At 58.4% G+C, this 115,343-nt stretch carries 102 protein-coding genes (1 of these 102 cut by a window edge); 49 read left to right on the top strand and 53 right to left on the bottom strand.

Features of this window, described 5'->3' with window-relative positions; translation table 11 throughout:
* Window positions 1-36: 36 nt before the first annotated feature.
* From speB to CIK74_RS18450, 5 genes are read right to left on the bottom strand one after another with little or no spacing between them, the layout of a single operon-like run.
* Window positions 37-987 (bottom strand): agmatinase, encoded by a 951-nt coding sequence (gene speB, locus CIK74_RS03305; protein ID WP_096254347.1) that lies wholly within the window; start codon window positions 985-987, stop codon window positions 37-39.
* A 30-nt stretch (window positions 988-1,017) separates the two neighbouring features.
* Complete coding sequence (locus CIK74_RS03310) at window positions 1,018-2,562, bottom strand: aldehyde dehydrogenase family protein (protein WP_205738237.1); 1,545 nt, start codon at window positions 2,560-2,562, stop codon at window positions 1,018-1,020.
* 33 nt (window positions 2,563-2,595) lie between these two features.
* Window positions 2,596-3,609 (bottom strand): alcohol dehydrogenase catalytic domain-containing protein, encoded by a 1,014-nt coding sequence (locus CIK74_RS03315; RefSeq protein WP_096254348.1) that lies wholly within the window; start codon window positions 3,607-3,609, stop codon window positions 2,596-2,598.
* Window positions 3,610-3,622: 13 nt separating this feature from the next.
* The gene (locus CIK74_RS03320; protein WP_096254349.1) at window positions 3,623-5,056 is read right to left on the bottom strand and encodes a cytosine permease; all 1,434 of its coding nucleotides are present in this window, start codon (window positions 5,054-5,056) and stop codon (window positions 3,623-3,625) included.
* Between the two features lie 52 nt (window positions 5,057-5,108).
* The gene (locus CIK74_RS18450; protein WP_105650512.1) at window positions 5,109-5,297 is read right to left on the bottom strand and encodes a hypothetical protein; all 189 of its coding nucleotides are present in this window, start codon (window positions 5,295-5,297) and stop codon (window positions 5,109-5,111) included.
* Between the two features lie 244 nt (window positions 5,298-5,541).
* Here CIK74_RS18450 and CIK74_RS03330 point away from each other — a divergent pair, with 244 nt between their 5' ends.
* Window positions 5,542-7,116: a PucR family transcriptional regulator gene (locus tag CIK74_RS03330; RefSeq protein WP_096254351.1), complete on the top strand. Its 1,575-nt coding sequence runs from the start codon at window positions 5,542-5,544 to the stop codon at window positions 7,114-7,116.
* A 197-nt stretch (window positions 7,117-7,313) separates the two neighbouring features.
* On the opposite strand, the gene CIK74_RS18655 is transcribed toward CIK74_RS03330, so the two are convergent.
* Window positions 7,314-7,796, bottom strand: coding sequence for a hypothetical protein (locus tag CIK74_RS18655; RefSeq protein ID WP_170947719.1), 483 nt, complete (start codon window positions 7,794-7,796; stop codon window positions 7,314-7,316).
* Between CIK74_RS18655 and CIK74_RS18660 the strand changes: the two genes are divergently transcribed.
* The 8 genes from CIK74_RS18660 to CIK74_RS18985 all read left to right on the top strand — a co-directional run bounded on the left by CIK74_RS18660 (window position 7,755) and on the right by CIK74_RS18985 (window position 14,613).
* On the top strand, window positions 7,755-8,264 hold the full coding sequence (locus CIK74_RS18660; RefSeq protein ID WP_170947720.1) for a transposase: 510 nt from the start codon (window positions 7,755-7,757) through the stop codon (window positions 8,262-8,264). The genes CIK74_RS18655 and CIK74_RS18660 overlap by 42 nt on opposite strands.
* Window positions 8,261-8,692 carry a hypothetical protein gene (locus tag CIK74_RS18980; protein WP_240520446.1) on the top strand — a complete coding sequence of 144 codons (432 nt, stop codon included), beginning with the start codon at window positions 8,261-8,263 and terminating at the stop codon, window positions 8,690-8,692. Before CIK74_RS18660 ends, CIK74_RS18980 begins: the two co-directional genes overlap by 4 nt.
* Complete coding sequence (locus tag CIK74_RS03345; protein ID WP_240520447.1) at window positions 8,626-9,390, top strand: amidohydrolase family protein; 765 nt, start codon at window positions 8,626-8,628, stop codon at window positions 9,388-9,390. Before CIK74_RS18980 ends, CIK74_RS03345 begins: the two co-directional genes overlap by 67 nt.
* A 187-nt stretch (window positions 9,391-9,577) precedes the next feature.
* A complete protein-coding gene (locus CIK74_RS03350; RefSeq protein ID WP_096254355.1) occupies window positions 9,578-10,201 on the top strand; it encodes a hypothetical protein in 624 nt (207 codons plus the stop codon).
* Between the two features lie 398 nt (window positions 10,202-10,599).
* Entirely contained in the window at window positions 10,600-11,172 is a 573-nt protein-coding gene (locus tag CIK74_RS03355; RefSeq protein ID WP_096254356.1) for a copper chaperone PCu(A)C, read from the top strand.
* A complete protein-coding gene (locus tag CIK74_RS03360) occupies window positions 11,172-12,374 on the top strand; it encodes a Dyp-type peroxidase (protein WP_096254357.1) in 1,203 nt (400 codons plus the stop codon). The genes CIK74_RS03355 and CIK74_RS03360 overlap by 1 nt, the downstream gene beginning before the upstream one ends.
* Before the next feature lie 39 nt (window positions 12,375-12,413).
* Window positions 12,414-13,862, top strand: coding sequence for a PepSY-associated TM helix domain-containing protein (locus tag CIK74_RS03365; RefSeq protein WP_170947721.1), 1,449 nt, complete (start codon window positions 12,414-12,416; stop codon window positions 13,860-13,862).
* 304 nt (window positions 13,863-14,166) lie between these two features.
* Window positions 14,167-14,613, top strand: coding sequence for a hypothetical protein (locus CIK74_RS18985; protein ID WP_240520448.1), 447 nt, complete (start codon window positions 14,167-14,169; stop codon window positions 14,611-14,613).
* Between the two features lie 133 nt (window positions 14,614-14,746).
* Here CIK74_RS18985 and CIK74_RS03375 read toward each other — a convergent pair whose 3' ends face one another.
* The 6 genes from CIK74_RS03375 to CIK74_RS03400 all read right to left on the bottom strand — a co-directional run bounded on the left by CIK74_RS03375 (window position 14,747) and on the right by CIK74_RS03400 (window position 21,634).
* On the bottom strand, window positions 14,747-15,763 hold the full coding sequence (locus CIK74_RS03375; RefSeq protein WP_096254358.1) for an FUSC family protein: 1,017 nt from the start codon (window positions 15,761-15,763) through the stop codon (window positions 14,747-14,749).
* A gap of 131 nt (window positions 15,764-15,894) precedes the next feature.
* Window positions 15,895-16,809, bottom strand: a complete 915-nt coding sequence (locus CIK74_RS03380; protein WP_096254359.1) for a LysR family transcriptional regulator — start codon at window positions 16,807-16,809, stop codon at window positions 15,895-15,897.
* Window positions 16,810-16,984: 175 nt separating this feature from the next.
* Window positions 16,985-17,824: a class II fructose-bisphosphate aldolase gene (locus CIK74_RS03385; RefSeq protein ID WP_096254360.1), complete on the bottom strand. Its 840-nt coding sequence runs from the start codon at window positions 17,822-17,824 to the stop codon at window positions 16,985-16,987.
* Between the two features lie 3 nt (window positions 17,825-17,827).
* Window positions 17,828-19,210 carry a GntP family transporter gene (locus tag CIK74_RS03390; RefSeq protein ID WP_096254361.1) on the bottom strand — a complete coding sequence of 461 codons (1,383 nt, stop codon included), beginning with the start codon at window positions 19,208-19,210 and terminating at the stop codon, window positions 17,828-17,830.
* Window positions 19,211-19,265: 55 nt separating this feature from the next.
* Complete coding sequence (locus tag CIK74_RS03395; protein WP_096254362.1) at window positions 19,266-20,159, bottom strand: NAD(P)-dependent oxidoreductase; 894 nt, start codon at window positions 20,157-20,159, stop codon at window positions 19,266-19,268.
* A gap of 26 nt (window positions 20,160-20,185) precedes the next feature.
* The gene (locus CIK74_RS03400) at window positions 20,186-21,634 is read right to left on the bottom strand and encodes a four-carbon acid sugar kinase family protein (RefSeq protein WP_096254363.1); all 1,449 of its coding nucleotides are present in this window, start codon (window positions 21,632-21,634) and stop codon (window positions 20,186-20,188) included.
* Between the two features lie 168 nt (window positions 21,635-21,802).
* Here CIK74_RS03400 and CIK74_RS03405 point away from each other — a divergent pair, with 168 nt between their 5' ends.
* Window positions 21,803-22,519: a FadR/GntR family transcriptional regulator gene (locus CIK74_RS03405; protein ID WP_096254364.1), complete on the top strand. Its 717-nt coding sequence runs from the start codon at window positions 21,803-21,805 to the stop codon at window positions 22,517-22,519.
* A gap of 125 nt (window positions 22,520-22,644) precedes the next feature.
* Here the strand turns inward: CIK74_RS03405 and arfB are convergent, their stop codons facing one another.
* Complete coding sequence (arfB, locus tag CIK74_RS03410) at window positions 22,645-23,067, bottom strand: alternative ribosome rescue aminoacyl-tRNA hydrolase ArfB (RefSeq protein WP_096254365.1); 423 nt, start codon at window positions 23,065-23,067, stop codon at window positions 22,645-22,647.
* A gap of 117 nt (window positions 23,068-23,184) precedes the next feature.
* On the opposite strand from arfB, the gene CIK74_RS03415 reads away from it, so the two are divergent.
* Window positions 23,185-23,640, top strand: a complete 456-nt coding sequence (locus CIK74_RS03415) for a DUF6069 family protein (protein ID WP_096254366.1) — start codon at window positions 23,185-23,187, stop codon at window positions 23,638-23,640.
* A 69-nt stretch (window positions 23,641-23,709) separates the two neighbouring features.
* Window positions 23,710-24,003: an antibiotic biosynthesis monooxygenase gene (locus CIK74_RS03420; RefSeq protein WP_096254367.1), complete on the top strand. Its 294-nt coding sequence runs from the start codon at window positions 23,710-23,712 to the stop codon at window positions 24,001-24,003.
* Window positions 24,004-24,063: 60 nt separating this feature from the next.
* Here CIK74_RS03420 and CIK74_RS03425 read toward each other — a convergent pair whose 3' ends face one another.
* From CIK74_RS03425 to CIK74_RS03440, 4 genes are all read right to left on the bottom strand, one after another.
* Entirely contained in the window at window positions 24,064-25,629 is a 1,566-nt protein-coding gene (locus CIK74_RS03425) for a molybdopterin-dependent oxidoreductase (protein WP_096254368.1), read from the bottom strand.
* A 114-nt stretch (window positions 25,630-25,743) separates the two neighbouring features.
* Window positions 25,744-27,132: a deoxyribodipyrimidine photo-lyase gene (locus tag CIK74_RS03430; RefSeq protein ID WP_096254369.1), complete on the bottom strand. Its 1,389-nt coding sequence runs from the start codon at window positions 27,130-27,132 to the stop codon at window positions 25,744-25,746.
* Between the two features lie 84 nt (window positions 27,133-27,216).
* On the bottom strand, window positions 27,217-27,960 hold the full coding sequence (locus tag CIK74_RS03435) for an anti-sigma factor (RefSeq protein WP_096254370.1): 744 nt from the start codon (window positions 27,958-27,960) through the stop codon (window positions 27,217-27,219).
* Complete coding sequence (locus CIK74_RS03440; protein WP_170947722.1) at window positions 27,961-28,422, bottom strand: sigma-70 family RNA polymerase sigma factor; 462 nt, start codon at window positions 28,420-28,422, stop codon at window positions 27,961-27,963.
* Between the two features lie 158 nt (window positions 28,423-28,580).
* On the opposite strand from CIK74_RS03440, the gene CIK74_RS03445 reads away from it, so the two are divergent.
* A complete protein-coding gene (locus CIK74_RS03445) occupies window positions 28,581-29,762 on the top strand; it encodes an IS481 family transposase (RefSeq protein ID WP_255248409.1) in 1,182 nt (393 codons plus the stop codon).
* A gap of 51 nt (window positions 29,763-29,813) precedes the next feature.
* Here the strand turns inward: CIK74_RS03445 and CIK74_RS18665 are convergent, their stop codons facing one another.
* From CIK74_RS18665 to CIK74_RS03475, 7 genes are all read right to left on the bottom strand, one after another.
* A complete protein-coding gene (locus CIK74_RS18665) occupies window positions 29,814-29,975 on the bottom strand; it encodes a hypothetical protein (RefSeq protein WP_170947723.1) in 162 nt (53 codons plus the stop codon).
* Between the two features lie 181 nt (window positions 29,976-30,156).
* Window positions 30,157-30,840 (bottom strand): fasciclin domain-containing protein, encoded by a 684-nt coding sequence (locus CIK74_RS03450; protein ID WP_096254373.1) that lies wholly within the window; start codon window positions 30,838-30,840, stop codon window positions 30,157-30,159.
* A 778-nt stretch (window positions 30,841-31,618) separates the two neighbouring features.
* Window positions 31,619-31,972 carry an SdpI family protein gene (locus CIK74_RS03455; protein WP_096254374.1) on the bottom strand — a complete coding sequence of 118 codons (354 nt, stop codon included), beginning with the start codon at window positions 31,970-31,972 and terminating at the stop codon, window positions 31,619-31,621.
* Window position 31,973: 1 nt separating this feature from the next.
* A complete protein-coding gene (locus CIK74_RS03460) occupies window positions 31,974-32,975 on the bottom strand; it encodes a sporulation-delaying protein SdpB family protein (protein ID WP_096254375.1) in 1,002 nt (333 codons plus the stop codon).
* The gene (locus CIK74_RS03465) at window positions 32,969-33,550 is read right to left on the bottom strand and encodes an SdpA family antimicrobial peptide system protein (protein ID WP_096254376.1); all 582 of its coding nucleotides are present in this window, start codon (window positions 33,548-33,550) and stop codon (window positions 32,969-32,971) included. Before CIK74_RS03465 ends, CIK74_RS03460 begins: the two co-directional genes overlap by 7 nt.
* A gap of 7 nt (window positions 33,551-33,557) precedes the next feature.
* On the bottom strand, window positions 33,558-34,211 hold the full coding sequence (locus CIK74_RS03470; protein WP_096254377.1) for a hypothetical protein: 654 nt from the start codon (window positions 34,209-34,211) through the stop codon (window positions 33,558-33,560).
* A gap of 915 nt (window positions 34,212-35,126) precedes the next feature.
* Entirely contained in the window at window positions 35,127-36,044 is a 918-nt protein-coding gene (locus CIK74_RS03475; protein ID WP_096254378.1) for an LLM class flavin-dependent oxidoreductase, read from the bottom strand.
* A 277-nt stretch (window positions 36,045-36,321) separates the two neighbouring features.
* Between CIK74_RS03475 and CIK74_RS03480 the strand changes: the two genes are divergently transcribed.
* Window positions 36,322-37,041 carry an SDR family oxidoreductase gene (locus tag CIK74_RS03480; RefSeq protein ID WP_096254379.1) on the top strand — a complete coding sequence of 240 codons (720 nt, stop codon included), beginning with the start codon at window positions 36,322-36,324 and terminating at the stop codon, window positions 37,039-37,041.
* Window positions 37,042-37,243: 202 nt separating this feature from the next.
* Here the strand turns inward: CIK74_RS03480 and CIK74_RS03485 are convergent, their stop codons facing one another.
* From CIK74_RS03485 to CIK74_RS03535, 11 genes are all read right to left on the bottom strand, one after another.
* Window positions 37,244-39,127 carry an FAD-dependent monooxygenase gene (locus tag CIK74_RS03485; RefSeq protein ID WP_096254380.1) on the bottom strand — a complete coding sequence of 628 codons (1,884 nt, stop codon included), beginning with the start codon at window positions 39,125-39,127 and terminating at the stop codon, window positions 37,244-37,246.
* Between the two features lie 237 nt (window positions 39,128-39,364).
* Window positions 39,365-40,858, bottom strand: coding sequence for an aldehyde dehydrogenase family protein (locus tag CIK74_RS03490; RefSeq protein WP_096254381.1), 1,494 nt, complete (start codon window positions 40,856-40,858; stop codon window positions 39,365-39,367).
* Window positions 40,855-41,523 (bottom strand): HD domain-containing protein, encoded by a 669-nt coding sequence (locus CIK74_RS03495; protein ID WP_096254382.1) that lies wholly within the window; start codon window positions 41,521-41,523, stop codon window positions 40,855-40,857. The genes CIK74_RS03490 and CIK74_RS03495 overlap by 4 nt, the downstream gene beginning before the upstream one ends.
* An 8-nt stretch (window positions 41,524-41,531) precedes the next feature.
* Window positions 41,532-42,833, bottom strand: coding sequence for an FAD-dependent oxidoreductase (locus CIK74_RS03500; RefSeq protein WP_096254383.1), 1,302 nt, complete (start codon window positions 42,831-42,833; stop codon window positions 41,532-41,534).
* A 2-nt stretch (window positions 42,834-42,835) separates the two neighbouring features.
* Window positions 42,836-43,156, bottom strand: a complete 321-nt coding sequence (locus CIK74_RS03505; protein ID WP_096254384.1) for a 2Fe-2S iron-sulfur cluster-binding protein — start codon at window positions 43,154-43,156, stop codon at window positions 42,836-42,838.
* A 37-nt stretch (window positions 43,157-43,193) separates the two neighbouring features.
* On the bottom strand, window positions 43,194-43,940 hold the full coding sequence (locus CIK74_RS03510) for an SDR family oxidoreductase (protein ID WP_096254385.1): 747 nt from the start codon (window positions 43,938-43,940) through the stop codon (window positions 43,194-43,196).
* Between the two features lie 142 nt (window positions 43,941-44,082).
* Window positions 44,083-45,951, bottom strand: a complete 1,869-nt coding sequence (locus tag CIK74_RS03515) for a PEP-utilizing enzyme (RefSeq protein ID WP_096254386.1) — start codon at window positions 45,949-45,951, stop codon at window positions 44,083-44,085.
* 69 nt (window positions 45,952-46,020) lie between these two features.
* Entirely contained in the window at window positions 46,021-47,109 is a 1,089-nt protein-coding gene (locus tag CIK74_RS03520) for a PEP/pyruvate-binding domain-containing protein (RefSeq protein WP_096254387.1), read from the bottom strand.
* A 23-nt stretch (window positions 47,110-47,132) separates the two neighbouring features.
* Window positions 47,133-48,413: a cytochrome P450 gene (locus CIK74_RS03525; protein WP_096254388.1), complete on the bottom strand. Its 1,281-nt coding sequence runs from the start codon at window positions 48,411-48,413 to the stop codon at window positions 47,133-47,135.
* A 132-nt stretch (window positions 48,414-48,545) separates the two neighbouring features.
* Entirely contained in the window at window positions 48,546-49,376 is an 831-nt protein-coding gene (locus CIK74_RS03530; protein WP_096254389.1) for an IclR family transcriptional regulator, read from the bottom strand.
* 22 nt (window positions 49,377-49,398) lie between these two features.
* Window positions 49,399-50,085, bottom strand: a complete 687-nt coding sequence (locus CIK74_RS03535) for an HD domain-containing protein (protein WP_096254390.1) — start codon at window positions 50,083-50,085, stop codon at window positions 49,399-49,401.
* A 219-nt stretch (window positions 50,086-50,304) separates the two neighbouring features.
* On the opposite strand from CIK74_RS03535, the gene CIK74_RS03540 reads away from it, so the two are divergent.
* The 4 genes from CIK74_RS03540 to CIK74_RS03555 all read left to right on the top strand — a co-directional run bounded on the left by CIK74_RS03540 (window position 50,305) and on the right by CIK74_RS03555 (window position 53,950).
* Entirely contained in the window at window positions 50,305-50,778 is a 474-nt protein-coding gene (locus CIK74_RS03540) for a hypothetical protein (RefSeq protein ID WP_096254391.1), read from the top strand.
* A gap of 90 nt (window positions 50,779-50,868) precedes the next feature.
* Window positions 50,869-51,894 (top strand): Ldh family oxidoreductase, encoded by a 1,026-nt coding sequence (locus CIK74_RS03545; protein WP_096254392.1) that lies wholly within the window; start codon window positions 50,869-50,871, stop codon window positions 51,892-51,894.
* Window positions 51,895-52,399: 505 nt separating this feature from the next.
* Window positions 52,400-52,618 (top strand): helix-turn-helix domain-containing protein, encoded by a 219-nt coding sequence (locus CIK74_RS03550; protein ID WP_188683557.1) that lies wholly within the window; start codon window positions 52,400-52,402, stop codon window positions 52,616-52,618.
* Window positions 52,619-52,621: 3 nt separating this feature from the next.
* Window positions 52,622-53,950 (top strand): HipA domain-containing protein, encoded by a 1,329-nt coding sequence (locus CIK74_RS03555; protein ID WP_096254394.1) that lies wholly within the window; start codon window positions 52,622-52,624, stop codon window positions 53,948-53,950.
* A gap of 433 nt (window positions 53,951-54,383) precedes the next feature.
* Here the strand turns inward: CIK74_RS03555 and CIK74_RS03560 are convergent, their stop codons facing one another.
* The 4 genes from CIK74_RS03560 to CIK74_RS03575 form a co-directional block, all read right to left on the bottom strand.
* The gene (locus CIK74_RS03560; protein WP_096254395.1) at window positions 54,384-56,942 is read right to left on the bottom strand and encodes an MMPL family transporter; all 2,559 of its coding nucleotides are present in this window, start codon (window positions 56,940-56,942) and stop codon (window positions 54,384-54,386) included.
* A 42-nt stretch (window positions 56,943-56,984) separates the two neighbouring features.
* On the bottom strand, window positions 56,985-57,623 hold the full coding sequence (locus CIK74_RS03565) for a TetR/AcrR family transcriptional regulator (RefSeq protein WP_096254396.1): 639 nt from the start codon (window positions 57,621-57,623) through the stop codon (window positions 56,985-56,987).
* Between the two features lie 102 nt (window positions 57,624-57,725).
* The gene (locus tag CIK74_RS03570) at window positions 57,726-57,902 is read right to left on the bottom strand and encodes a helix-turn-helix domain-containing protein (RefSeq protein ID WP_170947724.1); all 177 of its coding nucleotides are present in this window, start codon (window positions 57,900-57,902) and stop codon (window positions 57,726-57,728) included.
* A 40-nt stretch (window positions 57,903-57,942) separates the two neighbouring features.
* Window positions 57,943-59,175, bottom strand: coding sequence for an MFS transporter (locus CIK74_RS03575; protein WP_096254398.1), 1,233 nt, complete (start codon window positions 59,173-59,175; stop codon window positions 57,943-57,945).
* A 278-nt stretch (window positions 59,176-59,453) separates the two neighbouring features.
* On the opposite strand from CIK74_RS03575, the gene CIK74_RS03580 reads away from it, so the two are divergent.
* The 3 genes from CIK74_RS03580 to CIK74_RS03590 are packed head-to-tail and all read left to right on the top strand — an operon-like array spanning window position 59,454 to window position 63,453.
* Window positions 59,454-60,446: a pyridoxal-phosphate dependent enzyme gene (locus tag CIK74_RS03580; RefSeq protein ID WP_170947725.1), complete on the top strand. Its 993-nt coding sequence runs from the start codon at window positions 59,454-59,456 to the stop codon at window positions 60,444-60,446.
* Entirely contained in the window at window positions 60,443-62,044 is a 1,602-nt protein-coding gene (locus CIK74_RS03585; protein ID WP_096254400.1) for an FAD/NAD(P)-binding protein, read from the top strand. Before CIK74_RS03580 ends, CIK74_RS03585 begins: the two co-directional genes overlap by 4 nt.
* Window positions 62,044-63,453 (top strand): alanine racemase, encoded by a 1,410-nt coding sequence (locus CIK74_RS03590; RefSeq protein WP_205738240.1) that lies wholly within the window; start codon window positions 62,044-62,046, stop codon window positions 63,451-63,453. The genes CIK74_RS03585 and CIK74_RS03590 overlap by 1 nt, the downstream gene beginning before the upstream one ends.
* A gap of 144 nt (window positions 63,454-63,597) precedes the next feature.
* On the opposite strand, the gene CIK74_RS03595 is transcribed toward CIK74_RS03590, so the two are convergent.
* Window positions 63,598-65,265, bottom strand: a complete 1,668-nt coding sequence (locus CIK74_RS03595; RefSeq protein WP_096254401.1) for an alkaline phosphatase D family protein — start codon at window positions 65,263-65,265, stop codon at window positions 63,598-63,600.
* Window positions 65,266-65,373: 108 nt separating this feature from the next.
* On the opposite strand from CIK74_RS03595, the gene CIK74_RS03600 reads away from it, so the two are divergent.
* From CIK74_RS03600 to CIK74_RS03640, 9 genes are all read left to right on the top strand, one after another.
* Entirely contained in the window at window positions 65,374-65,820 is a 447-nt protein-coding gene (locus tag CIK74_RS03600) for an SRPBCC family protein (protein ID WP_096254402.1), read from the top strand.
* Window positions 65,821-65,967: 147 nt separating this feature from the next.
* Complete coding sequence (locus tag CIK74_RS03605; protein WP_141392861.1) at window positions 65,968-66,360, top strand: hypothetical protein; 393 nt, start codon at window positions 65,968-65,970, stop codon at window positions 66,358-66,360.
* A gap of 98 nt (window positions 66,361-66,458) precedes the next feature.
* Window positions 66,459-67,388 carry a MurR/RpiR family transcriptional regulator gene (locus CIK74_RS03610; RefSeq protein WP_170947726.1) on the top strand — a complete coding sequence of 310 codons (930 nt, stop codon included), beginning with the start codon at window positions 66,459-66,461 and terminating at the stop codon, window positions 67,386-67,388.
* 152 nt (window positions 67,389-67,540) lie between these two features.
* Window positions 67,541-68,248, top strand: a complete 708-nt coding sequence (locus tag CIK74_RS03615; RefSeq protein ID WP_096254405.1) for a tyrosine-protein phosphatase — start codon at window positions 67,541-67,543, stop codon at window positions 68,246-68,248.
* Window positions 68,245-69,078, top strand: coding sequence for a metallophosphoesterase (locus tag CIK74_RS03620; RefSeq protein WP_096254406.1), 834 nt, complete (start codon window positions 68,245-68,247; stop codon window positions 69,076-69,078). The genes CIK74_RS03615 and CIK74_RS03620 overlap by 4 nt, the downstream gene beginning before the upstream one ends.
* A gap of 72 nt (window positions 69,079-69,150) precedes the next feature.
* The gene (locus CIK74_RS03625; RefSeq protein ID WP_096254407.1) at window positions 69,151-70,170 is read left to right on the top strand and encodes an ABC transporter substrate-binding protein; all 1,020 of its coding nucleotides are present in this window, start codon (window positions 69,151-69,153) and stop codon (window positions 70,168-70,170) included.
* Window positions 70,171-70,180: 10 nt separating this feature from the next.
* Entirely contained in the window at window positions 70,181-71,923 is a 1,743-nt protein-coding gene (locus CIK74_RS03630) for an iron ABC transporter permease (protein WP_096254408.1), read from the top strand.
* A 23-nt stretch (window positions 71,924-71,946) separates the two neighbouring features.
* Window positions 71,947-73,089 (top strand): ABC transporter ATP-binding protein, encoded by a 1,143-nt coding sequence (locus CIK74_RS03635; protein ID WP_096254409.1) that lies wholly within the window; start codon window positions 71,947-71,949, stop codon window positions 73,087-73,089.
* The gene (locus tag CIK74_RS03640; RefSeq protein ID WP_096254410.1) at window positions 73,086-73,646 is read left to right on the top strand and encodes a histidine phosphatase family protein; all 561 of its coding nucleotides are present in this window, start codon (window positions 73,086-73,088) and stop codon (window positions 73,644-73,646) included. Before CIK74_RS03635 ends, CIK74_RS03640 begins: the two co-directional genes overlap by 4 nt.
* Window positions 73,647-73,935: 289 nt before the next feature.
* Here the strand turns inward: CIK74_RS03640 and CIK74_RS03645 are convergent, their stop codons facing one another.
* The 4 genes from CIK74_RS03645 to CIK74_RS03660 all read right to left on the bottom strand — a co-directional run bounded on the left by CIK74_RS03645 (window position 73,936) and on the right by CIK74_RS03660 (window position 78,479).
* A complete protein-coding gene (locus CIK74_RS03645; protein WP_170947727.1) occupies window positions 73,936-75,174 on the bottom strand; it encodes a restriction endonuclease in 1,239 nt (412 codons plus the stop codon).
* Window positions 75,175-75,178: 4 nt separating this feature from the next.
* Window positions 75,179-76,390: an AAA family ATPase gene (locus CIK74_RS03650; RefSeq protein ID WP_096254412.1), complete on the bottom strand. Its 1,212-nt coding sequence runs from the start codon at window positions 76,388-76,390 to the stop codon at window positions 75,179-75,181.
* A complete protein-coding gene (locus CIK74_RS03655) occupies window positions 76,360-77,235 on the bottom strand; it encodes a winged helix-turn-helix domain-containing protein (RefSeq protein WP_170947728.1) in 876 nt (291 codons plus the stop codon). The genes CIK74_RS03650 and CIK74_RS03655 overlap by 31 nt, the downstream gene beginning before the upstream one ends.
* Window positions 77,236-77,690: 455 nt before the next feature.
* On the bottom strand, window positions 77,691-78,479 hold the full coding sequence (locus CIK74_RS03660; RefSeq protein WP_096254414.1) for an IclR family transcriptional regulator: 789 nt from the start codon (window positions 78,477-78,479) through the stop codon (window positions 77,691-77,693).
* A 150-nt stretch (window positions 78,480-78,629) separates the two neighbouring features.
* On the opposite strand from CIK74_RS03660, the gene CIK74_RS03665 reads away from it, so the two are divergent.
* From CIK74_RS03665 to CIK74_RS03680, 4 genes are read left to right on the top strand one after another with little or no spacing between them, the layout of a single operon-like run.
* Window positions 78,630-79,622, top strand: coding sequence for a 2-dehydro-3-deoxygalactonokinase (locus CIK74_RS03665; RefSeq protein ID WP_096254415.1), 993 nt, complete (start codon window positions 78,630-78,632; stop codon window positions 79,620-79,622).
* Window positions 79,623-79,663: 41 nt separating this feature from the next.
* A complete protein-coding gene (locus CIK74_RS03670) occupies window positions 79,664-80,308 on the top strand; it encodes a 2-dehydro-3-deoxy-6-phosphogalactonate aldolase (RefSeq protein ID WP_240520449.1) in 645 nt (214 codons plus the stop codon).
* Complete coding sequence (dgoD, locus tag CIK74_RS03675; RefSeq protein WP_096254416.1) at window positions 80,305-81,453, top strand: galactonate dehydratase; 1,149 nt, start codon at window positions 80,305-80,307, stop codon at window positions 81,451-81,453. The genes CIK74_RS03670 and dgoD overlap by 4 nt, the downstream gene beginning before the upstream one ends.
* Before the next feature lie 5 nt (window positions 81,454-81,458).
* Entirely contained in the window at window positions 81,459-82,781 is a 1,323-nt protein-coding gene (locus CIK74_RS03680) for an MFS transporter (RefSeq protein ID WP_096254417.1), read from the top strand.
* Window positions 82,782-83,300: 519 nt separating this feature from the next.
* Here CIK74_RS03680 and CIK74_RS03685 read toward each other — a convergent pair.
* Window positions 83,301-83,681: a hypothetical protein gene (locus CIK74_RS03685; RefSeq protein ID WP_096254418.1), complete on the bottom strand. Its 381-nt coding sequence runs from the start codon at window positions 83,679-83,681 to the stop codon at window positions 83,301-83,303.
* A gap of 381 nt (window positions 83,682-84,062) precedes the next feature.
* Between CIK74_RS03685 and CIK74_RS03690 the strand changes: the two genes are divergently transcribed.
* From CIK74_RS03690 to CIK74_RS03705, 4 genes are read left to right on the top strand one after another with little or no spacing between them, the layout of a single operon-like run.
* On the top strand, window positions 84,063-85,532 hold the full coding sequence (locus CIK74_RS03690) for an ATP-binding protein (RefSeq protein WP_170947730.1): 1,470 nt from the start codon (window positions 84,063-84,065) through the stop codon (window positions 85,530-85,532).
* Window positions 85,519-88,380 carry a Z1 domain-containing protein gene (locus CIK74_RS03695; RefSeq protein ID WP_096254420.1) on the top strand — a complete coding sequence of 954 codons (2,862 nt, stop codon included), beginning with the start codon at window positions 85,519-85,521 and terminating at the stop codon, window positions 88,378-88,380. Before CIK74_RS03690 ends, CIK74_RS03695 begins: the two co-directional genes overlap by 14 nt.
* A 9-nt stretch (window positions 88,381-88,389) precedes the next feature.
* Entirely contained in the window at window positions 88,390-89,319 is a 930-nt protein-coding gene (locus CIK74_RS03700) for a PD-(D/E)XK motif protein (protein ID WP_096254421.1), read from the top strand.
* Complete coding sequence (locus CIK74_RS03705) at window positions 89,313-91,403, top strand: AIPR family protein (RefSeq protein ID WP_096254422.1); 2,091 nt, start codon at window positions 89,313-89,315, stop codon at window positions 91,401-91,403. The genes CIK74_RS03700 and CIK74_RS03705 overlap by 7 nt, the downstream gene beginning before the upstream one ends.
* 96 nt (window positions 91,404-91,499) lie before the next feature.
* On the opposite strand, the gene CIK74_RS03710 is transcribed toward CIK74_RS03705, so the two are convergent.
* Window positions 91,500-93,002 (bottom strand): DNA cytosine methyltransferase, encoded by a 1,503-nt coding sequence (locus CIK74_RS03710; RefSeq protein WP_096254423.1) that lies wholly within the window; start codon window positions 93,000-93,002, stop codon window positions 91,500-91,502.
* Between the two features lie 1,015 nt (window positions 93,003-94,017).
* Here CIK74_RS03710 and CIK74_RS03715 point away from each other — a divergent pair.
* The 5 genes from CIK74_RS03715 to CIK74_RS03735 all read left to right on the top strand — a co-directional run bounded on the left by CIK74_RS03715 (window position 94,018) and on the right by CIK74_RS03735 (window position 99,432).
* Window positions 94,018-95,070: a nucleoside hydrolase gene (locus tag CIK74_RS03715; RefSeq protein WP_240520450.1), complete on the top strand. Its 1,053-nt coding sequence runs from the start codon at window positions 94,018-94,020 to the stop codon at window positions 95,068-95,070.
* A gap of 119 nt (window positions 95,071-95,189) precedes the next feature.
* Entirely contained in the window at window positions 95,190-95,996 is an 807-nt protein-coding gene (locus tag CIK74_RS03720) for a glycosyl transferase family 9 (protein WP_096254425.1), read from the top strand.
* A gap of 10 nt (window positions 95,997-96,006) precedes the next feature.
* Entirely contained in the window at window positions 96,007-96,762 is a 756-nt protein-coding gene (locus CIK74_RS03725; RefSeq protein WP_096254426.1) for an energy-coupling factor transporter transmembrane component T, read from the top strand.
* Window positions 96,759-98,180, top strand: a complete 1,422-nt coding sequence (locus CIK74_RS03730; RefSeq protein ID WP_096254427.1) for an ABC transporter ATP-binding protein — start codon at window positions 96,759-96,761, stop codon at window positions 98,178-98,180. Before CIK74_RS03725 ends, CIK74_RS03730 begins: the two co-directional genes overlap by 4 nt.
* Before the next feature lie 178 nt (window positions 98,181-98,358).
* Entirely contained in the window at window positions 98,359-99,432 is a 1,074-nt protein-coding gene (locus CIK74_RS03735; protein WP_096254428.1) for an alkene reductase, read from the top strand.
* A gap of 96 nt (window positions 99,433-99,528) precedes the next feature.
* Here the strand turns inward: CIK74_RS03735 and CIK74_RS03740 are convergent, their stop codons facing one another.
* The 6 genes from CIK74_RS03740 to CIK74_RS03765 all read right to left on the bottom strand — a co-directional run bounded on the left by CIK74_RS03740 (window position 99,529) and on the right by CIK74_RS03765 (window position 106,817).
* On the bottom strand, window positions 99,529-100,374 hold the full coding sequence (locus CIK74_RS03740) for a transporter substrate-binding domain-containing protein (protein ID WP_096254429.1): 846 nt from the start codon (window positions 100,372-100,374) through the stop codon (window positions 99,529-99,531).
* A gap of 68 nt (window positions 100,375-100,442) precedes the next feature.
* Window positions 100,443-101,981, bottom strand: a complete 1,539-nt coding sequence (locus CIK74_RS03745) for an ABC transporter ATP-binding protein (protein WP_170947731.1) — start codon at window positions 101,979-101,981, stop codon at window positions 100,443-100,445.
* Window positions 101,974-102,825, bottom strand: a complete 852-nt coding sequence (locus CIK74_RS03750) for an ABC transporter permease (protein ID WP_240520451.1) — start codon at window positions 102,823-102,825, stop codon at window positions 101,974-101,976. Before CIK74_RS03750 ends, CIK74_RS03745 begins: the two co-directional genes overlap by 8 nt.
* Complete coding sequence (locus tag CIK74_RS03755; protein ID WP_096254432.1) at window positions 102,818-103,771, bottom strand: ABC transporter permease; 954 nt, start codon at window positions 103,769-103,771, stop codon at window positions 102,818-102,820. Before CIK74_RS03755 ends, CIK74_RS03750 begins: the two co-directional genes overlap by 8 nt.
* A 1-nt stretch (window position 103,772) precedes the next feature.
* Window positions 103,773-105,317: an ABC transporter substrate-binding protein gene (locus CIK74_RS03760; RefSeq protein ID WP_096254433.1), complete on the bottom strand. Its 1,545-nt coding sequence runs from the start codon at window positions 105,315-105,317 to the stop codon at window positions 103,773-103,775.
* Window positions 105,318-105,533: 216 nt separating this feature from the next.
* The gene (locus CIK74_RS03765; RefSeq protein WP_096254434.1) at window positions 105,534-106,817 is read right to left on the bottom strand and encodes an MFS transporter; all 1,284 of its coding nucleotides are present in this window, start codon (window positions 106,815-106,817) and stop codon (window positions 105,534-105,536) included.
* Window positions 106,818-106,983: 166 nt separating this feature from the next.
* Between CIK74_RS03765 and CIK74_RS03770 the strand changes: the two genes are divergently transcribed.
* Window positions 106,984-107,259, top strand: a complete 276-nt coding sequence (locus CIK74_RS03770; protein ID WP_096254435.1) for a hypothetical protein — start codon at window positions 106,984-106,986, stop codon at window positions 107,257-107,259.
* 132 nt (window positions 107,260-107,391) lie between these two features.
* On the opposite strand, the gene CIK74_RS03775 is transcribed toward CIK74_RS03770, so the two are convergent.
* On the bottom strand, window positions 107,392-108,873 hold the full coding sequence (locus CIK74_RS03775; RefSeq protein WP_240520452.1) for an AAA family ATPase: 1,482 nt from the start codon (window positions 108,871-108,873) through the stop codon (window positions 107,392-107,394).
* Window positions 108,874-109,219: 346 nt separating this feature from the next.
* On the opposite strand from CIK74_RS03775, the gene CIK74_RS03780 reads away from it, so the two are divergent.
* The 5 genes from CIK74_RS03780 to CIK74_RS03810 form a co-directional block, all read left to right on the top strand.
* Window positions 109,220-109,876 carry a 4a-hydroxytetrahydrobiopterin dehydratase gene (locus tag CIK74_RS03780; RefSeq protein WP_096254437.1) on the top strand — a complete coding sequence of 219 codons (657 nt, stop codon included), beginning with the start codon at window positions 109,220-109,222 and terminating at the stop codon, window positions 109,874-109,876.
* 533 nt (window positions 109,877-110,409) lie between these two features.
* A complete protein-coding gene (locus tag CIK74_RS03790; RefSeq protein ID WP_096254450.1) occupies window positions 110,410-110,667 on the top strand; it encodes a hypothetical protein in 258 nt (85 codons plus the stop codon).
* A gap of 12 nt (window positions 110,668-110,679) precedes the next feature.
* Window positions 110,680-111,552, top strand: a complete 873-nt coding sequence (locus CIK74_RS03795) for a hypothetical protein (RefSeq protein WP_096254439.1) — start codon at window positions 110,680-110,682, stop codon at window positions 111,550-111,552.
* 608 nt (window positions 111,553-112,160) lie between these two features.
* Complete coding sequence (locus CIK74_RS03805) at window positions 112,161-114,017, top strand: glycosyltransferase family 4 protein (RefSeq protein ID WP_170947732.1); 1,857 nt, start codon at window positions 112,161-112,163, stop codon at window positions 114,015-114,017.
* Window positions 114,014-115,343, top strand: the 5' portion of a protein-coding gene (locus tag CIK74_RS03810; RefSeq protein ID WP_096254442.1) for a glycosyltransferase. Its footprint extends 17 nt past the window's final position; 1,330 of the gene's 1,347 nt are visible here — the first part of the coding sequence; its start codon is at window positions 114,014-114,016; the stop codon falls past the right edge of the window. The genes CIK74_RS03805 and CIK74_RS03810 overlap by 4 nt, the downstream gene beginning before the upstream one ends.

Raw genomic sequence — 115,343 nt, forward strand, 5'->3', positions numbered from 1 at the left:
CCGGTGAGCAGGCGGCTGCCAGCATATTACTGCCCGTTACTTGTTCGCGGTCAGCAGCGACATCATTTCGAAGACCAGCGTGGCCGCGGCCAGCGAGGTGATGTCCGCGTGGTCATAGGCCGGAGCGACCTCCACCACATCGGCGCCGACGATGTTCAGGGTTCCCAATCCGCGCAGGGTCTGCAGGATCTCGCGTGAGTGCATGCCTCCCATCTCGGGGGTGCCGGTGCCCGGCGCATAGGCGGGATCGAGCACATCGATGTCGATTGACAGGTACACCGGGGTGTTGCCAATGCGGTCCTTGATGCGCTGCACGACCGCGGGGATGCCCATCGTGTCGATGTCCGAGCAACGGATGATCTGGAACCCGAACTCGTGGTCGCGGATGAAGTCGTCCTTGTCGTACACCGGACCGCGGATGCCCACATGCATGGAGCGCTCCTCGACCAGCAGCCCCTCTTCGAAGGCCCTCCGGAACATTGTGCCGTGGGTGATCTCCTCGCCGAAGTACGTGTCCCAGGTGTCCAGATGTGCATCGAAGTGCAGCAGGGCCACCGGCCCGTGCACCGCCGCGGTCGCGCGGATCATCGGCAGGGCAATGGTGTGGTCGCCGCCGATGGCGATCACGGTCTTGTCCTTGGCAACCAGGCGGGTGGCCTGCTCCTGGATCTGCTGCACGGCCAGCGCGTTGTCATAGGGGGTGCAGGACAAATCCCCGGCATCCACGAACTGCGCGGACTGGACCGCGGTGGTCTGCAGTTCGGGGTGGAATCCCGGGCGCAGCAGGCGCGAGGCCTCGCGGACGTTGGAGGGGCCGAAGCGGGCTCCCGGGCGGAACGAGGTTCCGCCGTCGAAGGGTACGCCGACGATTGCGACGTCGTAGTCCGGCACTGATCCAAGCTGTGGCAGGCGGGCGAAGGTGCCCAGGCCTGCGTAGCGTGGCACCTCGGTGGCGGGCACGGGGCCGACGGGGACGAAATCAACCATGATGGTTCTCCTTGGAATTCTTTGCGCAGCCTATGGAAGGGTGATCCACACGGTTTTGGTTTCGGTGACGTAGTCCAGCTGTTCCGCGCCCAGATCGCGGCCGAAGCCGGATTTCTTGTAGCCGCCGAACGGCATGGCCGCGTCGATGGAGCTCTGCGCGTTGACGTAGACGGAACCGGCCTTCAGATCCTTGGATAACTGGTGCACGCGGTTCAGGGACTGTGAGTAAATGGTGGCGGCCAGGCCGTAATCGCTGTCGTTGGCCAGGGCCAGCGCCTCCTGTTCGGTGGAGAATCGCTGGGCCACCAGAACCGGGCCGAAGATCTCCTCGCGCACCACGACCATTTGGTTGGTGCAGTCTCCGAAGATCACCGGCGCCACGTAGTTGGTGGCGCCGTCGTCGATTGGGCCGCCGCACAATAGCTTGGCGCCTTCCTCCACACCGGCTCTGATCAGGTCGGTCACCGAACGGTACTGGGCCTCGGAGACCAGTGGGCCGATGGTGGCTTCCGGATCCAGGCCCGGGCCCAGTTTCCATGATTTGGCGTTGACAACCAGCTTGTCCATGAACTCGTCGTAGATCGAGCTCTGCACGTACAAGCGCGAACCGGCGTCGCAGATCTGCCCGGCGTTGAAGAAAATGCCAAAGGCGACTTCTTCCACGGCCTTGTCCAGATCGCAGTCCTCGAAGACCAGGACCGCGGACTTGCCGCCCAGTTCCAGGGTCATACGGGTCATGTTCTCCAGGGCCGCATGGCCCACCGACATCCCGGTTTTGGTAGATCCGGTGAAGGTGATCTTGTCGATGCCCCGATGCGCGGCCAGCGCCGCGCCCACGGTGGAGCCCTTACCGGTGAGGATGTTGATGACCCCTGCCGGGATGCCGGCCTCCAGCGCCAATTCGGCGAAGCGCAGGGTGGTCAGCGAGGTGACCTCGGACGGCTTGACGACTGTGGTGCAGCCGGCCGCCAGGGCCGCGCCCAGCTTCCAGGCCAAGGTCTGCAACGGGAAATTCCACGGCACGATGACGCCGATGACGCCGACCGGTTCCTTGCGGGTATAGGCAACGTAGTTGCCTTCGAGTCCTGCTGGCTCGCCGCTGCGGCCGGAGATCTTCGAGGCCCAGCCTGCGAAGTAGCGGTAGGTATCGATGGTGCCCTGGATGTCCATCTCGGCCTCGGCGAGAGGCTTGCCCACGTCGATGGATTCCAGGATGGCCAGCTCCTGGAAATGCGCTTCGATCAGGTCCGCCAAGCGGTGCAGCATGCGTTCGCGGGCCAACGGGGTCTGCGTAGCCCACCCACCGGATTCGAAGGCGCAGCGGGCCGCCGCGACGGCTTCCTCCAGGTCCTCGACGGTGGCGCTAGCAAGGGTGGAGACCTGCTGGCCGGTGGAGGGCTCGATGACCGCCACGGTGGCGCCGTCGGAGGCCGGCCGCCAGACGTTGTTGATGAACAGCTCGTGCTGGCGACCCAGGAATTCCTGGACGCCGGCGGGTACGTTGTAGGCGGCCAGGTAGGCCTGCGGGTTCTCGAAGGTCTTCATTGCTGCCTCGGTATTGATTGGCGAAGTCATGGTCTGCTCCAAAGGATTCGTGCTCGAAGAGCTCTAGTAGTTGACGACGAGGCGGCCTTCGGCCTGCCCCCGGTCCAGGGCCTGGAAGGCATCGTTGATCTCGGCGAAGGGGAGGGTCTTGATCGTGGACCTGATCTTGCCCTCCTTGGCGAGGGCGAGAACCTGGTCGCGCTCCAGCCGGGTGCCGTCGGCGCTGCCGATGATCGTGATGCCCAGATCGATGATTTCTGCCGCGGCGAAGCTGAACGGCTTATTGGGCAGTGCCACCTGGATGAAACGAGCGGTCGGTGCGGCCAGATCGAACATGCTGCGGAAGACCTGAGGGGAGGGGGCGAAGCTCAGGCAGGCGTCGGCGCCGCCCAGGGCCTGGATAGCCGCCACCGCGTCATCGCCCGGGATGTAGGCGGCGTAGGCGCCCAGTTCCTTGGCGGTTTCGAGCTTGGCGGGATCCAGGTCGATGCCGATCACCTTGGCGCCGTACAGGGCCGCGCACTGAATGGCGTACTGGCCCAGGCCGCCCAGACCGAAGACCACCGCGACGGACCCCGGCTCCAGCTGGGCCTTGCGGACCGCGCTGTAGGCGGTGACGCCTGCGCAGAGCAGCGGTGCGGCATCCGCGGAGGAGAGTTCTTCCGGGATCAGCGAGACCCAGGCGGCCGGGGCGATGACATACTCGGAAAAGCAGCCATCTACATGGACTCCGGTGGCCTTCGAATCGCGGCAGTAGGTTTCCAGGCCGCGGCGGCATTCGCGGCAGCTGCCGCAGGCCTCGTAGACGAACCCGACGCCCACCCGGGCACCGAGGGCAAGGTCTGCGCCTTCGCCCCGGACGGCCACGGTGCCCACGCCTTCGTGGCCCAGGATCGCCGGCTTCTCGCGAGGTAGTTCGTCTTCGCCCTTCCAGAAATGCACGTCGGTGTGGCAGACGCCGCAGCTTTCCATCTTGATCAGCACTTCGCCCTTGCCCGGGGTCGGGATCCGGGTCTGGCGAAGGTCGAGCGGGGCGTTGTCTTCGGTGTAGAAGGCGGCAAGCATGGTATTGGTCATTGCGGTTCAGCTCCTATTTAGTGGTAGTTGAAGTGGTCGAATCGGAGGTGTACGCACCCAGTCCGCGGGGCAGGATGAAGAGTCTTGAAGCGATCCAGTACACGCTGCCGGCCGCGGCGGCGGCCAGCAGCGAAGCGGTGGTGTAGCGGAACCATTCGCTGTGCTCGAAGGAATACGGGTTGAAGGTCACCGTGAAGACGGCGGCTCCGATGGCGAAGGCCGACATCGCTGCGATGTTGAACCCGCCGGTGAAGTAGTAGCGCGAGGCCTTGCCTTCGATGAACAGGTCCTTCAGCGCCACGTGCGTGCGGCGCAGAATGAAGTAGTCCACGATCATGATGCCGGTCAGGGCGCTATACAGCGCCGCGGTCCAGACTAGGAAGACCATGAATCCGTCGTAGAGTCCGGGAAGGACGAACAGGACGACGGCAGGGACCAGACAGAATCCTGCCACCAGCTGTTCCCAGCTGAATCTCCTGAGCAGCGTGTCGAACATCTGCCGTAATCCGACCACTGCGGTGTACAGGATATTGGCCATGCTCGTCACGTTGGCAAAAGCGACGAAGAGCAGGACGATCACGCTGAGCCACAAACCGCCGGACTCGGTCATCCACTGCGTGGGGTCCGCGCTGCCGAACTTGATGGCGCCGACCAGGCCCACCGCTTCGCCAAGCGAGGCCGCTGCGCCGATTCCGATCAGGTTTGGCCAGAACGCCACGCGCTCGTTTTTGGTGATGCGGGACAGGTTGCCCAGATACGGCCACCATGAGAAGCCTGCGGCGATGTTGATTTCCACGGCGATCATGAAGTTCACGGCGTTCGAATCGAACGGCTGACTCAGTGCCGGAAGGGACAGGAGCTCGGCGAGGCTGGAATCCTTCAGGAAGATGTAGATCATCACGCCCATCACCAGGAACAGGGCCGGGGCGACTATGGTGTTGAAGACCTTGATGGAGGTGGGGCCCTTGGCCACGACGAATGCGGTGATGGCAATGGCAACCAGGGTGATCGCGTAGATATGCCAGCCGGTTGGCTCCGGTTCGCGTTGCAGCACCACGGAGACGGCCGAGTCGATGGAACGGCCGAACATGATGCCCAGCACGACCAGCCAGCCGACGGTGAGCAGGATCATGGCAACGATGTAGATCAGCCGGCTGCCGTGGTGTCCGAAGACGCTGCGCATGAACGTGTATTGCTCGGTGCCGTACTTGCCTGCGCTGACCGAGACCGCCAGTCCGACGAGCAGCACTCCTAGAACGTTGCCAAGAACGATTGCCGACAAGCCTTGCTTAACATCGACCACCAGCGCCAGTGACCCACCGATCAGGAAACCCCAGGTGGCAATGGCAAGTGCAGCGTTGGCCCAGGTGTATTCCCAGAAGCCCCAGAGGCGCTTGCTCGGCGGGAGCGGTGCCCTGCCGCGTTCTGCTTCGATGGCGTAATCCATGTGAATTCGCTTTCAGGAGGGTCCGGAATTCTCAGAATTTCCGGGCGAGAGGCTATTGGAGTGCGAGGGTCAAGACGTAGGCAATGGCGAGAAGGAGTCCGACGACGAGGTATTCGCCGCGGGAGAGCTGCCCCTTTTGATGCGTTGCTTCATGCGCTGCGAAGTCTTCGCACACGTGACTTCGTTCGGTGAGGAAGGCCTGCTCGTCGGGGGTGGCGTCGTGTGAGCTTGCAGTGTTCATGGCGACCACTTCTGTGTAGATTTTCGAGTTGCTGCTTGAAGGCCCGGTGTGGTGAATCGAGCCGGACGGCGGCTCATCCGTTGAGGGTTTCCTCTGGTGGCCGCGCACTTTGATATTCCATAAATCCGGGTATGACGTGATGTATTCGGTCGTTTCGGACTTGTATCCATCTTCCGGCCAGGATGTGATCCGGGCAACAGGTGAACTGTAATCACTTGGCGGAGCGCGGTGTTACACTCTGTAAATGCCCTTGACGATCCGCCAATTTCTTCAGAACCCGGCGTTCAACAGATCGCGTCCCCACATCCTCGGTGACGGGACACGATTGGACGATGACGTGCGCGGAATCCACATCGCCGAATCCGCGGATCTGGCAGGACTCATCGAGGGCGGGGAGCTGATCCTGTGCTCGGGATTGGGGTTGAGTCAATCCGTTGAACAGGCAGCCGCGTTCCTCGACGAGCTCCATCGCTCCGGGGCCAGCGGAGTGGTCTTCTCCTTCTTGGCCGACGAGGCCCCGGTCAAGGCGGCACTTCGCACGGCGGCTACTTCCATGAGCTTCCCCGTGGTCTTGCTCGATGACCGCGCGCGTTTCATCGAAATCATCGAAGCCTATAATGAGATTTCGCGATCCGCGATGGTGGTTTCCGGCCCCGACGCGGTGGCGGATTTTCTGAGTTCTCCGGTCGCCGAACAGCTTTCGGCTCTTGATCTGCTCCGCACCGCGGCGGACCTGCTTGATAGGCCGCTGATCCTGGAAGACGAGCTGTCGGTAGTCCTGTTCCAGCGCGGTTTAGGCATGGAGCAGATGTCCCTTTATGCGCAGTCTCGCCAGCGAGCATGGGGGTTGGAGCAAGGCCGTTTTGAGCTGGCTGGCGAGCAGTGGGTGCACAATCCAGTATTCGTCGATGGCCGGAGGGTCGGACGCATCGTCTGCCCGTTGTGGCGCGAGTCGGCAGGATTCGCGGTCATCCTGGATCGGCTTTCCCGAATTCTCGGGCAAAAGCTGAGCGGAGACCTTGACCGGCTGCACCTGCTGCGCCAGGAATTCTTGGCTGATGCCATTGCGGATCTGCGGACCAATCAAACCGTAACGGAACAAGGCGCATGGCTGCGCCTGCGCCTTTTCGGGGTCACAGATGTGCTGGAGCTGATTCCCGCGGTGTTGTGCATTGCTTCGGGCGCAGACGAAGAAAATGATCTCAGTTCGCTGATTCGCAGATTGCGGATCGCCTTCGAGGATTTCCCGGTCCCGGTGATTGTGCGCAATGGACTAGGCGACGAATCGGAAGCCGTTGGAATGATGTTCTGCTTGGCTTCTCATGAACACCCCGAGGTGCTGCTGCAAAGAGCTTACCGGCTCGTTGAATCAGAAATTGGCCATCGGCAATGGAGTATGGGAATTGCCGGAAGCTTCGAATCATTGAAGCGGGCCGCGACGGACGGACTGCTCGAAGCCTATCGAGTGGCGCGCGGGGCATTGAGCATGGTGGTGCGCAAGCCCAAGTACTACCTGGCGCACGATCTGGGGTTCCGCTGGATACTTCAGACGCTCGTGAGCACCCCCGAGGGCGCAGCTTTCGTTCGGGATCAGCTTGGTCCTTTGAAAGAGGAGCCGGAGCTGCTGGCGATTCTGGAGGCATATCTGGGCGCCACGGGAAATATCGCGGAACTGTCGAGGTCGGTGCACCTTAGCCGCCCCAGCGTCTACGCGCGGCTTCGGCGGTTGCACGAGGAGTTCGGCATCGACGTGGAGAATGCGGACACGCGCACTTCCTTGCATATGGCTTTGGCGTTGTATCGGCTGGAGGGCCTGTAATCCATGCGCGCATTGTATTCTCAGTCCCTCGAAGCCCCGGCGTTCCTGCCGCATTTGCCGAAAGGGAATCGAGCCTGACCAGGCTGGCACCGGGACCCGGGGCCTGCCTGCATGACCTGTTGTTTCGCGCTCGCACGGAGAACAGGCGGGCGAGATCGATGCGGTCTCGCAGTTCTCCCGGACCGTCGGTTTCCCGACTAGCCCGCGCCCCCGGCCAATGCGCGGCGGAAGATCTTCGCGACTACTTCCCGGTCGGGTATCTGATCGGACAGGACCAACTGCAGCTGCAGGCCGCACAATGCCACGCCCAGCATCTTGCCGGTGATCTCATCGGAGCGGTGGCACAGGACCCGGGTCAATCCGAGGTCCCAATCCGCGGCGGCCTTGCGCAGTGCCAGCCTGGTGTAGGCCAGGGCATAGAGGTGCGACTCGAAGACGGCGGCGGTGCTGTTCTCGCCCAAAAGGTCCATGACATATCCGGTGAGCGCTTCTGCCATATCCGCGTCGTCCGGCAATCGGCCTGCCCACTGCTGGAGCTCTTCCACGCCACGCTGCGCGGCCCGACCGCCACGGCCAGCCGGGAAGGATCGTTCTACGGACGGTACCGGCTCTGCGCGATCGATGGGACGATCCTGACCTTGGCGGACATCGAGCAGAACCGGTACAAATACTCGAAGCATGCCGGTCACCACGGCGGGACCGGGTACCCGCAAGCCCGCCTGCTGGCGTTGATCGCCTGCGGCACGCGCAGCATCATGGATGTCGTGTTCGGGCCGACGACCATCGGGGAAACCACCTACACCCCGCAGCTGCTGCGCTCCATGGATGAAGGGATGCTGATCATGGCCGACCGGAACTTCGCCTCCGCCGGGCTGCTGCACCAGCTCCGGAAGACCGGCGCGCAGTTCCTGGTGCGGGTCAAGCTCGGACGGCAGCTGCCGGTGCGCCAGATACTGCCGGACGGATTCTATCTTTCAGTGCTGGCCGGACAACCGGTGCGGGGGCTCACCGCGAACATCACCGTGCATGCCGAGACAACCAGACGCACCGAAACCTACCGATTGGTGACCAGCATGTGCACCTGGACTCGACCCGCGTCGGCTTGCCCTTCCGCGAGCACACCAGCCGTCCCGGGGTCTGGGGCATGATGGGCAACGACCGGGAGAACTGGCGCGACGTGGAAATTGGATTGCCCGAGCGCGTGGCCGGAACCCTGGAACGGATGATCGCCCGCGGCACCACCAGTTGGCGTACCTTTGCCCAGGTGGACGTGGGCTGCATGCTCGTGAAATATGAAGCCGTGGTAGCCATCAAGGAGAAATTCGCCAACGAGGCCGACGTGCAGATCATGGTCTTCCCTGTGCCCGGCATCCTTCGGGAGCCGGGCACAGGGAAATACTTGGAAGACGCGCTCAAGGCAGGTGCCGACTTCATGGTCGGCATCGATCCCTGCGAGCTGGACCGCGACCCGGTCCGCCATTTGGATGTGGTGTTCGGCTTGGCCGCCTCGTGCAGGTGGACATCGGCATCCACCTGCACGAGGCGGGCACGCAGGGAGTCTTTTCCGCGGAACTGATTGCCGAGCGCACCCGGGCGCTGGGCATGGAAGGCAGGGTCAACCTGTCCCACGCCTATGGACTGGGCGCAGTCGGCGAAGCCAGCAGTCGGAAGCTGAGCGACACCTTCGCCGAGCTGGACTTCTCGCTGACCTCGGTCGCACCGAGCACCTCCACCCTCCTGCCGCTGCTGGGCCTGGCCGAACCCGTGGTGCGCTTCGGGCTGGGAAAGGACGGGCAATGGGACTATTGGAGCCCTTATGTCAATTGCGAGATGCTGGACCGGACCTGGCAGCTGGCCTTCGTGTACGGCATGCCCAAAGACGAGCAGATCGAACATGCGCTCGCCGTGGCCGCCATGGGCGGCGCGTCGATCATGAAGCGCGAGATGCCGCGGCTGGCGTCCGTGGCCGACCGACCGGGCATAGCCGTGGGAGACCGTGCGGACCTAGTGCTGATGGATGGCCAGACGGTTGCCTCGGCCGTCATGGAGCGCGGCGCCGACCGCACCGTCATCCGTGACGGGCGAGTGGTGCCACGGGTTGAGGGTACTGTCGGTCAGCGAGCCATTCTGAGTTGGTGGATTCAAGGGATCGTGTGCAGCACGCCAAGTCCCAGACAGGCACAACGGACAGGCCCGCGACATTCGGAGCTGCACGGAACGCTTCACCCCGGCAATACCGCCGGTACCCCCGGTAGGCTATGCCCGAAATTTTGAAGACCGGCACCGCCTTGGCACCGGGATGACCGCCGCGCGAGCACGGTATCGATCCTTCAACGTGCCAGGGTTGGCTTGCGGGGTCCGCCCTCGTCTGCGGAAATGACTGCACCCCGGAGCAAGAGGGCCGTATTCTAGAGTTTTACAGGATGTCGAAATACGGTGCCCGGTCTGTAATACTGGTGGTGTGCAAAAATCCTCCCGTTCAACACGTGCTCTCAGAGGCACCGCCGCCGCGTTCTTCGCGACGTCCGTTTCTCTGGTTTCCCACGTACTTGCGGGCGGAGCCATACCGGACATCCTGAACATCGCGCTACCGCTGTCCCTGTCGCTCATGGTCTGCATCTTGCTCAGCGGCAAACGGTTCACGTTCTGGCGGTTGTCCATCATGGTGGGGTTCAGCCAGATGCTCTTCCACCTCCTGTTCTCCATGGGAGCAGGTCATTCCGCTCTTTCAACCGCGGGGCAAGGCATCCACGCACATCATGGAATATCCCTGGCGGTCGATGTGACCGGCTCGGCCAGTACCACCATGGCAAGCCACGGCGATGGCAGCATGCTGCTGGCGCACTTCCTTGCGGGGTTCGCTACCGTTCTGGTGCTTCACCGCAGCGAGCAGGTACTCATCGCGGCTTCGGAGATCATCGGCCTGTTCACCTGGAAACTCTTCTGGCGCCTGGTCAACTTCGCTTATCAGCCAGTGCGCCCGCAGACAGCGCCTGTGGAACCGCGCGAAATCCCTGCCTGCACGGTGGCCGTGTATGCCACGTCTGTCGTTCGCAGGGGCCCGCCCGTACTGGCAACGGTGTAAGACAACCTTGCAGTCCTTCTGGGCTGCGACTTTTCCGCTCCTGTTTGCAAAGGACCCGGAATCGGGCTCTGCCATGTCCCATCCCAGGACAAGCTACTGCGCTCGTGCACAATGATTTTTCCTGAAAGCATGCTGGCGAACGAATCTCACTGAGTTCGTTCTATCAGCGTTGCCTTTCCAGTCTCCAGTGCGTCCTCCGTCCTGAACCCCGGAGGCCAACCAGTCCTGCCTCGCACCGCACCTTCGCAAGCCCTATTCGACCAGGGCTTTTTTCTCCCCTGCTGTGCCCAGCACAATGTTCCCTGACCGCCGATAGCAACATCGGTGTTTTCAGGCTCCACAGCAGCACTGATTCGGAGCACCCTATTTGTGCTTCCCTCATTTTCCTAGGATGAACCGTGAAAACTTCTTTTGCCCTGCGCACCACTGCCCTATCCGCTGCCGCGTTGATCGCCTTGGCGGGTTGCGCCGCCACCCCTGCTGCTAACAGCAACCCGGCTCCAGCTGGCGCTTCTGTCACCATGAAAGATCCATGGGTGAAGGCTATCGACGAGGGGATGTCGGCGGGATTCGGCACAATTGAAAACACCGGAGACCAGGACATCACCGTCACCTCGGTCACGAGCCCGGCCTCCAGCGATCTGGAACTGCACGAAACGGTAGCCAACGAATCCGGGGCCATGGTGATGCGCGAAAAAACTGGCGGATTCACCATCCCCGCCCACGGCGAACTGCATCTTGAACCAGGGGGAAGCCACATCATGCTCATGGACCTCGCCGAACCGCTCAAGCCCGGCAGCGTCGTGAACATGAGCCTGGAATTCTCCGATGACACCAGCTTCGAGATCACCGCCCCGGTGAAGGACTTCGCCGGCGCGAATGAAAATTATGAGGGCTCCGAGCACGAGGGCATGGGTCATGACGAGTTGGACAAGGGCGACTCCGCATCCGAAAGCGCCCACGATCACTAATGCCACACGAAGACACACCCGCCAAATCAGGCCCTAGCAGGCGAGGAATTCTGTTCGGCGGCGCCGCAGCCGGACTGGGAGCGATCGCCGCTCTGGGGATCGACTCCCTGGCCGGCGCTGCTGCGCCAGCCGGCGCTTCGGAGCCGTTGCACGGCCAAACCGTGATTCCGTTCTACGGCGAACACCAGGCAGGAATCGCCACCGAGCCCCAAGCCCACGCCAACTACATCGCGTTGGATTTGCGCGATGACCTTGACCACGAGTCCCTGCAACGCCTGCTCCGGTTGCTCAGCGATGACGCGGCAAGGCTCACCCAAGGCCAAGCGGCCTTGGCAGACACCGAACCGGAACTGGGCACGGTTCCAGCACGGCTCACCGTGACCTTCGGATTCGGTCCGAAACTCATGGAACTCGCGGGGTCCTCGGCCAGCGAAGGCCAACCGTTGCCGGGGTTCAAGATCGACCGGCTCGAAGAACGCTGGAACGATGGGGATCTGCTGCTGCATATCGCTTCGGACGATCCATTGTCCGTTGCGCATGCCCAACGGATGATGCTCAAGGATGCCCGCCGGTTTGCCTCGGTGAAATGGGTGCAGTCCGGGTTCCGCCGATCACGGGGATCCGAGGCCAGCGGCACCACGATGCGGAATCTGTTCGGACAAGTCGACGGGACCGTGAATCCCATCCCCGGTTCGGAGGATTTCAACTCTGTGGTGTGGAACGCGGATGGGAGCACCACCATGGTCCTTCGGCGCATCCGAATGGATGTTGATACCTGGGATGAGCTTGACCGCTCCGGCCGGGAATTCAGTGTTGGGCGGACCCTGGGCAACGGAGCTCCGACCACGGGAACCCAAGAACACGATGAGCCTGACTTCGAAGCGACCAACGCCTTGGGGTTCACGGTCATCGCCGCGCAGGCGCACATCCGCAGAGCCCGGTCCGATAACACGAACGAGCGGATCTTCCGGCGTGGATACAACTACGACGAGCCGCCCAACGGGAATGACATCTCCAATTCGGGGCTGATCTTCGTGTCCTACCAAAAGAGCGTGGCCAAGCAATACACCCCGATGCAGCAACGCCTATCGGACCTTGACGCGCTGAACCAGTGGACGACTCCCATCGGCTCGGCCGTCTTCCTGATCCCCCCGGGCTGCGCCGAAGGAGGATTCATCGGTGAAACCCTTTTCGCAGCCTAGCCACCTGTACTCTTCCTACTTTTCCCTCAAGGACCGTTCATGACTTTTCTGGAAACCACGACCCCGGAATCCCAGCCACCGCCCGTGCCTTCGGGGCCCACCCGAAAGGGATGGCTCGGCCAGCTGCTGCTACGGCTGCACTTCTATGCGGGAATCTTCATCGGCCCGTTTATCCTTGTGGCCGCGGTGAGCGGCGCCTTGTATGCAATTACTCCGCAAATCGAACAGGCTGTCTATGCCGATCAGCTGCGCGCGCCGATAGCTGATTCCTATTTGCCGCTGGCCGATCAAGTTGAGGCGGCCAACACCTACCTGGGCAGTGATGATGCGCTGGTTGCGGTTCGCCCGGCACCGCACCCCGGTGATACCACCAGGGTGATGTATGCGGACGAGAACCTGGGAGCCAGCGAAACCAGGGCCATTTTCATCGACCCGGCCACCGCTGAAATCCGCGGAGACTTGACCGCCTACGGGACCAGCGGTGCGCTGCCCCTGCGGACCTGGATTGACCAGTTGCACCGCAACCTGCAGCTCGGTGAGCCGGGGCGCATGTATAGCGAACTGGCAGCCTCCTGGCTGGGAGTTATCGCCCTGGCAGGATTTGGCCTGTGGATTCTGCGCATCAGGAAAACCAAGCGAAAAAAAGACCTCATCCGCCCCGCTGTCAAGGCAAAAGGCTACCGGCGCCTGGCCAGCTGGCATGGATCGCTAGGGATCTGGGTCTTGCTCGGCGCATTCTTCCTCTCCGCCACCGGCATCACCTGGTCGACCTACGGTGGCGCGAATGTCAGTGAGCTGCGCGCCGCGCTGAACTGGGGAACCCCCTCGGTGGGCACGGAGCTGTCTGCCGCGGAGGGCAGTGCAGGTGATGAGCACGCCCATCACCACGGGGCCGCGCCCGCGCCAACCGGCGACTCGGTGAACCCGGCGGCATTCGATACCATGCTCTCGATCGCCAAGGAAGTCAACGTCAATACGGGACTGGTTGAGATCAAGCCGCCAGCCGCGAAAGGAAAGGCGTGGGTGGTCCAAGAGATCCAGCGGTCCTACCCGACCGAAGTCGACGCGGTCTCTATCAATGGGCAAACACTGGACGTCGTGGACCGTGTTGATTTCAGGGAGTTCAGCCTCGCCGCGAAACTCTCGCGATGGGGAATCGATATCCACATGGGCTCCATGTTCGGACTTCCCAACCAGATTCTGTTGTTCCTGGTCGCCTCGGCCATCGCCTCCATGGTGGTGCTGGGCTATGCGATGTGGTGGAAGCGCCGCCCCACGAAGAATCCCGCACTACGCATGGGCAAAGCCCCTGCACGTGGCGGCTTAACCCGCGCCCCATGGTGGGGCATCCCGTTGGTCTTGCTGGCTGCAGCTGCCGTCGGCGTCTTCCTGCCTCTTATGGGGATCAGCCTGGCCCTGTTCCTGCTCGCGGACCTGGTCGTTGGCTGGATTCATCGAGCCAAGAGCAAACGGCCGGCCACCAAGTAGCCAGCTGGCCTCAGTGGTGTTTGAACAGTGCCCTGCGTGCGATGCGCGGAGGGCACTTTTCTTCCCTGAAAGATCGATCTCGGTGCCTCGTAAAAGGCGCGCTCAGAGATGCAATTTGTGAAGCCGTATCAAGAAGCAGGATTCGTGCCAGCGGCCAATCCGGAAGGGTCGTTGAAGGGCCGGCCGTAATTCGGCAGGGCAAGCTCCTCATGGGCTTCGATTGGAGTGGCGTCATTGATCTTGTCACCGGGCCAGGCCTGCCAGGACCAGTGGAGATGTCCTGAGGAAGAGATAACAGCTCGCAGTGCGCGACCAGGGGCAGGGCGAGCAGCTCGTCAATGATCAGGTGCTGCAGCTCGCCGCTGTTGGCCACCGCGACATGGACCAGGTAGTCCTGGCTGCCGCTGACGTTGTACAGCGCGAGAGTTTCGGGCAAGGCCGGTGCCGTCTGCGCGAAGTCGTTGGCGGTGTCGCGGGCATGAGGACGGATCTGGATGCCCAAGAATGCCTGCTCGCCCTCGCCTTGCAGACTCGGCAGCGCATGGGCGCAAGCGGCCTCGACGGAGCCATTGCGGCGCATCCACCTGATCCGCTCCAAGCAGGTGTTGGGGCTACTTCGACCTTGGCGGCGATTTCCTTGTTCGGCATGGACTCATCCACCTGCAGTAATTCCGGTACCGCCCATTCAACCGAATCCAATTCAGGAGATTGGACCGAATTGCCCTTTGACCCAACCATGGACAAATCCTGACGAATCTGGCGCCTGGTCTGAGTCTGGAAACATGCTGGCGGACCGGAGGGCTGGCAGGGGAATCGAATCATGGGCGGCTTTCGCCCTGGCGCTTTTGGCGGCATTGGCGGTGCCCGGCGCGGAGCTGGAAGCCTCAGCGCTGTTTCGGGTCGAAAAAAAGCGCACCTAGAATTCCGGCCGACACGCCCAAGAGGTTCGCCAACGCCCGTTCAAGCATCACGCTGGCATCCACACTCGGGTCAGCCAACTCCAGCATGAGCATGATCTGCGGGGTGAAGAAGCTGAGTGCCAGTCCGTAATTCCGGGTCATGTAGCCTTCGGTGGGGAACATCAAGAAGATGACGGCCAGCCCGAGCCAAACCTCGGGAAGCTGAAGAGAATAGATGCCCAGCAGCACGAGCAGGCCGGCGACGGTGCCGGCGACGCGATGCGCCCCTCGGCTCAGTCTGCCGCGCGCGTTGCCTGCCGCCAGCGGCACGACGGCACTGGCCATGACCCACGCCAGATGATCCACGCCCAGCAGCATCGCGATGGATCCTGCCAGCAGGACGACGCAGCCATAGCAGCCCGCTCGGCGCAAGATCTCTTGCCAGGGCAGTCCGCGTCCGGTGTTCCGCCTTTCGGATCCCACGAACCGGGCCGTCTGGCCAAGCACGATGCTGAACATCGCGGTCAAAACGAACGCCGCGAGACCCGATGTTGCAAGCTGTTCTCCGACGGGCAGGCTTCCCAAGGCGCCGAACGCGAACAGGGGGAAGAAGGACCCTCCGGGTTTCAGGCCGAACCGATCCGAACACAGCGAGCTGCATAATGCCACCATGATTCCGGCGGCCAGGAAGGGCCACGGGGCCAGATGCCACGGGGCGATGAAAATTGCCGATATGCCCGCGGCAAGCATCATCGCCGCCGCGAGTGCCTGGTCCTTGAGTCGTTGCAGGCGATTCGGATTTCTTCCGTACATTCCAACGACCGAGCCGAAGACCGCATAGACCATCAGCTCGCCGTGGCCCAGGATCAGCAGGACGATTCCGGGAATGGCGAGGCCGAACCCCACCCGCAAGGCCGGCCGCAGCTCGGGTCGATGCGCCGCGCGCAGCAGCTGCCAGTTTGGTGTGCCCCACGCGGACGTCGTGCGAAGCCTGACGTCCATGCCCGTTGAACCTACTTTCCCTAGTCCGTTGAGCTTCGCGACGGCGCAAAATCACCCGGTGGTTCAAGTGTCCGTGAGCAGGCTTGATCATGTCCAAGAATTACTTCCAATGGATCAATAGATCGACCTTATTATGCTAGGTCAGTAGCGTAATCGGCGTTCGGGAAGATCTTGGTCACAGTTTGTAAGAAAGCTCGTGGCACCGGCGGCAGCGATTGCGCGCAGTGCATCACGAGCACCATCTGGGCTGTGACGTGCGGAGCGACCAAGGCCGTCTGCTCAAGTCCGGGCAGCAGCCCGAAGGGATCCAGCCATTGCTTGGGGACGATACTGGCCCATTGGCCGGTAGCCACGTAGGCAATGAGCGAAGCCACGGAATCGCACTCTATGCGTGGCTCGGCGCGCATTCCGCTAGCGGCAAGCGCGGCATCGAGTACTTGCCGGCCCCGCAAGCTGCCGTCCAAAAGGCATAGCGGAAGTTCCAGCGCTGCGCTCCAGCCTGCAAGGGTGCGATCTTCGGGCAACATCCCGACCGCGCTGAGCAGCACATGCTCTTCGGCGTACAGGGGGACTACCCGCAACCCCACGAGGTCCTCGGGCACGGCATAGATGAGCCCGGCGTCCAGTTCGTAGTTCTTGATGCGGCGCACGATGTCAGCCGAGCGAAGGCTCGATTCCAGGACGATGCCCACCTGGTCGTAGACGCGCGCGAATGGGTCCGTCAGCTGGACCACGGTGGTCGCCGCGGCCGGAACAACGCCCAAGCGCAGAGATCCCTTGATCCCTGATCGCAAAGCATGAGCCTCTTGGCGCAGGGAGTCCCTGTCGCTGAGCATGCGCCGCGCCCAACGCAGAACCGACTCGCCTTCCAAAGTTAGCCCTTGGAAAGAATGCCCGCGGCGGACCAGCGGCACGCCCAGTTCGTCTTCGAGCTTGCGAATGGATTCCGAGAGCGCCGGTTGGGAGATGCGGCAGAACTGCGCGGCCCTCGCGAAGTGCTGTTCGCGGGCCAGAGCCACAAAGTATTCCAACTGCTTCAACATCATGGATCCATTGCATCATGGATGCGGATGCAAGGCCGGACGCTGTTCAGGCCGGAGTGCGGATCGGCTGGACTGCGCGCAGGTTCGGCTGCGCGCGCACCGGCTAGCAGTGGCAAAGCCGGAGCGCCGCAGTGCGGGAACCGCGAAGTCCCCGCGCCACGGCCCTGAAGGCGGCAGGCTAGCTGGACACCAGCGCGGCGAACGTTGACGCGGCGACCTCGGTCACCGCGCGCTCCCAGTCACCGAGCAGGCCCAGGATATTCTGCCCGTCGGCCCGGCGCGATTCCAGCTGCTCCGCCAGCATGGTGAGCGTCGAGCTGCGCAGCTCTGTATTCAGATTGACCTTGCCCACCCCATAGGCGATGGACCGCGACAGATCCGGCGCAGCGATTCCCGACGCACCGTGCAGGACCAGCGGAACCGTGGATTCGGCATGGATGGCCTTCAGCACATCCCAGTGGATCTTCGGCTCGCCCTTGTAGCGGCCGTGCACATTGCCGATGGCTACCGCCAGCAGGTCCGCGCCGCTGGCATCAAGGAACTGGGCTACCTGCTCTGGATCGGTCAGCTGCGAGGCGCTCTGCTCGAAGGCCTTGTCCTCGTTGCCGGGCAGCGCGCCGAGTTCTGCTTCCAGCACGATGCCCGGGCCGATCAGCGAGCGCACCTGCTGCACGAAGGCGATATTCTCCTCCAGCGTGCCGGCCGAACCGTCGGCGAGCACCGCGGTGGCGCCGGCGCGCACCGCGCGGGCAATCAGCTGCGCGTCGTTGGCGTGATCCAGCTGCACCGCCACCGGCACCGCGGCCTGTTCGCCCAGGGTGCGCAGCGCGCAGATCAGGCGCAGCCCGGAGGTGCTGGACGCGGTTTTCGGCGCGACATTCAGGATGGCCGCGCGCTGCTGCGTTTCGGCTTCGGCCACCACGGCCAGTGCGGTGGTGAAGTCGTAGCAGGTGAAAGCCGGGACGGCGTGGCCTGCGGCCATGGCCTCGGCGACCAGCTGGTTCATGGGGATGAGCATGGATTAGACTCCTGCGGCGGTGACGATGGCGTAGACAAGGGAGGTGAGCGCGAATCCGGCGACACCCAGCACGGTGGTCAGCACGGTCCAGGTGCGCAGCCCGTCGGCGACGGACAGGCCCAGGAAGCGGGTGACGATCCAGAAGCCCGAGTCGTTCACGTGGCTCAGCCCGAAGGCGCCGAAGCCGACGGCCGCCAGGATCAGCGCGGTCTGCACCGCGGAGAAGCCGCCCGCCTCGACGGCGGTGGCCAGCAGGCCGGTGGTGGTGATGATCGCGACCGTGGCCGAACCCTGCGAGGCACGCAGGATGGCCGCCAGTACGAAGGCCATGACGATGATCGGTAGGCCCGCGGAGGACAGTGATTCGGCCAGCACGGTGCCGATGCCCGACTCGGTGAGCACCTTGCCGAACACGCCGCCGGCGCCGGTCACCAGGATCACGATGGCGGCCGGGGCCAGCGCCGAGTCCATGACCTTTCCGGTTTGCTCGCTGGACCAGCCGCTGCGTATTCCGAGCAGGTAGTAGGCAACCAGCACGGTGGTCAGCAGCGCAATGGCCGGGGATCCGACGAAGCCGAGGACATTTGCCGCGGTGGATTCAGCGGTGACCAGCGTGCCGCCCACGGTGCCGAGCATGATCATCACGATGGGCAGGAGAATCATGGAGATGACCATGGACGAGGTCGGGGCCTTGGTTTTGGTCAGGGTGTCGCCCGCATCGGTGCTCTTGCCGAAGGAGGCGAACTGTTCCGCGGTTTCCGGGAGCATGGGAATCTCGCGGCGGTTGATGCGCTTGGCCACGAAGTAGCTCAGCACGCCCAGCGGGGCGCAGAAGGCCAGGCCCAGGATGGTGGCCCAACCGACGTCGGCGCCGAGGATTTCGGCGCCTCCCACGACACCCGGGTGCGGCGGGACCACCACGTGGATGGCCAGCATGATCGCGCCGACCGGCAACCCGATCTTCACCGGGGAAACATTCAGCGCCTTGGCGAAGCCGTAGATGATCGGCACCAGCACGATGAATCCGACGTCGAAGAAGACCGGGATGGCCAGCAGGAACGCCGCGGTGGTCAGTGCGGCGATGACGCGGCGCGGGCCGAAGAGCTTGGTGAACCGGGTGGACAGGACCTGGGCTCCGCCGGAGATCTCGATGACCTTGCCGAGCATCGCGCCGAGGCCCACCAGCACCGCCACGCTGCCTAGCGTGCCGCCCATGCCCTCGGTGATCAGCCCGGCCACATCCTGCAGCGGGATCCCCGCGGCCAGGGCCACCAGGATGCTGACCAGCAGCAGGGCGATGAATGCGGGCATCTTGAATTTGATGACACCGACCAGCAGCAGGGCAACGCCGGCTACCGCGATCAGTAAGAGCAGAAGTGGGCTCATGAAAATTTCGTCTCCTTTGACGGGAATGCTCAGGGGCAGCTGCGTGCAGCCGACTTTACTTGGCGGACTTCGGGGCGAGAACCTTGATCACGGCCGAATCATCTGCGGCCGCCAGCTCGTGGGCCTCGCCCAGTAGGTAGAGCTGTTCGGCGGCCGAAGCCACCGGGGTGGGCAGGTGCAGCGCGCGGGCCGCGGAGGTCACGATGCCCATGTCCTTGACGAAGATGTCCAGCCGGGAGAGCACCTCGGCGCCCTGATCGGCGTAGGCCTGGAGCATGCGCGGGCCGCGGTTGCCGAGCATGAAGGAGTTCGCCGCTCCGGCCTGCAGCGCCTGCAGGGTGGTTTCCTGGTCCAGGCCCAGCTTCTCGGCCAGCGCCAGCGCTTCGGCGGCCGCGGCGATGTGCACGCCGCAGAGCAGCTGGTTCACGGTCTTCAGTGCCTGGCCGTCGCCGGGCTTGTCGCCCACGATGCTCAGGGTGGAAGCCAGCAGCTCAAGCACCGGGCGGACCTTCTGAAGCTGCGCCGGTTCCGCGCCGACCACGATCAGCAGGTCGCCCTCGCCGGCACGCACCGGGCCGCCGGAGAGCGGCGCGTCCACCAGGCCGACGCCCAGCTCACCCAAGCGGGCCGCGGTGGCGGGGACCGCATCCAGCCCGACGGTGGAGGTCAGGATGACCACCGCTCCGGGCTTCAGCCACTGCGCCACGCCCGTTTCGCCGAACAGCACGGAGTCCAGCTGCTCGCCGTTGCGCACGGCCAGCAGCAGCGCATCGGCGCCGGTGACCGTTTCGCGGGCGTTTTCGAAGGTGCTGATTCCGGCCTTGCGGGCCAGTTCCATGCGCTCGGCCGAGATGTCGAAGCCGTGCACGGTCAGTTCGGTGGCCAGGCGGGTGGCCATCGGAAGGCCCATGGCGCCCAGGCCGAGGACTGCAACAGTGGTGGTGCTCATTGGTGTCTCCAAATCTTGGGGTGGTGCTAGAAGGTGGTGCTCAGGGTGCGGGTGACCTTGGTCAGCGAGCTGTCATCTCCGACATTTCCGGCGAAGACCACGTAGGGGATGCCCGCTGCCGGGCCGTCCACCGATTCCCAGAGCGAGACGATGCCCGGCAGCATCGGCCCGCGCACGATCGCGTGGCGGATCTCCAGGCCGTGGGCGGCGACATCCGAGGAGGTGATCCCGCCCTTGGCGATGACGAAGCGCGGGGGAGTGCTGTGCAGGATCCGGTTGACCACGCTGACCACCGCGGCGCTCACGGTGCGCGCGATCTCCAGGGATTCGGCCGCGTCGGCGGTCTTCACCAGCGTCCGCGAGGTGTGCACGATGACGTCTTGGGTGGCCAAGGCGGTGCCGATCTCGGCGGCCTTGGCCGCGAGGTAGCTTTCGCTCTGCTCCGAGAGGATGGTGGGCACCTCCAGCTCGATCACGGTGGCGTTCGCATGCTGTGCGGTCAGATCCGCCAGCTGCCGGGTGGTCACCCCCACGTGGGAGCCGACGACGATCAGCCCGCCCGCGGTGCGCATCCCGGCGTCATTCCCGGCAAAGATCTCTTCGGTGCTCAGCGGCTGGCGCATGTCCTGGCCGATGCGGGCGCGGACGAAGGGCGGGCCGACGCGGTAGAGCACCCGGGTGCCGGCCGCCTCGGCCAGTTCCAGGCCTTCGGCCAGCGCGCGCATGTCATTTTCGGTGACGATATCGGCGGTGGCCACCTGCGCGTTTTTTGTCTGGGCCAGCTTGCCGGCGATGCCCTGGGCGCCGGAGCGGATGGTATCCAGATCCAGCACGAGGACATCGGAGGCCGCCACGCGGCCGCCGGTCTTTTCGGCCACGTAGTCGGGCAGGTAGCTGGTGCTGAAGCCGAAGGTGGCGTCCTTGGCGAATTCGGTGGCGCTGACCTTCGCCAGCTCTCCGCCACCGGTGCGCATATAGTGCTCGCCGCCAACGGTGAGCCGTCCGGCGTCGCCGAAGGCCGGGACCATGAGCACCGCGTCCACCGCATTCTGCGCATCGATGTCCCGCAGGGTTGCGGCTATGGTGTCGGTTTCCAGCGGGAAGTGGCCGCGCAGGGTTGAATCGCTGCGGCTGGCAAAGCCCAGGGTGATACCCGCCTCCGCCGCGGCCTGCGAGGCGGCGGCCACGATCTGCGCATTGCGTTCGGCGGCATCGGCCGCGTCGAGGGAACGGGTATTGGTCAGCACGTAGACGGCCAGCGCGCGCTCGCCGTCCAGCCGCAGGCCGAAGGCCCAACGGAAGTCCGCGACGTCCCAGCTTGTGAGCACCGGCAGGTTGCTGACCGATTGGGTGCCCGTCGGGTCATCGTCGAGCACCACCAGGACGCGGCCGGTGGCGCGTGCCGCGGCGGCGATCTCAGCGGGTTCGATTTCGCGTTCCGGGAGGTATCCGGCGAGCAATTCGGACTCAAGCATGAACAAGGACTCCTTCGTCTTTGGGCGACCAACTGACTTCATTGGTAAGATGTCAGACATCTGTCATGAGGAATAGTGTTCCACGGAATTCCGCGCACCGCAACAGCCGCGGGCACATAGACTGGATAAGTCTGCAAGGGGGCATCGGGCCTCAAGGATGGAGGAACCGTGTCTCGAAAGTCACTGGTCACGCAGGTCGCGGATGACGTGCTTGACCGGATCATCGGCGGGGAATTAGCAGTTGACGAGCTCATTCCCGGCGAGCTGGAGCTCTGCGCGGCGCTCGACGTCAGCCGGATGACCGTGCGCGAAGCGATCAAGATCCTCGCGGCGCAGGGCATCATCCGGGTTGAGCGCGGCCGCGGCACCTATGTGAATCCCGTGGGCATGTGGAGTTCGCTGGAAGCGGTGCTCCGGGCAACCACCGAGGGCGTCGGGGCCGCTGCGGCCGCCGTGCAGCTCATCGAACTGCGCAGAATGCTGGAGACCGGAGCCTGCGAGCTGGCGGCGAGCAAGATCAGCGACGCGCAGCTGGCCCGGCTCGATGAACTGGTTTCCGAGATGAAGGCCGCCCACCAAGAAGCCGACCTGGATCGTTTCGTGGATGCAGACCTCGAATTCCATGATCAGATCCTGCGCGCCTCGGGCAACGTCTTCCTCGCGGCCCTCTTCGAGCCGCTGGGCCGGGTGCTGGCCTCCCGCCGGCGGGAAACCAGCGCCTTTCCGCAAATCCAGGCCCATGCCATCGCGGAACACGAAAAAATCCGCCAGGCGCTGGGGCAGCGCGACAGTTCCCGCGCCCGCGAAGCCATGGATGGCCATATGCGCCAGACCCTCGAAGATCTCAATACCTTCATACTCCGCCAGCAGGCGGGAAAAGGCTAGCTCCCGGGCCCTAGGCGCTCCAATAGGCGGAACCGGAAATGCCGCAGGCATTCACTGCTCTGCTTCGGGGAAGAGCCAACGCGCGTTTTTTGCCGGTGATTTAGTCCATGATTCACCCAAGTGGCCTACTCGGCGGAGGGCTTTTTGCGTTGCTGCTTGGTTTCCGAGCGGCGCGACTTCGTAGCCAGGCGGAGCCGCTGCGATCCCTTGGTCGGCTTCGTTGCACGTCGGCGGGGGCCGTCGGGAGCCAGCGCCGTGCCGACCAGATCGGCAATTTTCTGCATGGCGATCTCGCGGTTGCGCAGCTGGGAGCGCTGCTCGGAGGCACTGACGGTGAGGACCCCTGCGATGAGCCGAGAATCCAAGCGATCGAGCAGGCGCTGACGCTGGTAATCGCTGAGCATCCGCGAACCCGCTACGGACCAGGACAGTTCGACGCGGCTATCGGAGGTATTGACATGTTGCCCGCCGGGACCGGAGGAACGTGAGAAGCGCCAGTTGAGCTCCGACTCCGGAATGCTCAGTGCGCGCGTGATCTCTATATCCATATATCAAGCTTCCCATGGGAAGCGAAAGCGGAATCTCCTGGGTTCAAGTCATCCAAACGGGCGTACATTTAAATTGGAGGGTTATCCGTTTTCGATTGGTCGAGGAGATGTTCAGCCATGAGTGCTGAAATGAAGTACAAGATGCCTTTCAACTACGTTCAAGTTGTCATCGCCGCGTTTAGCGCGGTGGTCACGAGCGTTTTTGTGTTCTTTATCAGCGGGGTTGCCGGCGGTTCGATGAGATTCACCGGAGGCATCTTCCAGAACGTTGATTTCTTCGGTATTGTCCGCTTCATCGCGCTGCCATTTCTCATTCTGGGATTCCTGACCTTCCTGATTGGGCGTGCCCGTCCGGGGTTCTGCAAATTCGCCCAGTGGGCCGGTGCCGCGGTGATGGTTGTTTCCGTCATCAACCCGATCCTGTTCGCGGCCGATCTGGCCAGCGGTATCGGGCTTTCGCTGATTCTGCTGGTTGTTGGTGCCTCCTGGTACATGGCGGTGGACAATTCGAACAAGCTGGCCAGGAAGTCCAAGCTAGAGCGGTTGCAGGCGAAGCAGCTTCGCGTGGCCTGAGGGGACGGAGGTAGGCTGAGATATGAATCATCGGTAGCCCAACGCCAGTTGGGCAATGAAGGGAAATTCATGTCGATCGTCGTCATCAATGCGTTGAAGGTGCCAAACGAAGCCGGTCCGGAGCTGGAAAAGCGTTTCGCGGCTCGCAAGCACTCGGTGGATGGCTCGCCGGGCTTCGAGGGGTTCAAGCTTCTGCGCCCGGTGTCCGGCGAGGACCGCTACTTTGTGTTCACCCAGTGGGCTACGCGCGAGGATTTTGAGAACTGGCGCGAGACGCGTGCGGATGCCGCGCACTCAGGCGCGGAGAAGAAGCCTGTCGCTTCCGGCGCGGATCTGATGGAATTCGAGATTGTCGAACTCTAGCGCTCAACGATAGCTGCCGAGGCCGCTGCGCCGTCAACGAGGGGTGGATCCACGCAGCGTTTATGAGTCGGTGACGGAGAACTGCACGCGTTGCCAGCCGCTGGCCCCGTTGGGCACCGGATCAGCCCGCTCGCTGGTTTGCATTTCACCCTCGGCATCGTAGGCGCGCACCGTGACCGAATGGTTGCCCGGGGATCCGCCCTTCCAGACGTAGCGCCATTGGCGCCAGGTATCCAGCGTGGCTTCTTCGGCCAGCTCGGCCTCCTGCCAGGGTTCGTCGTCGATCTTGACCTCGACCTTCGAGATGCCGGTTGTCTGCGCCCACGCGGTGCCTCCCATGACGACCTCTCCGGGCGGGAGCTGAGTGAAGGAGCGCGGCACGTCCACTCGCGAAGACATCTTGATTGGTCCGCGCTCCGACCAGCCGCGGGTGGTCCAGTAGGCTTCCTTGTCGGCAAAACGGGTGACCTCCAGATCCACTACCCACTTGGTCGCCGAGACGTAGCCGTAGAGGCCCGGGACAACCATGCGCACCGGGAAGCCATGCTCCAGCGGCAAGGGCTCATCGTTCATGCCGACGGCCAACAGGGCCATGCGGTCATCGGTGAGCACCTCAATTGGCGTCGAAGCGCTGAAGCCATCGCTGGATGTCGACAGCACCATATCCGCACCGTTTTGCGGAACCGCACGTTCAAGTAGATTGCGCAGCGGGTAGCCGAGCCATTTGGCATTGCCCACAAGATCTCCGCCGACCGGGTTCGAGACGCAGGTCAGCGTGAGGTAGCTTTCCACCAAATCTTGGCCCAAGAGCTCATCGAAGCTCATGGTGAATTCGTTCTCGACCATGCCGTGCACACGCAGCGACCACTCGGCGGGGTCGAGCCGCGGGACCGACAGCGCGGTGTCGATGCGGTAGAAATCCTCGTTGGGAGTGACGAACTTCGGCATTCCTGCAAGCTCTACCTGCGCTCCAGCCGGAACCTTGGCGGCTTTCACCTTGGCCGCAGGCAAACCGAGCGCCAGGCGGGCCGCCTCGGCGGCATTTCGTGTTGCGGAAATCGAGGCTCCGACACCTGCGACAACCAGCGCCCCCAGCAAGGAGAGCGAGGAAGCCAGCAGGAACTTCCGCCGGGAGGGGCCAGAGCTGGTTTCCTCCGCGGCCGCCGGTGAGTAGCTCGTGGTGGCCAGCCCGGTCAGCCATTTCAGCGTTCCAAGCCCCAGCAGCGTACCGACCACCACCGGGACCAGATCCATGGGGTCGGTCGCAGAACGCGTGATGACGGCAGCGCCGATCACCGCAGCCAGGACGAGGATGGCCGCCGCCGCTGCGGCAAAGCTTCGCCGAGCGAGCAGTCCCACCAGCGCCGCGAGTAGCGCGGCAACAATTCCGATGGAGATGAACAGGGCGAGCTTGTCGTTGGTCCCGAAGGTCGCAATGGCAAAATCCTTCAGCCACGGCGGGGTGAAGTCGATGAAGGTCGAGCCTAGCGCTACTCCCGGCGCAGAGGAGGTGGCGAAAAATACCGACACCAATTGGGCGACCGCAAAAAGCACCGCTGCGGATACCAAACCCGCAAATCCAAAGGCGAAAAGCCCGGACCTTTTCTGTCCTCTTGAATCGTCCATCTCAGACCACCTCAAACGTTGTCATGCCCATGCCCCCAATAGGCAAGGGGACCGCCTACTGGGTATTCGGAACTGTAGCGCATCTGGATTGGCGGATGCGGAAGTTTTTGGAAATTACTTGCCCTGCCGCAATTTCATCTCGCTGTAGGCTTCCAGCGCTTGTTCGCGTGATTCCTTGAGATCGACCAGTGGTTCCGCGGCCAACGGCGCGTACCGGGCCACATAGGATCCGCGCGGATCAAATTTCTTGGCCTGCAGTTCGGGATTGAAGACCCGGAAGTACGGGCTGGCATCGGCTCCGCTGCCGGCGACCCATTGCCAGTTTGCGCTATTGCAGGCCACATCCGCGTCGACGAGCGTATCCCAGAACCACTGCTCGCCGACTTTCCAATGGACCGCCAGATTCTTCACCAGCAGGCTTGCGGTGACCATCCGCACGCGATTGTGCATCCAGCCGGTGTGCCAGAGCTGCGCCATCCCGGCATCCACGAGCCCGAAGCCGGTACGGCCGCGCTGCCAGCAGGCAACTTTTTCTGCCACCTCTTTGCCGTCTGCGGGCCAGGCCCACGCGAAATCGTCGAATTCGGACCGCAGGTTTTCGGTGGGAAGCTGCGGGTGGTGGTAGTAGAGATGCCAGCAGAAGTCCCGCCAGGCCACTTGGCGGCGCATGGCAGCCGCTCCCTGGGCGGCACCGGGGGAGTGGGCGGCATATTTGCTGAGCTCATCCCAGACCTGGTGGGCGCTGAGATGGCCCCAGCGCAGCGCCGGGGAAAGGGCGGAAGTACCATCGAGGTCCGGGCGGTCGTGATGCTCGGCGTAGTCCTGCGCTATCGAGGAGAGGGTCTCGGCCAAGCGTTCCTGGGCCGCTGGCTCCCCTGGGGTCCAGGTCGCAGCAAGCCCCTCCGACCAATCCGGGGTTGTCGGCAGCAGTTTCCAATCATCGAGCGATTCGCTGGGCGGCAGCGGAAAGCCCTGGCGCTGCTGCGGCGCCGGCGCGGGCAACGGCGGGCGTAGTTCCTGCGCGCGCAGCGAATTGTAGAAGGGCGTGAAGACCTTGTATCCGGTCCCGTTCTGGGTCAGCAGTTCCCATGGCTCATGCAGCAGTGCGGCGGCGTAGCTGTGCACGGTGATCCCGTCGCCGCGCAATTGGAGCTTGAGTTGTGCGTCCACCGCGCGTTCGGCTTCGCCATAGCGCCTATTCCAGTGCACCGCGTCCAGGTTGCCGTCTTGGCTCAGCTCGGCGAGGATCCTGGCCGCGGGGCCTCGGCGCAAGATCAGCGGGATGCCAAGGTCATCCAGTGAATCGCGCAGGCTGAGCAGCGCCTGATGCAGCCACCAGCGTGCGGCGCCGCCGAGTGGACGGATCCCAGGGGACTGCTCATCGAGGATATAGAGGGCAACTGTGTCTCCTGCATCCCGCGCCGCGTGAAGCGCCGGATGGTCCACGGTGCGCAAATCATCGCGGAACAAGACCAGTTGAACTGCCTGCGGCCGGTGGCTCATGGATTCTTCCTCATGAACACAGCCTAGTATATATCTAGCTTGGCTAACTAAATAGCGCGGATTGAGTTCAACCGCACGGACTTTCTAGCCGGCGAGCACCATCACCGGATCGGTGGTCGGGGCTTGCGACCCACCTGCAGGTTCCACCGTCAAGGCGATGGCCATGCCCTCGGGCATGGCGGGGAATTGCGCGGTCCAATTGCCATGGGGCATCACGTCCGCGGGTACCGGAGACTCGCCGGCGGCTATGGTCCACAACTGGTAATCGTGCTGATCGTCGATTGCTGGCAGATCCTGGCCCAGGACCACCGACCCCGTCGAGGAGGCCAGCAGCATCATCTTGCCCTGCCCGTCTGCCATTTCCGTGCTGACGACCTTCACCTGCTGGCCATCAAGAATGGAAAGCAATTCGTTGCGCTGGGTCTCGGCGGTGGTGGCCCGCTCGTGCTGGTTCACCGCAATGGTAGTCGGCACCGCGATTAGCACCACTGCCGCCGCGGCGGCGGCGAGCCAACCTAGGCGAGGGGCGCGGCGCTGCTTCTGCTCGCGCCGCTCATGCAGGGAAATCGGCGCCGGATCGGCTTGGGCCGGCAACGCGGCGAAGACCTTGTCGCGCAGCTCCGCCGGCGGCTCGACCGAGGCCGCCTGGTCGATCTGCGCGATCGTTTCGCGGTAGCCGCGAAGCCAGTTGGCGGCTTCCTGGTTGGAACTGGCCAGTTCCTCGGCCTGTTGGCGTTCTTCGGGGGAGTCGAGGGCTTCCAGCGCCAACCCGGTCAGCAGCTCATGCTCGTGGGCGCTCAATGAGCCATCAGTTTCCTTGTAGTTCATTTAGGCCACCTCCAAACATGTCTTCAAGCGCTGCAGGGCGCTGCGGATTCTTGATTTCACCGTGGCCAGCGGCATCTCGCGGCCTTCGGCCACCTGCGCGTAGGTCCGTCCGCCGTAGTAGGTGTCCAGGACCGTCTGCTTTTCCTTGGCGGTCAAGGTGTCCAGGCAATGGCGCACGCGCTGCGAATCGACCTGTTCCATGAGCGCGTCATCGATTTCGGGGATTTCCCGCTCTACGGTAAAGCTGCGGTCCTCGCGCTGGGTCCGCGCTTCCTCGGAACGAATCCGGTCGATCGCCCGGCGGCGGGCGATCGTCGAAGCCCAGGCGTAGATGGTGCCGGAACCTGCGCGATAGCCTTGGGCGTTATTCCAGATCTCGAGCATGACCTCCTGGGTCACCTCCGAGGCCTGGGCCGAATTGCGAATCAGCCGTACCGAGATTCCGTAGATGTCCGGTCTCAAGACATCCTTCACCCATGTCGCGGGACATCGTTCCACCCCCACACCCCGGGAAAACCTGATCCCAACACCAGATCTGACACTGCACGTAAAGTTCAAAGCCCCCCTTCCCCGGCGTGGCAACACACCCTGTCCTGGGACATCGTTCACTCTCAGAAATTGTGAGAACACACAACAAACAAATAATCACCGCGGTCGTTCACGGATCCATGAACGCCAAAGCGGCAGCCCACCATTTCAACGTCTCCGAACGCTGGGTCAAAGAGCTCGTGCGACGCTACGCCTTCGAAGGAGAGGCAGCATTCGACTCCAGGTCTAAACAACCCAAAACATCACCCAACAGAACACCAGAGAAAACCCGCAACCGCATCATCTTCCACCGCCAAAACCTCACCGCCAAAGGCCTCGACGCCGGAGCAGAAACCATCCAAATCCTCCTGGAAACAGAAGGCCTGACCGCACCCTCAAAATCCACCGTCCACCGCATTCTGCGCCAAACCAACCACGTCACCGACCAACCCCAAAAACGCCCGAAAAGCTCCCTAATCCGCTTCGAAGCCGCGCTCCCCAACGAAATGTGGCAATCGGATTTCACCCACTGGAGACTGGCCGACGGCAGCGACACCGAAATCCTGGACTACATCGATGACCACTCCAGATTCCTCATCAGCATCCGCGCATACCGGCGCGTGACTGGGCACCACGTAGCAAAACAGTTCACCCAAGCCTGCGAGGAACACGGCCGGCCACAGTCCTCATTGACCGACAACGGACTGGTTTTCACCACCCGCTTCACCGGCAAGATCAACGGAGATGAACCAGCGAAGAACCAGTTCGAGAAGCTGCTCCAGGAATGGGACATCAAGCAGATCAACGGCTCACCGAACCACCCTCAAACCCAGGGCAAGATTGAACGATTCCATCGCACGCTCAAGCTCTGGCTCAATGCCCAACCACGGGCCAAAACCGTCGCCCAACTCAACGAGCAACTTGAGGAATTCAAGCACGTCTACAACATGGAAAGGCCACACAAAGCAGCGGGGAGGAAACCACCATATCTGCGCTACACGGCAACAGCGAAAGCCGTTCCGAAACCGCTTCCAAAGGACGAACGGCGCATCAGAACAGACACCGTGGACAAGGACGGAAAGCTGACGCTACGTTACGGAGGGCAGCTTCGCCACCTCGGAATGGGACGCACCTATTCAGGCGTTCCGGTCCGGATGCTCATTGATGATCGGGACGTAACCGTCATCAACAGAAAAACCGGAGAAATCATCAGGTACTTCAAAATCGAGCCATCGAAGAACTACCAAAAAGCAATTTCTCGCCTGAATAGGTGACAGTTAAAAGACTAATGTCTCGGGACATCGTTCTACCGATGTCCCGAGACATTACACCGAGATTCCGTAGACGATCGGAGACAGCTCTGCGTACAGCGCATCGAACGCCTGGTGCTCGCCGTCGGCGACCCGCCGGCATATATCGGTCCAATACTCGGTGGAGGGGTCGCCAACAGGAGGCCTTGTGCCAGCCGCGCTCCGTGGTGATTCCATGGAGTCGAGCCTAGCACCGGGACTCGCATACAGGCGTACCAAATGACCTCTGTTCGTAGTTCATGCCCCGGACGGCCAACCCGAGTTCTGCCCATTAAACGTCTAGTGGCCGGTGTTTGAAGAGCGAACCGCCAAACACCGACCAGCCAGACGCCTGGAGAATTGCTGCTACCGGCCGAGGTTACTTCTTTGCCGGTGGCATCAGGACTTCGTCGACCAGGTAGACGGTCGCATTGGCGGTCTGCACGCCGCCGCAGATGACCGATGCTCCATTGACTTCGAGCTCGTCGCCGCTGCCGGTGACCTCGAGATCCTGGCCGGCAACGGTGGTGTAGGAGCCGGAGAGATCCGAAGGAACGATCTGGCCGGGGACCACGTGGTAGGTCAAGATGCCGCTGAGCGTGTCTGCGTCCTCAATTACTGCGTTGAGGTCCTTTTCCGGGATTGCTGCGAAGGCGTCGTCAACCGGGGCGAAGACCGTGAACTCGTCACCGTTGAGGGTGTCCACGAGATCTACCTCTGGGTTCAACTCTCCCGACACTGCAGCGGTCAGGGTCTTCAGCAGCGGGTTGTTCGAGGCTGCTACCGCTACCGGGTCCTTGGCCATGCCTGCGACCGAGCCGTCGCCGCTTGGAACTGCCTCGGCGTAGGCGGCGCAACCGGAGCCAACAAGATTCGCTGCGGGATCCATCTCCGCGTCATCCGCTGCCGATTCGCTGGCCATGGCCGAGCTGCTCGGTGCGGCCATGGAGCTGGAGGCCGAAGGCTCGGCGGTTTCGGATCCGGTCGAGCAGGCGGTGAGCCCCATCGCGGCTACTGCCATCAGTCCGAGAGCACCGGCGAAATTGCGATTCATGCGTTTCATGTCTATCTCCTTGCCTTACGACGACTACTCTCGCCGTACTTCCCCGACCCTGTCGGTGCGGGCTGTCATGAAGCATTCGGAGCGAGATGGGAAAAGGATTGAAATAAGTTGAAAAAACTTTCTGCGGATTCTCATCCGGTGGCTGTCACGCAGTTCAATGCGCCAAATGGGTCCGGCAGATTGCTGTTTGATGAAGCCGAATCTGCCGGTTCCGCTACCGATGGGCAACGCGTGGATTGCGTGAATGGGATCGCGTTGGGCGCTCGCCGGTTCCGCCTCGCCAGGCTCTGCCGGTAGGCACCAAGGGTGTCAATAGCCAGGTCCGCACCACGCCGTAGTGCGAGATGAAGGTATTCAGAACCTTGAAAACCATAGGGCTGGGCATCCGGCCGATCCGCCAATGCAACGACATGAAACTGCACACGCAATTGGCCCCGCAGCTTCAGGGTTCTGCGGGCTGGCTCCAGCCCAATGATTTTCCAGTGGGCGGATACGCTGCTCGCTACGCGGCGTCAGGTTGCGCATCTTCCGACATCCATTTAGATATGTGTTTGGACTGCCAGGCACCACAGTGTGAAAAGCACCCAGATAATAGTTACTCCGCGGGTCCAAGCATTTTAGCCAATGGTGCTTCAGGGGTACGGCTAAAAGCCCTGTAGGCAGTGAGCGGGAACCTGATTCCAGCTCACTGCCTGCCTGGCGGCCGGTGCGGGGCGTTGACTCTCCAAGACCACAGCCATCTGCATTCAACTATCGAGTGCAGGGGTGCGCGCCGCATTTATGCGGCGCGGGCTGCCCTGTTCGCGACTCGGGTTGCGTAAACCAGAAGCCCCACATTTATCAACACGCCGACCCAGCCCACCACACCGGCAACTTGCGAATCACCGGCAGCAAGCAGCAGCCCGGTCGTGACAGCGCCAGCCAGTGCGACAGCAGCGGAACCCCATAATAGGGGACCGGCGGCCCTGTGCCCCGCTATCCACGCTTCATCGGAGGCGAGCGTGTGCTTGGTCTTCAATCCGAAGACGCGGTTGGCCGATAAAGACCCTGACCGGGTCATTGAAGCCAGCATTGTGCACATGAGGACAAACAGGATGCTAACTACGAGGGCTCCGAATGCCAGGTCTTCCATTTCATATTCCTTTAACTAGGGGAGAAGTTGAATGCTTGTCGCTTGAGCCAAGCGAGTTTACGCCGGTGAAGTCAGCGGGTGCAGCGGTGATGGGAGCGGATCGCTGGGCACCCGGTGCATGAACCTGCTGTCTCAGTTGGATACCCGCCATAGCTGCGGCAACTCCGCCGATCATCACCAGGGCGAAGGACCAGAGTCCGATGACTGCAATGATGCCCGCATGCAGAGCGACGCATAAAGCCAGCGAGACCAGGCGCGTGCGCTTCTTCCCGAAAATCAAGAAGTAGGCAATCGTCAGTTCGGCGGCGATAGTTCCCCACGTCAACAGCAGTTCGACCAAGGGCATAGACGTTGCCCAATAGATCAGTTCTTGCAGGTGCTTTGGCGCACCGAAGAATTCACCGCGGGTTATGTAGTACACGGCGGTTCCGTCTTTCCACTCTTGGACCGAAAGCTTGGGAATTGCCGCGTTCACATAGATCCAAGCCATCTGAAGCCGAAGTCCCCAATGAGCGGCCCAGGTCAGCCCAAGCAGGACATTTCTCGGCCTGGTGCTCGGTGAAGCTCGATGCCAATGAGTTTTCCGGCGGTCGCCCAAAAGCAGGAAAACCAAAAATAGCGTGATGACTTGAGCCGCAGCCTCGCCACCGTCAGGCAGCGAGATTCCCGTCGAGATGGATACCGTAGCCCAGTAATGCGGCACCGCTGTCAGAGCCGGGAAGAAGCCCGAGGCGACCACCATAAGAAGGGCAATGAGCAGTATTGAGACCCAAGGCCGGAATTCGTCGTTGCCCAAGCAGTAGGCGGTGAGGCCCTTCCACCCTTCGCAGTGCGGCTTTTGCGGTTCTCCGGAGACCGGCACGAAAAGATATGCGGTGGGCGTAAAGCAAAGTATGCTCAGCTGCGCCAGCGCAATCAGCGTGCGGCCAGACCCAATCCAGCGATCTGCCCCGTGGAAATTGGCGATCGCGTTCTCTATCGGTTGAAGAATCCGGTTCAGCATGACACCTCCAGCAACGCTGCGCGTTTCGCGGTGCGCGCCGAGGTGGAGAATTCTCTGAACGACCAACGAACTGGCTCGGTTTCAAGCGCAATGATCGTTCCGCACAGCGAGGCAGCGGAAGTCGTGGATTCGAACTTTTGCGCAGTACCGCCCTCGTCCAGGAGGTCTTGCGCGCAGATCCCGGGTTCGCTCGACGCGCAGTCGACCCAGCGGGTGACTTCGTTGACGTAGCCTGCCAACTCGGGGCCCTGGGCGCGCTGTGTACGGGAGAGGCCCAGAAGATTTTTGAATTCTGCCTGAGGTGGCGCGAGCGCGGATACGGGTGCAGAATTATTGGTGACCGAAAAAGGTACGATCTCGCTTTCGCTCGGAGGCTTGGTGAAGAATGCCCAGCCTTGGGGGATCATCTCGACACTTGTTTTCCTCAGCAGTGATCCGTCGCGGGAGGCCAGTACGTTGCTCGGCAGTGACATGGCAATCGTCAGCGCGAGAATCAGGACAAAGGCTATCAGTGACAGCAGGCCGCCCCAGGCCGCAGCTCGGCCTGGGGTGGCTTTTGTTGGTGTATCTTGCATCGCGAGGCTAGCTGCTCAGCGCTCGTGTCATCTTTGCAATGAACTCATCGCGTTCAAACTCGGTAGTCTGGCTCGGATCATCCATAAGGTAGACCCAGGCAATTGCCAAGGTCGCCACCGCGAACGTCGCAGCGGCCACGTTCGCGTACACCACACCATTTGCAACGGCGAGCAGCGTTACGCCGACGCACACTTTAAACGCGCCGCATCTGGCTGCATCGGCGACGGGAAGACCGCTCTTCTCCGACTGGTTGGCGGACTTCTTCGTGAGGTATTTCTGGAAAGAGGAGGTCAGGTCGGTCAGGGCCTTTTCAACTTGTTGGGGCTGCCCGGACGCGAGCCTCTTTTGAACGGAGGCAGCGGTTTTCGGGTCGAACTTCACGTAGTCGGCGATCACCTCTTCGAGTACGGCCTCGTCCGTTGCGGGGCGATTCTCAGCAAATCCGAGGAATCTGACCAGCTCGGGGTTTTTCTCAGCGACTGGTCCGGATCCAGCCAAGAGCAATTTCAGGGTGTCTTCAACGGAGTATGAGCTGACAGCTTCCAAGTGGCTGGATGCGGCAGCTGGTTTTGGAGCCGGGGTCTCATTGGCGAAAGCGGTTGTGGGGGCGATCAGAAGAGCCGCTGTGGCAGCCATGGCGATGAGTTTTTTATTTTTCAAACCAGATTCCTAGATCCTCGCCGAGGTGTATGGGAAAAGCAAAGGCTGCGAGCAAGGGGAAGTGGGCAGCCGATCAAAATAATTCAGATAAGCTAATTGATTTCCTTATTGCTCGCATGACAATTGTATAAATGTATTTTTCGACCTGCAATCATACTTTTGTAGGAGGGTGCAGGAAAGTACCTGGAACGCGCTTCCATGTGGCCAGCGGGGCGGCACGTTCTAGCGGAAAACCTGATGATCCAGCGGTTAACGAGCTCGCGAAGTCATTGCCGGCATGGTTCGGAAAGCGGCACTTGGCCGTGGAGCAATGCTGCGGATGAATCGACGCCCTCCTACTTTTGTAGGAGGGCAGTGCACCTCTGGGCTGCAAGGACCCGCAGTGTACGGGCGAGTGCCGGGACCTGTGCAAAGGGAAAATGAGTGCAAGCCAATCAAACCCGGCGTGCTCGCCAGCAGGGTGCTTCCGTGCAACGCCGCGGAGAACGCGGATGTCATTTAGCTCGCCGAAGAAGCGGTGCTATGCGGACAGTGGGGTAGCTAGACTGCGGACGACCGGGTGATCGGGCGGTTTATCAATTCGTGAAGGCATTGGCCCGGCCGTCCGGAACGAGGATCGAGATCTGCGAACGGCACCTCCGGTGGATCGATGCATTCCAGCTAAAAGATGCGTCAGCTGAACCTTTTGCAGTCCAGCATTGGCAATTCTCGAGAGGTGCAAGCAGGCAAAGTATGAGTGGTAGTTCCATATCAAGATCATTGCTTTTGATAGGTTCATGAGCTCCGGAAACGGTGCGCGTTGTCCTCGATATCAGCCCGACGGGCCGTCGGGCACTGCGATTCACCGGATTCCGGTGTTCAATTCTGCGCTACTTGTCGATGTTGAGTTGTCCAAGCCAACGAGGATCTGCACAATCAGTCGATAAGAGCCTCTGCCAGGAGGCGGTAAGCGTTCAATCGGTCTTCGGGATCATTGACCAGAGTGTTGAGCATCAGTTCATCGGCCTGATGGGAATGCGCCAACGCCAAAAGCTCGGCCCGCACCTTGGCTGGGGTTCCAACAATCAGTGCCTGGCTGCGTTCCGCAGCCCGGGCACGTTCCTGGGTGCTCCACTGATAACGTGCTGCGCTGACTGTCGAAGGAATGGGGCCGTCGTGGCCAAAGTCCTTACGCACTCGCCAGAGCAGCAGGGCCTCGGCCAGCGCGTGAGCCTGTTCATCCGTTTCTGCGGTGACGAAGCGGACCGCCAAGACCGTGTGCGGGGTATGCCCGGAACTTAGCGCTGCCTCGCGATAAGCGCTGGTTGCCGCCTCGCCACCGGTGGGGCGCAGGAAGTGGCTGTGCACGTAGCCGGCACCAAGAGTTCCCGGCAGTGGCGCGGTGGAACCTCCGGCACCCAGCACCCAGACGCGTCCGGCCGGCTCACTGTTCGAAGGAGCGTGGGCGTCGTCAAGCTCGTGAACCAGCGAGGCGATCTTTGCCGCATAGTTCGGGTCGCTGAGCGAGGCGCGTCCCACTCCGGTATCAACGCGGTCCGGATGTACAGCCGAGAGCAAGCCCATCGCTTCGGTGACCTTTTGCGCCGAATAATAAGGCAAGAGAATCGCGCCGGTGCCGATTCTGATCTTCTCTGTGCGCTCCAGTGCCAGGGCCGTCATCATTTCCGGGGCGGCGCTAGCGAAGGACTGCGAATTATGGTGCTCGGCAAACCAGATGCGGTGGTAGCCAAGTGCCTCTGCGTCCTGTGCCAGCCTTAGGCCGCTGGCTAACGCCTGGGCCCGTGTGGGGGCGTGTTCGGTCAGTGGTACCTGGTCAAGGATTGAAAGTTTCATGCCGACCGATCTGCTAATTGATTCTTAGCGGTAAGCCATAACGGCATGATGAAGTTCTCTCGACGGTGATGGGTCCGTGGCTGAGTTTACCCCGCTGGGCAGTCAGGTGCTGGATGCTGGTCCGCGGTTGACGGTCGGGGCAGGGTGTATCCAATCAGCATTGCTGCTGGATTTGATCCCCGCGTCACATTTGATTGACGCTTCAACTAAAATGAGGTTGTATAGAAGTATAGGACCACGGAAGTGGTCACACTTCATTGAAGGATTGGAGCGCATCATGGAACTCAACAACAAGGTCGCATTCATCACCGGTGGCGGCTCGGGACTGGGATTGGCAACAGCCAAGACTTTCATCGCTGAAGGGGCCAAAGTGATGATCTTTGACTTCAATCCAAAATCCCAGGAAGTCGCAGACGAGATCGGCGCCAAGTTCTACCAGGGCGACGTGTCCAATGCCGAGAACGTCGAAGCCGCAGTGGCCAAGACCGTCGAGGAATTCGGGCGTGTGGACATTGCAGTGGCCTCGGCCGGCGTGGGCGGCGAAGGCGACGTGGTCACCTCGACCATTGACAACTGGGAGCGCACCAACGGCATCGACTACTCCGGTGTTTTCTACACCAATAAGTACGTCATTGCCCAGCTGCTGAAGCAGGGTGACGGTGGCGCTGTCATCAACCTCGCCTCGATGTTCGGCATGGTCGCAGTGTCCAACAACATTGCTTACTCGGCATCCAAGGGAGGCGTGGTGAATATGACCCGTGCCGCCGGCACCATGTATGCCAAGGAGGGCGTCCGCGTGAATGCGGTGGCCCCTGGTGTTATCCGCACCCCATTAATTGATGAGCCAACTCTGGAGCAGTACGCCAAGTTGCACCCGGCGGGACGCGTGGGCGAGGCGCAGGAAGTAGCTGACTTAATCACCTTCTTGGCCAGCGACAAGGCAAAATTCATTACCGGCGCCGTTATTCCGGTGGATGGTGGCTATACCGCCGTCTAGGTCCTTGGCAAGATCTGCCATATGAAAAGACCTGTTTAGCTGAACTGGTCCCCGGCTCTCTGGCTTGGTGTTGTTACAAGAATGGGGCGCCGTGAGAATCTCAGATCGCTCAGGTTCCCTGAAGATAGCTGAGCGCAGGGTATCGGACGTCAGGCAATAATTGCCTGGGAAATCGATACCCTGCGCTCATGCGAAGCGAAGGTCAGGAGAAATTCGCTACCTTGGTGCGCACCATGTTCTGCGCAAAGAACTCGGTGATTTCTGCTCGTGCGCTCAACGGCAGAACGTGGGCCACATACATGTCCGGTCGCACAATCACCAGCGCGCCCGCGCGGTCAATCTTGCGTTCTTCGAAGATGTCGTTGTGGGGAATTGCGGCGTAGACCTTCTCCCAATCGATCACCTGGCGGTGCCCTACCTTCGGCATGAATAAGCGTGGAACTGCGCCCAGATCCACGTCGTGGTAGCCCTGCTGATAGATGACCTTGGCGTCGAAGACGCTATCGATGTCCGTACCCGCGGGAGTGAACTGCTCGACCGGGGAGTCAGCGGAATTCTCCAGCCAGTCGGCCAGCTCGGCTACGGCTTGGCCCGATTCGTCCGCGAAAGCGTACAGCCGCCAACGGCCATCGGCGCGGAAATGGTGGCCGAGCTGCACCGTCGTTGTATCGCAGACCCGGGAAACTTCGGCTGATTTGAAGCGCATGCCCAGTGGGAAGTTCTGGGCAAGCTCTTGCGCTGCACCGTCGCCGATCAGCGTGGAGGACGGGTACTTCGTGTCGAAGCCGCCGGGGAAGTTGGCAGTACTGGTGAAGAAGTCAACAATCTCATGCGGGCCCGCCATTTCCTCGGGACTCCGGGACATCATGGCCGACCATTCCTTGTCGTAGTCGATGAGTTTCTGCGCCACATCCTGCCGTTCGTCATTGTAGGTCTGCAGCAGGGACTCATCACTGCGTCCCTCCAGGACCTGGCCGAGCTTCCACGCCAGGTTCCATCCGTCCTGGATGGAGACGTTCATGCCCTGGCCTGCCTTGGCGCTATGTGTATGGCAGGCATCTCCGGCAATGAAGACATGTGGATTCAAAGCAGGGTTCTTTTGGGCGGCCACATCGTCGAAGCTTTGTGCCACCGAGTGGCGGACCTCGTAGATGCTGAACCAGGTCACCTCCTTGACGTCCACGGTGTAGGGGGACAGGATGCGGTTGGCTCGTTCGATGGCTTGTTCGGCGGTAGTGGCCCGGACCCGTTCGCGGTTTTCCGGGGTAGGGGCATCCAGCGAGACGTAGAAGCGGGTCAGGAAGCCACCTTCGCGTGGGATGAGCAGGATCGAGCCGTCCTTGTCGGATGCGATGCCGCTGCGGGTGCGGAAGTCCGGGAAGTCGGTATTGGCTAGGATGTCCATGACGGCCCATGCCTGGTCCGCCGGATCGGTGAGAACCTCCACGTCGATGCAGTCGCGCACCTTGCTGCGCGCGCCGTCGCAGCCCACCACGTACTTCGCGCGAACCGTGCGCTGCTCACCGTGCTCATCCAGCAGCTTCACCTCAACGGGATATTCGCCTTCCTCATGCACGGTCAGGTCCAGAAACTCAAAACCGTAGTTGATGTTGATTCGCGCCGGACCATTTTCCGCGCGTCGCGCGAAGTAGTCGATGACCCGGGCCTGATTGACGGTCAGGATGGGGAATTCACTGACATAGGCCGGTGGATCATCGGCTCGAGCCCCGCGTGCGATTTGTGTTGGATCATCCGGCTTGGGACCCCAGAAGCTCATTTCACGCATATGCGCCGCTTCGTGGGCGATCTCTTCATAAAACTCGAAGGCCTGGAAAGTTTCGCAGCTGCGTGGAAAGAGCCCATCGGCGCGGCCCGCCACCAGGCGGTCGGGTCGGCGCTCGATGATGCGGGTGTGAACATCTGGATATTCGGTCAGCTGGGCGGCCTGAACGATGCCGGCAGGCCCCGCGCCCACAATGAGCACATCCATGGTCTCAGGCAGTTCGGCGGTGCGATCAATGCCTGTGCCCTGCGCGGTTCTGATGCGTGGATCGCGGCCAATGTAACCGTCGTGGTGGTACTGCATCTTGTGGGCTCCTTAGCTGGGGAAGTGGTCCTTCGCCTCCGGATGGTGACGTGGAACACGTTGTGAACTGCTAGTAATCCTGCTCGGTTGGCAGGTGTTTCACCAGCCCAGACTTCCATCCAGCGGAAGGGCTCTGACAAGTCATTATTTGCAGATTTTTGCAGTTAAAAAGGCGCGGCAGTAGGCAGCAGACCCCGTTTTACGGGGACTGCTGCCTACTGCCGCTAGGGGTTCTGGCTAGCGCACCTGCCGGTGGATTGACTTGTAGCTCAGATACGCGGCTAAGCCTTCCGGACCGTATTCGGTGCCCAGGCCCGAATCGTGGCGGCCGCCAAAGGGGGCTGCATGATTTGAGGCGAAGAAGTTCAGCCCCACGCTTCCGGTGTCCAGCTGCTCGGCAACCCGTAGCGCGTGTTCCTCATCCGCGCCGAAGACCAGCCCGCCCAGGCCGAACTCGGTATTGTTCGCCAGCGCGATTCCTTGGGGTTCCGACTCGTATTTGAGCACGGTAATTACCGGTCCGAAGATTTCTTCACGCGAGATTCTCATCTCGGGTTCAACATCGGCGAAGACCGTGGGCTGAATGAAAAACCCGTCCGCCAGCTCACCTTGCAGCTGCGCTTTCGCGCCTCCGGTGACCGCACGGGCGCCTTGGGCATGTCCGGATTGCACATGCTCGAGCACGCTGTTGTACTGGCTGCGGTTGGCCGAGGGACCAAACACCGTGGCGGGGTCCAACGGGTCCCCCTGCGATGCGGCGCTAATGGTGGACGAAATCACGTCCACCACCTGGTCATAGCGCCCAGCCGGGGCCAAGATGCGCGTGGAAATGTAACAGGTCTGGCCGGTATTGCGCATGCAGGAGCGGATCAGCCGCGAGCCCAGCACATCCAGATCAGCGTCCGGCAGGACTAACGCGCTGGATTTGCCGCCCAGTTCCAGGGTGACCGGACGCAGCAGTTCGCCGCAGGCTCCGGCGATCTTGCGTCCCACCGGGGTGGAGCCGGTGAACGCCACCTTGGACACCAGCCGGTGGCGCACCAGCGTATCTCCTAGCCGGCCCGGGCCGGTGACAAGGTTGGCTACGCCCGCCGGGACTCCGGCGGCCGCCAGCGCATCCATGATGATGCGGAAAGACAGCGGGGTAGGGGAAGCTGGCTTCATCACCACGGTGCACCCGGCTAGTAGTGCCGGGGCGAGTTTGATGACCATCAGGTTGATGGGGAAGTTCCACGGGGCAATGAGCGCGCACACACCTACCGGATCGCGGCGCACCAGCGACTGCCCGGCACCATTGGGGAAGGGGCGTAGATCCTCGTTTTCCAGCAACGGTGCCAGTGATGCAAAGTAGCGGAAGATGCTTGCGGCGTTAGCCGCCGCACCCGAGGTCTCGGAGACGGGGGAACCATTTTCCAAGGTGTTGGTCAGCGACAGTTCGGTGGCCCGGGCCTCGACCTCATCGGCGATGCGCAGCAGCAGGGCCGCGCGATCCGCGGGGGTGAAGGCCTTCCACGCTGAACTGTGCAGGGCCCGGTGTGCCGCGCCGACCGCCGCGTCCACGTCATCTTCGGTACCTTCGGGCACCGAACCCCATACCTTGGCGGTGGCAGGGTCGGTGACTTCGATGCGGTTGGACCCCGTCGAGGCGACCCAATCACCATTGATGAAGTGGGTGTCCACGTGGCGGTAGGGGATCGTTAAAGAATCTCGGGTCATGGTGGTGGTGCTCATCTCAGGACCTCCGTGCGCAGCAGCTTGCGGGAGCGGGCCAGGTCTGCGGTCGCCATATCTACCGCGGCCTGGGTGATCAGTTCCGGAATGATCTCGGTTTCCAGCCGGTCGGTGTAGCGCGCCGGATCCTGGTCAAACCAGCCCGAGGCCAGGGCAATGCCGGCGTGGTCAAAACGCCACAGCCGGTCCGCGTCGCGCATCAGCGCGTCCTCCAAGGAGTAAGCCACCTGCCGGGTGTCATGCCCGTCGATAATCAAGCAGACCGCCTCGATGAATTCTTCGGCAAAGCCCAGTGAGGGCAGTACCCGGCGGGCTACAGCGCAGCCTTCGCGTTCGTGCTCGTAACGGATGTCTGCCTTGCGCCAGTCGCCGCGGAAGCCGTCGGAGATGATCTTGTCCTTGTCCACGTGGGCCCAGCCGGTGTCGTGCAGCAAGGTTGCCACCAGCACCAGGGTGCGGTCGGCCTCCGGGTAGGCATCACACAATCGGCGGGCGAAGGACAAGGAGATGGGCAGGTGGATGTCGTTGCCGCGTGCACGGGTCTCGGGAACCACCGCGGCCCAGAGCCGATCAAGTTCTCCATCTTCATGGATATCCAGGGCAATGGGCCCAGTATTCACTTCACCGGTGGCCGGCAGTGGCCTGGTCTCATTCAGGGTTGTCATTTTGATCCTTAGGCAATCAAGGTCTTGAGTTGGGTGGCGGGGTTGCTGGCGGGGTCCGGGTTGATGTTCTTTCCCGCGGCGAGAGCCTGTTTGACCGCCATGAAATCCAGCGGAGCGTTGACGCAGTCCGCGGCGATGATATGTCCGGCACGGTAGTAGAGCACGGTGAACTTGCCTTTATCGGGAACTTCGCGGCGCACCGTAGCGTCAAATCCCATGGATAGCCCGGCGATCTGCAGTTTCATATTCCCCTGGTTGGACCAGAACCAGGGGATGCCCGCATAGGCTTCGCGCTGGCCCATCAGCGAATAGGCTGCCACCTTGGCATGCTCCACCGCGTTGTTCACCGATTCCAGACGGATGCGCTCGCCGGAAGGCGAGCCGGGCACCGGGTTGGGCATATTGGCTACGTCGCCCACCACGATGGTGTGTCCGTCCGAGGCGACGGCGTGTTCGTCCACCACAATGCCATTATCGATTTTCAGCCCGAGTTTTTCGCCCAGCTGGGTATTGGGAATAACGCCGATACCAATCAGTACGATCTGCGCGGCAATTTCTTCGCCGCTCTCCAGCCGGACCGCTTGCACAGCGCCGTGGCCATCATCAACGATCTTTTCGACGCGTGCGGCGATGCGGATATCTAAGCCACGGTCGGTGTGTTGCTTGCGGAAGTATTCGCTGGTGTCTTCACCGACGGCACGGCCCACCAGACGCGTCCCGTATTCGAGGACGGTGACCTTTTTGCTCATGGCCTGCAACGAGCTGGCTGCCTCCAAGCCAATAAAGCCGCCACCGATGACCACCACGTCGGTGGCTTCCGGGGCCAGCGCCTTGAGCTTGAGCGCATCATCGGCGCTGCGCAGGTACACCACACCGTCCAACTGCGCTCCCGGGGCTTCGAAGAGCCGCGGCCGGGCGCCCACCGTCAGCGCCAACCTGGCGTAGGGGTAGGCGGTGCCGGAGCTTCCCACTGCTTCACCGCTGCCGTCGGGGCGCGGGGTGATCGATTCGATACGTTCGCCCTTGACCAGGGTGATGTTGTGTTGGATCCAGTAGTCGTTGGAGCGGAAGATCAGCGATTCGGAACCGACCTTGTCTTGCAAGAATTCTTTAGACAACGCCGGACGCTGGTAGGGGCGGTGGACTTCCTCGCCCAGCAAGGTGATGTGCTCGGTGTAACCTAGGGCGCGCAGCGAGATGGCTAGCTGCACCCCGGACTGCGAGGCTCCGATAATCAACAGTCCGGTGGCTGTGCCCGGGGCCGGGGCGTCGGCGCCGGCCAGTGAGGGGGAGAGGGTTTGGGTGCTCATGGCTACACCTGGGTTTCCGGGGTAGTGACGTGGATTTCCTGCTCTGCACACAGTTTGATCTGGCAGGACAGCCGGGAGTTCTCTTCGCGGTCCACCGCGGTGCCGTAGAGCATTTCGTCTTCCATCTCTTCCATGGGCTCCAGGGCCTCGAAGTCCTGGGCTGCGACGAAAACGTGGCAGGTGGCGCAGGACAGTGAGCCGCCGCATTCGCCGACGATGCCTTCCACGCCGTTGCGGACGGCGGTTTCCATAACGGAGTCCCCGGTGGTGGCCTCGATGACCTGGGTGGCACCTTCAAAATCGGTGAAGTGTACTTTCGCCATGATGTTTCTCCTGTTCGGGTTCAGCAGCTGAGCGGACTCAGATGAATTGGCGTCCGCCGTCGACGACGAGCGTTTGGCCGGTGATGAATGATGAGTCGGGGCCGGCCAGGAAGAGCGCGGCGCCCACAATGTCTTCGGGCTGGCTGGCGCGTTTCAGTGATCCGCGGTCCACCCCGTAGCTGGCGGCGTCATCCATCAGGCTCAGGCTCGCCTCGGTGAGGGTGAAGCCCGGGGCGATGGTGTTCACCGAGATTTCGCGGCGGCCCAGTTCTTTGGCCATCACGCGGGTCAGCGCGATCACCCCGCCCTTGGAGGCCACGTAGTGGGCCCACTGCTCGGAGCCCGAATACACGGTGGCGCTAGCCAGGTTGATGATCCGGGACCCCGCACCTAGATGCGGGGACAGTGCACGGGAGACCATCCACGGCCCCTTCAGGTTCACGTTCATCACCTGGTCCCATTCGTCGGGGTTAATATCTTCGAATTTGGACCGGGTCACAGTGGCGTAGATGGCGGCGTTGTTGATGAGCACGCCGATGGTTCCGCCGGCAAACTGCGCCGCGGCGGCCGCCAGAGCGTTGGTCGAGGCGGTGTCGGTGACATCCACCTGGAAGGCCGCGGCCTCGCCTCCGGCCTGACGGACCAGGGTCGCGGTTTCTTCGGTGCCTGCCAGATCGATGTCTGCGGCGGCGACCTTGTAGCCGCGGGCCGCAAATCCTAAGGCGAAGGCCCGGCCCAGGCCGCCGGCCGCGCCGGTGATGAGTGCCGTCGGTGAACTGTTCATGACTTTGCCTTTCTGAAGAAGATGATCAAAAGTTTGGGGGTTGGGTGCCGGCCACTTGGGGGATTGGCCGGCACCCGGGGATGGTGAGGGTTATTCGGAAGAGCTTGGGGGATTTTCCGAGAAGACCTCACCGTCAGGGGGATTAGTGCTGGTGGGCGTGGGAGTGTGCTCCCGGCCCGGCAACTAGTTCCGCATCGGTCAGGATCTGCACGGTGCCCTTGGTCCCGTCAACACGCAGCAGATCTCCGGTCTTGATGGTGGCCGAGGCACTGCCGGTGCCGGTGACCGCCGGCAGGTCGTACTCGCGGCAGACGATCGCCGCGTGGCTCATCATGCCGCCGATATCGGTGACCGTGGCCTTGATCTTGCCGAAGATCGGGCCCCAGGACGGTGCGGTGATCGGAGCGACAAGAATTTCTCCTGCTTGCACTAAGGAGAGGTCATCGGCGTGCATGACCACTCGGGCGGGACCCTCCACCAGTCCCGGGGAGGCTGCCATGCCCTTGAGCACGTTCTCCTCGGCGTCCTCGTCGTTGCCCAACCACGACTGCACCTGTTCGGTGGTGATGCCCCACAGCATGCGGGTGAACGGTTCGGTGATGGTCTGCGGCGGGGTGTTCAGCGCAGGAGCCGGGCGGGCGGTCTTCAACGCATCAACAATCAAACGGCGCTTGGCGATCTTCTTGGGCAGGGCCACCGCGGCGATCGGGGTTCCGGCACCTACGCCGAAGTTTGTCACCAGGTCAAAGAGCACGTCGCGGACCTCATTGCGGCCCAGGTAGAGCAGGTCTTCGGGATCTTGGAAGACCCCTGCCTCGGTGAGCATTGTGGACAGCTCGCGCACCTTGCGCCAGAAGACGCCCATGGTCCAGTGCTCAATGTAGAAGTTGTGGTTTTCCACGTACGGGTAGGCGGTAGCCGCCAGCGAACGCTTGGCCTCGAAGATGGCTGCTGCCTCGTCATCGAGCAGCTCGGTGTACTCCTCGACGATGCGCTGCTTCTCCGCGATCAGCTTCTGTGTTGGGCGCAGGATCTGCGCACCATCCTGCACGCGGCTGACGTAGTCGGCGATGAAACCCAGCGGGATTTCCGGGTGCTCATTCCAGTACTTGTCATGAGCGTAGAAGCCGTTGCCGATGGTGAAGTTGAACCATGGCTCATGGGCCTCTTCCCACTGCTTGATCCAGCGCTCGCCGCCGGGAGCCGCCGCGATAGCGGCCAGGGTGGCTGCCGGATCATCGGTACGGGAGAAATGCTGAACAAGGTCCAGCTCGACCGCCAGCAGGGCGAGTGACTTGAGCTCATCATCGGGGCGGAACAGTTCCATGTCCACACCCTGGACCATGGTGGCGATGGACAGGTCAGGGATGTTGGGGAAAACTTCCTTGCAGAAGTTGAAGAAGTCCAGATACGCGATGTAGCCCAGGTTCAAAAATTCGAAGTGGTACTGCCAGTTCTGGTAGGTCAGCGAGATCAGCCGGTCATAGTTGTCCAACAGGATTTCCGAGCCGTCCTTGCCCACACCGTTGGTGATGTCCTCAAAGGGAACGATCTCCGGCAGCGGGTCAAAGCTGATCTGCTCCATGTCGGCAATGGTGCCCTTGACCTTGTCATGCCATGCGGCCAGCTTGTTCTCCCAATCCCCGAAGTAGTGGCCAACGCGGGCCTCAAACTCTGGAACGCGGGCGGCGATCTGATCTTCGGGCACCGGGATTGGCGACATGTACAGGTAGCCCAGGTGCACGCGGAACTCGATGCCGTTGGCGTTCGGGATCAGCAAGTGGCGGGCGTTGTATTGGCCCAGGCACTTCACCGCAAATTCACCGCCAATGGTTTCAAATGGCTTAAACACCGTTGGCCAGTGTGAGGAGTCGCAGAACCAGAACTTGGCGTCTTCCTCTTCCTTCAGCTCGTCCTGGAAGACCAGATAATACGGGTAGATCTCTTCCCATCCTTCGGCGCCGGCGGGGACCGGCAAATCGGATGGTTTAGGGAAGGACTTCATTGTCATGACTTGCACCCTTTCAGGCAGCGGCCGGGAGATCATCAACTGGCCGAGATGGTGGATAGAGCGAGAAAATTAACCGGTGATCTTCGTCAGCGAGGCGGTGATCGAAGAGACCGAACCATAACCGAGCGAGGAGGCGTAACCGCCGGCGCCGAGCTTGGGTGCGGCAGTAGTGGACGAATGCACTGTTTCCGGGCGGGACTGAAGCAGCAGCAGGTTCTGGCCGTCGGGAAGATCGGCGTCCAGGGCCCACTCGATATCCTGCGGGCTCTTGTAATGCTTCTCCGCGCGTTTGGCCATCTGAGCCACCGCTTCAAGTTCGGAGCTGGTCAAGCACAGGACGTTGCGGCGCTGCGGTTCAACTTCGCGTTCCACCAGACAGTTGGTGGCCGGATCCGGGATGAGTTCGGCGTGCTTGTCGCCGATATGCTCGGTGATCACCGCCAAGGTGACCTTGTCCAACTGGATGTTATCCGGGGTGACGGTGCCCGAGACGACCATTTCACCCACACCCCAAGACGCGTCCACGGTGATCTTGGAGCGGTCCCCGTTGGTGGGATCTAAGGTCATGGCGACTCCGGCGACCCTGGCGTTGACCATCTTCTGCACCACGACCGCCATGCACAATCCCTCATCCGGGATGTTGTTCTTGATGCGGTAGATGATGGCGCGTGAGGTGTACAGCGAAGCCCAGCAGGCCCGGATGTGCTCGGCCACCGCAGGATAGCCGTTGAGCCACAAATAGGTGTCCTGCTGCCCGGCGAAGGAGGCGTCTGGCAAGTCTTCGGCGGTGGCCGAGGAACGCACCGCCAGCGGAGCCTCGGATTCAAAGCGGGACTGCAAATCGGCGTAGGCCTGGCGGGTGACCTCGCTCAACTCGGCGGGGACCGGGCGGGAGGTAATCAGTTCCCGGATCGCCGCACTGGCCTGATCCACCGCTTGGATGTCTTCGGGGTCAAGCTGGGCTAGGTGTTCGTTGATGGCCTGGTCCAGTCCGGCGCCCATGAAGGCGCGGAAGGCCGCGGTATTAACAACAAATCCGGGAGGCACCGGCATGCCAGCGGCGGTCATGGTGACCAGCGAAGCGCCCTTGCCGCCCAAGGAGTCCAAGGTGGGAGCTAAGCCGCCGTCGAAGAATTCAATGAAGTCGTTGTTGCTCATGATGTTCTACTTTCGAAGTAAATTCAGTGCGCGTTCAGGGAGACGTTGATTTGCTCGGGGACGCGGAAGGAGAGGTTTTTGCGGAAGCTGATGTGCTCACCGTCCAGCAGCTGAAGATCTGGCAGTGCGCTGGTGAGCTCTTCCAATGCGATCTTGGCCTGGAGTTTGGCCAGCATATTGCCCAGGCAGTAGTGGATGCCGAAGCCGAAGGACAGGTGGTCCCGTGCGTTGGAACGGGAAATGTCGAAGTCCTCACCGTTTTCAAAGCGGGATTCATCGCGGTTGGCCGAGCCCATCAGCAGCAGCAGCTCTCCACCTTCGGGGATCGCCACCCCTGCAACCTCGGTGTCTTCCAGTGCCTTGCGCCGCCAGCCGACTATCGACCCGGAGTAGCGCAGCACTTCATCAATGGCCTTGGGGATTTGCTTGGGTTCGGCGCACAGCGCTTCCCAAGCCTCGCGGTGATCGAGCAGGACACGCACGCAGTTGGAAATGAGCGTGGTGGTGGTTTCGTGGCCGGCGAAGAGCAGCGAGTAGAGCAGTGAGGCAATCTCGTGGTCGCTGATTTCGCCGCCCTCGGACTGCGCCTTGACCAGGTCTGCGGTCAGGTCGTCGCCGCCTTCGGCATGGGCGCGGGCTACGATTTCCTGACAGCGGTTCCAGTATTCAACCAGGTTGTGCGCGTGCGGGATTTGCTCCTCGTCGCTCAAATCTCCCCAGGTCATCGCGGCGCGTGAGTCGCTCCAGCGTTTATAGGTGTCCACCGAGGAGGTATCCTCGCCGATCAGGGTCAGGATGGTGACCGTGGGCAGCGAGTAGGCCAGATCCGCGACGATGTCGCCATGATCATCACCGCGGTCCAGCATCGCTTTGATGGAGGCCTTCACGTTTTCGCGGATCAATGGTTCCAACGCTTTAAAGCGGCGTGGGGTGAAGGCCTTCTGCGCAATGGCCCGGATGCGGGTGTGCTCTGGGGGCCTGCGGGCAGAGAGTCCGGAGTAGGTGGTGAACCCGCCCTCGGTCATGATTTGGGTGGCCTGCGGTCCGCGCTTGCGCACCGGTGCCTGGGCATTCTCCGAGGAGAAGGTCTCCCACTTTTCGAAGACTTCCTTGACGTCGTCATAACGGGTGACCACGTACAGGCCGGTCCGCTCATCAAACATCACCGGTTGCTCGCTGCGCATACGTGCATACGCCGGAAACGGATCTTCCATGGTGAATGGTTCGTAGCCGTGGTGGTCCGCCGGGGCCTGCGCGCCGTAGCCCATTGGGCATCCACCGGAGACTGCTGGGGTGCTGGTCATGAGATGTGGCTCCTCGGGAAATTGCGGATACGTAGATCTGTGATCCACGTAACGTTTACTGATCCCAAGTGTTACCCACGGCACACTCGAACGGAAGATGCATCTTCCGTTCAGTGGAAGCTGTCTTTCTGCCTAGGGTCGGTCCTCATCCTCGTCTAGGTCCGGAATGTTTTTGTCCTTGCCGGTGATCACACCAAGCAGCGTTTCCAGCGGAATATGCACTGTCGCAGCTTCCAGGCGTTTAGCAATGCCGTTGAGAACCGGCAGGTGGCGCTCCATATTGGATGCGTGCGAAGAGGGGACAACTAAACCTATGGAGCACCCCAGACGACCGGTGTGATACACCGGAACCGCGATGGAGCAGGTGCCCAGCCGCACTTCTTCCCGCGTGACCGCAAAGTTGTTCGCCCTGACCTGTTCCAGTTCCTTGCGCAGCTGAATGGGGGAGGTATGGGAGTGCGCGGTGAGCGATTCCAGCGGATGCTCCAAATAGGCGTCCATCACCCAGGCTTCAGAAAAAGCCAGGATCACCTTGCCCACCGCCGTGGCATGCAGGGGTAGCCGGCCGCCGACCCGTGAGGCCCGGGCGATGCGTTTGTTGCCATACACCCGGTCGATGTACAACGCCGAGTTACCGTCCCGGATGGCCAGCTGACTGGTTTCGCCGGTGAGTGAAAAAAGATCCTGGACAAAGGGTCGGGCGGTATCGCGCAGCTGCCTGCCGGTGTTCTGCGCGATGGACCACAGCCGCAGACCCAGTTGGATTCCGCCGTTCGGGGTGCGGCTGAGCATGCCGGCTTCGATGAGCTCGCCGACCAGCCGGTGCGTGGTGGACAGCGGCAGGTTCGCGGACGCGGCGATTTCGGTCAGGCTCAAGGCGCGCCGGGTCGTTTCAAAAGCCGCCAGGATGGCCAGGATTTTAGAGGTGACGCTGCGTCCGGGCTGCGAGGTGCCACCGGCCATGAGTTGCTCCTTGGGTGCAGAACTAGCTTGGTGAGTCCAAGGCTAGCCGTTGCTCGAAGAGATTGGCGCGTTCCACCGCGAGCAAACCGGTGGCGATGATGCGCGCAGTGTCGGTAAACAGGTGGTTGATGACCCGTGATTCGCACAGGTCCACCGCCTGCAGCCGGGTCAGCCCGAACCAGTCCATCACCGTGTCGATCCCGTGGGGAGTCAGCCGCCAGAGCTTGTCCGCGTCCTTGACCAGGCTGTCTTCTAAGCTGGTGGATTCCTTGCGGGAATCGTGGCCATCGATGATGAAGCTGATGCGCTCTAGGACGTCCGGGCCGACCCCGTGTTTTGCCAGGAGTTCTCCGGCCAGTCGGGCGCCTTCTTTTTCATGCTGTAAGACCAGCTCTTTATTTCCGCCGCCCGGGGCGATGGCCGAGAGCACCAAATCTGGCACTACGGATGACCAGCCGATATCGTGCAGCAGTATGGCCGGCAAGACAATATCCGGGTCGGCGTGCCGGTGGTGGCTGAGCAGCGTCTTGGCCAGCGATACCGCGTAGAGGGTGTGCGCGTCGTTGCTGCGCACCAGCAGATACCCCTTAGCGTCTTCCCAGAGACTGGCTAGCAGCGGGTGCTGCTCGAAGAGCGTTGCCGGGCTTGGTCCGAGAAAGGCTGAAACATTGTGGCCATAAAAATTTGTTTCCGGCTGCAGCTTAGTCATGGGGCAATAGTTGCAGAGCAATCACCGCACGGCTAGTGCGTGCTTCCATCCAGTGGATGCCGTATAAAGGAGGCCCGGCCCATGGCCGGGTGCTACCTCGCTGGTCGCAGCCGGGCCGACGGATTTTCCACCTGCCGGTTGAGGTGTCGGGCACGCGCGGACTTGTAGGCTGAAGATTGGGGTCGGAGCCCGGTACCCGTAATTGATCAGGAGGAACGAATGAATTTGGGTGGATGGGTGAAGACGGCGCGGCCGGGCAAGCGTGCGGCGGTTTGCGCGATGGCGGTCATTGCGGGGATATCGCTCACCGGGTGCGGAGCCGTGGAATCCTTCAACAAGCAGACCGCCGACGCGTGGAGCGTGACCTACGAGGTCACGGTCACCGGCGAGACGATCAACGCCGTGGACCAGATCGTTTACCTCGAATCCCCGGGGCGCGGTGAGGCCTCGGCGGAAACCACCGTGGAAACGGCGGCGACGGTTAATGACGCGAAGAATGCAGACACCGCAACCTGGCGGGAAACGACGATAGTTACCGCCGAAGACGACGCCGGTGTTGCAGCCACCCCGCGCAAGGGAGCCAGCGCGACCTGCCGGGTACTGCTCGACGGCGAAAAAGAGATCAGCACAAAAACCGGTGCCGTGGGAGAACGCGTGGAATGCCGGGTGAAGACCCCCGCCTTCGCCGAATAGACCTCGAATTGAATTCAGCAGCGTTGTAGGGAAGTATCCGGATATGGTGGCTGGCTACAGCCAGCACCGCAAATCAGCCAAGGAGATGCAGTGAGTCAATCGGCAAACCAGAACGAGTCCACGGCCTTCAGCTCGCAACAGCTCGAAGAGTTCACGGTGTGCTGCATGCAGGCCGTGGGAGCCAGCGTGGAAGATGCCAGCTACATGGCCTATCACCTGGTGGCCTCCGAAATTGCGGGCCACCCCTCCCACGGCTTGCGCCGGCTACCGGAATACGTGGGCCGGGCCTTGGAAGGCAAGACAAACCCGTCAGCCAAGACCAGCGTTGAGAAAGATTCTGGGGCACTGCTTGCGCTGAACGGCAACCGTGCTCCCGGACATTTTGCCTTACGCGATGCCACCGCGCTCGCCGTAGAACGCGCCAAGGAGTACGGCATTAGTGCCGTCACCGTGCGCAATAGCGACTTCGCCGGACGCTTTGCACCCTTCTGCGAGCAGGCGGCCGAGGCGGGAGTGATCACTCTGATCTTCGGAAACAATAACGGCTCACTGCAATCGGTGCTTCCGCCCGGCGGGCTGCAGCCGCGGCTCTCCACCAACCCCATCGCCGCCGGGGTGCCGCGTGCCCAAGCCCCGCACATGGTGCTTGATTTTGCCACCAGCGCGGTAGCCTCCGGACGACTGCACTATGAGAAAGACAGCGGCGCTAAGGTATCAGAACAATGGGTCGGAGCCGGCGGACACCTCAAACCCTTTGGCGGGTTTAAAGGCTTTGGATTAGCGCTACTTGTTGAAGCTCTCGGCGGTGCGCTGTCCGGTTCGGACACCGTCTCAGGACGCAAGAGCGAAGAAGCCCAAGGAACGCTGATCATTGCCATCGATGTGGCGCAACTACGTGACCTGAATGAGTACACCGCGCAGGTGGAAGAATTCATCGCCTATGTGAAGGACACCGAAATGGAAGCCGGTCAGTCTGCGGTGCGCGCTCCCGGTGAAAATGCTCCAAGTGCCGAACAGCTCGCCGCGGATAATACAATCTTGCTCAACCCCGTGACCACGGCTTCGTTGTTCCAGATTGCCGAGCAGCTGAAGGTGGATGCACCGCAGGTCAGATAGGTTTGCAACGTTGATCTTGAAGTGCCGGACAGGGGTGGCCTTGTATCCGCAGGAGGAAGAGATAGAGCCTGAACCTGGGTCCTGCAAGCTGCAGACTTCTCGGAGCTGATCAAGTAGTCTTCGTTGGATTGCGTGAAAACCTGACGAGGTAAGTGATTTTTCGTTCGATTGGCATTGGTGTTGCTGAGATCCTAAAAGCGGACGGTGGGTAATGTGTTGGTGCAACGTGCCGAGACTACTCCTCGGCGATTTCGCGTTTTGTCTCCGGACAACCCGATCCGACCATGGATGGCTATCTGCTTCCCGGCTTTCCTGCGAATCTTTGCTTGTTAGACACCCTGCATATTGCACGCCAGATGCGCGACGGGGGAATCCGGCGGTCCTTGGGCGCGGTATTGGGTGTGGGTGTTTGCTTTGGATACATCCCCTATTACGAATAGCTCATAGCGGTGCTATGATTACGAAAAGGTAATGAAATCTTCTTTACTACGTAAAGGTAATGAAAATGCATGGGATCATCCGCAAGACATCCGACCTCGGGTTGATGGTGTTGGCTGTGCGGCAACGTCACGGACTCTCACAGGTAGAACTTGCGGAGCGTCTCGGAGTCAGCCAACGCTACCTTTCTGAACTGGAAACGGGCAAGCCAAAAGTGCTCAATGCCAGGCTCCTCGAAGTCTTGTCAGCGCTCGGAATTGAGCTTTCGTTCAGGGAGGCCCGGTAGCCAGTGGATGCAACCCTTCCAATCCACATCTACGGAGTTTATGTCGGCGACATCCGTCGCATTTCTCGCGATCAAATCACCTATCAGTCCACCAGTGAAGGAATGGCCAAATTTGGCATTGGTTCGACGATTGTTTCCTTGAGCCTGCCGCTGGGCCCTCGTCAGTCTCTGCCAGGAGCGGCAACAGCATTTTTTGGAGGACTGCTTCCCGAGGGTAAAGGTCTGGAGAACCTTGTTCGAGATTCCGGGGCAGAGCGCCCCGACGTGTTTGGACATCTCGCATACGCAGGACTCGATGTAGCCGGGGCACTGCAAATTGGTGAAATATCAGATCTATCGGTAGGTAGCTATGAGCCGATGACCGACGCCCAAGTCGCACAAAAAATCGGGCGCATCAACCTCCACACGTTAGGCCAAGTAGGCGGTGGAGGATCACTGGCCGGCTATCAACCAAAGATGACGATGGCCCGTATCGATGGAGCCTGGCACGATGCAGTGAATGGTGCACCGAGTACGCACATAGTGAAGCCTTGCGTAGACGAGGACTCCGCCCGCGGACTGCGTGCACTTTTTGATGAAGCGTACTGCCTGGAACTCGGTAGAAGGTGTGATCTGGTGAACTTCGCCAGCGAGGTGTCAATATTTGATGGCACCTCCGCTTTGGTGATCGAAAGATACGATCGGTTCACCGATGACCAAGGGGTCATTGGGCGAGTCCACCAAGAAGATTTGGCTCAGGCGATCGGTCTTCCGTGGGATGCCGATTCGAAGTTTGAGCACAATCACCCTTACCGTGCCACTCTCAAAAATATGGCAGGTATCTTGAGCCGGCGACGCACAGCTTTCGGGCAAGGCCTTGATGACCGCGAGCAGCTTTTGGCCTACGTCGTGGCAAACGTTGTTTGCGGAAACACTGACGCCCATGGAAAGAATTTCTCCATCCTCCACAGGCCTGATGGGCGTATCGAGTTGGCTCCGTTATACGACGTCACTCCTCAGATTCTTTACTATGGTCGACCCGTCACACTCTCGATGAAGATCGACGGGATCTCGCATCAGCCGCACGTCACCCGCGAACGGTTGATTTCGGAGGCTGCATCGTGGGGGCTCAAAGAGAATCGGGCGTTGGAAATTGTCAATGAGACTTTGGAAAAGCTTCGATATGCCAGCCAAGAAATCGAGCTACGCGGCGGCAGCGAGAAGCTGCCCCTCCTAGTTGCCGGCCATGCTAAAAATCTGCTGAACGGTAGGAAAGCGGCAATTGCCAGTGGACCGATTGCCCTGAGCAATTTGGCACCCATCTCGAAACTTCCTCCAGTGAGAGAACCGTAACCATCCCACACAGGGGGTCTCTGAGCTACCATTCCCAAACCGGTGAAACGCTCAACAGCGAACTTCTCACGCTTGACGCTGTTGCGCTACTGGTTCCGCTCGTATATCGCACTTGGATGATGCAGGTGCAAGGGCACCATGACATCAATCCTTCGACAGGGAACCTCACGGGGGTAAATACTGAAGCAGTTTGAATGCCAAACACCCCTAGATGTGTGAGACCAGCGGATCCGAGAGTCGCAGAAGATCAGTTGTCCTCAAACGCGGACTAGGTGTAGGTAGTGTCCTTAGCAATAACGTTGAATCCCTTTTTGCCGACCCCCGAACAGTTACCTCATGGATTCGCATAAACACGGATCGATTAAACGCCTCAGGGCTGTTGCCACCATCGTGATGGTGGCAACCGCCCCGAGGGATCCAGCTGCGGACCGAGCTAGCTGCTCTTGGCAGGCACAGCCGGGTCCGGTGAACCCTCGGCCTCTGCATGCGGATGACGACGTTCCAAAGAAGCGCCTTCCACATCAATATCCGGCAGGATCCTGTTGAGCCACTTCGGCAGCCACCAGGCCTTGTCGCAGGCTAAGTGCATGAGTGCCGGGATCAAAAGCATGCGAACCACAAACGCATCAACCAGTACGCCGAAAGCCAGGGCAAAGCCGATCGGCCGGATCATCGCGCTGTGTGAGAACACAAAGCCGCCGAAGACCGAGATCATGATGATCGCGGCCGCGGATACCACTGCGCGTCCGGCGCGAACGCCCTGGACCACCGCCAACCGCGAGCTGGCCCCATGGGCGTAGGCCTCGCGCATGCCCGAGCCGATGAACAGCTGGTAATCCATGGCCAGTCCGAAGAGGATTCCGACCAGCAGCGTGGGCAGGAAGTTCAGGATGGGCCCTGGGGTATCAACCCCGAAGACCGCGGAGAACCAGCCCCACTGGTAGATGGCCACCACGCCGCCGAGGGCCGCGAAGTAGGAAAGGATAAATCCGAGCGTGGCAACTACCGGCACAAAAATCGAGCGGAACACCAGAATCAGGATGATCATGGACAGTCCCACCACCACGCCCAGGTAGATCGGCAGGGCTTGGGCAAGCTTCTCTGAGATGTCCACGTTGCCACTGGCCGCACCGGCCACGCCAATCTCAAATTTGCCGTCCAGCGGTGAGAGCCCACGCAGGTCGTGCACCAGGTTTTCGGTGGAAACGCTGGTGGGGCCCTGCGCAGGGATGACCTGGAATGCGGCTACCGTGCGGTCCGTGGAGGTGCCTGCCGGGGCAATAGCAACCACGTCTGGCTGGGCGAAGAGCGCCTCGGCGATCTCGCGCTGGTAAGCCAGCGCCGCCTCGTCGGTGTTGGTGGCGGGAAGGTCGGCGACCACCAGCAGCGGACCGTTCTGGCCTTCGCCGAACCGCTCGGAGATGGCCGAATACGCGCGGTACTGCGTGGTGTCGTGGGCTTCGGAAGACCCGTCGGGCAGGTTCAGCCGCAGGTCTAGTGCTGGAATCGCGAGCACCAGCAAGAGCGCGATAGAGACCACCGCGGTGCCGATGGCGCCCTTGGTGGACATTGCACGCACGGCCTTCTTCGGGGACGGGGCGAGCACTGGTTGCGCCGCTGCACCGGCAGCCAGCGCTGTGCGTTCCTTGCGGCTGAGGATCTTGGTCCCCACCAGTGAAAGCAGTGCCGGGGTCATGGTGATGGCCACCAGCACGGCAATCAGGACGCTGACCGCGCCAACGGAGCCCATAAGTCCCAGGAACGGAATGCGCGTGACATTTAGTGCCAGCAAGGCGATGAACACGGTGGCGCCGGCAAAGACCACGGCATTGCCGGAGGTGCCGTTGGCCAAGGCGATCGACTCGCGGACCGAGTAGCCGTCCTTGAGCTGGTGGCGGTGGCGGTTGATGATGAACAACGAGTAGTCGATGCCCACCGCCAGACCCAGCATTAAGCCGAGCATCGGGGTTACCGAGGACATGTCCAGCACGCTGGACAGCGACATGGCGCCCAGGGCGCCGATGGCAACGCCCACCAGGGCCGTCAGCAGCGGAAGCCCCGCACCGATCAGTGTCCCCAGCATGACTACCAGGACGATTCCGGCGACCAGCAGGCCAATGGCCTCGCCTACGCCAAAGACGCTGGGGATGCCCTGGGAGACCTCGGAGGAGTAGTCGAAGCTGACGCCCGCAACGGGGGCGTCGTCGAATGCCGCAACCAGTTGATCCTTGGTTTCCTGGGCGATATCCATCTGTGCCTCGGTGAAGACCGTGGTGATGACCGCGGCTGTGCCGTCCTGGGACACGTTGCGGATTTCGGCCGCCATCTCCAGCAGTGAGGCGCCCTGCTCAAGGGACTCTTGCTGTGCCTCAAGCTCGGCGGTGTTTTCTTCAAGTGCTGCGCGTTGCTTCTCCAGCTCGGCGGCGCCGGCGTCCAGCTGGGCAAGCTGCGCGTCGAATTGGGCCTTGGCCGGCTCGTACATGCCGGCCGCCTTGGCCTGGCTGATGGCCTGCTCGAGCTGTTCGCGCCCGGTATTCAGTTGGGCCTCGGCATCATCAAGTTGGGTGGTGCCCGCAGTTAGCTGCTCACGGGCGTCGGCGATTTGGGCCTTGCCATCCTTGATGTCCTTGGCCTGCTTGCTGCGCTCGGCCTCGCTGGCAAAGGGATCAACGATGGTTTCGATGCCATTGATCGTGGTTGCCTTGGTGATGATCTTGCTGATTGCTTTTTCCTGCGCCGGCGTGAAGGCCTTGCCGTCGCTGGTTTGGGCTACGACACTGCCGGTGCCGCCCGAAGCCTCGGGGAACTTCTCGGCAAGCTTGTCGGTGACCTGCGCGGTGGGGGTGCCGGGAATCGACATGGCGTTTGACAGCGTTCCGCCACCCAGCGCGAAGGCCACGCCCACGGCCAGCAGTACCGCGAACCACGCGGCCAGGATTTTTCGTGCATGGCGGGCGGAGCCGCGTCCAAGACGATACAGAAATTCAGCCATGAGTCCTTCGTAGTTTGTTGTAAAAGATGCTTCTTAGTGGAGTTAGTGGGACCCAAACCCGGTGCGCAGCGAGCTAATCAGCCGGTCGACAAGTTGTGACCACAGCTTCCTGGATTCCGGTGAGTCGACGGCGCCGCAGACCGAGATCCAGTGCAGGTAAATCACCAGCAAGCCGTTGGTCATGGTGCTGACCAACAAACCCGCCTCAAGCGGATCCGCATCGGGGTGCCGGCCGTGCAATTCCCGCCCGAGGTGTTCATTAATTTCGGTAAACGCGCGTCCGGCCATTTGAGCCTGACGTGGCGTAAGCCGGGGATCATCGCTGCCAAGGACCTTTGTCAGGTAGACCATGGCGTTGATCAGATCGGCTTGGCGAAAGGTCTGTGCAAGATCATCAAAAATGGGGACCTTGGCACTGCCGGACGCCGGCGAAATGGAGGCAAGGTGTTCAACGACCCGTGTGAGTTCTTTGCCGCATGCCTCAATGATCACGTCATCGAGGGAGGCGAAATGGTTGAAGATCGTGCGGCGGGAGACATTTGCTGCAAGTGCCAAGTCGTCAACGGAGAACTCACTGCTCTGACGCTCGCGCATGATTCTCGAGGCGGCGTCGATGATCGACTGGCGATGCTTTGCCTTGATCTCGGTACGGCGGTCAACCGCCGTCAGGGGAGTATTCACCTAATTACACTAAGTGCATCGATGCATTCAGTGCAACTATCTAGCGGCAGGTGTGATGCGACTCTCGCGGGTCTGTGTCACGGACGGAATTAGAGTCCGGGCTCAGCGTCCATCATGGTGTTGCACAATGGTGCTGATTAGCCGGTTCAGGCGCATGGCCAGCTGGAGGTCCAGATTTCGTGAGGAATCTTTCCACCCCGGCCCAATGAGCTTGTCGATACGCTCCAGTCGGTTATACAAGGTATTGGCGTGGATATATAACGCTGCGCAGGTGCGCACATGCATCCGATAGTGCGCTGCACAGTATTATTCGGTGGAACTAGGCGTGCTGGATTGAATTCAGCGGAGAGTTACGGGGCAATAGAACTAAGACCATGGCTAAGCCAAGGGTCCCGAAGAACACGCTCACCCACCAGGTGGAAGACCAACCTCCAGTGAGGACTACCAGCCACGCGACAAGCATGGGACCGGTGAAGTTCCCGATATTAAAAATCTGCTGCATCAGGCCCATGGCCGCTGGGGCCGAGCCGCCTTCCGGCGCCAGATCCACCGCCAAGCGAGTCATCGTGGCAGGAACCGCGGCACCGCATAAGGAGAACAGTCCCACACACAGCACCTGAACGAGGACCAGAGTTTTCGGGTAATCGATCGCGAAAGTCAGCACGGCCGTCACGGCCATGATCACATATGAGCCCAACAACAAGTGCTTGCCGGCGATGCCACGTTGCAGCAGCACTCCGGTGATGATTGCCCCGAGGGCGTTCAGCCCGCCGACTACAGCCGAGAATAATCCCCCGAGAATCGGTGACAGCCCGTCTTCACGGAAAATGGTGGGCAAAAATCCAACGATCGCCATCCACTGCACCGTGTAGCAGCCAAAGATGAGGCCGCTGACCCAAACTCGGCCAGAAGAAGCGGTGACCGCGATTTTTCGGAAGGCGGATTTGGTGCTCGAACCTCCGCCCGGGTCGGTGGCGGAGACGAATTTGAGAATCAATGCAATCGGTACAAGCGTGAGCAGTCCCAGGATGAACCACCAGGTCTGCCATGAGATGAATTGCAGGGAAATTGCGGTTCCCAGAATGCCGAAGAACGTTGCAATACCCATGAACGCAGCCCACCAGCCCACCGCAAGATTCATCCGTTTTAAAGGTGCATGGGCGCGGACCAAACCAGGGCCCATTACGCTGCACATGATGACGCCGGCACCTTCAATGATGCGTGTCCCTAGGAGCATGCCAGCGCTGGGGGAGAACGAGCCGAGAATTGAACCGCAAACCAGCAATATCAGGCCGAGCAGCATGATCTTTCGTTGGGAGTAAATTTCTGCCAGCAACGACATGGCCAAACCGCCAACCATGCCGGCAACTTGAACAACACCGAGCAGCACTCCGGAAAGAAATAGCGAGATTTGTAGTTCTTCTTGCAGTACCGGAATCGCCGCTGGAAGCTTCCAAATATGCAGGGCCGCCATAACTCCTGCGAAGACAGTGATAATCCACGCAGAGTCGGTGCGCTGGTGAGTATCGACTGAATTGTTCGTTGAGTTCATGACTTTTCCTTCCACGTCGGATCAGGCCATCTAGCGACCGTGATCCAAGGCATACACCGTGGATTCTTTCACGACCTATCCCAAAGCTTGGCTTTGTAACGTCATATGCTGTTCGACCCAGTATTTAAGAATCCTTGGGATTTCATGGATTTCCTAGCCAGTCTCGATCTTTCGCACTTAGAATTGCGAAAAATGGAGTGAGGAGGACTTGTCCTCGAACTCAACGGAAGAAGTGCAAGCCAGCTGAATTTGCCAACGCACGAATGCGAGAAATGATCATGGATAGTGTTGGAACCCTGAGCCCTTTCAACTCACCAACGGTGAAGCTGGACAGGCTGTTTGATGCACCAGGTATTGAGATTTTTGCCAAGCTGGATTTACTGCAGCTTTCCGGAAGCACCAAGGAACGCACGGCAGGAAGCCTGATCGATTCCTTTATGCAATCGGGGCAGTTGCAACCGGGCGGAATGGTCATTGAATCAACCTCCGGAAATCTAGGCATTGCCCTGTCCCGGCAATGTGTAGTTCGCGGCATCAAATTTGTGGCGGTAGTCGATGAGAACGCGAACAAGTCTGCATTGGACATTATGCGTGCCTATGGTGCCACGGTTGATCTGGTGGTGAACCAGCCTGACGGCAACAAGCTCGCAGCTCGCCGGCAACGGGTTGCGCAACTGTTGGCCGAGAACCCTGGTTCCGTCACTACGAACCAGTACGGTTCACCGCACAATCCTGCAGCACATTTTTCCTCTACGATGCCGGAGATCATGGAGGCGGTAGATGGCCGCCTGGACATGTTATTTGTCGCCACCAGCACTACCGGCACAATTCTAGGATGCCAAAACTATGTGCGCGAGCATGGGCTTTCAACGAAGCTCATTGCCGTGGATGCCATGGGCTCGGTGCTATTCGGTGGCGAATCCGGAAACAGGCGTTTACCCGGTCTGGGCGCAGGAATTGTTCCGGAGCTGGCATTGCAGGCGACGCCAGATCGGGTGTTCCGGATCCCGGAAATTGACATGGTGCGTGGCTGTCGGACGCTTGCCCGCCGTGAAGGAATTCTTGCCGGCGCATCCACCGGGGCAATAGTCTCCGCCATGGGGCAGCTACTCCCGGAAATTCCCCAAGGATCACGCATTGCCTTCTTGGTTCATGATTCGGGGGTTCCATACCTGCATAGCGTGTACAACGACGACTGGGTTCGCGAACAACTGGGTGAAGAACCAGACAGCGTAGAGGCGCTGCAGCGAGAAGAGCTTTCGGCTTCATGACCCGCATAGCCATGATTGGCGGCGGTCCGAAATGCCTGTTCGCTTTGCTAGAGCTCAACGACTGCCTTGACGAGCAAATTGCCCGGACGGTTCAGGTTGATGTTTATGACCCTTATCTGCCCGGTGCCGGACGAGTCTGGAATACCAAGCAACCACGGGAACTCAAGCTGAACGTCAACGCGCGCATTATTGATGCCTCTTCAAGCTTGTGCTCGCAGACTTTCAACCAGTGGAGAAGCGCGGATGGTCCTCGCACGCAGGAGGATACGTATCCACCACGGGCGCTGGTTGGCGAATATCTAAGCGAGCAGTTCGAACGTTTGAGGAAGCACGGCAATCTGCAGGTAGCCCACCGAGCTTTGGCCGTCGGCACGTTGGTGCGTAGTGGCTCCTGCTGGGAGGTCACCACGCAACGGGGTAATGAACTCTATGACGAGGTAGTGATAGTCACTGGGCACGGGCTTGCCGGTTACCGGGCAGAGAATTCTCCGGAAGGGTCACTTGCGGCAGCCGGGCTCACTGTAGAACGCAGGGCCGGCAGTGACGACGGGGTTCTGGCGGGAAGCCACGTGCTTTGTCGGGGAGCGGCGCTCACCGCCTATGACGTAATTCTGTCCCTGACCGAGGGGCGTGGTGGAACCTGGGCGGCCCAAACAACGAACGGTCTGTCGGGCCTGCGTTATCTGCCTAGCGGGGATGAGCCAGAACGAATCACCATGACCTCACGGAACAACATTCCTATGAGTCCAAAGCCCCAAAGTGTTCCGGCGAACCTGCAAAGCACTCTTGAAGCCTATAAGGAGAAAGTACTTCTGTGGGGCACCACCGATGGGGCTACCCACGAGGTGAACGTGTTGTGGCAGATCCTGCTTTCCTGCACCAAAGACTGTGCGGAACTCAGCGGGGTTCCCGCCAGCAAGAAGTCTTTGTGGGAAACCCTGCAAGCGGGCCGCTCAGAGCACATGCAAACTATGGGCGGCCCGGCCGAACAACTGCGCAGGAGCTTGCGTGCAAACCACGGTTTGGAAACTCCCACCCACGAATGGGTCTGGGCTATTGTCTGGTCCGGGGTTTATGCCCAGCTGGTTAGCGCGCTAGCAAGAATCCCCTGGCGGACAGGGGAGCGTGAACATTTCAGCTGCTTGGCCGCAAACCTGGAACGCATGGCCTTCGGCCCACCCGAGCCCACCGCGTTTAAGCTGTTGGCTCTGTTCGATGCAGGATTGCTCAACCAAGCACTCTTTAATAAGCCGGTTGAAGCCGGTGCCGTGTTCATCGATGCCGTGACCGCGCCGGCAGGAGTGCTCGCCGGGCCGGCACCGGATGGTCAGCCTGCAAACACCTTGTTCAACGGTTTGCTTGCCCACGGTGAGGTGCTGATCCGTTCCGGGGAACGCGGATTATTGACGGATACCGACGGTACATGCCTGAACGCGCGCGGAGAACGCAACGAGTCGCTAGCCGCCTTGGGCAGACCTACCGAGGACCCCACACTTGGGCACGACACCCTGAACCGAACCCTGCATCCGGAGTACCGGGGTTGGGCTCAAAGAATTGCCCGAAAAGTCACCACCGAAAGCCAGAAAGTAGCTCATTGATGCCACCGCTGATGTACGGAACTGCCCAGCTCACCGCGCGCCTGGAACCATGGATGGAAGACCTCCTGGCGGATCCGCTCCTCTGCCAAGAATTGATCAAACAGTACGGGTCACCGCTGAACCTCCACGACTTCACTCCCATGAGCCGAAATATCACCGAGCTGCGAGAAGCTGCGGCGGAACATGACGTTGATTTCCAGATCTATTTGGCGCGCAAGGCTAATAAGACCCTCGGGGCCATCGACCAGGCAGTGGCCCAAGGATGCGGGGTGGATGTAGCCAGCTTCCACGAGCTCGACCAGTGCCTGAAACGTGAAGTGCCAGCAGACTTGTTGATCGTCACAGCTGCGGTAAAGTCATCGGCACTGCTCAAGCTGGCGGTAGAGAAGAACGTTGTGCTGAGCCTGGACAATGTTGATGAGGCTTTAGAGCTGCTGGATGTTGCAGCGCAGTCCGGTCACCGGGTTCGGGTGGCTTTGCGCCTCGCCTCCACAAACCCAACGATTGCTCCCACGCGTTTCGGGCTCCGTGCGGAGCAGTGGCTGGAGTTTCTTAGATCTGAGGAGCGAACCGAGAGCTTAGAGGTGTGCGGCATCCATTTCCACCTCAACGGGTATAGCGGGGAGCAACGCGCAGTGCTATTACATGAGTCCCTCACGCTAATTGATGCACTGCGAAACCAAGGCCATGCACCACAATTTGTGGACATGGGCGGGGGGATCCCGATGTCCTATCTGGATGATGCCGCGCAGTGGGCAGAGTTCTGGAAGGCGCTCGCCGATCTGCCTGAAGGCGACGAATCCCTGACTTGGAAGTCTGACCGGTTAGGTGCTAACGGCAGCCAACCAAGTAGCGCCGTGTATCCGTACTACCAGCAACTGATCCGTGGAGAATGGCTGGGCAGGATTCTTGGAACCACCCCCGGCGAGGACAACCAATCGGTGGCCCAGATGCTCAACGAACGTGGCATTCAGCTGCGTTGTGAACCGGGGCGGACGCTCTTGGATGGGTGCGGTTTAACCCTCGCGGAGGTTGCCTTCACCAAGACTCGTAGCGACGGGGTCCCGATTGTGGGCTTGCATATGAACCGCACCCAATGCCGTTCAACTTCGGCAGACTTTTTAGTGGACCCAATCCTTCTTCAGTCGGCCACTCCGCGCCGGGAGCGCATACCCGGTAGTGGATTCTTGGTGGGCGCATATTGCATTGAAGAAGAACTGATCTTGCGCAGACGCTTCGAATTTCCGCAAGGCATTGCGGCGGGAGACCTCGTGGCTTTCCCAAACACCGGCGGCTATCTGATGCATATTATCGAAAGCGCTTCTCATCAGCTGCCCCTAGCCAACAACCTTCGGCGCGGTAGCCAGGGGTGGGTTCGAGACGATATCGACTCGATGATTCTGAGCTGAATATTCTTCGCTGGAATTCCTACATAACCCCATGGCCCAGCCAAATGGTTGGGCCACGGGGTTACGGACTCGGCATGACTTTACGCCCACCCGCGCGAGGTCATCCAGTGCGTTGGCCGCGCACCCCGATACCAGACGGTCGCGTCAACCCTCGCGCGGCTCGATCGCTGCCACCTCGACGGTTTCCAACCTTGGGTGCAGATGGTCTTGGTGCTCCACCACTCCGGTGACCCAGCTGATCACCAGCCCGTCCTCGGTGTCCTGAAGGATGGCTAGGTTGTTGTCGAACCACGGCCCCAAGATGCCGTCCCAGCGAAAGGGCGGGTCCGGCACGTGTGAGGTTCGAGCCACCCAAGCCCCGAACGGGACGGCCGGACCCAAGGCCAAGGCTGCGGCAAAGTAGCGCATCAACCGGGGCAGTGGGTTGCGGATGGGCGAACACACAGCTTGTATGATCCTGCTCCCGGTCTCGCGTTCGACTTCCGAGACATAGGAGAAATGCACGTCGCCGGAGAGGAATGTGACGGACTGCGGGGCGGGGCCGCGCTTGCCGTCGGCGACCTCGGTGGCCCACCGGGCCACATCCTGGAAGCTTTTTTGGAAGGCCGCCCAATGTTCAAGATCCACGGCCCGGCGCAGCCGTTCGCCGAGCCACGCCCGGGCCGGGCCGCGTTGCCCGGAGGAGTAAACCTCGTTCCACGCTTCCACGTGATGCAGTCCCATGGGCAGTAAGAAGGGCAGTGAGGTAGCGACCAGCAGGTGGCGGAATCCTCCTTGCATATGTTCGTCGAGCCACGCATTTTCCGGTGGATCAAGCAGGGCACGCGCTTCGGGGTCAAGGCTGCGCGCGGCACGGGAGTCCACCACGATCAACCGCACCGTATCCCAGTCGCGGCAGTAGCTGAAGCGGTATTCTTCCGGTGCGTCATCAACGCGCTCGGCGAACCGGTCCAAATCGGCGGTGATATCAAGTTCTTCGGGGCCGGTGTGTGCCTTGATGCGTTGCCACAGTGGATCTGCAGCCCGCCCCTCGGGGGAGAGGTTGCCTAAGTGCTGATAGATCCAATATGAGCCGAGGCCCGCAACAATGCGTTCGTGCCACCAGCTTCTCTGCTCCATATCCTGCTTCCAACTCAGCGAGGAGTTCCAATCGTCGCGGATATCATGGTCATCAAAGATCATGGCGCTGGGCAGGGTGGAAAGAAGCCAACGGTTGGCCGGGTCCGACCAAGCCAACCGGTACAGGTGGGCGTATTCCTCAAAGTCCTTCAGCTCCGCCCCGGGTTCGTCCCTGATATCGCGCCGGCTACGGATGAACTCGCGCATCTGGACACTGGTGGAGTCCGCATAAACCTGATCCCCGAGGAAGAGCATCAAATCCGGCCACGGTCCGTGTTCTGGGCTCGCCATGTTCAGGGCGTAGGCGCGCATCGCGTCAACACCGTGGCTGCGGTTGCCCGCCGCATCGTGCGGAATGCTGGTGCGGCAGGACCCGAAGGCCAGCCGTGGCTTCTTGGCCGGGTCGATAGTGGCGATGAATGATTCGGGGAAGCCATCCTCGCGCGGCCAGGCCCGTTCCCCATCCAGATGCACGCTGTAGGGATAAACGCTTCCAACCTCCAGCCCCGTCACCTCAACCAACGCATAGTGGTGGCCGTGGGCACCAAATGTCGGCGCACGCCAGGTTTCTTCACCGCAGCGGACCTCGACGGTGCCAGACCGAGCTGTCTCCACCCAGATACTGGCGGAGGTGTCATCCACGTGGCGCAGCATCGGGCCTAGTAAAAGGTCCGGATCGCTTCGGTGGCTCATCGATTTCCCTTCCTGACTGGTGCAGGTAAACCCAGAATGGCACAACAACATCGTTGGGGATAGGCCCGGCCGCCGGGCACCGGAGCAGATGATGCATAGGATGGGCTGATGAATAAATCCCCGTATCGCCAAACCCGCAGCCGCCTCGTGGCCGCCGCGCCTTCAGAGATCTTCGAACTGCTCAGGGATCCCGCCATGCACCCGGTCATCGACGGCTCCGGAACGGTGCGGGCCTCGAACGCACAGGGAAGTAAGCTCACCCTGGGCAGCGAGTTCGGCATGCAGATGCGCCTGGGTATCCCGTACCGGATCAGCAATACCGTGGTGGAATTCGAGCAAGACCGGCAGATCGCCTGGCGGCACTTCAGCGGGCATCGGTGGCGCTACGAGCTGGAAGCCGTCGGGTCAGGGACGCTGGTCAGCGAAACCTGGGACGCCAGCCGGTTACGGCACAAGTGGCTGCTGCGGCTGATGGGCTTCACCCGGAGCACCGGCCCCAATATGGAACGCACCCTAGAACGGCTGGCCGCGCAGTTCCCCGAGGACACCGAGTAAGGAGCCTTTTGCCCTGATTAGCTCGTCGATGACGAGGCAAAACACCGTGCAGCGCCATGCGTCACCGGGCCCATCGGCGGTCCGCTGGGGAAACACAGCAATCCGGGGTGGATCAACCCGGACTTCTTCACCATCGAGCGAGTGCTGGTGCTCCTCAGTGAGGTAGACACCCGGTTGGCCGTCGTCTCCAAGAAACGCCTGCCGGCTCAACGGCTACGCCTTAGCCTGTTATTCGGACTGGACCGTGCCGTTCGCCACGGGCGCCGAATTCGAATACCCGGTACAGCACTGTCCTGGCTGGCGGTAAACCTACTGATGGCGTTCATGAACTTCGAGGCGTGGAAACACTTCTTCACCTTCACCGAGGACCGCGGCGCGGGTCTCGCCTCTACTGGCACTTTCGGCATCAGTCCTATACGGCACGATGGCCGCGGCACCTGTGGCACACAGGACATTCCAGAAAGCCTGGCCGGCACAAGCTTGCTCCGGCCGATAATTACCCAGCTGCTTCCGCGGTTCGCGCTGGACGACGCCAGATGACCCGGCACAACTCCACATCTGGCCCGCGCCGGTGGTTGGAACTCCGGATCTCTTAGCAAAGCCCATATCATTGCCCTATGACGCCGCCGCTGACACATATGACTGCACCCGCGATTCTCGCCCACCTTCGTTCTGCAGCCATGGCATTGGTTCCGGCCGAGCGCCGGGTGGCCGAGGTGCTGCTGGCAAGGCTTGCCGAGGTTCCTGGCTATTCGGCCCAAGATGTTGCCGGGGCTGCGGGTTGCTCCACCGCCACGGTGGTGCGTGCCTGCCAACGGCTGGGGTTCACCGGCTACCAACAATTCCGCACCGAAATCACCCGCCATGCGGTGGCCTTGGCCGAGCTGGATCCAGGCGCTCGGGAAAGCCGCCGGGACGACGTGGATCCCGGTCCCGGCGCGGTGCTCAGGGAAGATTCCGTAGCGCCGGGTCTGCCCGGCGACCAAGAGAGGTTGTTGGAGCAGGTCTTTGCCGCTGCTCGCGAGGATTTGCAGGCTACCCAGGCGATGCTGGACAGGGCCGAATTTACCCGTGCGGTTGACATGCTTTCCACCGCCGGCACGATCCTGATGCTCGGCACCGGAGGCTCCTCGATCCCGGCACAGGATGCGGCACTGCGCTTCACTATGGCCGGGCGGCAGGCCACCGCTCCGAGTGATGTGCTGGCCCAGCAATTCACCGCACGTCTGCTGGAACGCGAGGACGTGTGTGTGGCCATCAGTTTTTCCGGCGCTAACCGCCATACCCTGGACGCAGTTGACGCGGCCCAGCTTGCAGGTGCCCGGGTCGTTGCCGTGACCAGCACCGGGCTGAGCCCACTGGCCAAGCTTGCCGACGCCTGTCTGGTCACCGGCACAGCCAGCGCCGCCTCCGAGATCCTCTCCAGCCGGGTGGCGCACATGCTGGTGCTTAACGCCCTGAACCTTGCGGTGCAGCAACGTGCGGGACAACCCGGTTTCGGCCCGTCTAAGGCCTTGGCCGGGCTGCTTTCGCGGACGTTGCAGGGACACGAAGAGGCCCTTGACTGACTTCCCCCTCAGTCCTGGATGAATTCTTATTTGTCCGGACACCCACAGGTGGGAAACAGTTAATCATCCGGTCATCTGGAGAGGATGAAATCAATTTGTAACGAAGTTTCCCCGCCGGGGGAACGAGGTAACGAATTGAGGAATGATCCTGCATGCCGAGCATCTTGGAAGCCAGCACCGCGGTGCCGAACCTGCGCCAGGTCCCCTCCACAGGACTCGGCAGGTTATACCGTTCGGCGGCCCCCAACGCACTGGATGCCGCCGGCATCCGAGAACTTGAGGCACTGGGTGTAAGCACGATAGTGGATCTGCGCGAGCCCTTCGAGAGTGCCGCACGCCCGGACTTCCTCCCCGCCGGTACCGCATATCTCCAGGTGCCGCTGTATCGCGGAGCGCTGCCCCTGTCCACACCCATTGAACAGGTCTACCGCGGATTGCTCAACGACCGCGGCACGGAAATAGCCAAGGCGGTCAGCGCCATTGCGACGTCCCTGCCCTCCGGTGTGCTGCTGCACTGCGCCGCGGGCAAAGACCGGACAGGATTAGTGGTGGCGTTGGTCTTGGAGGTCGCAGGGGTACCGCGGAAAATGATCCTTGATGACTATGCGCGCAGTGCCGCAAACCTACCGGACAGCTTCCGCGAGCGAGTGAACCAGGAACTGGCCTCCGCGCTGGGCGACGGTGACGAATTGCAGGCGGCACTGCACCTGCACCTACAAAGCCCGGCCCCAGCCCTTGCCGGAGCCCTTGACCTTGTCGCCGAACGCTTCGGTTCCGCCGCCTGCTACCTGCTGGCCCACGGTTTGGCACCCGCCGAGCTGGAAATATTACGCCAAGAGTTGGCTGGCCCCAGCGCATGAGCCAGCGTCAGGCCACCCTAGTCCAACTGACCGACACCCACCTGTTGGAGGGCGAGAAGCTGCTGCACGGACGGATCGACACCTGGTCCCGCACCGTCGCGGCGCTGAGCGCCGCCGCCCACTTCGCTCCCGACGCGGTGCTTGTTACTGGAGACATCGCCGACCGCGGCCAACAGATCTACAACCGCGCCGCCAGGCTCTTCGAACGGGCCGAACAGGAACTGGGATGTCCAGTCATCGTGGTGCCGGGCAACCACGATCCGGCCGGCGCGGTGGGAGCGGGCTTCAACCGCACCCGCCAGGCCGGTGGCCCGTTCCCAGCCGACACCGTGCACGAGGTGGCCGGCCTGCGGATCATCGGGCTCGAAAGCCACGGGTTCGGTCAAGCTCAGGGCACGCTGACCCAGGAGCAACTGCAATGGCTGCTCGGCGTGCTGGCCACACCCGCACCGGGTGGAAGCGTGCTGGCCATGCACCACCCGCCCATTGACGCAACTCTGCCCGGGCTGGTCGGTCGCGGGCTGGCCAACCCGGCGCAGCTTGCCGCGGTGCTCGAGGGCAGTGATGTGCACGCGATCCTCTGCGGGCACTACCACCTGCCCAGCACCGGGAACCTCGGGGCCATCCCGGTGTGGGTCGCCCCGGCGGTCTCCTACAACCACAACATCTTTGCCCCTTCGCATCTGATCCAGGGCTTGGACACCAGCTGGATCAGCGTCGTGAAGGTTGGCGGCTCCACGCTGTCGGCCAGCCCGGTGCAGGTGGCCACCGCCGCGGCGGTGTTCACCCGTGAGGTTGCTGTGCCTGTGAGGCAACCCGTGCTGCTGTAGCGGCTCCCACATATCCCCTTTTCACCACTCGCATGCCGCACCTTTTCAGGGCGGCACTTCTAAGGAGAAGAAATGAAAAAACGCTTCAACATTCTGGCCCCGATGCTGCTGATTCCCGCACTTGGCCTGACCGCCTGTGCCGGCAGCGGGGACCCTGCCGGCACCGCAGACGTATCGGAAACCAAGACCCTCACCGTCTATACCTCCGAGCCGCAAGCCAAGATCGACCAGATCGTGGAGGCCTTTGAAAAGGCCAACGACGGCACCAACGTCGAGGTCTTCCGCGCCGCCACCGGCGAACTGAAGACCCGCATCGCCACCGAGAAGCAGTCCGGAAAGATCAGCGCCGACGTGATCCTCGCCGCCGATGTCCCGACCTTCGAGACCTACGCCGCCGAGGGCACGCTGGCCAAGCTGGACATCAGCAACGCCGCCGAGCTTGATAAGAAGTTTGTTGACGAGGAAGGATTCTGGGTGGGCACCCGCATCATCCCCACCATCATCGCCTACAACACCGGCGCCCTCACCGAGGGTCCGGCCAGCTGGGCGGCACTGACCGAGGAAACGTATAAGAGCAAGATCGCCATGCCTAACCCCGACGTCTCGGGTGCAGCTGCGTTCAACACCGCGGTGTGGTTCCAGGAAGCTGGCCTAGGCCAGGACTGGCTGGAAAAACTGGTAGCCAATGAGCCAACAGTGCTGGAAAGCAACGGACCGGTCGGCCAGGCGGTGGCCGAGGGCAGCTCCGAGGTTGGCATCGTGGTCGACTACGTGGCCCGTGAACTCGCCGCCAAGGGTTCGCCCATTGCCGTGGGCTACCCGAGCGACGGTGTCCCCTACGTCTCCCAGCCTGCCGGTGTCTTTGCCGACTCGGTAAACCAGGAGCTTGCCAACGACTTCGTGGACTTCTTGGTCTCCAAGGAAGGCCAGGAGCTGGCAGTGGAGCAGTCCTACCTGCCGGTCCGCGAGGATGCAGGTGTGCCCGAGGGTGCCCCTGCCCTGAGTGAGATCAACCTGCTGGACCCGGACCAGGAAAAGATCGCCGCCGGCCAGACCGAAGCAGTTGACTTCTTCAACTCGCTGCTGAAGTAACACCTTGACCATGACGACCCACAGCATTGCCGCCACCGGTTCGGCGACCGAGACGAGAACCGACGCGGACGGAAGCTCCGCGCCGCCTCCGTCCGCTCAGCAGGCTTCCAACGCCGGAGCAAAACGGCGCCGGGTGCGGGAGCGCGACGGACTCGGTGCCCTGCGCACCGGGGTGTGGGTCGTTTTGGCGTTCCTGGTTGGCCTGCCACTGGTGGCCCTGGCGCTCCAAGGAATTCAACCCGAATCACGACAGGTCTTTGGGGACAGCGCCGTGGCCGAGGCGGCACTAAACTCGGTGGCCAGCGCGACCGGTTCGGCGCTGCTGGCCACCCTGGCCGGTGTGTTTCTGGCCGTGGTGCTCGAACGCTGCAACATCCCCGGCCGGGGCGCCCTGCGTTGGCTGGTACTGCTTCCCTTCCTGATCCCGCCGTTTATCGGGGCCATGGCCTGGATGGCGCTGCTCGGAGCTAACGGACCGGTGAACAAGACGTTGGCCTCGCTGGGCATCGATGCACAGCTGAGCATCTTCGGCGGGTGGGGAGTGGTCTTCCTGCTGGCCGTGCATTCCTACCCGATGGCCTACCTGGTCATCGCCGCCGCAATGCGGCGCATCCCGGGGAACCTGGAGGAAGCGGCCCGCATCTCCGGGGCCGGCACCGCCCGGGTGTTGGGCACCGTGACCTTGCCGCTGCTGGGCCCGGGACTATTGGCGGCATTTGTGCTGACGCTGGTGGCAAACCTGTCTGACTTCGGGATCCCGGCGTTGATCGGGTTGCCCGAACGCTATACGACACTGACCACGCTGGTGTACCGCTACCTGGCTTCCAGCACCACCAGCAACCCGTTGCCCGCCGTCTCCGCGATTGGACTGCTGCTGTTGGTACTTGCCGTTCTTGCGGTGCTGGCCCAACGCAAGCTGCCCTCCGGCAGCCAGCTGGGTAGTGGGGGAACCGGCATGAAACTGGAACTGGGCGCCGCACGGATCCCCGTGCTGGTGCTGTTGTGGCTGTGGGTCGGCATCATCTGCCTGGTGCCGTTGCTGGCATTGGCCAGCCAAGCGCTGCTCCCAGCCCCGGGCGTCCCTCTGACCTTGGAGAACTTGACCCTGGAAAACATCATCCGCGCCGCAACCTCGCCGAATGCCGTCTCCGGGATGGGTAACTCGTTGCTGCTGGCCGGGGGAGCGGCGGTGTGCTGCACGGTCCTGGGCCTCGGCATCGCGCTGCTGCTGACCCGCGGTAAACACCGCAGTAACGGTGCCCTGGACGTGGTGGCAACCCTTCCCCAAGCCCTGCCCGGCTTGGTGATTGCCGTGGGCTGGCTGCTCATCGCCCCGATGCTAGGGATCTTCAACACCTCCTGGGCGATCCTGGGAGCCTACATCATGGCGTTCATGGCATTGGTGGTGCAATCGGTGCGCGCGCCCCTGGCCTCGGTGTCAAGCACGCTGGAGGAAGCTGCCCGCACCGCCGGCGCCTCGCCGTTGCGCGCCCTGCTGGATGTCTCGGCCCGCCTAGCGGTTCCCGCAGCGCTCACCGGAGGGGTGGTGGTGCTGCTGACCGCGGTGCGCGAACTGACCATTTCCATCCTGCTGGTGGCCCCTGGCACCCAGACCCTGGGCGTAAGCATCTTCAACCTGCAGCAGTCCGGCGACTACGGGGGAGCCTCCGCGCTGGCCCTGTTAGTGGCCCTTGCGGGGATCCTGGGTCTCTCCGCGACCGCGGCACTGGCCAACCGCCGTACCGACACATAGCAAAATCATGAAAGGGGGCCATTATGGCCACCATTAAAATGAGAAATCTTGGCCTCGTTTACCCCAACGGGCACGTGGGCCTAGACGGGATCGACCTAGACGTACGAGACGGGGAATTCCTGGCGCTGCTCGGACCCTCGGGCTCGGGCAAGACCACACTGCTCCGCACCATTGCGGGGTTCCTCCGCCCGTCCGCCGGTTCCCTTTCCATTGACGGGAAGGACATAGCGGGGGAAGGAACATGGATGCCTCCCGAGAAGCGCGGGCTGGGCATGGTGTTCCAGGACCATGCAATCTGGCCCCACCTTTCCGTGGCCGGTAATGTCGGCTACCCACTAAAGCTCTCCGGTATTCCCCGGGCACAACTCGCCCACCGGGTGGCCGAGGTGCTTGAACAGGTGGGTTTGGCCGAGTACGCCAAACGGAAGCCTGCCGCGCTCTCCGGTGGACAGCGCCAGCGCGTCGCCCTGGCCCGGGCCATTGTCGCCTCGCCGAAGGCGCTGCTGCTGGACGAGGCACTCTCCGCACTGGATGAACCGCTACGGGCCAGGCTCCGGCTGGAACTGCGCGCCCTGACCCGCGAACAGGGGCTGACGGCGGTGCACGTGACACATGACAGGGCCGAGGCACTCGGGTTGGCAGACCGTGTAGTGGTGCTGAACGAGGGAAGGATCCAGCAGGTGGGGACCCCGGCCGAATTGTTGGAAAACCCAGCCAACTCTTTTGTCGCATCCTTTGTCTCGGACGCCACGCTGTTCCCCGGCACGCTGGTGGACGGCAACTTCCACGCCGACCACCCCGGGGCCAGGTTCAACAAGCACATGGAGGTGCACCGGAATCCGGGCATTAAGTTTGTGGGAGTGCCGCAAACCGCAGTGTCGCGCTCGCGCCGCGCCGTGGCGGCGGTGGCTCCCACCGGGTTGCGGCTGGAACCTGTTGAGAATCGCGGAATCGGGACAACGGCGGGCCGTGCCCCGCTGGCTCGCGTCACTTCGGCGCTCTACGGCAGGCATGGATATGAAACCAGCGTGGATTGGGCTGGCACAGCGCTGCGCGTGCTGGTGGACGGCTGGGTCCCCACGGAAGGGCAGCTGGTTCGTCCGGTGATCGAATCGGCGCACGTGTTCTGTGAGGAAGCTGGCGCCGCCGAGGGCCGGGCAGCATGAACCCGCAGGCATGGGCCTTGGTGCGGCACGGTGAAACCGCATGGAACCGCGCCTCACGCCTGCAAGGCAGGGCAGACATCCCGCTGAACGATACCGGCCGGGCGCAGGCGCTGGCCACGGCCGAGGCGCTCGCCGAGGCCGGCCCCTGGGACTTGGTGGTCAGCTCCACCCTGGGACGTGCGCGCGAAACCGCACGGATCATCGCGCACCGGCTTGGAACCGGTGCCGTGGTTGAGGTTCCCGCGTTGGTGGAGCGCGACTACGGGCCGGCGGAGGGCACAGACATTGCCGGTTTCGACGAGCGGGCCAAGGCCGAGCTGATGGAGGCCGGGGAAAGCGCCGCGTCGGTGGTGCTGCGTGGCACCGCGGCCCTGGCCGGATTGGCGTCGGCCCATGCAGGAAAGCGGTTGGTGGTCGTCAGCCACGGCACGCTCATCCGTCTGGTGCTCTCATCCCTGCGAGGGGTGGATCATCCGCGGGTGGAAAACGGGGAAGTCGTGGAGCTTGACGCGGGGCTACTGTTGGATCTCGACGAAAGACTGTCGCAGAAACGGTAAAAATCCCTGCCCCGACCGGAAATTGCAGGTGGTTCAGATTAGTGCTGCACCCAGGGCAAGCAACCAGATCACACCGTAGAAAATAAGTTTTTGCATGGTGTCTAACCAATGCATGGCTATGGAGGCAGTTCCCAGAAACTTTTCTCGGGTATTCGCGGAGGGCACAACAGGTATGTAGCTTCGGCAAGCATTGTGAGCCAAATTCGAGGCGGGTCCGATTCTTGGGAATATCGAAATATATTCCCGGGAAAACTTACAGGGATTAGTAGATGACCGTATATCCGCCTGTCTAGCTGCCTGTGTTATTAAACCGCGGTGTCCGTGGAGCCGGATTGGATGCAGTAAATTCTCGAGACCCAGAATCCACAATTAGTGAAGCCAGATTCGACATCTGTTTCAGTAACCCAGATGGTGGTTGCGACAGATCCACGGCATGGCAGTGCACAGTGGTTTGGTGGCCAATGACGTCATGGGAGAGTACATCTTCTGGGCCTTTTGCGTATATGAGGTGTCCAGCATCAAGTCCGAAGCGGACACAGTACGCCAGCATCTGGTAGATATCGGCGTTGGGGTAGTTCGCGGAATCGGAGGCTTTGTACTTGGCATCGATTATGGCCAGCCGTTGTTTCGAGCCGTGCCACACGAGATCCGGGCGTAGTGCCAGTTTCCCGCCCTTATCGAGAAATGTTCCGGTTTCCTGCCGTGTTGCTTTGCCATCGATGGCAGCAAAGCTGTCAGCTAAGGCGACAGTGACAAAATCTTCGAAGATCCTCCACATATCTAAGAGGAAAGCACTGGCTGTCAGCTGGCCCTTGACCTGCTCCACCGAAGAGTTTCGGAGAATTACTTCGGAGAGGAGTATTGCCTGTCGATATCTGGAGTTGATCCTTGTGTAGCGGAAAGTAGGTAGTTCTTGGCCAGGAATGTGGAGTTTGACGCCAACGAATGATTGCGTCAGTTTGCGTAGCCCAGCTCGAATCCCCGGGTCCAGCATGGGAAGTTTCAGGAGCCGGTGAAGTGCCGAAACGAGCATTCTGTTTTCTGGCACATCAGTTGTGAATTCGTCGTAGACTACCTCTGCGGGCAGTGCGAGCCCGCCCCTGCGACTGATTTGAGCAGCTATATCTAGCCGGCCTCGCATCATCGGCAACGCATCGTTAAAAGTTTCGTACCCCTGGATGATCCCATTCTGACGGATCTTCGAGACTTGCTGCAGGAAGGCCACAGCCATGACGCTGAGCAGATCCTGATCGGTGTCTAACTGGATCTCCTCATCTCGCCAGAATTTTGGGTGCAGGGCATACTGCATCATGAAGAACAGTCGAGAGACGGGAACCTTGGGACGAATTAGGATCTGTTGGTCACCAATTCGAATAACGCCGATCTTGCGAACGTTGGAAACGGTCCACTGTTCGCCACCCACCGGAGTCACCGTGGCAATGCGCATACGGTTCAGCGTTGATGCCATATCGTTTGACAACGTGTGCTGCTTCGGAGGGCTACCTTCAAATAGTTCGAGTTGCCGCATGCTCCTATCCATCCGCTGCGTTCGAGTTCTCGATTCGTACCGCGGCTTCTTTCTTCAAGTGTGCACGGAGGCTAGCGAGGCCGTACTTCTCCTCGATGTCGACTTCTTCGCCAAAGTGGTGTTCGCTCAGTAGCGGGAGGACGTCGTACTCCCAGATTTCTTGCATCTGGCCTGCCAAGAAAGTCCCGCTTTTGGGCATCAAATAACTTGGCCCCAGCTGAAAATCAGGGTTATTTATCCTGGCGTTAACCTCGGCCAAAAGCGCCGCAGGCTCAGGATCCAGCTGATGATGCTCCAGCCACTGGGGGAGGACGGATTTAACCGGTTGTTTCTCCGGGTGAAGTTCAACGAATGAGAAGCGCCGACGCATGGCTGCATCGAGGAGTGCGATGGACCGATCGCTGGTATTCATTGTGCCGATGAGGAAGAGGTTCTCCGGCATCACGAATGTGTCTTCGTCGTCCTTGCTGTATTGCAATTTGATCGGCTGGTCGCGATACTCCAGCAGGAAGTAGAGCTCGCCGAAAATCTTAGCGAGATTTCCGCGGTTTATCTCGTCGATGACCAGGACGTAGTTGTACTCGGGATTCTTGATCGCTTGGTCCACGATCCGACGCAGAGGCCCATCCTTGAGCTCATAGGTTAAATTACCCAAGCTCGTGGTGACGGGGCGGTAGCCCTGAAAGAAATCTTCGTAAGAGTAGCTTGGATGGAACTGCACGATCTCCGTGTAGCTGTCATTGCCAGCGATATGCGCAGCAAGTTTTAAGGCGAGATACGTCTTACCTGTGCCAGGAGGGCCGAAAAGGATGATCTGACGACGGCGTTCAATGAGGTTCAACTGCTTTTGGAGCCATGTCGAGTCCATGAATACGGACTTGGCTAGGGCTTGTGTGGCTGGAGGGAACGAGCGTGTTGCTCCTTGATTATGTTCCCGGTTTTGAGCGGTCGTTGTCTGGTCTAGGTTCTTTTCCTCTTCATCATCAGCAACTAGCTCCGTATTTTGGCCGCCTTTCCATGCTTCGACATAGGGAGGTATATGGAAATTGACTGCCTCACCCGATTTGACCTGAAGTTGAAGCACAATAGAGAGCAGATCATGGTCGAGGTCCCCGGTGCTTTCGCCGATCCCGCCGATGAATGCCGCGCGGATGGCTTCCCTGTAATCAAGAGAAGCGACGGATGTTATCTGGAGCGGGTGAACGAGGTAGACCAATGAATGCCGTTGGGTTGGAAACTTTTTCCTGGCAAGCCTTGAACTAAGCCACGCCAGGCCCAAGCATTTTCAAGAAGTGTCCCTTTCTCCTCGCTCGACTTGTTGCACCAGTCGTTCAGCAAGCTGATGATAAGAACAAGAGCATCATAAAGGTTTTGGTTCATTGCTGTGCCGGGATTGAAGCTACCAGATTTGAACGCCTTGGAAACTTCGACAGGTATCTGCACAGGGTGGTCCATATACCCTAGGAGCGTTTGCACACGCTCGGTTTTCTTTCTCTCGCCGATGGTTTTCGAGCCCATCGGGAGGAGCTGCCAACAGACAAGTTCGGCCATTAACAGCCGCGCGTCATCCGAGACCAGAGCCATCTGTCCTTTGAGCTTATTGACGAAGTCTCCCGACCCGAAGTCCGGTTTATCCACAAAGACTGCACGTAACTCGTCAACGGGGCCACGTGACCAAACCTCACGACCTGGGGCGAAGGCGGACTCACCGTTTTTCAGTCCTCGATCCACGAAAAGCTGGGCGGCACTGCGAACGGCTTCTTCCTCCTTGCTAGTGGCAACAATGATTGTGCGAAGCTGCTCATCTTTATCTTCGTTTCTCAGCGCGTCCCATTCCTGATAGAGATGGCGCGCTTCCGCCACTAGCTCTGTGGCATTTTCGTGCTCTTCGAGAGCACACCGCCCTGAATCGGTGATACTCCACAGTCCGGTGCCGTCTTTTTCGATCCAGCCGGCCTTCACCAGGTCGACGGAGGACCACATGAGCTCCGTTTCGCCACGGGACTTTCCGTCGGATTTTGTCTCGGCTTCGACGCCTTCTGCAGGTACCAGGTCGAACACTTCAGAAGCGAGCGAATTAGGACCGTATGCCTTAGCGCGCCCATTGGGGGCTGGCCGCCAGTTGTTTGAGGACGAGTTGGACCCGTTTCGCGTTGTTATCAGTTGTAGGCACAGTGAGCTCCTTGTTCTTTACTAGCAGATTACGCTGGGGCACCGACGGAACTGTGGAGTACACTCTCCGACACTGACCGAATGCCGGAATGTATTCGAAGCGCTCGACGAGCTACATGGAGAAGAGATAGAAAAGAACCCGCCCAGCGGCAGTGTTCGTTGAATCGATACTGGAATTCGCTTCTGTCTGTCGGCCCAAGAACCAATTAATCTTCGAGGATGGAGTGTGAGTAGGAGCCCACAGTCAGACGCCGTTAAATGACGTAATTTCACAGAGTGGAAGTAGCCCTTCATATCGTATTAGCGAAGGCCTTGAAGCGAATAATCGCAAAACGAATCACAGCTCAGAACGTCGTTCCTGAGTATCCAAGTTTTCGGGAAATTTGGGCGGCGGTGGCACCCATAACTCCTTTCAATGCCTTCATTCGTTCATCAGGCATGTAGGGATTTGTCGCAGACATGCTTATTGCAGCGATGACCTTTCCGCTACCATCACGAATCGGTGCGGCCACGCATCTGATGCCTGGCTCATTGTCTTCCAAGTCCAGCGCCGTACCTTCTTCAGCATAAATTTTCATGCGACTAAGAAAGCCCTCTTTCGTCTGGGTAGATGACTGTTGCACAGGGGATTCTGAGTCGAAAGTTTTTTCCCAACGTTCTGGGCTGTCAAGAAGCAACGCTTTGCCGATACCAGTGCGACTCAGGGGCATACGTTGACCTACTCTAGATCGCATCTGTGCACCGCGGGTTCCTGGTACTTTATCAACGTAAAGCACCTGGGCTTCGTCTTCGACTGCAAGGTGCACGGTGTCTTGATACTTGCGGGCGAGCTCTTCTAAGATCGGTTTCGCTATCACTGGAACGGGACTCTGATATAGCGCATGGAAGCCCAGCTCGATTAGAGCCGGTCCCAGGCTGAAATCGGTACCGTGGCTGCTGCGAAGAAACCCTCTTTGGACCAGTAACTTCACCATTCTCTGAGCTGCACTTTTTCCAATATTGGCAGACGCTGCGACTTCATTGAGGGTGGTCGCACCCTTTCCGACAGCTCTCAGTATGTCGAGTCCACGCGCAAGTGTCAGCGTGCCGGCAGGCGGGTGTTCAGGAGCACTTTCTTCAACTTCTACTGACATTGGGGATTCCTCCCGTGTAGGAAAATAATTCACTTCATCCCACTATATGCAACGCTCTTTGAACTATTGGGATGAGTCGGACAATATTCACATGTGAATGGGAGCACATTCCAGCAAGCTAGTAAGACCCGCGAGAACAAAACAGGAGACATGACAAACATGGCCGAAGCCCAGTTAATTGCTTTGGACTGGGGGACCACATCTGCTCGCGCCTATCTAATGGGACGTGGCGGTGAAATCCTGGCCGAACGAAGCAAACCCCTTGGGATTATGCAGGTGAACCGAAATGCCGAAGAGAAGTCGTTGGTGCTCGAAGTAGCCTTCGGTGCTGCATTTGAAGAGTTATGTGGTGATTGGTCGGAAACCCTTCCTTTAACGCCAATCATTGCCTGCGGCATGGTTGGGAGCCGACAGGGATGGATCGAAGCAGCATATCGCCCGGCGCCTGCAGATCTATCCACACAGAACCTTGAATTGGCCACCGTCGAGGTAGGCCATGGACAACGTTTGCATGTCATCCCTGGGGTCTTGGATTCAAAAGAACTGCCGGACGTGATGCGTGGCGAAGAGACGCAAATACTCGGTGCTTTGGATCTTGACACTGAGCAATGCGATTCAGAGGATGAACAGCTCTTTTTACTCCCAGGCACTCATTCGAAATGGGTGCGAGTAAAGGGACAAACGATCATTGATTTTTCAACTTCGATGACCGGTGAGACTTTCGCATTACTCAGTAAGTATTCGATTTTGTCTAAACTGATGGATCCAGCGACAGATGAGAACTGGAACGCGTTTGATCGTGGCGTTCGAGTCTCGCGGTCATCTACCGGTTCGGTTGACGTCATGCTGACGGCATTCTCCGCACGCACATTGGTGCTCACCGGGAGGTTGGAGAGAACTGAAGTCAGCGATTACTTGTCAGGTCTGATGATCGGATCTGAAATTCGTTCGGTTCTTGAGCGATGGAAAGACCGAGAAGTTCCCGCACTGACAATTTGCGGTAACCAAGAGCTCAACAAACGCTATGCGCGTGCTCTTGCGATATTTGATGTCCAGCGAGTTCGAGAACTTCAGGGCACGGCCGCAAGGGGCCTCTGGTCGGTTGCCTCCACTGTGGGGTTGCTGCAGGCCTCATCAGTTTAGATTTCGAAATTTAAAAACGATCCAAGAGAAAGGACAATGTCGTGATTGATACCCTCACTCCATTGCATCCATCCGGTCTTGTTGCCATCTTGCGTGGTATGAACCCTGCGGAAGCACAAGCCGTGGGCGAAAGCCTTTACGCGAGCGGTTTCCGGGCACTAGAGGTGCCGCTGAATTCCCCGCAACCGCTACGTAGTATTGAAATTTTGCGCAGTACCCTGCCAGCCGATGCGGTCGTAGGAGCAGGTACTGTACTCTCCGTCGAACAGGTTCGCTCCTGTCATGCAGCGGGTTCGCAGATTATTGTTTCTCCCAGCACGAACATCAACGTGATCAAAGAAACCGTAGCACTAGGTATGGATTCGTTCCCGGGTGCTGCGACGCCTAGCAATGCGTTTGATGCGATTGAAGCCGGTGCGAAAAACGTCAAGATTTTCCCAGCCGAGCAAGTTGGGTTAGCGGGGTTCAAGGCTTGGACTTCTGTAATTCCCCGAAATATCAGGCTTCTCCCGGTCGGCGGTATCTCGGAAGAGAACATGTTTGAGTGGGCCGAAGCAGGAGCTACTGGATTTGGTATTGGTTCTTCCCTCTATAAAGCAGGTAGAAGCTTAGACGATCTAAAAAAACGGGCAGACAAGCTTGTCGACGCCTACCGAACGATCCATGAGATGAGGAAGTCTGCATGAAAATCACAAAACTGACCACCTATATGGTGCCGCCACGTTGGCTGTTCTTGAAGATTGAAACTGACGAAGGAATCGTCGGCTGGGGCGAACCTGTTTTGGAAGGTCGAGCAGCAACGGTAGCGGCCGCTGTGGATGAATTATCGGACTATCTCATCGGTCAGGATCCTCGGAACATCGAAGATCTGTGGACCGTCATGTACCGCGGTGGTTTCTACCGCGGTGGCGGGATCATGATGAGCGCACTCGCCGGAATTGACCAGGCACTCTGGGATATTAAAGGCAAAGCGCTCGGTGTTCCTGCGTACGAGTTGCTCGGTGGCAAGGTCCGCGACAAGATTCGGGTGTATTCGTGGATTGGTGGGGACCGTCCCTCGGATACTGCAGCTGCTGCGAAATCCGCGGTCGACCGAGGATTTACTGCCGTCAAAATGAACGGAACGGAAGAACTACAGTACATCGACACGTGGGATAAGGTCCAAGGCTGCTTGGAGAACGTCCAAGCCGTTCGGGACGCTGTTGGTGAGAACGTGGGTATCGGTGTCGATTTCCATGGTCGTGTTCACAAGCCCATGGCGAAGGTACTGCTGCGTGAGCTTGAGCAGTACAAGCTGATGTTCATCGAAGAACCGGTGCTCAGCGAAAATATCGGATCAATGCTGGAACCGCTACGTAACTCCAGTACGCCGATTGCTCTGGGTGAGCGCCTCTTCTCCCGTTGGGATTTCAAAGATGTCTTGGCCAGCGGAGCTGTGGACATCATTCAGCCGGACCCTTCGCACTGCGGCGGCATCACCGAAGCGCGAAAGATTGCGTCCATGGCGGAAGCCTATGACGTTGCCGTTGCGCTGCACTGCCCACTTGGTCCAATCGCTTTGGCCGCAAACCTGCAGATTGATGCCGGTGCCTATAACGCATTCATCCAAGAGCAGTCTCTGGGTATTCATTACAACGAGTCCAACGACCTCCTTGACTACGTCAATGACCCGTCGGTCTTTGCCTACGAAGATGGCATGGTCGCCATCCCGGAAGGCCCGGGTCTGGGCATTGACGTCAACGAAGAATACGTCATTGAACGCGCAGCGGAAGGACACCGCTGGCGCAATCCAATTTGGCGTCACAAAGATGGGTCCTTCGCAGAATGGTAAACCATATGTCACAGTCGACAGCGTTGTCAGCTCCCGCCTCTAAGGGAACTGGCAAAGCCACAAAAATGCGCTACGTCGTAGCGCTCATGTTGTTCCTTACCGTGGTTATCAACTACATGGATCGTTCAAACCTTTCGGTGGCGGCCCCGCTCATTGCCGACGAATTTGGCTTAGATACCGCACAACAGGGCCTGTTGCTCTCCGCGTTTGGCTGGACCTACGCTGCAATGCAGTTACCTGGCGGATGGCTAGTCGACCGAGTTCAGCCTCGACTGCTGTACCCAATTTGTTTGGTGCTGTGGTCCGTAGCGACCATCTTCATGGGCTTGGCTGGCAGTTTTGTTGCACTGATTGTTTTGCGAATGGCGGTGGGCGGATTTGAAGCGCCGGCTTACCCAATCAACAACAAGGTAGTGACCGCCTGGTTCCCAGAGCGTGAACGCGCATCGGCTATCGGTTTCTACACCTCGGGCCAGTTCATTGGACTGGCACTGCTGACTCCAGTTCTACTGTGGTTGCAGCACGCGTTGACCTGGCATTGGGTCTTCGTAGTTACCGGTGGAGTAGGCGTGGTGTGGGGCCTGGTCTGGTACTTCGTATACCGCAACCCGGTCGATTCGAAGCGAGTCAATGCTGCCGAAGTGGATTATATCCGCGAAGGTGGCGGACTTGTTGACCTCGGCAGCACCAAGACCAAAGAGGCCAAGCCAAAGCTGAGCAAGGCAGATTTTGTTTTGGTGTTGGGACGTCGCAAATTGTGGGGAATCTATATTGGTCAGTTCTGTCTGACCTCAACTCTTTGGTTCTTCCTAACTTGGTTCCCGACATACCTGGTGACGTACCGTCAGATGGACTACATCAAGACTGGCTTCTTGGCGTCGCTTCCTTTTGTCGCTGCGTTGGTCGGCGTCCTGATCAGTGGCGTGCTCTCGGATCTGATGCTCAAGCGTGGTGCAAGCCTAGGCACTTCGCGTAAGCTGCCAATTATCGTTGGCCTGCTGCTCTCGATGAGCATGATTGGTGCGATTTTTACCGATAGCACAGCAATGGTCATCATGTTTATGTCTATTGCCTTCTTCGGAAATGGTTTGGCATCGATTACATGGTCATTGGTATCCGCCATGGCGCCATCGCACCTGATCGGCTTGACCGGAGGCATGTTTAACTTCATCGGTAACTTGTCTTCGATTGCCACCCCAATTGTGATTGGTTTGCTGGTGTCAGCCACCGACTTTGGTCCAGCTTTCATTTACATGACAGTTGTGGCTGCCGTAGGAATTCTGGCATACGTCTTCCTCGTGGGTAAGGTACAGCGCGTAGAAAGCTAAAGTGATCTAGCTTGTAGTGAGGTCAGGTCCGGAGCCGTTTCATACGGAACCGGACCTGACTTTTGCATGACAAACATAGTGTTATCGAGAAAGAGTCTGCATTTTGGATAAAATGTTTCTCTGAGCCTGAATTTTGAACGAGAAGCGTTACTGACTTCCTTCGCATTCTGAAGAGGCTTGCTGAATCGTCTGGAAATTATGCTGCTAGTTCACTGGTGACGACATTGGGCAACTAGCCGCTCATTTCATCATGAAAGAGCTCTTCTAATTCCACCGGAATACAGTACATCCGAGTTGAATGCACCATTCACAGTTTCAACAATGATCCCAATCCACCACGGAGCCGGAGATATCAGCTTCAGTAGCCAACGGACCAGTTCTGAATGTTGAATCCACTGCCGCGTTCTTGAACCAACCCATCACCGGTTCAGTAGCGGCGTGATCATATACGTCCCCGATTGCACGGATCGACGGAACCAACCCAAGAGTGGGAATCCGCTAAGAGCGTGTTGGAAGGTTCTAAAGCTTCATGATGGCGTGGCCGAGGAGGATCCGGAAGGCCTGTAACGTTGCATTGCCGGACATGGCCGCGTCACGTAGATCTTCGAGTGCAATATATGCGTCCCATGAAGCAGATTGCTGCGCATTAAAAGAATCCCTGCAGATAGCGCACCCCGCCTCGTCCTCCATTATGCTCGCGCCTTTAATCTTGGAACGCGTCGAAAGGGCTTGATACTCGGCTGGCCTGACCCAGACCATCTTGCGTTCGTCTCGGGGGATAGCCGTCCAACAATTGCCGGGGTAGCAGATGCGCTGATTTGAGTATGCCCCATGGACGCGACAGTAGCCCCAGCCTCCATTAACCGATGCGCCCATTTTGATTTTATCGAAGATCGGCATTACGCCCGAGAATCCTGCGGGGGCTGTATAAAGTTGCCAGAGAATAAATTACGAAACTGAAACATATCTAGACTTCAAAATCTTCTTCGTTTGAGTTGACGTTCGCAATAGGGTATTTGAATAACTTTGAATGCCGAAGGTTGGAACAGTTCAATCTCGGTTCCAAAAGTAACTTGACTAGAAAACTGACAAGTACATGCATCTTGGAGAACCCCTTCGAATGCAATCTTTTTCGGTTACGAGGACAGTAAACAAAATCGACAAATTGTAGGGACGAGATGATAACGTTCCTAATGTGACGAACTTTGCAAGTATCTTGAACGCCAGTTCAAGGTTGTGCAGCGGTCGTTAGGAATGCATACAAAATTTTTGAGGGATGAATTGGCAACTAAGATTCCGTTGGTTCCGGATGCGCAACTGCTTGAATCAATGAGGGCTGTTGGGTATTCGTTTTCGACTGCTTTGGCAGACATTATCGACAATTCCATAAGTGCCGGCGCAACGACGATACGAATCGTTGCCCTGCCCTCTGCGCATCGGACCATTTCCATTTTAGACAATGGAAAAGGAATGGACCTTGATGAGGCCATGACCGCGATGAAGCTTGCAGGCCGGTCATCTTCTGACAGTAGGAGACGAGGCGACTTGGGACGTTTTGGTCTTGGATTAAAGACCGCTTCCCTGTCACAGGGACGAGTTCTTACTTTGGCCACGCGCAGAGATGGAAAAACTAGTATCCTACGTTGGGATTTAGACCATGTCGCTGCAGTTGGGGAGTGGGAATTGCTTCTCCTTGATAGGGAAGAAGCTTCAAGCATTCAGGAGCTTAAAACGCTTGAATCGCTCCGAAACGGAACCTTAGTCGTATGGGAGAATCTCGACCGGTTCGATGATCATTACGAAGGCTATATTGAGCATCTTGCCAACGAGCTCAAAGAAGCAAAGGATCACATCGGTCTAGTATTCCATCGCTTTCTAGACGATGCGGTAACGGCTGCCCGCGATGTATCTATATTCGTAAACAATGCAGCAGTGAAGCCTGCGACCCCACTGCTTGAAAAAAATCCGTCAACTATTCCAGGCCCGATACAGTCTGAGAAAGTGGCTGACAGTTCAATAAAGATTCAATCTTTCACGCTTCCGCATCGAAGTAAGATGAGCGACGAGGAATTTGCGACTGCACAAATCGGATCGACATTCCGAGACAGCCAAGGGTTTTATGTATATAGAGAGAACAGGCTGGTGATCTGGGGAACTTGGTTCAGAATGGCAACCAAACAAGAGTTAGGGAAGCTGGCCAGAGTCGCAGTGGAGATCCCGAATGTCCTTGACCACTTGTGGTCCCTCGACATAAAAAAGTCTCAGGCAGTACCACCACCCGCTGTCAGAGAACGGCTACGAACCTATGCGAATCGAATGATCGAACCGAGCAAGAGAGTATTCACGTACAAGGGGAGAACAGTATCAACCCCGAGCTTTGCTCCGTTGTGGAATGTAGTCCAGCTACGGGATGGCTTCACCGTAGAAATCAACGATGACAATCCACTAATACAAGCGCTATTGCATGTAGCATCCGATGAAGACCAAAAGAAGACAATAAATTCTGCTCTTTCTCTTCTCGAGAGAAGCATTCCGATTGACAACATATTCAATAGACTCGGTAAGGACGAAATTTTCTCTAGCGACGATACGTCCGAAGAGCTAGAAAAAATTGCTGATGGATTAGCCAATGCCATGAAAGGCTCATTCGAAAACTCGGACAAATTTGTTGAATCATTCATAAACACTCCACCATTTGAGGGTCACTCTATGGCAGAGACAATCTTGAGGAGATCCTTTGAAGCAGCCTGATTCACTGAGCGAAACTGCGTTGAAAATTAGCCGCTTGGAAGGTACGATTGATGGTTTTCTGACTCAGTATGAATCTGAGGGTAACTCAATTACCGAAGAAATTATCGCTGAGCGCCTAGAAGCCTTTGCACCTCTCGTTCTTATGGACTTCGTTTTAACCCCGGGCCAAATGAAAACAATCGTCCGTAGAATGTGCGAAAAATACTATCCTGATATCGACCCAGGCGACGGCGACGACGCAGGTGGAACAATAATGACCCCGCACGTAGCATGGTTGTCGGATGCAATTAAAAATGAAGAGATTCCGACAAAGCGCTGGGACGCATATAAGTTATTTATGCGAAAACAGGGTCGTTCGTGGAAGTCTATTCAAGAATTGGATGACTCAACGCATAAAATTCTTGACCTAGCAGGTGATCCACGTTCAATTGAGGGTAAGAAGACCCAATGGCCCCGCAAGGGCTTGGCCATCGGCGATGTTCAGTCCGGAAAAACTCAAATGTTCTTAGGTCTTGCGAATAAAGCTGCAGATGCTGGGTATCGTGTAATTGTAATCCTGTCGGGAAATACCGAATATCTACGGCGACAAACCCAAGAACGCGTAGATGAAGGTTTCATCGGACAGGACAGTAAGTTTCTAGGCAGGGCAGTGAATGATGTTGCTGGTACCCGAAATAAGCCTATAGGCATTCGGAAATTCGACCGGTCTAACAAATCCTATGGAATGACTACGGCCAACTATGACTATTTGCAATTGATCAGTGAGGGACAAAACTTCCCAGCTGTTACGGGCGACTCGCAATACCCACACGTATTCGTAGTGAAGAAAAATAGCTATGTACTGGACGCTCTCGACAAGTGGGCTAAACGACAAGCCGAAGGAAAAGCAGTCGCAGACGCTTCGCTACTTCTAATTGACGATGAATCCGATTATGCATCGGTCGACACGTCGAAAGATGGAAACGACCCTACCAAGATCAATCAAGCCATACGCAGATTATTGACCCGCTTTACTCGGTCCTCGTACATGGCGATCACCGCAACACCGTTTGCAAACATCTTCATCAATCACGAAGCTGAGGATGAAATTAATGCAGAAATAGTCCGTAAGAAGAAAAACAAAGATGCGGATGGTGAGAATGTCCCTCCAAATAAAATCGTAGTGCAGGATCTTTTCCCTTCAAACTACATTCATGCACTTAAGGCTCCGAGCAACTACGTAGGCCTCCGTAGATATTTCGGAACAATTGATGAACCGGTCGACGATAATCTAAGAATTATCGAAGATTGTAAGGATGTGCTTCCTATTCGACACAAGAAGGATCATTATGTCGAATATTTACCAGAGTCTCTCAAGGAATCAATTCGCGCCTACTTTGTCGCTAATACTATTTTTGATTACCGAGGGAATGGGAACAAAGCAAGGTCGATGCTAATTAACGTATCGAAATATACAGATGTACAAAATTATTTAGCGGAACTCGTCCATGAATATGTAGCTAGCTTGCAAAGTCAAATCGATTCATTCGCGGCACTAGACGACTTGAGTAACACTGAAGTATATGCCTTGAAAAAGACATATGATGCAGAATTTATCGATTGCGGAATGTCGTGGGAAGTTCTGATAAAGCACTTGGGTGAATCCACGAATAAAATACGAACAAAAGTCTATAACTCCAAACCAACTTCTCTTGGAACTGACGAAGAATATTCCGCGGAAGTCCCCAGCCGTCAGATAGCTATTGGTGGCGATCTCCTAAGCCGTGGACTCACGCTAGATAATTTGATCGTAAGTTACTTTCATCGGCGCCCTATGGCGGTCGACACGTTGATGCAGATGGCCCGTTGGTTTGGATACCGCGATGGATACTTCGATATTGTCCGAGTTTGGATTAATGAAGATAACATCTTGGATTACCGAAACACAGAACGTGCAATATCTCATCTAAAGTCTCAGTTACGGGAGATGAGTAATAACCTAAGGGAACCGAAGCAATTTGGCCTAGTTGTCGCAACTAGGCCAGAATCTCTCGCAATTTCCGCGGCAAATAAACTCAGAAATGCAGAAAAACGACCAATGAGGGTCGACCTTAATGGAGAGATTCTAGAGACAGCGAAGTTGCCGAAGGACATCAAATCACTTCGCGCCAATCAAGAACGAGTCGAAGAATTCATTCAGTCTGTAGGTCTCGCGGAAAGTGTAAACGGTGACCGTGTCATTCATCGAGGTATACCGAAGGATGAGATCGCGGAACTTGTCGAAAACTTCGTTATCTCGCCATTTAACAAGTATATGAATTCAGCAATTCTATCTGCTGCAGTTAGAAGCGCCACGCGAGATGAGTATCAGACTTGGGATTTGATCGTCATGTCAGGTGATAAGAAGGGCGACGCGAAACCCTTGTTGATTGCGGATAAACAGATTCCTCGACTACTTCAGAGAAAAGTCGAGATACGCGATGATTTCTACTTGGTTCAAGGAAGGAACGCACGGTTAGCAAGTACGCATGACTTAAGATATCTGCTGGACGACGAAACGAATGCGGAAATGGAACGCAAGCTTGGACGACGGGCGAAAAAAGAAGACGAGTATTACCAGTATCTAACACGCCCGGCAGTTCTGCTTTACCTTATGACGCCGGAGGTCGAGGAGCGAACCATGAAGAAATCCGATGATCAGCAGGTGCCAGTCAAGATACCCTTGGATTTGAACTTCATGGCTGGCATTAAGATCGCGTTCCCGAGTGACAAAGATTCGCTTGCAAATGAAACAGAAGATGGTGTCGCGCTCTACTGGCATAACACCGTTGCCCAAGATTTGCTTCGCACTAACTATGAGATTGACTAGGGAATAAAAATGGATCTCAAAAAGTGGTCTACACGTGTTGAAGCAGGGGAGAACGGTTATTGGGAACTGGACTCGACTTTACCTGTCCGTATGATATACGGATTAGATCCCACTGGTCGCTATTCGTTTGGGTACTTCAGTGAGCTCCAGCCAATGGCACACACAATTTCTAAAGCCATCGATACGGTGACCCGGCAGCGCTCGTCGGATGGTGAGTGGACTCAGATCTTCGTTCTGAACGACCCCAGCCTTAAAGGACCTTTCGTTTCCTTTTGTGATCATATGGCACGTGAAATTGCTGCGGCACATTCAATAGAGGCAGCACGTCATTCCGTTCAAGGAACGATTAGTCGCTGGAAACGCTTATTTTCACGAGGATTCGGTACTTTAGACTTGCCTGCGCTTCGTGGTTTGTATGGAGAGCTGCAAGTTGGTTTTAATCTCACCAAGGCTTCCTGGTCACATGACCAAGCCGCGGGGGCTTGGACCGGGCCCTATGACACGCCGCACGATTTCGACTTCGGCAAATTCAGCGTGGAAGTCAAGAGCAGATCTTTAGGTAAAAGCTCTGTTCATATTAACGGAGAAGAACAGCTGCAGGGAGACCGGCTTTTCCTCGCTGTAGTTGAGGTGAGTCATACTCAATCTTCGGAAGATGGGTTTGAAACCCTCCCAGAGGCTATACGGGATATCCAAGGGAAACTTAGTGAATCCGGGGCAGACGCAATGCGGATGGGGCTCGAAGAACTAGGGTTTGATATAGAGGAAGAAGCCTACAAAAACATCTTTTTTCGTGCTTTAGACACATATATATATGCCGTTGATTCGGGCTTTCCTCGGATAATTCCTAATGTGATTCCACTAGGTGTGAGTCGTGTTTCATATGAGCTGAGCTTGGACGCTATTAGCGACTACGAGGTGGAGAAGATCGTATGTTAACTGGTAACAGCTCTCTGTCGAGCTATAACGAAGAACTCCATTCTGACGTCATTACTCGAGCAACGGTTGAAGGACACTTTCCGACCGAATCATTCACATTACAAGCATGCGATTTGTTGGTTGAGTCAGGAGAGTTCACGGATGTGCAGCTGGCTTATTTTAAAGGAAACGGCAAACGGAAAAGAAAATTACGTGTGGACGCGTATGATTTAACTCGTGCAGATGAGACAGTTTCCTTAGTTGTCACTGATTTCCTAAATGATACTGTTTCGCAGTTGCCAACGCCCGAAGTTAGATCAAATTTGATCTCAGGATGTAATTTTTTAAAAGAATGTATTCAAGAAGACTTCATGAAGGGGCGAGAAGAAAGTGATCCTGCTTACCAGCTTGCTTACGATTTAAAGAATTTGGGAAGCGACTTAACTAAGTTCAAAATATATTATATTACTAATGGTGTAGTTTCGGAAAGCTTTAAAGGTATACCAGAAGAATCGATAAATGGCATTCCAGTTGAATTCCATCTTTGGGACCTGCGTCGACTGCACAACCTTTCCGAATCTAACGGGCATCGAGAATCTCTAGAAATTGATATAACGCAGTGGGCACCTAAGGGCTTGTCAGCCCTTCGGGTATCCAATGAGGTTGATTTCACGACATATCTCGCTGTTATGCCTGGTGAGCTAATGGCTGACCTGTACGAAACCCACGGCAGTCGACTATTAGAATCCAATGTGCGCTCGTATCTTTCGAATCGAGGGAAGGTAAACAAGGGTATACGCGAAACTGTGATTGCCCAGCCTGAGCATTTTATCGCTTATAACAACGGAATTACCGCGACAGCAACTGATGTTGATATCGATGAAAAAACCGGTAATATTTTGAGTTTCCGCGATTTACAGATTGTGAACGGCGGGCAAACGACGGCATCTCTGTTCTATGTCCGAAGGGATCCAAAAGCGAAGATCGAGCATTGGAAAAGTGTTCAGGTTCCGATGAAGCTCGTTGTGGTTGATGATGAAGTCGCTGAAACTCTTATTCCGAACATCTCTCGGTTCGCAAATAGCCAGAATGCCGTAAGTGCTTCTGATTTCTTCTCAAACCATCCGTTCCATCAGAGGCTGGAGACTTTGGGTAAACGCGTTTTAGCTCCCGCTATTGGAAATGTCCCTTATCAAACTCGCTGGTTTTACGAACGGACTAAGGGTCAGTATCAGACGGAAAAAGGCAAGCTGTCACGATCGGATGCAGCTAGGTTCGAAAAGCAATATCCTCGCAGTCAGGTACTGACAAAGACTGATGTTGCAAAATTTGAAATGTCGTGGCTGCAGAAACCCCACGTGGTAAGTACTGGTGCGCAGAAGAACTTCATCCAATTCGCTAATGATATTGAGAAGAAGTGGAAGGCGCGGTCTGGTGAAGAGAAATTTAATGAGGAATACTATAAGGAAGTTGTTGCTAGATCGATTCTGTTTAACTCCTTGCGCCGAGCAATTCTAAATTCTGATTGGTACGAATCTGGTTATTTAGCGAATATCGTCACTTACACTATTGCAAAATTTTCTTATTATATCTCCAAAAATGAAAATAAAGTTATGAATTTCCGAGATATTTGGAATAAGCAAGAGGTGAGAAATGAAGTCATTTTGGAATTAGTTGGACTAGCCAAAGAGGTTGCAAGAGTGCTCGACTCATCAACACGCGAGATAGTAAACGTTACAGAATGGGCGAAAAAGGAGTCATGTTGGATACGTGTGCGCGACGAGATTAAGTGGGATATTTCAGGAGCTTTAGAAGCTTGGCTTGTTGACCCCGCTGCAGTAATTGAACGTAAACGTGTCTCAGCGGAAACCCAGCGTTTGGATTCCAAGCTAGAGGGATTAACTGATCTATTCAATTTTGATGCTAATGCGTGGCGTGAGCTACAGGAATTCTTGAGTAAGAATCCTAGAATCGCGACTGAAACCGATCTGAATATCTTGAAAATGTTAACGGGAAGTTCTATGCGGGTGCCTTCTGAGGTTCAAGCAACAAGACTATGGAAACTTGTCGAAAAGTCTAAGAGCTACGGTTTCTTAGGTTTGTAGAGTATCGGCGAAAGCGTGTCCTTGCGGCCCAGTAAGAAGGTTAGCCGAGTTCCGAAGCAGACGTCTTTTGGGTTCTATTGTGTGATCGCGCAGGGTCTAACCGTTAGGTGGTCGGAGCGCAGAAAGAATTTTCTCTCCTATCTGCTGTGCCAATAACGGAGGTACAGCATTTCCTACCTGCGTGTATTGTTGAGTGCGGTTTCCGAGGAATATGTAGTCGTCAGGGAACGACTGTAACCTTGCGGCTTCTCGGACGGTTAAGCTGCGCATTTGTGCGGGATCCGGGTGAATGTAGTAGTGCCCGTCCTTTGCGATATGGGACACGATGGTCGTAGACGGGCTTGACTCAATTTGCACACGGAAACGGTCTTCAAATGGAACGAACTCCCCAGAAATGTTCTTGTGGTTTGGCCATAGGTGCCTATCGAGGTCTCTGACCTTTATACTTTTTTGTTCTTTAGCTGATCTAGCGCTGAGCACGCCATAGCGGATCAAATCGCTGATCATGTGACTCCTCGCTTCGTGATTCCACGTCGGTATATCTTTGATGGATTCAGGGCGCACAAACGTCTGGTATTTTTCAAGCGAATCTTCAGAATACTTGGGCTCGAAATTTGCTACAGCTGAGGAGCGTGTGGGTAATGTACGCCCGCTTTGTTTTTTGAATTTGTACGGCCTCGCTGCCACCTTCATGTGATCTAATGCCTGTTTCCAAAGTGAGCCGTCAGGGTCAGCAGTTCGAGAAACTGATGACCGAAGCTTAGGCAGGCTAAGGATTGCATCGCCCACAGTAATTCTCGAAGTTCTTGGGGATAAGATTTCTGGAATGGAAACCTCAGCCCCTACGCGAACTCCTACGATAATTATGCGGTGCCGCTTCTGAGGGACACCGTAGTCTTCTGCTCGAATGAGGAAGTCTTCTGCGGAGAGATTCTCTCCAGTCTTAGAAACGACCATGGAATGCAGAGTGTATTGAAGGTCCTCGGTAGGGTGTTCTAGATCTGCTCGAATCAGATCGAACATTTTAACACCCTTATTAACCGAGGAGAGCAGACCTTTAACATTCTCCATCACGAAGATTGTTGGTTTATGCTTCTGAATTATATGAAGATATTCCCGATATAGAAAATGTTTGTGGTCATCTTCGAAAGTAGCGTCATTCTTCCTGCGAGACCGGCCTGCCAATGAGTAGGCTTGGCACGGTGGGCCACCAATCAAGACCCAATCTGTGGATCTTTCGCGGGCCAACGCATCGTGTATCACTAGATCCGAAAGGGGGCGTGTGTCGACGCCTAGTTCAATTCGATGCACCTCAGTTTGTGCAGACTGGTAGAAGGGAGAAAAGCTTTCATCCGATAAGAGTTCCTCCAGAGGAATTTCCTGATGAAAAAAAGATTCTAGTCTCTTCTTAGCGGTTATAGAGTTAGAAGACCTGCAGCGTCGGACGGCACTTCTGAATGACAGGGTCTTTACCGCAGACTCTTCCATCTCAATTGAAGCTACTGTTTTGAACGCTGGTAAGCCATCGTCTGTTACAACCGAAGAGAACCCTTCATTCAACCCACCGGGGCCCGCGAAAACATCGATAACCGGTATCATCTAAACATTCTTTCTATACAAGGTAACTCCAGGATACCAGGAAATCTAGGCACTTCCTCGCCAACTAAAGTGAGGCGGCGATCTCACTGCGAATAACAGTGCGAAGAGGTGGAAGACGCACAAAATGACTGAAACATAGTGCAAAGTAATGCAGTTCTGCGAGTATTAGCTCATGAGCAATTCTTTTGACCCACAATCTATCAATTCTTGGCTATTTTTAGCGGCCGGTGAAGATCGATCATTTGCAGGAAACGACGGATATGACGATATGCCGAATGGTCACTATAAGTGGGATAGTACCGTGCCAAACCATGCGCGCGTCAAAGTCGGTGACTATATTGTTCTTTGGGACAAGAATGGCAGCATAGGCGCCTCCTCAATTGATGAGATCAATATTCGAAAAAGTGAGAAAACTCTTCACCGCTGCCGACACTGTGGCAAGGCGAGCATAAAAAAGAGAATCACAAAGACTCCCCTGTATCGGTGTCAAATTTGCAAGAGAACTTTCGAAGAGCCTGAATCGAAGTTAGTGGACGTGACTGAGTATACGACTACTCATTCGAGAAAGTGGACCCCTCTGCTGGGAGTTATTGAGGCTTCAACACTGCGAACAAGTTGTCTACGTTCTAAATCACAGCATAGCCTCCGCCCGTTAGATTGGTCGAAATTTTCTCTCGTGCTGCAACAGAAAGGACTGTTTCTAGACTTGAGATAGTCGCGTGTACCGGAAGGCTAGGGCCTGCATTTCTCTGGGGCGTCCATTGCCCATCTCCAATTAGGACGTTCGACGAGTTTGTCCACCAAGGATAAAGGCTGTTAGGTAGATTGCTGTGGTGCCCAATCCAGATTTATTAAGCCAAACGGTCTTCACTTATTTTTCGGGCTCACCAAGCTAAGAATCTATCAGCTGAATTGCTACGTATTCTTTGAATTGTCCTACGGTGAATAGAATTGCGAAGCTAGGGATGGAATGAGTATGAAGAGAACTGCAAGTCCGCAACTGTGTAAACCCCCTGTGATGCGTTTACTAATTGATAACGACACTGGGATTGATGACGCACTTGCCTTGGCATACATCTGTGCATGTGATCATGTGCAAATTGAAGCGATCACCAGCACGCCTGGAAATGTCGACGTAGAACAAGTCGCTTCGAACAATCGTGCTCTGCTGGCGCTCTGCGGACGCCCCGAGGTTCCAGTACTCATTGGCGCCAGAGGCCCACTGGAAATTCCGCTAGTTACCACACCTGAAACTCACGGTCCCCAAGGAGTTGGTTACGCTACGCTGCCTGATCGCGGCACAACCGCTTCCAGCGAACTGGATGCCGTCGATTATTGGATCGAAGCCGCGCGAGCCAGCCCGGGTGAGCTGACGGTTCTGCTCACTGCTCCACTGACGAACTTTGCTTTGGCGCTACGCCGTGAACCAAAGCTTCCTTGGTTACTGCGCAAGGTAGTCATTATGGGCGGCGCCTTCTACTACCAAGGCAACACCACCCCTACCGCGGAGTGGAACACCCATGTGGATCCGCACGCTGCGAAGGAAGTCTTTGCTGTTTACACAGCGGCTGCGGAGCAAGGCCTGCCTTCTGAGAAGCTTCCCATCGTGTGCTCACTGGCCACTACTGAGCGTTTTGAAATGCAACCGGAATTTTTGACTCACTTGGCGGTGGAAGCCGGGCGCGCGGAGCCTGAACTAGTTCTGGCTAACGATCCCGAGGGAACCTTGAGTACTGCATCTAATCCGCTAATACGGTATCTGTCAGATGCTCTGCGCTTCTACTTCGAGTTCCACCGGCACTACGACCAGGGGTACATTGCCCATGTCCATGACTACTTTGCCGCAGGCGTAGCCGCGGGAACCCTCGATTATGAAAGCCGACCCGCCACGATTGACGTGGAAACCGAGTCGAAGCTTCTCTTTGGAACTACCGTGGCCGATTTCCGAGGACTATGGGGCAAGCCAGCAAATGCTCACGTAGTCACCGGCAACGATCCGGAGGCTGGCTTTGCCGAACTTGTTACACGCTTGGGGAACTTAGCACGGAAATTGAACACAGACTCCTGAACTCAGCTCAGGCTGAGCTAGAATTGTCTACCGGGCCGAGGTGACATTAGGCCCCGCACTCGCACGCACCCAGTAGTACTTGGGTGCACAGCCACACTCGTACCGAGGAATGCTTTTCTATGTCACCAAATCTGCTTTTGCCCGAAGAAACCAGCTCCCAAATTCTGCGCCGTAGGCTTTTGGCCGGCGCTGGCACCCTGCTCCTAGTCGGCACCTACCTAGTCCTAGTCATTACCCAGCCCACGGGCATAGCCGAAGGACTGGGACAGGGCGTTGCACTGGCTACCTTTGCCGCCTACCTGGCTGCCGCCGTCATGCTCTTGGTCGCGGTGCTTCCGGACTTGCCGGTATCCACTCTCACGCTGATCCCGGTAGCGCTGGCTCTGAACATCATTTTGGGCCAATTTGTTGGTTCCGTGATGGTTCCGCTCTACCTTGATTCCATTGGCACGGTGCTCGTAGGGTTCCTGGCGGGCCGCCGGGCCGGTGCAGCCACCGGTGTGCTCAGCACCCTGATCTGGTCTCTGTTCGCCCCCACCGTCTTGCCCTTCGCAGCTGGTGCTGCATTGGTCGGCTTCCTTGCGGGAACCGCTGCTCGTTTCGGTGCGCTGCGTCGCCCGTATTTTGCTCCAGTGGCCGGTGTGGTGGCAGGTGTTCTGGTCGGTGTGGTTTCAGCTCCGGTGGCGGCCTTTGTCTTCGGTGGAACGTCGGGTGTCGGCACCGGCGCAGTGGTTGCGGCATTCCGCTCCATGGGCGACTCGCTGCTATCAGCCGTAACCAAGCAGGCCTTGATCTCAGATCCAGGGGACAAAGCCATCGTCTTCCTTATTGCCGCTTTGCTGATTTACGCGTTGCCCAAGCGTTTGAGCGGAAGTTTTGACTTCATCCGTCGTTACCGGGTGCTGGGCCAGCGCGGAACCAAATAGACCTACCGCTATGCCCAAGTCCATCAACTTGCATCCATTTACCGTACTGGCTCTGGCTGCGGCAGTTGTCACGATGACCACAGCCGCTGCCCTCTGGTGGTTGAGCTGCGCGGTCCTCACTGCCTGTGTGCTGGTTGCCGGATGGAGAGGGCATCTGCGACGGTTGGCCGTTCTCAGCGTCGCCATCCTGATTCCAACGTTCGCTTCTTTGCTTTTGATCCATGGGCTCGTCTCCCAAGAAGCGTCCGGGCTCATTGCCGCGGCCGGACCGTTCAGGGTCACTGTAGGTGGATTGGAAACAGCCATGGTTTTGGGTCTGCGCACCGCGGTGCTGGTGGTGGCAGGACTGCTCTGTAGCTTGCTGATCGATAAGCACCAGCTGGTGGCGGCCATAGATCTGTCTCCGGCACCGCCGCAGGTGGGATACCTGCTGGCCGCCACGCTGTTCCTCTTGCCACATCTGGCCGAGAAACAGCGCACTATCGGCCAAGCGCAGGCACTACGCCAAGCGGGAACTGGACGTGGTCTTTCGGGTTGGGTTCAACGAGTGCGGTTGCGAGCGGTTCCGCTGGTGCTCGCCTCCTTGCAGGATGCCCATGACAGGTCGGCTCACCTGTCAGCCCGCGGTTTTCCCGCCGCCGGATCCCACGCCAGATTGCGTACCGTCGCAGATTCTGTCACCCAGCAACGTGTCCGTTGGGTTGCCTTGCTCTTCGCCGTACTGGGCCCGATAGCAATATTGGCACCCTTCTGGGGGAGTCGATGATAGAGAATCAAGAGAACTCACGCACGGAGAATTCTGTGCTGCTCGACCTCAACATAAAGCGCTTTCGCTATTCCGGTGCCGAGCTTGATTCCTTGCAGCGCATTGAGATGAATTTGGCTCCGGGCTCATTGACTGTGGTTGTCGGGGAATCCGGTTCAGGCAAGTCCACGCTGGGCGAGGTGCTCGCCGGAATCTTGCCGCGGCAGGGCGCGGACCAATGCCTGGGAACAATGAACCTAGCTGGGCAACGGATTGAATATACGGATCTGGAAAGCCAGCGCATTAATGTGGCAGGGTGGGCCAAGCACGTCGGTTTGCTTCCTCAGGAAGCTGGGCACTATCTTTCACGGATCCGTGAAAGGGTTGCCGAGGAACTCGTATTCTCGCTCGAAAACGAGGGCGTGCCACGAGAAGAGATGCGCCAGCGCATCGCTGGGCTTTCCAAGCAGCTGGGCCTAGACCATTTGCTTGAACGCGATCCTGCCAAGCTTTCTGGCGGTCAGGAACGACTCGTCGCCTTGGCAGCCTTGGCTATTTCGGAGCCTTCCGTCATGGTCTTGGATGAGCCACTGGCGGGTTTGGACTCCTGGGCGACGGTAGCAGTCACCGCAATAATTGCGCGGCTTCGCGCTGACGGCACCGCAATGGTGGTCTTGAGCCGGACTGCCAAACCGTGGGCCGACAACACAGATGCACTAGGGAAACTAGTGGATGGGCAACTAAGCAAGATCTCAGCAGAAGAACATGTGCAGCAACCCGTATCCGAGCCAACTCAGTGGCGTGCCACTCCTGGCGAAGCGGAGATTCTCTTGGACTTCAGCGGGGTCCAACTGGGTTATCCGGGGGCCGAGCGTCCAGTAGTCGACGGGCTGGATCTGCAGGTACGGGCCGGTGAATGCGTCGGGCTGGCGGGTGCGAATGGATCGGGTAAAACCACGGTGCTCAAAACAGCCGCAGGGCTGCTGCGGCCAACCGCCGGCACCCTGGCGGTATCAGCTTCTACCGGCATGCTTCTGCAGAATTCCTCCGACCAGCTATTCGAACGCACCGTATTGCGCGAGGTATCTTTTGGCCTTCCAAAGAAGGGCAAACAACGATTGCGTGTTCCGGAAGTCCTCTCGCAACTCGGATTGGAAGCTTTCGCCGAGACCCATCCCTATGAGTTGCCGGCTTCGGCACGCAGGCTCGTAGCACTAGCGACCGTCCTAGTCCGAGAACCGCAGGTTCTCCTCTTGGACGAACCAACCGAAGCCTTGGACTCTGCCGGGTTGGCATGCTTGCAAGAGGTCATCGACTCGGTGCTGAATCGCGGGGGATCGGTGCTTCTCTCCACCCACGACCAGGATTTCATGCACAGGACCGCGCACCGGGTCCATCAAATGCTAGGGACTCCCGAGTCAACTACCTCCGGGGCCTAGGTTCAGGCCAGACTCTTACCCATTACCTCTTCTGAACCGGCTGCACCGCTGAAAGCACTTGCTCCGTGGGCCCAGAGGCGAGTGCAGTGTCCCACGCGTCACCTTCTGCCGGATCGCGGAATAGAGCCGCGCCTGAGCTGGTTGGATGAGATACCTACAATCTTCAGGAGTTTCACCTATGGATCTGTTCTCACCGATTACCCTCGGGGACCTCAAGCTTTCAAATCGCCTGGTTATGGCACCTTTGACACGATCACGTTCACGCGAAGACGGAGTGCCCAACGAGCAAGTAGTCGAGTACTACCGTCAACGCGCCTCCATGGGTCTGATTGTCAGCGAAGGTGTTTACCCCAGCGTCACCGGGCAGGGATTTGTCCGTCAGCCCGGTCTGGCCACTGAGGAACAGATTGCCGGGTGGAAAAAGGTCACCGATGCCGTGCATGCTGAAGGCGGATTGATCGTGGCACAGGTGATGCATGCAGGGCGGGTGACTCATCCGGAAACTACCGGGATTGATCACGTGGTTGCCCCCAGCGCCATTGCGGTGGAAGGCCAATCACGCACCTACACCGGCAAACATGACTACCCGGTACCGCACGCACTGACCAGCGACGAGCTTCCGGGCATCATTGAAGAATTTGTGCGGGGATCCCGCAATGCCATCGCTGCCGGGTTTGACGGCGTCGAGCTGCACGGTGCCAACGGGTATCTTCTCCATGAGTTCCTCGCACCGAGCTCCAACACCCGAACTGACGCGTATGGCGGATCACCAGAGAACCGTGCACGCTTTGTCATCGAGGTCGTCACCGCCGTGGCCAAAGAGATCGGCGCGGGAAAGACTGGTCTGCGCATTTCACCTGAGCACAACGTGCAAAGTGCAGTAGAAAATGACGCCGCGGACGTCGCTGCCACCTATCAGACATTGCTTGAAGGAATCGCTCCGCTGGGTCTGGCCGCACTGAGCATTCTGCATAAGGATCCGTCCGGTGAGCTGGTCCAGTCATTGCGTACCGCTTTTGGCGGTCCGGTATTGATCAACACCGGTTTCCAGACGATCACCACCTACGAAGATGCAGCGACGGTGGCTGCCGGAGGCTGGGGAGACGCAGTAGTTGTTGGCCGTCCGGCTATTTCAAATCCAGATTTGGTACGCCGCTGGCGCGAGGAACTGCCGCTGAATGAACCGGATGCCTCCACGTTCTACACGGAGGGACCGCAGGGCTACACGGATTACCCGTTCTGGCAGAACTAGCAGCGACTCTTTAGACCACTCAGACCCCACTCACCGAGACTTCTCGGTGAGTGGGGTCTGAACGTTTATTCGTTGGTTATGCCCCTTGCTCCGAGGCTAGCCAAACCACGGCTTTTCGGCCGCTTTGAGCGTCCCATCATTTTTAGACATGTTCAGCCACTGATCCACGTACTCTTGGAATTCATCGTCACCCAGCGGCAAGAGATAGGCCTTTTGAGAGAAATTGAATGGCTTATCTGGATGTACCGCACACAGCTCTGGATGCTCATTGGCGACCCACCGAGTTTCTGATGCGTCGGTGGTCATCACGTCAGCACGTCCGGCGATAATCTCATCAAAGATCTTGTTGTTGTCTTCGAATCGAATGATCTCTCCGTCCGAGTAATGCTCGTCAGCAAACTTCTCGTTGGTTCCACCAATCGGAGTAATCGACCGGACTCCGGGTTTATTGATTTCCTTGATGGTGTCGTACTTCTCCACGTTTTCACACAGTGTGATGGGAGTCTTTCCCTCGTCCAAGGTGGCTTCGCTGAAATAAGCCTGTTGTGAGCGTTCCAAGGAAATCGAAACGCCACCCACTGCGAGATCACACTTGGATTTGAAGTCTGGCATCAGATCTTTCCATGTGGTCTGAATGAACTCGGGTTCGGCGCCAAGCGACTGGGCAAGATTCTTGGCCATCGTGATGTCGATACCTGACCATTCACCGGACTTGGGATCCAGATATGTGAATGGCCGGTAATCGCCAGTCGTGCAGACCTTGAGCGTTCCCGAGTCGCTGATGGTAGTCAGCCGACTGTCCTGGGCTACTGGGTCTTTGTCGTCGCCGGCGCCGGGGTCCTGGGCGGGAGCCGAGCATCCGGAGAGGAGCAGCGTGGCGCCGAGTGCTAGCAATGGTAACTGGCGGGCGATGGTTGGTTTCTTCTGTGGCTTGTCGCTCATAAACCATCAACCTATAAGGGCTGAAGGCGCAGGCACAAGAATTCTGGCTTTTCTTACGCGCAGAATAATTATCCGTGATCAGCCGCCACTGCCGTGAGATCCAGTGCTGCCACCAGGTCCTTGCTGTGTTGGTGGGTAGGGGTGGCCAAGAAGTCAGCTAGTGGTCGGCGCTCCACGAGCTCACCTTCAAAGAACACCGCCACGTCATCACTGACATAGCGGATTACATCCATGTCATGGGAAATGACCACGAGGCTTAGCCCCATCTGGTCGCGCAAGCGAAGCAACAGATCAAGGATATGGCGCTGGGCTACCGAATCCAGTGCTGAGGTTGATTCATCACAGATCAAAACCTGCGGCTCGGTCAGCAAAGCCCTGGCGATAGCTATCCGCTGTAGTTGTCCACCGGAACACTGTCCGGGCCTGCGGTCCAGTAATTCGTCGGGCAGTCCCACCTGAACCATGGCTTGCGCCATGCGTTCGTTTGCCTGGGATTCTGGTAAACGATGCACCGCTGCACTGATGGAAATGCGCAGTGAAAGCCGCGGGTCAAAGGATGAGTAGGGCTCCTGGGCAATGACCTGTACTCGCGTTGCCTTCTCGCTTTGTTGCCTGTCAATAATCTGTCCGGTCGTTGGCTGTTCCAGCCCTGCAAGGAGTCTGGCAAAGGTACTTTTGCCGGAACCAGAACGGCCCACAACTCCTAATACTTGCCCGCCATGAATACTTAGTGTGGTGGGCTGCAATGCGGCAGGACCTTTAGCCCGGCGGGTGTAGTTCTTGCTCGCGTCCACTGCTTCAAGCAGACAGACGGAACTATCTGTGCGCGGTCCACGTACCGAGGGCAGGCTAGCTTCGACAAGCTCCCGTGTTTTGGCGTGGCGGTCCTTGGAAAAGATCTGCGCGGTAGGGCACTGGTCAACAATCTGACCATCGCTGACCACCACGATGCGGTCAGCGATGTGCTGGACGCTGGCGATGTCATGGGTAATGAATAGAACTCCCACACCACGCTCTTGCTGCTTTCGGCGCAGCAGCTGCAACACCTCTGACTTGAGAATTGAATCCAGTGAGGACGTTGGCTCATCAGCCAGGATGAACTCTGGGTCAGCAGCCAAGGCAATGGCAAGCATGGCGCGTTGGGCCATACCTCCGGAGAGCTGATCTGGACGCTTTGAGGCAATATCCGCTGCAGGGGATAAGCCCACTTCTTCCAACAAGGTGCGAACCTGATCTTCGTGCTTACGGGCTTTGTTCGGTCCTCGGACACCCATGGCTTCGAGCAGGTGCGCGCGGACGGTCAGACGCGGGTTCATCACGCGCTTGGGCTGCTGGAAAAGCATGCTGATGCGCCGTCCGCGCACAGCATCCAGCTCCTTGTCGCTGAGCTGATCAAGGCGCTGACCGTCTAAAAGAATCTGCCCTTCGGCGTGCAGTGACTGCGGTAGCAGGCCAATAATCGCTTTGGTGAGCAGCGTCTTTCCGGATCCCGAGCGTCCAACAACCGCCACCAATTCGCCAGCTCGCAGTGCGCCGCGGACTTTGGAGAGCAGGGGTTTTTCACCAGCACTGACCGAAAGATCAATGAATTCAAGTTCTTTAGTCATGGGCTTCGGCCTTGGTCTCGGTAGCAAGAACGTCGTCTCCGCCCAGTACATGGGTAATTCGATTACCCAACAGGGTGACGCAGAAGCTCACCAGGAAGATCGCGGCACCCGGTGCAATCAAACCCCAGGGGGAGCGAATTGCATGAGGTTGCGCCTCGGCCAGCATGGAACCCCAGTCAGACTGCGGTGGCTGAACCCCAATGCCAAGGTAGGACAGCGAGCCGAGCAATACGAGCAACAATCCGAAGCGCAATGCAGCCTGGGCAAGCACCGGTCCAGCCACAAATGGCAACACATGATGGCGCAAAATAAACCACCGTGAAGCACCCACATGTTTCGAAGCTTCCACGTGGTGGGTGGATAGTGCTTGGGCAGCCATTGAGCGCACAAGCCGGGCGGTAGGTGTCCACGCGACAACACCAACGGACAGAACCATGGTGAAGAACCCAGGCCCCATGACGGCGATGATCAACAGCGCAATGACAATTTCTGGCAGGGCGAGCAACAAATCGTTGACGCGTAAGAAGAGTTCATCCAGCCACCCGCCACGCACAGCACTGAGCAGACCCAGTACCGTGCCCACCAATAGGGCGAACAACGTGGTGATCAGTGCTACCGACAGGGAGAACTGGCCGCCGTGCAACACCCTGCTCAAGGTGTCGCGACCCAAAGAATCCGTTCCCAACAGATGGGCCAGGCTAGGTCCTTGAAGGCGGTTCAACAGATTTTGGGAGTCAGGATTATAGGGAGAAATCCACGGGGCAGCGACGGTCACGATCACCACTGCCAGCAAGAAGAACGCGGGTGCAGAGAGCAGGATCTTCTTGAATATATTCTTAGCCATGTCGAACACCAATCCTCACGTTGGGATCGCTGAGTTTATGTACCAGATCAATGATTCCGGTAGTTAGTACGGCACAGGCCACGACCACCACTACGCCGCCCTGGGCTACGGGGATATCGGCATCCACAATCGCGTCAAAGATCAGCCGGCCCATTCCAGGAATGGCAAAGATGACTTCTACAATCACTGAGCCACCCAGCAGGCCGGCAAACCAGACGCCGACCATAGTCCACAGGGGAAGCAACCCGTGAGGAACCACATGACGCACCAGTGCCTGCGTGCTGCTTAATCCGCGGGCACGAGCCGCGAGCACATGTTCTGAATCCAAGGCCTGCCGTACCCCTGAGCGCACCGCGACGGTAAAGAAGCTAATCGGGCGCAAGGCCAAGACGAATACCGGAAGCACCAGCGAGGCGGGGGATTCAAAACCTGCTGAGGGAAGTAGAGACCAGCGCACCGCGAAGAGCAACACTAAGAGTGGGGCCAGCGCGTACTCGGGGATAGCGATGAGCGCATGGGTCACCGAGGTGATCAGCCTATCTGGCCATGACCCGGCGCGGGTGGCCGAGATGACTCCTAGAACAATGGACACGGCGATCGCCACCAGCAGAGCGCTGCCCGCCAAGGACAGCGTGACTGCTATGGCCGGCAAAACCTGGTCAGCTACCGGGGTGCCGCTGATATGGGAGATGCCCATGTCGCCGGTGACAAATCGACCGAGCCAGCGGCCAAACTGCACCAGCATTGGATCATGCAGGCCGAACTGCTGTGCGTAGGCCTGCACGGTGGCCTCATCTGCGGCGCCGATGTCCATTCGGGCGCGCAACAAGGAGCGCACCGGGTCCCCGGGAGAAACAAAGGGGACCAGGAACACCGCGAAGGATGAAAGCAACACCGCTGCACAGAGTCCTAGGGCTCTGCGCAGCAAGGTGGACAGTGATAGCAACTTACTGAGTCTTTGCCAGATCCTTGGTCAGCACGTAGCGGGTCAGCGGATCCTGAACATAGCCCTGTACTGAATTGCCCTCCGCGTCGATGGCCTGCTCATTGACTAGCCACACGTTGGCCGCATCAGCGGCGAGGATATCGCCGGCCTGACGGTAGAGGTCATGGCGCTTGGTCTCATCGGTCTCGGTGGTTGCCTGAAGGATGAGCTTGTCGTAGTCCTTATTGCAGTAATGGCTCAGGTTGTAGCCACCCTCGCAGGTGTAGTCGGCCTGTAGGAAGCCAATCGGATCAGCGATATCAATCATGCGGTTGCGCTGGCTGAGGATCATGTCGTAGTTGCCCGCCAGTACATCAGGTTCGGCTGCCCCATAGGATTTGGTGACTACCTTGGCCGTCAAGCCGATCTGCTTGAACTGCTCCTGGATGATGGTAGCAACCCCGGCGAACTCGGCACGTTCGGTGATCGCGATGATCTCCAGTGGCTTCTGCTGCTTGTAACCCGAGGCTTCCACCAGCTTCTTGGCTTCTTCAATGTTCGGTTGTGGCACGCCAAGCTCTGGGTTGGCCCAGCTTTCGCTTGGGGCAAAGGGGCCGGTGGCTGGTTGCGCTGCACCTTCATAGATGCTGGCTGCTATTGCTGGCAGGTCCATGGCCATTGTGGCGGCCTTGCGCAGATTGACGTCGTCAAAGGGTGCGCGCGAGTTGTTTAGGTACAAGGTCGAGGTGCGTGGTGAATCTGCTTTCAGCACGCTGATCTTGTCATCTGCTTCCAACGTGGCCAGGCTGGTAGCCGGGATGGACATGGAGATGTCCGCTTCACCGGTCTGCACCTGGGTGGCGCGGGTGGCACCGTCGGTGATGTAGCGGATTTCGCCGCCAGCCAGCTTAACCTCGCCGTCCCAGTAATTCTCATTGCGGTCCAAGGTTAAGGACTGTCCGGCTTTTTCCGACACCGGGGCAAAGGGGCCGGTGCAATGTTTCATCGGATCGATACCCTTGGCGGTGTATGCGGCAGGGGACAGGACCCCGGCGTTCACGCTGGCCATACGGTAAGGCAACAGCGGATCAGCAGCGGGGGTCGTCACGCGCACGGTATCGGCATCTGCTGCTTCTACCTTGCTGATGGTCTTAGGATTTACTGCACGTGCCGGCGCGGTGGCTTTAAGCACGTGGTTCAGCGAGCCAGCGACGGCCTTGGCATCAAGCGCGGTTCCGTCCTGGAATTTCACGTTCTTGCGCAGCTCAAATTCCCAGACGGTGTCCGAGGCCTGCTTCCACGAAGTGGCGAGCATCGGCTCAACCTTCTTTGTGGTCTGGTCATACTTGGTCAGGGTTTCCAAGCAACCGGCAATAGAGAGCACATAGGCGTCATCACTTTCCAGGGCCCAGTTGGAAACTGGAGCACGGAAGTTTGCCACCACTGCTCGCGCGTCCGGATTCGCAGCTGCCTCAGGGGCCGGGCTGGAGGGGGTGGAGCTGCAGGCGGTTAGTGCCAGAGCAATAGCCGCAAATCCTGCGGCTGCGCTGAGTCGTCCAAACTTCATGGAAATCCTTCGGCATTACGTGATGAATTGGCTTCTAATGCGATAGAGCCTTGGTTAGCTTATCCTAAATTCATTGATTCCCTTGAGGCTTCTTAACGCGGTGCGACATCCGTTGAAACTCGATAATAAAGAGACACGTAAGAGTACAAGTTGAGTAGTGCAAAGTTGGTGTGAGTTTTGGAAGATTTGCGCGCGGTCAGCTGAACATGTCCCAGTTCACATCTGCGTAGTCAACGTCCGCGGCATCCGCACCAGCGGTGCAGCAAGCCAAGATGCGAGGAGCAAAGGAACTATCAGGACCATCCAAGGCAGGAATCCAGGAACGGTTCCGTCCCCGGACTGGGTCAGGAGCCAGCCAATGAGCAGATTGCCAAGGAGCACCGCCAGACCGCCGCAACTGGCAAGTAAGCCGAAGTAGGAACCTGTGGGGCGTCGGCCGGCAAATTTGGGAACGAGCGATAACGCGGTGGGATGCACGCTCATATGCCCCAATGTCAGCAGAGTAACCGCGCACAGGATACGAGCCGGGCCGGTTTCGTTTCCAAAAACTAAGGCCGGGACGAAGGCAAGCACCCCGAAGCCCAGCGCGCTACACAGGTATCCGAACCGCAAAGTTGCTGCTGCTCCAATACGCCCAGCAAGCCGCGCGAGCGGCAGTTGTAGGGTCAGCGTCAAAATGGAGATCCACGCAAAAATCAGCCCCACCCACTGGGTGGGAAGCCCCAGGCGTTCTAGCTCCAAGGGGATAGCTAAGTAGAGCTGGTTATAGGCCAGTAGGTCCGAAGCGTGCAGCCCGCAAAAGGCTACAAAGCGACGGTCAGTTAGACACCTACGTAGACCACCAGGCGGAACTTCTTGCTTGGAGGCATCGGTTCTCTGTCCGGTAGGAGATTCTGCTGGGTTGGGCCGACGCAAAGCAATTGCCAGAAACAAGCCAATGAGCACAAAGAATGCGGACCCAAAACCTGCAACGGTGGCGAAACCCCAGCCCCAAAGTGCCGCTCCAACCAGCGGTCCGGTAACCGCGCCGATTTCTCCGGTAATGCTCAACCAAGCAAAGAGTGTGGACTGTTTGGCTTGGGAATGTTGGTTGTTTTCGCGGGCAACTTGGGCCGCTGCCACCAGGATGTTCAAGCCTGGGGAAAAGAGTGCTCCGCCAAATCCCGTGAGCAATGTTCCGAGAATGAACATCCAGAGTGTCGGGGTACCGCTCCACAAGGATGCGGACAGCGTGATGAACCCGGCCGCGCGTACTGCACAGCCAATGAGAATGACGCTCCGAGCGCCGAAGCGGTCTGCAAGGATTCCACCGGCAAGGAACAGGCCCTGCTGAGCGAAGGTTCTGATTCCCAGAATGAGACCTACCGCTGTTCCGGCCAAGAGGAAATCGTTGGTCAGGACAATCGCAAGAAAAGGCACCACAGCGTAGAAGCCGATATTAAACAATGTTTGGGTTCCGAGGAGCACCGGAACTTCAAATCGTGACGAGCTAGTTTTCATGGACCTCGGAAGTGCATTTAGTTACGGCGAATCGTGGGGCAGACCTATCCGACTTTAGTACCAGTCGCTCCTTTGGAGCAGTTTTGCGTACGTGGGGGATTTGCGGCACAGTGCTGGTGCTGAGTGACTCAGGCGTTGAAGTGCCTAATCTGGATGAACCTGGCACATGGTTGGAATTCAATTCAGTGCCGGCACCCAGGCAGCATTCTTCGCGGAGTCACTGCCAACAAGCATGCGCTACACCGGCTCGGCTCTGGGCAAGACCTTCGGTGGATTGATCTTCGGTGCTCCAATTCCGTTCTTGGCGGCATGGATATTCCAGAACACCGAAAACGGCACAGTAGCGTTGACGGCCATTGCGCTGTCCATCGTGGTGCTCTCGATGATCGCTACGATGACTCTGCCGGAGCGCTTTAAGCAGAAGCTAAACGAAGTGAACTAGCCTGTCTGAGTTCAAAGGATCAATTCAATAAGTAACTGGTGATGGCCGGGAATCGCATACAACGGTTCCCGGCCATAGCTGTCATAACCAGCAAGGTGCGGCCCAAAGCCCAAGACACTCTTCAAGTTAGGGCTAGTCGTCCTCTGTCTGCGGAGGCTCGGTATGCGTACTTGTACCTCCGGGGTCAAAACCTAAATTCCTCGTTTCAGGCAATGATACCCAGCCAAAGGAGCCATATTCTTCGCTGGTCGACTCATCGGTGCCGAGGTCAGGATCTTGGGTGCCACCCAAGAAGTCCCGAGTTAAACTTTCCGAATCATCCATCAGCGCAGTTGCTGCGTCTTCCACATGTTGCGCGCTGACGGACACTCCGGCGATGGCAGCGGACAAGATAGCCCGGCGAATCAACTCTCGAGTAAAGGACGCAGTAGTCCCTTCAGTTTTTTGAGCTACCGAGTCGATGGTTACTTCTGGTAACTCGAGTTTGGAACCATACAACCGCAAGAGCGCCTTGCGCGCCTCACAGTCTGGGCGTGGAATCTGCACCGCAAGGTCGATTCGACCGGGACGTTGCACCAGTGCGCTTTCCAAGGACTCTACCCGGTTTGTAGTGAGCACAAAGGAAACGTCGGCATCTGGATCTAGGCCATCCATCGAGTCCAGTACTTCAAATAGCAATGGTTGAGGGCCATTGCCAAAACTACGGTCTTCGGCAACCAGATCGCAGTCTTCCAACACCACGATGGATGGCTGAAGCGCACGGGCCATGGCCGAAGCCTGCGAGACTAACGAGAGCGTATTGCCGTTGAGCAAGATGACCGTGTGCTCGGTGGCCGCCGAAGCAAGGTACCGGACGGTATGGGTCTTGCCCGTCCCCGGAGGACCATAAAGAAGTACTCCACGTTTCAGATGGGCTCCGTAAGCCAGCAAGGCTTCGCGGTGAGTCCCCACTCCCAATACTTGCTCTTCGATACGTTCGCGCAGACCAGCGGGCAGGATCAATTGTTCGCCGCTGATTGCTTCACGCTCATGAAAGGTGACTCCTGAATTTGATTCGGAGTACTCGCTGGCTTTGAAAGAGATGACATGACCGCGGTAAACGCTGGTGGTGCGCAGCCCTTCACGAAATTCGGCAAGGAACGCATCGGTGAGCTTGCTATTGACGCAGAGAACTTCAAGCGTCGCTTCCGGTTTGCCGTATTCCGGATTTGCCTGGCGCAGTAAGACAGCAATGGGTACTTGTTCGTAGCTGAACAGGTGGATCCCGAAGGAAAGGAACCGTCGTTGTTTGCCCGGTCCCACGGCCAACGAGGTGTATGAGGGCTCGCCTAGCACGCCGAAGTTGCTTTGCACCCCAATGAGGTCGCCGAGGTCAAAATGGTGTCGATCTTGGCCTGAAAGTCCAACGAGCTTGGCTTCTGAATCACGGGAGGTCAGTCCGCCAAGAATGATGTTCGCGTCGGCTAGACGGTGGGAGCCGAAGGATTCAATGACAAGGGCAACCGTGCTCGGATCGACGCCTAGGTGCTCGGCTAAGACCGGGGCTAGGAGCTTTCCCTTGGGCTCCTGTTGGTATTCTTCGGCTAGCCGGGTGAGGTGAGTGAATGACCTCATGAACGTGCGTAGTTCTTCATCCATGACGAGAGAATACCAGTCAGAGGTTCTATAAAACTAGGGTCTGACTTAGCTGATGCACCGCAAGATGTTGGGATGTGGCCTGAGCTTTTAGCTTCTGAATGGTGTGGCCCTTGTTAATGAAAGTCGGGGCGAGGCGCCCTACGGAAGGCCGGCTTCTACAGACATGGTCTGTGCAGATCTACCGGACGAAGATGTCAAAGACTGATGGAACTCTGGTAGCTCTTCAAAGTGCTCCGTCATGGTGGGACACTGTGCATAGGGCGAGGAGTACCGCTCCTCGCCTACGCCAGCGAAACATCGAACGCACAAGGGGCGAAATTCCATGTCGGAGAAAGAAGTTCTGAAGCAGGCTGACCGTGAAAGTCAGCTGACCCACCTGCCGCACTGGCGTTACATGCTCGGATCGCTGCGCACCGCCTTCAAATGTTCTTCCTCAGCGGTAGCCTTGGAGTTCTTTGCAGAGATAGGTGCTCTAGCGCAGGAAGCCAACCATCACCCAGATGTGGACTGGCGTTACGACACCTTGTTTGTGACGCTGGTGTCCCACGACGTCGGGGGAGTGTCGCTTCGCGATACTCAACTGGCCGGGAAAATCTCTGATCTGGCACAAGAACATGGTGCCCAAGCAAACCTGAACCTGGCCCGCACGGTAGAAATAGCGATTGATACCGATGACCGGGAACAGATTGCCGACACCTGGCGTGCAGCCCTAGGTTACAAGGAGCAAGCCGATGGTAGCCTCACCGATCCCTATGGGCGCGGTCCCGCCATTTGGTTCCAAAACACCGAAACCCCGAATGCTAATCGTTTCCATCTGGACATTTCGGTGCCCCACTCACACCACGTGGATATTCTCGATGGTTTAAAAGAGGCCGGTGCACGGTTGAACTATGCTGACGCGCCGTCATTTACCGTGGCGACGGATCCACAAGGAAACCGTCTGTGCATCTGTACCGAGGTCGGACGCCACGACGGCTAACTGTTCGGTGGCTAAACGTGGTTGAACCCGCCAGTATGTATCGCAGTACATCGGCACTAGCTGAGGTTTGTTGTTTAAGGGCGGCAGTTAACCCGGACGCGGTGTTTTAGTTCGAAGCATTTTGCGTGCTTTTCTCTCGGGTGATGACCGTTTGCCCTTCCGGGAGGATCGGTGCGAATTCGAGGGGATTCTGACTCGATGGCAGCTCATTTGTCACGCCGTTGCGGACCCAAATGACTCACTCTCTGGCGTCTGAGGCCATAAGCCTCGTGGGCCGCGTGGTCATATACTGCGACGCCGGCAGTGTGCAAAGCCTTCCGCCGTGGAGCGCCTTAGGTGTTATGCCGATCGGCATGATTTCCACGCCGAAAGAGTACTCGACGGCATATAATGAGGAATTCCAAATTCTTTGAGTGGCAAAGTCGAAAGTGATCAGGACTTGAATCATTTACATAGGCGCATGCTAAATGTAATCTGAGTCACAGGGCATTGTGTTTTGCAAGGCCTTGCTCAACGAGAGGACTGTGAACAGCATGGAAAATCTTGAAACTGGGAAACAAATGCCCCCTGAAGATTTGCAAATTGGAGACTGGTCGGACCTGGGCCAGCAGCTATGGTCATATCTGACGGGTCGTGGTGCAGCTGTTAATTACACGCTGGTCGATATGACTGTCGAGGTTCCTCGGGATATCGGCGCTGATGCACCTCGCGCGACGTGGAAATTCGATGGAACTCTGAGAGTGACGACTAGTGATACTCATTCTCTGGGCTCAGATCCGTACCGCGACTAAACGACCATGTCCATGCGCTTCGACATAGACCTTACTTTTGCGGTTGATCAACCAACAGATCGACCCAGATTTTCACGACGAAGTAGCGGCACCATCAAAGCTGCCGGCAAAACCATTCACCTCAAGGTAGATTCCTACTCACTGTTTCCAAGTATCAGACAGCTAGACCGGCGCGCCTTGAATGATTTTGCAACCAAGCTGAAAAAAGCTGGGGTAAAAATTGTGGTCGACGGACCGGAAGGAACCCTCCTCACGCTGGGAGACGTCAAACCAAATTTCTCCGGTCGTATCGCATCACGTTCAGGAGCGGTACGTCTGGGGTCCCTGCCTGATGCCAGCAAACTATTCCGAGGCCGTGGAAAGAGGACGGGCGCCGAATCATTCAAGATCCCTGCAACGCCGTTTCCGCTACTGCCGACTTTCCGTAAAAACTACCGCCTGCGCGCAACGACCACTCATTATGCGGACGGAGGAGGCAGGCCGAGACTAATCTTCGTGCAAGACAGCGAGTCATGGGACGGCAAGGCTCCTAAAGTGCTCAACATCATGGGGGATTCGATAGAAATTGGCAGTGCGCCTGAAAATGGGCTCACCCTCCCAGGCCTGGAGCCAGTGCATGCAAGAATCACCAGGAATGACCTTGACGAGTTTGTTGTGGAAGCTGTGGGGCGCGTGGGCGGAAGTGCCGGCCTGAAACCTGGGGACCGGTATACATTGCGCAGCGGGGCACGAATGGAGCTGAATGGTTGGAGACTGGTGTTCTACCGAGAAGAATACGCTGATCACGGGCGACCCTTTGGTGGACGTAATGGCGGTGAACTGGCGGTACAGCGGCCCCAATATAACCCCCGGACAGGGAATATTGAGCGCGACTCAAGTGTCTAGCCAGCACGGCGTATTTAACAAGTCTCATCGATCGATGCCTGATATTTGAGATTCAAGGTTTTATACGCTGCCCCCTGCATCTGGTCCCTGAAGTACTCTGCCTAGGAGACGACGGGCAAAAGTGAGCTTATCGCGACATCAATTGCGACCCAGAGAAAGCGCTGACGGTTCACCACCGGTTCACTTCTTCCTTCATCAATAATAAATTCGTGGAGGCACCGGAGTGAACCGTCTTGTACTGACGTAATAAGGATTGCGATATCACTAGCCACAACACTCTTCACAATATCTCCTGCGCTCCTCGGATCCTTGAAAAGCTTCGACTTATTCGGAACATTTCTTCGAACCCTTGCATTGATATTGATCCGGACGAAGTCCGGCTGCTCATAGAAGCCGCCGATAGCCTGGATCAGATCAGCGCCATGGCCGCAATTCATCTTCTGGGCCAGGTGGAATCCCCTGAGATAGACGATTTGCTTTCGAATCTATTGTGCAGCAGCAGCCCATTCCTGAGAGAACATGCTGTATGGGTCCAGCGGACCCGGGTCCCTCGGCCAGACTCCATACGGCATCTAGTTCGGTTGGTAAAGGAAGGTGACTTTACCGGGATGCTTGCACAGCGGGCTCTGGAAAACTGGGCCAAAGTATCTTCACAAGCGGTTCTCGAAGCATTGGAAACAGCTTTAGCCGATACTAAAATAGCGGGGGAGAGATACCGTCTGGTAGAAATGCTTGGTGTGGTGCAAGACAAAGTCGCGCGGGCGGCCCTGATCCGCATCATACTGAATACTGATGAAACCGAGCATGTTCGACTTGCCGCAGTGATGGCACTAGGAGATCAGCCTTTTTCTGATGGCATAGTCCAAGTGCTTGAGGGGTTAATCGAAGAGAATGGGCCCCTGGCTGATGCCGCGCAGCTCGCTGTGATGGACCTGCGAAGCACGCAGGTTTCCGCTTTGAAGTTTCAAGCAAAGACGGAGGGGCTGACAATTGTTCAGTTCTTCCTCCACGCGAATATTGATTCTGAACTGCGCCATGCAGGGAGCGGGGATACGGGCGGTATCGCTACATTGCTGGTCAGTCTCGGAGACGCGCTCGTAGCTCAAGAACACCAAACATCAGCAGAACCACTCGCAGCGAGCGCGAGCGTCTTGCCAAGACATCGGGTCCTGACCATTTCACGTGGTCAATTGCATGAACCCTTGGACGATGCCAAGGCGCTGAGACACGATTTCAGCGGGCATAAGTATGCGAGAATTCCATTAATCCGCGGCGCTGTGCCGTCAGCGCAGTCATGGCCTCTGCACCTAGAAGTTCGTCGCGGTCTTCGCCGCATTCTCAAGACCGCTGGACGCATAGATGCCATGCATCTGCGCATGGCTGATGTAGGAAGCTTCGCCGCATTCGAAGTTGCCCAGGAACTCCAAATCCCCGTCGTCTTCACAGTGGCACCTGACCCCCATGCGGTGATCGAGTCCATGGACCGGTCTAGCGAGCTGACCAGAGAGAATTTTGGCAGGATCGACCAAATTCAGCATTTTTGGTTTCGTACTTGGCTGGTAGAGCATCTTGCTTCTCACGCAGCACACACTGTGTACTTCCCACGGCCGAATCTCAACCGGGAAATGAAGACCTTGCTCGGACGGGATCTCTCTGCGGAGTTGGAAAGCTACACCGTTGTACCAGAAGGAATAGATGTAAACATAATTCACCGCGCAACGCTAGAAGCCGAGGAATTTGCGTGCGGAAGTTCAGGCAGCGAGCCGCTGAGGGAACTGCGGCAACTGCTGGAACGGCTTCCTGAGAAACGACGTGGGTTGCCACTGCTCATTAGTGTGGGTCGATTTCACCGCATTAAAGGAATGGCAACACTTGTTGAAGCATGGGCCGGCTCCGACCTGTGCTCACGGACTAATCTGCTTTTGGTTGGGGGAAATTTAGACACTCCCTCCCCGGATGAATCCGAACAGCTTGACCGGATCAACGCTCTTGTTGCTCCGGCACACCAAGATTCTTCAGGACTGATACTTTCCGGACACCGCCCTAATGGAACTGTCGCCCGATGGATTGCTGCAGCGAAAGTCGGAATTCCCCATTACGCCGCAGCATCGGGGGTATACGTTTGTGCAAGCGTAAAGGAAGAATTTGGCATCGCACTGTTGGAAGCGATGGCCGCCGGGCTAATCGTGGTCGCTCCGAACTCGGGTGGTCCAGCGAGCTATATTGATCACGGTTACACAGGCTTTCTTACCAATACACAGGATCCGGAACAGTTGAAGGCAAGTATCACCGAAGCGCTCAGGTGCGCATTCGAAGAACGCACGAACCAACGCGCTGATGATGCACGTCAAGTCGTAGAAGCTAACTTCACCATTGGAACAATGGCAGATGAACTGAGCCGCGTCTATGCGAAGGTCAAACAAGATCACGAAGAAACCAAACGAGAGCTGGATTCAATCCTATGACACTGTTGATCATTAGCCCCGATTATGCCTCGCATCTCTATCCGCTGGCAGCCCTAGGAAATAATTGGCGTGAGAATGGAGAGCAGGTTTTTGTCGCCACCGGGCCTGCGACAGCAAACATAGTCGAATCTTTTGGTTTCACCCATATACCGCTGAAGCTAGGCCGGGGCTCAAATCCTGGAGTGATCAGGGCTGAAGAACAGCCACGCGGTGAAGATGAAACGCTGCGGGGATTTTTTGAGGCCACACGCGGGGGAATGATCGAAACGCTCACCTTTCAAGCGAACGCCCGGATGAACGATTTCATGTGGGAACCTGTCAATACGGCCCGAGCCGTGCAGGACGTTGTCGAAATGGTCGATCCAGAACACATTATTGTGGATCATCTCGCCTTCAGCGCACGATTAGGGCTTGCCGCGGCCAGACGAAAATATATCGACGTTGTTCTCGGGCATCCCAGCGCTCTGCCTTTGCCCGCCCTGGGCGAAGTCTATGGATTCCCACCTACCTGGCCTCAGGCATTCGCTCCTAGCGCCCAAGAGCTTTCTGGACTGCATGCTATATGTACAGATGTCGCAACTTCATTTACCGCGCAGTGGAATGCCGCGTTGGCAGAATTAGCGCCAGAGGTAGCCCCGTCTGAGGATGCGTTCGCTGAATACGGTGACTTGCTGGTCTTTAACTATCCTGAAGAATTAGTCGATAGCCAACGGATTTCTCAATTGCCTCCTCACATTTTTATGGGTTCATCGATACGCAGTGAACCCACTAGCTTCGAGGTCGACCAGTGGATTTCTGCAAGCGAAGAGCCCTTCGTGTACGTGAGTTTTGGGAGCTTTCTCTCGGTGCGCGACGATGTCCTGAGCAAAGTCGTTGCGGCTCTTCGACAGACGGGCTTACGGGCTGCCGTAGCTTTGGGGGCAGCAGACCGGCAATCCTTAGGCAGCATTCCTGAAGATTGGCTTGTCGGAGAATTCCTGCCTCAAATCACTTTGCTGCAATCAGCTGCGGTGTCAGTAACCCATGGCGGTAACAACTCACTCACCGAGTCGCTAACTTACGGTGTGCCGAGCGTTGTACTACCTTTTTCAACAGACCAGTTCGCGGGAGCTGCAGCCATAGAACAAGCTGGATTCGGAACTGTCTTAGCACCCAACCACACCACGATCAGCGAATTGAAGGAAGCGTTGCAATCCATGCTTGACCTTCGCCGCGGAGCACGCGAAGAGCTTCACATTCTCAGCAACAGGATTCGCGAAGGAACTAAGGCAGAAAGCCTCCATCAACTCACGGAACTGACTCCTACTTCCTTCGAAGGCAATGCCG

The sequence above is a fragment of the Glutamicibacter sp. BW77 genome (genome assembly GCF_002332285.1).
GTDB lineage: Bacteria > Actinomycetota > Actinomycetes > Actinomycetales > Micrococcaceae > Glutamicibacter > Glutamicibacter bergerei.

Excerpts from the sequence above, each read along its gene's own strand:
- speB (WP_096254347.1), bottom strand. The coding sequence starts at position 987 with ATGGTTGATTTCGTCCCCGTCGGCCCCGTGCCCGCCACCGAGGTGCCA.
- CIK74_RS03310 (WP_205738237.1), bottom strand. The coding sequence starts at position 2,562 with ATGACTTCGCCAATCAATACCGAGGCAGCAATGAAGACCTTCGAGAAC.
- CIK74_RS03315 (WP_096254348.1), bottom strand. The coding sequence starts at position 3,609 with ATGACCAATACCATGCTTGCCGCCTTCTACACCGAAGACAACGCCCCG.
- CIK74_RS03320 (WP_096254349.1), bottom strand. The coding sequence starts at position 5,056 with ATGGATTACGCCATCGAAGCAGAACGCGGCAGGGCACCGCTCCCGCCG.
- CIK74_RS18450 (WP_105650512.1), bottom strand. The coding sequence starts at position 5,297 with ATGAACACTGCAAGCTCACACGACGCCACCCCCGACGAGCAGGCCTTC.
- CIK74_RS03330 (WP_096254351.1), top strand. The coding sequence starts at position 5,542 with ATGCCCTTGACGATCCGCCAATTTCTTCAGAACCCGGCGTTCAACAGA.
- CIK74_RS18655 (WP_170947719.1), bottom strand. The coding sequence starts at position 7,796 with ATGCTTCGAGTATTTGTACCGGTTCTGCTCGATGTCCGCCAAGGTCAG.
- CIK74_RS18980 (WP_240520446.1), top strand. The coding sequence starts at position 8,261 with ATGATGGGCAACGACCGGGAGAACTGGCGCGACGTGGAAATTGGATTG.
- CIK74_RS03360 (WP_096254357.1), top strand. The coding sequence starts at position 11,172 with ATGCCACACGAAGACACACCCGCCAAATCAGGCCCTAGCAGGCGAGGA.
- CIK74_RS03365 (WP_170947721.1), top strand. The coding sequence starts at position 12,414 with ATGACTTTTCTGGAAACCACGACCCCGGAATCCCAGCCACCGCCCGTG.
- CIK74_RS03375 (WP_096254358.1), bottom strand. The coding sequence starts at position 15,763 with ATGGACGTCAGGCTTCGCACGACGTCCGCGTGGGGCACACCAAACTGG.
- CIK74_RS03380 (WP_096254359.1), bottom strand. The coding sequence starts at position 16,809 with ATGATGTTGAAGCAGTTGGAATACTTTGTGGCTCTGGCCCGCGAACAG.
- CIK74_RS03385 (WP_096254360.1), bottom strand. The coding sequence starts at position 17,824 with ATGCTCATCCCCATGAACCAGCTGGTCGCCGAGGCCATGGCCGCAGGC.
- CIK74_RS03390 (WP_096254361.1), bottom strand. The coding sequence starts at position 19,210 with ATGAGCCCACTTCTGCTCTTACTGATCGCGGTAGCCGGCGTTGCCCTG.
- CIK74_RS03395 (WP_096254362.1), bottom strand. The coding sequence starts at position 20,159 with ATGAGCACCACCACTGTTGCAGTCCTCGGCCTGGGCGCCATGGGCCTT.
- CIK74_RS03400 (WP_096254363.1), bottom strand. The coding sequence starts at position 21,634 with ATGCTTGAGTCCGAATTGCTCGCCGGATACCTCCCGGAACGCGAAATC.
- arfB (WP_096254365.1), bottom strand. The coding sequence starts at position 23,067 with ATGGATATAGAGATCACGCGCGCACTGAGCATTCCGGAGTCGGAGCTC.
- CIK74_RS03415 (WP_096254366.1), top strand. The coding sequence starts at position 23,185 with ATGAGTGCTGAAATGAAGTACAAGATGCCTTTCAACTACGTTCAAGTT.
- CIK74_RS03420 (WP_096254367.1), top strand. The coding sequence starts at position 23,710 with ATGTCGATCGTCGTCATCAATGCGTTGAAGGTGCCAAACGAAGCCGGT.
- CIK74_RS03425 (WP_096254368.1), bottom strand. The coding sequence starts at position 25,629 with ATGGACGATTCAAGAGGACAGAAAAGGTCCGGGCTTTTCGCCTTTGGA.
- CIK74_RS03430 (WP_096254369.1), bottom strand. The coding sequence starts at position 27,132 with ATGAGCCACCGGCCGCAGGCAGTTCAACTGGTCTTGTTCCGCGATGAT.
- CIK74_RS03435 (WP_096254370.1), bottom strand. The coding sequence starts at position 27,960 with ATGAACTACAAGGAAACTGATGGCTCATTGAGCGCCCACGAGCATGAG.
- CIK74_RS18665 (WP_170947723.1), bottom strand. The coding sequence starts at position 29,975 with ATGGAATCACCACGGAGCGCGGCTGGCACAAGGCCTCCTGTTGGCGAC.
- CIK74_RS03450 (WP_096254373.1), bottom strand. The coding sequence starts at position 30,840 with ATGAAACGCATGAATCGCAATTTCGCCGGTGCTCTCGGACTGATGGCA.
- CIK74_RS03455 (WP_096254374.1), bottom strand. The coding sequence starts at position 31,972 with ATGGAAGACCTGGCATTCGGAGCCCTCGTAGTTAGCATCCTGTTTGTC.
- CIK74_RS03460 (WP_096254375.1), bottom strand. The coding sequence starts at position 32,975 with ATGCTGAACCGGATTCTTCAACCGATAGAGAACGCGATCGCCAATTTC.
- CIK74_RS03465 (WP_096254376.1), bottom strand. The coding sequence starts at position 33,550 with ATGCAAGATACACCAACAAAAGCCACCCCAGGCCGAGCTGCGGCCTGG.
- CIK74_RS03475 (WP_096254378.1), bottom strand. The coding sequence starts at position 36,044 with ATGAAACTTTCAATCCTTGACCAGGTACCACTGACCGAACACGCCCCC.
- CIK74_RS03480 (WP_096254379.1), top strand. The coding sequence starts at position 36,322 with ATGGAACTCAACAACAAGGTCGCATTCATCACCGGTGGCGGCTCGGGA.
- CIK74_RS03485 (WP_096254380.1), bottom strand. The coding sequence starts at position 39,127 with ATGCAGTACCACCACGACGGTTACATTGGCCGCGATCCACGCATCAGA.
- CIK74_RS03490 (WP_096254381.1), bottom strand. The coding sequence starts at position 40,858 with ATGAGCACCACCACCATGACCCGAGATTCTTTAACGATCCCCTACCGC.
- CIK74_RS03495 (WP_096254382.1), bottom strand. The coding sequence starts at position 41,523 with ATGACAACCCTGAATGAGACCAGGCCACTGCCGGCCACCGGTGAAGTG.
- CIK74_RS03500 (WP_096254383.1), bottom strand. The coding sequence starts at position 42,833 with ATGAGCACCCAAACCCTCTCCCCCTCACTGGCCGGCGCCGACGCCCCG.
- CIK74_RS03505 (WP_096254384.1), bottom strand. The coding sequence starts at position 43,156 with ATGGCGAAAGTACACTTCACCGATTTTGAAGGTGCCACCCAGGTCATC.
- CIK74_RS03510 (WP_096254385.1), bottom strand. The coding sequence starts at position 43,940 with ATGAACAGTTCACCGACGGCACTCATCACCGGCGCGGCCGGCGGCCTG.
- CIK74_RS03515 (WP_096254386.1), bottom strand. The coding sequence starts at position 45,951 with ATGACAATGAAGTCCTTCCCTAAACCATCCGATTTGCCGGTCCCCGCC.
- CIK74_RS03520 (WP_096254387.1), bottom strand. The coding sequence starts at position 47,109 with ATGAGCAACAACGACTTCATTGAATTCTTCGACGGCGGCTTAGCTCCC.
- CIK74_RS03525 (WP_096254388.1), bottom strand. The coding sequence starts at position 48,413 with ATGACCAGCACCCCAGCAGTCTCCGGTGGATGCCCAATGGGCTACGGC.
- CIK74_RS03530 (WP_096254389.1), bottom strand. The coding sequence starts at position 49,376 with ATGGCCGGTGGCACCTCGCAGCCCGGACGCAGCGTCACCTCTAAAATC.
- CIK74_RS03535 (WP_096254390.1), bottom strand. The coding sequence starts at position 50,085 with ATGACTAAGCTGCAGCCGGAAACAAATTTTTATGGCCACAATGTTTCA.
- CIK74_RS03540 (WP_096254391.1), top strand. The coding sequence starts at position 50,305 with ATGAATTTGGGTGGATGGGTGAAGACGGCGCGGCCGGGCAAGCGTGCG.
- CIK74_RS03550 (WP_188683557.1), top strand. The coding sequence starts at position 52,400 with ATGCATGGGATCATCCGCAAGACATCCGACCTCGGGTTGATGGTGTTG.
- CIK74_RS03560 (WP_096254395.1), bottom strand. The coding sequence starts at position 56,942 with ATGGCTGAATTTCTGTATCGTCTTGGACGCGGCTCCGCCCGCCATGCA.
- CIK74_RS03575 (WP_096254398.1), bottom strand. The coding sequence starts at position 59,175 with ATGAACTCAACGAACAATTCAGTCGATACTCACCAGCGCACCGACTCT.
- CIK74_RS03580 (WP_170947725.1), top strand. The coding sequence starts at position 59,454 with ATGGATAGTGTTGGAACCCTGAGCCCTTTCAACTCACCAACGGTGAAG.
- CIK74_RS03585 (WP_096254400.1), top strand. The coding sequence starts at position 60,443 with ATGACCCGCATAGCCATGATTGGCGGCGGTCCGAAATGCCTGTTCGCT.
- CIK74_RS03590 (WP_205738240.1), top strand. The coding sequence starts at position 62,044 with ATGCCACCGCTGATGTACGGAACTGCCCAGCTCACCGCGCGCCTGGAA.
- CIK74_RS03595 (WP_096254401.1), bottom strand. The coding sequence starts at position 65,265 with ATGAGCCACCGAAGCGATCCGGACCTTTTACTAGGCCCGATGCTGCGC.
- CIK74_RS03600 (WP_096254402.1), top strand. The coding sequence starts at position 65,374 with ATGAATAAATCCCCGTATCGCCAAACCCGCAGCCGCCTCGTGGCCGCC.
- CIK74_RS03610 (WP_170947726.1), top strand. The coding sequence starts at position 66,459 with ATGACTGCACCCGCGATTCTCGCCCACCTTCGTTCTGCAGCCATGGCA.
- CIK74_RS03615 (WP_096254405.1), top strand. The coding sequence starts at position 67,541 with ATGCCGAGCATCTTGGAAGCCAGCACCGCGGTGCCGAACCTGCGCCAG.
- CIK74_RS03620 (WP_096254406.1), top strand. The coding sequence starts at position 68,245 with ATGAGCCAGCGTCAGGCCACCCTAGTCCAACTGACCGACACCCACCTG.
- CIK74_RS03625 (WP_096254407.1), top strand. The coding sequence starts at position 69,151 with ATGAAAAAACGCTTCAACATTCTGGCCCCGATGCTGCTGATTCCCGCA.
- CIK74_RS03630 (WP_096254408.1), top strand. The coding sequence starts at position 70,181 with ATGACGACCCACAGCATTGCCGCCACCGGTTCGGCGACCGAGACGAGA.
- CIK74_RS03635 (WP_096254409.1), top strand. The coding sequence starts at position 71,947 with ATGGCCACCATTAAAATGAGAAATCTTGGCCTCGTTTACCCCAACGGG.
- CIK74_RS03640 (WP_096254410.1), top strand. The coding sequence starts at position 73,086 with ATGAACCCGCAGGCATGGGCCTTGGTGCGGCACGGTGAAACCGCATGG.
- CIK74_RS03645 (WP_170947727.1), bottom strand. The coding sequence starts at position 75,174 with ATGCGGCAACTCGAACTATTTGAAGGTAGCCCTCCGAAGCAGCACACG.
- CIK74_RS03660 (WP_096254414.1), bottom strand. The coding sequence starts at position 78,479 with ATGTCAGTAGAAGTTGAAGAAAGTGCTCCTGAACACCCGCCTGCCGGC.
- CIK74_RS03665 (WP_096254415.1), top strand. The coding sequence starts at position 78,630 with ATGACAAACATGGCCGAAGCCCAGTTAATTGCTTTGGACTGGGGGACC.
- dgoD (WP_096254416.1), top strand. The coding sequence starts at position 80,305 with ATGAAAATCACAAAACTGACCACCTATATGGTGCCGCCACGTTGGCTG.
- CIK74_RS03680 (WP_096254417.1), top strand. The coding sequence starts at position 81,459 with ATGTCACAGTCGACAGCGTTGTCAGCTCCCGCCTCTAAGGGAACTGGC.
- CIK74_RS03685 (WP_096254418.1), bottom strand. The coding sequence starts at position 83,681 with ATGCCGATCTTCGATAAAATCAAAATGGGCGCATCGGTTAATGGAGGC.
- CIK74_RS03700 (WP_096254421.1), top strand. The coding sequence starts at position 88,390 with ATGGATCTCAAAAAGTGGTCTACACGTGTTGAAGCAGGGGAGAACGGT.
- CIK74_RS03705 (WP_096254422.1), top strand. The coding sequence starts at position 89,313 with ATGTTAACTGGTAACAGCTCTCTGTCGAGCTATAACGAAGAACTCCAT.
- CIK74_RS03710 (WP_096254423.1), bottom strand. The coding sequence starts at position 93,002 with ATGATACCGGTTATCGATGTTTTCGCGGGCCCCGGTGGGTTGAATGAA.
- CIK74_RS03720 (WP_096254425.1), top strand. The coding sequence starts at position 95,190 with ATGTCACCAAATCTGCTTTTGCCCGAAGAAACCAGCTCCCAAATTCTG.
- CIK74_RS03725 (WP_096254426.1), top strand. The coding sequence starts at position 96,007 with ATGCCCAAGTCCATCAACTTGCATCCATTTACCGTACTGGCTCTGGCT.
- CIK74_RS03730 (WP_096254427.1), top strand. The coding sequence starts at position 96,759 with ATGATAGAGAATCAAGAGAACTCACGCACGGAGAATTCTGTGCTGCTC.
- CIK74_RS03735 (WP_096254428.1), top strand. The coding sequence starts at position 98,359 with ATGGATCTGTTCTCACCGATTACCCTCGGGGACCTCAAGCTTTCAAAT.
- CIK74_RS03740 (WP_096254429.1), bottom strand. The coding sequence starts at position 100,374 with ATGAGCGACAAGCCACAGAAGAAACCAACCATCGCCCGCCAGTTACCA.
- CIK74_RS03745 (WP_170947731.1), bottom strand. The coding sequence starts at position 101,981 with ATGACTAAAGAACTTGAATTCATTGATCTTTCGGTCAGTGCTGGTGAA.
- CIK74_RS03750 (WP_240520451.1), bottom strand. The coding sequence starts at position 102,825 with ATGGCTAAGAATATATTCAAGAAGATCCTGCTCTCTGCACCCGCGTTC.
- CIK74_RS03760 (WP_096254433.1), bottom strand. The coding sequence starts at position 105,317 with ATGAAGTTTGGACGACTCAGCGCAGCCGCAGGATTTGCGGCTATTGCT.
- CIK74_RS03765 (WP_096254434.1), bottom strand. The coding sequence starts at position 106,817 with ATGAAAACTAGCTCGTCACGATTTGAAGTTCCGGTGCTCCTCGGAACC.
- CIK74_RS03770 (WP_096254435.1), top strand. The coding sequence starts at position 106,984 with ATGGTTGGAATTCAATTCAGTGCCGGCACCCAGGCAGCATTCTTCGCG.
- CIK74_RS03775 (WP_240520452.1), bottom strand. The coding sequence starts at position 108,873 with ATGAGGTCATTCACTCACCTCACCCGGCTAGCCGAAGAATACCAACAG.
- CIK74_RS03780 (WP_096254437.1), top strand. The coding sequence starts at position 109,220 with ATGTCGGAGAAAGAAGTTCTGAAGCAGGCTGACCGTGAAAGTCAGCTG.
- CIK74_RS03790 (WP_096254450.1), top strand. The coding sequence starts at position 110,410 with ATGGAAAATCTTGAAACTGGGAAACAAATGCCCCCTGAAGATTTGCAA.
- CIK74_RS03795 (WP_096254439.1), top strand. The coding sequence starts at position 110,680 with ATGCGCTTCGACATAGACCTTACTTTTGCGGTTGATCAACCAACAGAT.
- CIK74_RS03805 (WP_170947732.1), top strand. The coding sequence starts at position 112,161 with ATGCTTGCACAGCGGGCTCTGGAAAACTGGGCCAAAGTATCTTCACAA.